Raw genomic sequence first — 112,291 nt, 5'->3', positions numbered from 1 at the left:
CGAAGGTCGGGCTCGACGGCTACGGCGACCATTATCCGGACGAGCTGTCGGGCGGAATGCGCCAGCGCGTCGGGCTGGCGCGCGCGCTGGCGGCCGACACCGACGTGCTGCTGATGGACGAGGCGTTTTCCGCGCTCGATCCGCTGATCCGCACCGAGATGCAGGATCAGTTGCTCGAACTGCAGGCGACGCTCGCGAAGACCATCGTGTTCATCACGCACGATCTCGACGAGGCGTTGCGCATCGGCGACCGGATCGCGATCCTGCGCGACGGCACGCTCGTGCAGGTCGGGACGCCGGACGACATCCTGTCGCGGCCGGCGGACGACTATGTGAGACGGTTCGTGGAGAAGCGCACGAGCGTGGCTTGAGCGGCCGGATGGCTGCGTGAATGAAATACGGCGCATCGCGACGAGCGGTGCGCCGTTTTTTACAGGGTTCCGCCGACGGGATCCGTGCGACGAGCGGGCGTTTCCGGTCAGTTGCCGATGCAGTGGACTCGTCGGCAGTTGTCTTCATGCCACGCCCGCCTATTTGGTGCCGAGTACACAGGCAAGCGGATGCGACGCCGTGCCGTTGCGCTGCACGGCGACCGACACGAAGCCCGCGTCGCTCATCAGCCGCGCGAGCTTGTCGGGCCGATGGGCATCGTAGGGTGCGCGGTCGATGTCGCGGACGGTGATCGCGACGATTCCGCCGCGCCGGACGACGCGCCGCAATTCGCGCAGGCCGTGTGCGGGCGCGGGCCAGAAGTAGATGCAGTTGATCGAGAACGCCTTGTCGAACGCGTCGTCCGGGAATGGCAGCGCGTCGACGGAGCCGAGCGCGAGGTTCACGCGCCCTTGTTCGATGGGTACGCGGTTCAAGCGTTTCGCGGCGGCCAGCATGGTCAGTGAGTGATCGACGCCGGCAACGTGGCAGGACGGCGCCGCTTCGGTCGCGAGCCGGATCGCGTCGCCGGGGCCGAACCCGACTTCGAGTACCCGGTCGCTGTCGCCGATTGCCAGCAACGACAGGGTCCACACGTTGTCCAGCCGGTTGTGCCGGCGCATGATGCGGCCGGCGATGCGCCCGGCGAGGCCGCGCGGCCGTCCGGGTTGCCCGAGATGAGTCGCCATGATGTGCTCTCCTTTCCGGCCCGGGCGAGCAAGCGGCGTGCCGCCGGCAGGGCCGCCGCGGCGGCCGGGGAGAGCAGGGGACCGCGCGGGCCCCGTTCGCGGGATCAGGGCGCGACGGTTTCCCGTTCGCCTTCGCGCGCGCCGGCCGTCTCGCCGCGCCGCGCGTCGGCCAGAATCAGGTCGGCCCCTTTCTCCGCGACCATCATCGTCGGCGCGTTGATGTTGCCCGACGTGATGTTCGGAAACACCGACGCATCGACGATCCGCAGCGCCTGCAGCCCGTGCACGCGCAGCGACGCATCGACGACGGATGTCGCCGCATCGGGACCCATCGCGCACGAGCCGCACAGGTGGTAGATCGAACCCGACTGCTCGCGGAAGTATTGCAGCATCGCTTCATCGGAATCGACTTGCGGGCCCGGCGAGATTTCCTCGACGGTCATCGATTTCAACGCCGGCGCGCGCATCAGCGCACGGATCAGCTTGCTGCCCTGCACGGCTTCGTCGAGATCCTTCTGCGTGGTCAGCGCGTTGATGTGGATCCTCGCGGCATCCTCCGCGCGGTTCGACGCGATCTCGATCGTGCCGCGGCTCGTCGGCCGGCACGGGTTGAACGCGATCAGGAAGCCCGAATACGGCTCGGGCTTGATGCTCGCGCGCTCGCTCTTCGGGATCCGGTACGACAGCGGGTTGAAGTAGAGCTGCAGGTTCGGTTCGTGCGCGTCGCCCGACCCGCGGAAGAAGCCGCCGGCCTGGTTCACGCTCATCGCGAGCGGGCCGCGCTTCGTCAGCAGGTAGCGCAGCCCGATCCTCATCTTGCCGAGCAGCGTGCCCATCTCGTCGTTCAGCGTCGGCCGGTTCGCCTTGAAGTAGAAGCTCACGCACAGGTGGTCCTGCAGGTTGCGGCCGACGGCCGGCAGCGCATGCACGAGCGGCACGCGCCGGCGCGCGAGCAGCGCCGGATCGCCGACCCCCGACAGTTGCAGCAGCTTCGGCGTATCGACCGCGCCGGCGGCGAGAATCACCTCGCGCGCGGCGACGAGCGTTTCGTCGCCGTGCTCGCCGGCGACGACCACGCCGGTTGCACGCGTGCCGTCGAACGTCACGCGCCGCACGAGCACGCCGGCACGCAGCGTGAGGTTCGCACGACCCAGCGCGGGCCGCAGGTACGCGAAGCTGCTCGAACAGCGTTCGCCGTGCTTCGTGTTCAGGTCGTAGATGCCCGCGCCTTCGAACTGCGCGCCGTTGAAATCGTCGGTGCGCGGCAGGTTCAGCTGCCCGCAGCCTTTCAGGAACTCGTGGACGATCGGATGCACGTCGGCCTTCATCGACGTGATGTGGATCGGCCCCGTCGCGCCGTGATGCTGCGGATCGGTCGCGCCGGCCGCGTGGGTTTCGAGCTTGCGGAAGTACGGCAGCACGTCGTCGTACGCCCAGCCCGGATTGCCGGCCCTGGCCCAGTCGTCGTAGTCGCTGCGCTGGCCGCGCACGTAGACCATCGCGTTGATCGAGCCCGATCCGCCGACCACCTTGCCGCGCGGGCAGTACAGCTTGCGGTCGGCGAGCTGCGCTTCGGGCTCGCTGTAGTACATCCAGTTGTAGCGGCGGTTGTAGTAGGTCTTCGTGAAGCCGACCGGTACCTTGAACCAGAACGATGCGTCACGCTCGCCCGCTTCGAGCAGCAGCACCGAGTGCCGGCCCGATTCGCTCAGGCGATTCGCGAGGATGCAGCCGGCCGAGCCCGCGCCGACGATGATGTAGTCGTAGGTCATGTCGCTTCCTCTGCGCTCAGCCCTTCGCCGGGGCGAGGTCCTTCACGTCGACGGGCTTCTCCCCCATCTGCAGATGCAGTCGCTCGCCCGTGTACGGCATGTGGCGCTTCACGACGTCCATGTTCAGTTCGATGCCGAGGCCCGGCTCGTTCGACGGAACGATGTAGCCGTCTTCCCAGCGGATCGGCGTCTTCACGACTTCCGAATGGAAACCGCCCCACGTCATGATGCTTTCCTGGATCAGGAAGTTCGGCGTGCAGGTCGCGAGCTGGATGCTTGCGGCCGCCCCCACCGGCCCGTTGTACAGGTGCGGCGCGATCTGCGCGTAGTGCACTTCCGCGAGCGTCGCGATCTTCTTCGCTTCGAGGAGGCCGCCCACGCGCGCGACGTTCAGTTGCAGGATCGATGCGCCGCCCGCCTGCAGCAGCTTGTGGAATTCGTACTTGGTCGTCAGGCGCTCGCCGGTCGCGATCGGAATCGACGTGTGCTTCGCGACTTCGGCGATCGCTTCTTCCTGCCCGGGCGGCACGGGCTCCTCGAACCACAACGGGTCGTACTTTTCGAGCCGCTTCGCGAGCCGGATCGCCGACGACGGCACCATCTGCCCGTGCGTGCCGAACAGCAGGTCGGCCTTGCTGCCGACGGCTTCGCGTACGCGCCGGCAGAACAGTTCGCAGCGGTCGAGGACTTCGAGCGACAACTGGTGGCCGGAATAGGCGGTGTACGGGCCGGCCGGATCGAACTTGACGGCCGTGAAGCCGAGCTTCACGTTCTCGGCGGCGCATTCGGCGGCAAGGTCGGGATCGTCGTAGTCGTATTCGCCGCGCGCGTTCTTCGGATACAGATACGTGTACGAGCGCAGCCGTTCGTGGATCCTGCCGCCGAGCAGTTCGTACACGGGCTTGCCGGCTGCCTTGCCGACGATGTCCCAGCACGCCATTTCGAGGCCGCTGACCACGCCCATCATCGTCAGGTCCGGCCGCTGCGTGAAGCCGCTCGAATACGCCTGGCGGAACAGCCGCTCGACGTGGTGCGGGTCGTGGTTCAGCAGGTAGCGGTCGAACACGTCGTCGATGATCGGGCCCATCGCCTTCGGGTGGAACGTCGCCGAATAGATCTCGCCGACGCCTTCGATGCCGTCGTCGGTCTTCAGTTTCACGAAGATCCAGTACATGCCGCCGATGTGCGGCGGCGGCACGGCGACGATATGGGTTTCGAGCGAAACGATCTTCATGCGGACTCCTGAATGCGGTTGAGGCGGATTTTGAGGAACGCGGCGGCGCCGGCTCCGCAGAGCGCCACGGCCGCGATATAGCCGAAATAGAGCTGGTAGCCGTGCGCGCCCGGCCAGGTCTGCGTCACGTAGCCGTTGATCAGCGGCACGAACACGTCGGGCGAATAGCCGAGTACCGAGATCAGGCCGATCGCGAGGCCCGCGCAGTGCGTCGGCACCTTGCAGTCGTCGAGCAGCGACCAGTACAGGCCTCGGATCGCGTAAGTGAGGATGCCGATGAACAGCACGAGCACGACGAGCATCGCCTGCGGGCTGTGCGCGGGCGCCGCGATCAGCCCGACCAGCGACAGCGCGGCGAGCACGAGCGCCCAGAACAGCACGGACACTTTCGACACGCGGTCGCCGAGGAAGCCGCCGCCGATGCCGCCGACGGGGCGCATCCACAGCTTGAGCGTCGTGATGAAGCCGGCCGCCGTCGCGCTGAGCCCGAAATTGCCTTCGTGCAGGTACGCCGAGAAGCTGTAGGTCGCCCAGAACACCTGGTAGCCGCAGAACACGATCGCGGCGACGAGCCACAGCTCGGGGATCGCCGCGAGCGTTTTCAGGTCGCTCAGGACGTTGCCCCTGGCGCGCTTGATGGCGGCCGCACGGTCGTCGGTGCGCGCCGGATCCTTCACCAGCGCGAGCACCACGCCGAGCCCGATGCAGCAGAACGCGTACAGGTGCACCACGAGCTTGAAGCCGGCCGCATCGGTGCCGCCGTGCGTGTGCGTCACGTAGGCGAACAGCGTGATCGCGATCGTCGCGAGCAGCGCCTCGACGAGCCCGCGGCCGCCGTCGAGCAACCCGAAGAAGCGGCCCTGTTCGTCGCGGCCCGCGATCATGTTCACGCGCTTGATCACGGCCGCCCAGAACGTGAGGCCGGTCGTCAGCCCCCAGCCGGCGAAGATCGCCACGAGCGTGTCAAACGACGGCCCGGTCGCGTAGATCAGCCCGAGCGCGCCCGTCGCGAGCAGCGAGAAGCAGATCAGCCAGCGCGGCGACAGCCGGTCAGCGAGCCAGCCGCTCGGCAGGTAGCTGACGAGAAAGATCGTGCCGAGCGACGAGTACAGGTAGCCGAGCTGCACGTCGTCGATCCGGAAGAACTGCAGCATCGTCGGCTGATACACCTGCCGCAGATACAGCATTGGATAGATCGCGCCCGCGGCAATCACGAGCAGCAGCAGTTGCAGGTAGCGTTGCGAGCGCGAATGTTGTGACGCGTGGGCGTCGTCGTGCAACGCGAGCGACGCGGCAGGCGTCGACGGTTGGGTCGGCATGATGTCTTCCTCCATCAGACTTCCGCGGTTCGGAGGTCTGCAGATTTGTTTTGTGTCGGATCGGATCAGGGGCGGTGCGCGCGCCGGCGACGGTGCGCCGGCGCGGCGGCGTCAATACTTCATGACGACGAGGCGCGTCTGCGTGAATTCGAGCATGCCGTGCTTGCCGTCGTCGCCGCCGAGGCCCGAGCGCTTCCAGCCGGCATGGAAGCCCTGATATGGATCGGCCGGCGTGCGGTTCACGTACAGCTCGCCCGCTTCGATCGCGTTCGCGACGGTCATCGCGGTGCGATAGCGCTCGGTGTAGAGCACCGACGACAGGCCGAACTGGTGATCGTTCGCGAAGCCGATGGCCTCGTCGAGCGTCGTGTAGCGCAGCACCGGCATGACCGGGCCGAAGGTTTCCTCCTGCACGATCTCCATGTCCTGCCGGCAGTTCGTCAGCAGCGTGGCCGGGTAGAAGAAACCGGGCCCGTCGGGGATCGTGCCGCCGGTTTCGAGCGTCGCACCTGCCGCGACCGCGCGTTCGACCATCCCGTGGATGTGCGCGCGCGCGGCCGCACTGACGAGCGGGCCCATCCGCGTGGCGTCTTGCGCGCGGTCGCCGCTGCGCACGGCGGCCATCTTGTCCTTCAGCAACGCGACGAAGCGGTCGTGCACGCTGTCGTGCACGTACACGCGTTCGATCGCCGTGCACAGCTGGCCGCAATGCGTCGTCTTCGATGCGACGAGCGCGGCGGCCGCGCGTTCGAGATCGGCGTCGGGCTCGATGATCGCGGGCGTCTTGCCGCCGAGCTCGAGCGACGGCTTCGCGATGTTCGCCTTGCAGTAGTCGAGCACCTTGCGGCCCGCGTTCACGCTGCCGGTCAGCGTGATCATCCCGACCGCCGGATGCGTGCACAGCGCTTCGGCCGTCGCATGGTCCATCGTCAGGATGTTGACGACGCCCGGCGGGAAGCCGGCCTCGTCGACGGCCTTCGCGATTTCGAACGCCGACACCGGCGTGTGATTGCTCGGCCGCACGACCACGGTGTTGCCGGCGATCAGCGCGGGCGCGACCTTGCGCAGCAGCGTATACACGGGATAGTTGAACGGAATCAGGCACGCGACGACGCCGATCGGCTCGCGCTGCAGGAACAGGTTCTCGTCGGGCGTATCGCTCGGAATGATCTCGCCCTCGATCCGGCGTGCCCACTCGGCGTGGTAACGCGTGATCTGCCCGGCGTAGACGGCTTCGTTCGATGCGTCCTCGACGCTCTTGCCGGATTCCTGTGCGAGCGCCGCGCCGATCTCGGGCGCGCGCGCGGTCAGCGCGTCGGCGAAGCGGTGCAGGTATGCGGCGCGCTCGGCGCTCGGCAGCGTGCGCCACGCCCTTTGCGCGGCGGCCGCGGCGTCGACGGCGGCGAGCGCGTCGGCCGGCGTCGCGGCCGGCACGCGCGCGAACGGCGCTTCGGTGGCGGGATTGTGGACGACGATGAACGTGTCGCTTTCCGGGGCGACGAAACGGCCGTTCACGTAGTTGCGTTCGGTGCGCATGAAGTGACTCCTCCGATGGATGCCCGGCGGATCGCTTCGGGTGGCGACACGCGTGGCACGGGACGGAGTCATTCTGTTCATGCGTTTAGCGCACGACAAACGACTTATTTTTGCGTCGACCATGAGAAAAACGCACGTTACTCGACGAATCGGCCGGAATCGCCCGTCGGGCAAGGCGATGACGGCTGGCGCGATGCGTGGCGCGGGCGTGGGCCTTCGGGTATTTTCCGACTGGTCCGAATGCGGACGGGCTCGGGAGCGGGTAAGGTATCGCCGCCCGGAGGCGGAGGGTGAAGGGCGAAGGGCGGAGGGCGAAGGGCGGACCGCGGACGGCGGCTCGGGCCGATCTCAGGCCAGCGGCACTTGCGGCAGCGGCGACGACGGTTCGAGGTGGCGTTTCGCGAGCCATACTTCCTGCTGCAGCCAGTCGCGGAACTGCACGATGTGCGGCAGATTCGTCTGCTCGGGTCGCGTGACGAACCAGTACGACTGGTGGCCGTCGACGTGCACGTTGAGCACCTGCATCAACTGCCCGGCCGCGAGTTCGCGCGCGACCATGTGACGGTCGGCGATGGTGATCCCGAGGCCGTCGATCGCCGCGCGGATCGCATGGTCGAGCAGGTCGAATTCGTAGCCGCCGCGCGTGTCGACGTCGGCGATGCCGGCGGCCTTCAGCCAGTGCTGCCAGGTCAGGTAGCGCTGGTCGTCGGTCGCGAGCACGTGCAGCAGCGTGAAGCGATTCAGGTCGATCGGCGCGCCTTCCTGCCGCAGCCGCGCATACAGCGCGGGCGCACAGACGGCGATATGCTGCTCCTGCATCAGCAGCGCGTTGTCGAAGCCGTCCCATTCGCCGTCGCCGAACCGGATCGCGCAGTCGAGCACGCGGGATTCGCCGAGGCTGTCGTAGATGCGCGTCGTGAGGCTCAGCTCGAACTCGGGATGCGCATCGCGCAGCCGGCCGAGGCGCGGCATCAGCCAGCGCGCGGCGAAGGTGGGCGGCACGTTCGCGCGCAGGCGGTTCAGGTGGGTTTTTTCCTGCAGGCTGCGCACCGTCAACTCGATCTTGTCGAACGATTGCTGCAGCGCGCGCAGCAGCACGCGGCCGGCCGCCGTCAGTTCGAGCTGGTGATGGCGGCGCTCGAGCAGGGTTTCGCCGAGCTGGCCTTCGAGCTGGCGGACCTGCCGGCTCACCGCGCTCTGCGTCACGTTGAGCAGTTCGGCCGCGCGCGTGAAGCTGCCGGTGCGGCCGGCCATCTCGAAGGCTTTCAGCGCATTCAGCGCCGGCATCTTGCGTCTCACGGGGCAATGTCGTGTTCGGTGCGGGATGCTTATTGTAGGCGGGAGCCCGGCACGGCGGGGCGATGAATGACGGGGTGAAAGGCGCCGGGCCTCGGGGTTTTCACGGCATGACGGCCGGCGCGCTTTTCTGCGATAAAGCTGCCCGCGGAATGGCCGGCGGCGCCGGCCGGCAACCATACGAACGATACGAACGAAGGGGACACACATCATGCGACGCCTGCCATCGTTGATCGCGCTGCGATTTTTCGAGGAGACCGCGCGTCACCTGAGCTTCAATCGCGCGGCGGTGTCGCTGTGCGTGACGCAAGGCGCGGTGAGCCGGCAGATCCGGCTGCTCGAGGAAGCGCTCGGCGCACGCCTGTTCGAGCGCGATCACAAGGGCGTGCGCCTGACCGACGCCGGCCAGCGGTTGCTGCCGTTCATCGGGCAGGCGTTCGACACGATCGAGCGCGGCGTCGGCGAAATCGCCGCGACGCGGCCGGGCGCGAAGCGGCGCCTGACGATATCGCTGCCGCCGACGTTCGCCACGCAGTGGTTCTCGCCGCGGCTCGGCACGCTCGCGGAGGCGCTGCCCGACGTCGAGCTGTCGATTCGCACCGAGCCGGCCGACGATTGCGATTGTCATGTCCGCTTCGGGCGTGCGGCGCGGCCGGGCATGCATTCGGAGCTGCTGATGATGGAGCGGCACGCGCTGGTCGGCGCGCCGCGCTACCGGGGCGACACGCTCGATGCGCTGCTCGGCCGGCTGCCGTCGCTGCACGTGCTGCACGAGGGCCGGCGCCTGACGCTGTGGGCCGACTGGTGCGAGCAGGCCGGCATCGCGCCCGAACGAATCGGCGACGGCATCGAGTTCTCGACGCTCGAACAGGCGATCCGGGCGGCGCGCAAGGGCGCTGGGCTTGCCGTGGTCGACCTCATGATGATCGAGGAGGAGATCGCCGAAGGCAGCCTCGTGCGGCTGTCGCCTGTGCAGCCGATCGGGCCGTTCGGCTATTGGCTCGATATCGCGCCGGAGAGCGTCGCGGTCGAGCCGGTGATCGCGTTTGCCGCGTGGCTGCGGGAGCAGGCGGCGAGGAAGGGGGAGGGGACGACGTCGCCGTTGAGACGCAGCTGACGGGCGGGTACGAAAGGTTGACGACGGATATCCGGTTTTCGGATCGAATCAACCTCGGATGAGTGACGGCGAAGGTCAGCCTGCCCGAACTATCGAGATAAGCCTGAACATCCGAATCGGCCGGTGCGCCACAGCCCACGGCGTGCGGCATCGCGGATACGGCAATTTTCAGATCTTCTATCGGGTCAAAGGCGATCCCTCCGTGCAGATCGACGTGCTTCACGTACTGCACGGCGCGCGGGACTGCACGAGCATTCTGTTCTGAGCCGAGCGGCGGTTTCCGGCTTTTTCGTCAGTGGCAAAGTACGCGTTACAAACGAAGGAATCCGGCCATGGCCGGGTTCCTTCGTTGCGTATCGCGATGCCGCGCCTCCTGCCGTGGGCGCGTCGCTCGCCTCAATGCCCCGCCGCCTCCTCCAGCGTCAGGTGCTTGGTCTCTGGCGCCCACGCGATCGACACGATCATCCCGACCAGCAGCACACCGGCCAGCGCGAACATCGTCGCGTGAAAGCCGAGCGTCGCGATGCCGACCGGCAGCAGGAACGTGCCAATCGCCGAACCGAGCCGGCTGCACGCGATCGCGAGGCCCACGCCGCTCGCACGCACCTCGGTCGGGAAGCACTCGGGCGGGAACACGCCGACGAGATTGCTGAACGCCGACATCGTCAGCGTGAAGATCGCGAACGCGACGATCATCGCGACGGCCGCCGACGACGGCAGCACCGCCAGCGCGACGAGCGACGCGCACGTCACCGCGAACGAACCGATCAGGAAGCCGCGGCGCGACAACCGGATCGTCAGCCAGATCCCGATCAGCGCGCCGAGCACGAGGAAGCCGTTCAGCAGCAGGTCGGCGCCGAAACCTTCGGCGAGACCGATCGTCTTCAGGATCGTCGGCAGGAACGTGTAGATCGCGAAGTACGGAATCACGAGACACACGAAGAACGCGCAGTTGAAGACCGTCCGGCGGATCAGGTCGCGCCGGAACAAGCGCGCAAAGCCCGTATTCGCATGCGGTTCGGCCGAGCCGTCGAGCACCACGTGCGGCCCGAAATGCTTCGCGACGATCGCGCGCGCCTCGCGCTCGCGGCCCTTGCCGAGCAGCCAGCGCGGCGATTCGGGCGTGCCGATGCGCAACACCAGCACGACCAGCGCAGGCAGCGCGGCCGACGCGAGCAGCCAGCGCCATGCATCGGGCGCGGCATCGCTGTACGCGAGGCCGAGCACGTTCGCGGCGACATAGCCGATCGTCCAGATCACGCTGAACGAACCGAGCAACGCGCCGCGATGCTTGCGCGGCGAAAATTCGGCGAGAATCGCGTGGCCGACCGTGAAGTCGCCGCCCATCCCGAAGCCGATCAGCATGCGCAGCACGCACAGTTCGAGCGGCGAGCTCACGAAGAACTGCGCAAACGCAGCCGCGGTGATGATCACGAAGCTCGTCAGGAAGATCTTCTGCCGGCCCATCCGGTCGGACAGCCAGCCGAACACGAGGCTGCCGAAGAAGATGCCGATCAGTGCGGAGCTGCCGATCATCCCCATCCAGAACGCGTCGATCGGCATCTGCTTGCCGAGCGCGGCGAGCGCATAGCCGATCGTGCCGAGCGTGTAGCCTTCGGTGAAATGCGCGCCGAACGTCAGGCCGGCGATCTTCACGTGGAAGCGGTTGAGCGGCACGTCGTCGAGCGCGATGGGGCGGTGCGGCATATCGGCGCCGCGCGACAGCGGCAGCGCGCGTGCGGTGCCGGATTGAACGTTGGCTTGATTCAAGCAGCCTCCTGGATTGTTATGTGTGTCGTCGCAAGCGGTGCGCGACGAACCGACGTCGTCGCGCGACCGTGCGGCGCGAGCCGTCCGCCGGGCGGCGGCCGGGCAGCGCTCAGCGGCCGAGGCCGGCCATCAGCGTGTACTTGAGCTCCACGTATTCGTCGAGGCCGTACTTCGAGCCTTCGCGACCGAGCCCCGATTGCTTGACGCCGCCGAACGGCGCGACTTCGGTCGAGATGATCCCGTCGTTGACGCCGACCATCCCGCTTTCCAGCGCGCCCGCCACACGCCATGCACGGCCGAGGTCGCGCGTGTAGAAATACGCGGACAGCCCGAACGGCGTGTCGTTGGCCGCGGCGACGGCTTCATCCTCGGTCGTGAAGCGGAAGCAGCCGGCGACGGGGCCGAAGGTTTCCTCTTCGGCGATCAGCATGTCGGGCGTCATGCCGGTCAGCACGGTGGGCTCGTAGAAAGTGCCGCCGAGCGCGTGGCGCTTGCCGCCGGTGAGCACGTTCGCGCCTTTCGCGGTGGCGTCGGCGACGTGCCGCTCGACCTTGCCGAGCGCCGCTTCGTTGATCAGCGGGCCCTGGTCGACTTCGCCCGCGAGCGCGTTGCCGACCCGCAGCTTGCGCACGGCGTCCGCGAGCTTGCGCGTGAACGCGTCGTACACGCCGTCCTGCACGAGGAAGCGGTTCACGCACACGCAGGTCTGGCCGGTGTTGCGGAACTTCGACGCGATCGCGCCGTCGACCGCCGCATCGAGATCGGCGTCGTCGAACACGATGAACGGCGCGTTGCCGCCGAGTTCGAGCGACAGCTTCTTTAGCGTGTCGGCCGACTGCTTCGCGAGCAGCTTGCCGACCCGCGTCGAGCCCGTGAACGACAGCTTGCGTACGACGGGTGAGCTCGTCAGCGTCTCGCCGATCGCGACCGCGTCGCCCGACACCACGTTGAACACGCCGGCCGGCACGCCCGCCCGCTCGGCGAGCACCGCGAGCGCGAACGCCGACAGCGGCGTTTCCTCGGACGGCTTGAGCACCATCGTGCAGCCGGCCGCGAGCGCCGGGCCGGCCTTGCGCGTGATCATCGCGAGCGGGAAATTCCACGGCGTGATCGCCGCGACGACGCCGACCGGCTCGCGCGTGACGACGATCTGCGCATTCGGCTTCGGGCTCGGGATCACGTCGCCGTACATGCGCTTCGCTTCTTCCGCGAACCATTCGAGAAAGCTGGCCGCGTAGGCCACTTCGCCGCGCGCTTCCGCGAGCGGCTTGCCCTGTTCGCGCGTCAGCAGCTCGGCGAGCGCATCGCGGTGTTCGAGCATCAGCTCGCCCCAGCGCTTCACGCGTGCGCCGCGCTCCTTCGCGGTCAGTGCGCGCCATGCGGGAAACGCGCGGGCGGCCGCGTCGATCGCACGTTGCGTGTCGTCGGCGCCGCCTTTCGCGACCTTCGCGATCGTCTCGCCGGTCGCCGGGTTCAGCACCGGATAGGTCGCATCGCTCGCGCCATGCGATTCGTGCCATTCGCCGCCGATGTAATGGCCGGTCCTCAGAAATTCGTTCATCGTATGTCGTTCCTTCAGTGCTTCAGTCTGCCGCGAAACTGCCCTGCGCCGGGCGCGGCTCGCGCGCGATGCGCTTGCCGGCCGTGTAGTCGTTGATCAGGTCGCACGGCGTGTAGTTGCGCTCCAGCTCGTGCAGTTCCTCTTCGGTGAGCCGTGTTTCGAGCGCGCCGAGCGCGCTGTCGAACTGCGCGACGGAATCCGCGCCGACCAGCATGCTCGCGACGCCGGGACGGCTCAGTACCCAGGCCTGCGCGATCTGCGCGGGCGGCACGCCGCGCCGCTTCGCGACTTTCGCGACCGACGCGGCGATCGCGAGCGACGACGCGTCGCCGTACATCTGCGCGGTGAAGAAGTCGGTCTGGTTGCGCGTCGATTGCGGCTCGCAGGTCAGCAGGCCGCGCGCAAGCGGGCTGAACACCGAGACGCCGACACCCTGGTCGATGCAGTACGGCACCATCTCGCGCTCTTCCTCGCGATACGCGAGATTGAGCTGCAGCTGCATGTTGATCGGCTTGTCCCAGCCGTTTCGTTCGCAGGCCTGCATGATCTTCGCGAACTGCCACGTGTACATCGTCGACACGCCGATGTAGCGTGCCTTGCCCGCGCGCACGATGTCGTGCAGCGTGCTCATCGTTTCCTCGACGGGCGTGTTCACGTCGAAGAAATGCAGCATGAAGATGTCGACGTAATCCATCCCGAGACGCTTGAGCGACCCGTCGATGCCGTCGAGCACATGCTTGCGCGAATGGCCGCCGGCATTCGGGTCGCTGCCCATGTCGTAGCCGACCTTGGTCGTCACGACGAGTTCCTCGCGGCGCGCGTTGCGCTTCAGGATGCGGCCCACCACTTCCTCGCCGACGCCCGTCGAATAGAAATCCGCGAGATCGATGAAGTTGACGCCGGCATCGAGCGCGCGGCGCACGATCGGCTCGCTCTGCGCTTCGTCGAAGATCCATGGCTTCCACTCGGGCGTGCCCATGTTCATCGTGCCCAGACACAGGCGGGACACCTTCAGGCCGGACTGGCCGAGGCGGACGTATTCCATGCTTCCTCCTGATGCGGCCTGGCCGGCCGCGCGTTGTCGTTGTCGGTTCCGTCAGTTCTTTTTCGGCGTGTAGAACGGGTTCGACACGTCGCGTGCGGCGGCGAACACCGCGTCGCGATGCGGCAGTCCTTCCATCGCCGCGACGATCGCGTTGCGGCATGCGCGGTAGTTGTTCTCGAACACGGCATCGAGATCGTCGGTCTGCGGGTTCACCCAGTTCGCCGACACGACGACCCAGTCGTTCTCCGCTTCGGGCGGCAGCGTGCCGTTCTCGAGCGCTTCGGCCACGGCCTTCGCGATGCCGGCCTGCGACGCGCCCCACGTCGCATTGCCGTGGAAGTCGCCGGCGATCTGCGCCTTGTTCACGTACAGCGTGAGCGGCTTGGTCGGTACGCCCGGCTGCGCGATCACGACGAACGGCGCATGGCCGGCCGACGGCGTCGCGAGCGCGGTCGCGAACGCCTGGCCCGCCGGGCCGTTGCGCGGGCCGACCAGCACGTTGATGTGCGCGAGGTTGACGCCGGGGCCTTCGAAGCCTTCGCCGATGTAAAGCTGCCTGGATTGGGATGCGGTCATTGCAATGTCTCGTCCATGAGGTTGGGTGTGAGGCGATTGTGGTGGGCCGCGATGCGGCCGGTGAATCGATGTTTCCTGATCGAGGTATGAGTTTTCGTCGTCTCCGGGAAAGCCCCGAGCCCGGCACGCGGCCGCCCGCCGGGCGGCCCGCGGCGGCCGTCGCGACGAGCGGCGGCGCACCGGCGGCGAACGGGCGCCCGCGTACCGGCTCCGGGTTTGTCATACCCGGGCAGGGGTTGGAGGGCCGCGTGCATCCGGACAACAATCGGCGTACTCCGAGCCCTATCTTTCGTGTTCCCTTCCATTTTCGAAAGCGAGTAATTCCGATGGCTGCCATTGAGAAATCTGGCGCGCTGCGCCAGCCCCCCCGGGTGGAGCCCGCACTCCTGGGCGCCTCGTCCGGAGTGGAGAGCCCGGGGCGGCCCGGCGTTTTCTCGAAGCCCGACTGGTCGAAACTGACGTCGCTCGACCCGGAGCTGATCCGCGCGTTCGTCGCGGTCGTCGAAAGCGGCGGCTTCACCGCGGCGGCCCGGCAACTGCATCGCACGCAGTCGACGATCAGCCTGCGCATCCGCACGCTGGAGGAGCGGCTCGACACGCACCTGTTCATGCGCAACAGCCGGCGGCTCGAACTGTCGCGCGACGGCGAGAATTTCCTGATCCACGCGCGGCGGATCATCCAGGTGCAGAACGACGCGATCCGTGCGCTGAAGCAGGCGAGCAGCGATCGCGGCATCGTGCGCTTCGGGCTGCCGGAGGACTACGCGGAGCTGTGGCTGCCCGACCTGCTGAAGTCGTTCTATGCGCTGCGGCCGGGCGCACGCCTGCACGTGCATTGCCGCACGTCGCTCGAACTGATCGAGCGGCTGCAGGCCGGCGAGCTCGACGTCGCGCTCGTCGTGCGGCACGGACCGAACGCCGGTGGGCGGCTGCTCGGCCGTCACGACGTCGTGTGGGCCGCGCATCGCGATTTCGCGCTCGAGCCGGATGCGTCAGTGCCGCTCGCGCTGTTTCCCGAGACGTGCTGCTACCGGCAACGCGGGCTGCAGGCGCTCGCGACGGCCGAGCGGCCGTATCACGTCGTCTATACGAGCCAGAGCCCGACCGGCATCAAGATCGCGGTGAACCACGGCGCGGCCGTGACGATGATCGATCGCTGCACGCTGCCCGAGAACTGGCGCGTGCTCGACGAGGCGGACGGGCTGCCGCCGCTGCCGGCGGCCGATCTCGAACTGCATCGCTCGCCCGGCATCTGCGATCCGCTGACCGACGATCTCGTCTCGCTGATCGAATCGATGGTCGACGAGCGGCGGCGCGCGTCGCTCGCGGCGTTCGCGTAACGCGGCGCCCGCGACGCGGGCGATGCCGCCGGCATGGCGCGCGGGGCGCCATCCCGGCGCGCATGCCGTTTTTTGCACGGCTACCCCGTTTTTTTGCACGGCGTTGATACGGTCTTTTCTAAGCTGGGGACGTGTCGAACAGCGGGGACGGCTTCCGTCGGTGCCGATGACCTCGTTTATCCCTTTCCCCGCCCGATGTCGCCGATGGCCGTTCGCGCGCCGGTTGCGGGTCGCGGCTCGCGCTCGTCGAGCCGGGAACGGCGATTGCTCGGTTAATCCGCCGCCGATTTGCCGGCCGCCGTGCTGTCCGCCGGCCGGCGACGGTGGCCGTTTGTGCGCTGCGTCGAACGCGGCGCTACCCCGAACAGGGAGGGCCCATGTACCTTACGGAAGAAGTGCGTATTGCGCGCCCGGCTGCCCGTCGCGCGCATGCCGCGGCGTTGCCGTCGGGCAGGCAGCTTGCCCGGCAGTTGATGGTGACGGTTCGCGCGGCGGACGTGCTGCTGCGCCAGGCGATTCGCATGCCCGATCGCCATCAATGGTCGGTCGACGCCGAGCGCGTCGATGCGGCCGGCGGCCCGCTCGCCGCGTGGGATTCCCACGTGACGTTCCGCATCGTCAAAGTATTCGCGCCGGCGCTCGATGCGCACGCGTGCGCGGCCGACCCCGATCAAGTGGCGGTCGAAATCCGATTGTTTCTTCCCGAACAGGCTTACGTCGCCGAGCGGCGCATCGGCATCTTCGGCCGGCGGCACGGCCAACGCTTCAGCGCGACGCTGTCGGTCACGGCCGGTTCGCAGTGGGGCGGCCGGCGCAGCGAGCGCGTTCCGCCGGCAGGGCGGCACGTGCACGGCGACACGCTGGAAGCGCTCGTCGATACGGTGGCCGGCATCGTCAATGCGGCGCTGGGCGTGGCCGCGCATGGCGCGAGCGGCCATGGGTGACGCCGCGGCGAGCGGGCGCCGCCGGGCTCAGGCGTCGCCGGCCTGTCCGGTCTGCCGTTGCAGGTCTTCCATCAATTGTTCCGCGAGGAAGTCGCACGGCGGCCGTTTCGACTTGGTGCTGCGCGCGAGGATCAGCTCGAGCGGCGGCAGGTCGGGCAACCCGTGCGAGCGGCCGAGCATCGACAGTTGCGCGGGAATCGCGCAGCGCGCGAGCGGCGCGACCGCGAGGCCGGCTTCGACCATGCTGAGCAGCCCGAGCAGGCTCGGGCTTTCATACGACGTGCGGTACGGCACTTTCGCGCGTTCGAGGCTGCGGATCGCGTTCTCGCGCGCGACGCTGCCCGGCATGAACACCGCGATCGGCAACGGCCGTTCCTCCCAGACGCGCGGCCCGTTCGTCATCGCCGCCCATGCCATCGGCTCGTGGCGGATGAAGTCGCCGGTGAGCCCCTTGATGCGCGTCCCGCATACGAGATCGACGGTGCCCTCCTTGATCAGCGGCGCAAGCGCGCTGCTCGGCAGCCCCATCACCTGGATCTCGACCTTCGGATAGGTCGCGGAGAATTTCTTCAGCACCGACGGCAGCAGCGACGAGGCATAGTCGTCCGGCACGCCGATCACGACCTTGCCGGTCACCTCCGGCCGCACCACGGCCGCCCATGCCTCGTCGCGCAGCGCCAGCATTCGTCTGGCGAATCCCAGCAGCACCTCGCCCTCGCGCGTCAGCACGATGCTGCGCGGCTTGCGCACGAACAGCGGCCGGCCGATTGCATCTTCCAGGCTCTTGATCTGCATGCTCACCGCCGACTGCGAGCGGTTCACGGCCTCGGCCGCGCGGGTCATGTTGCCGGTTTCCGCGACGGCGACGACGGTGGCCAGTACGTCGTGATCGAGCATCTTCATGGGTATCAGGAAAACTGAACGTAACGATCAGCATTATGCGTTTTTATTGTTGCTGCGTGTCTGCCATAGTGCCATCACGTTTGCGCATCGCCCGAGCATGGCGCGGCGCTCGGGCCGGACGATCCGGCGTGCGGGACTGAACAGGAAAGCGTGGTGAATCGATGATGGACCATCCGTTGCGCGCCGCACTGGCCGCGGAATTGCATGCCCGGCCGTTCCTGCGGCTCGCCGAAGCGGTGTCGCTCACGCATTACGCGATCTATGCTGACGGCCAGCCCGACATCCACGAAACGCTGCTGCACGCGCTGTGCCGCGACACGGGCATCGACGCGCCGCATGAAGGCGCGACGCACTACGCGGTGCGCTCGCCGTGCGGCTGGCACCTGAAGTGGGAGCGCCATACCGAATTCTCGACCTTCACGTTCGTCGCGCCGCGTCGCGACACCGGCTATTTCGACGATGTCGCGATCGCCGGCATCCCGGCCGCGTGGTTCGCGCGGCTGGCCGGCATCCGCTTCGTCGCGGTGCGGATGGAGCTGCTGTCGGGCGACGCCGCGCGGCTCGCGTGCGGCGATCTGCGGCGCTGGATCGACGGGCCTGTGCTCGTCGGCAGCCGCGTGCTCGGCGGCGGCAAGGTGTTCTGCGACTGGCACGTGCGCGACGACGGCTTCATGCGCTTTCTCGTCGTCGACGAGGATTTCCGCGAGGAGCAGGGCGGCCGGCTGTTGCAGCGTCTGTACGAAATCGAGACGTACCGGATGATGGCGCTGCTTGCGCTGCCGGTCGCGCGCCGGATGAGCCGCGAGCTCGACGAGATTCACGCGGCGCTGCATGCGTTGATGCAGCGGATGGACGCGAGCGGCGCCGACGGCGACGACGCGGCGCTGCTGGTCAAGCTCACGCATCTCGCGGTGCGGGTCGAATCGTTGTCGGGATCGGGGGCGCGCTTCAGCGCGTCGCGCGCATACGAAAAGCTCGTGCTGGCGCGCATCCAGGAGTTACGCGAGGAGCGCATCGAAGGGATGCCGACGATCGCCGAATTCATGGAACGGCGCTTCGCGCCGGCAATGGAAACGTGCCGCAGCGTATGGGCGCGCCACGAACAGATCGCCGCGCGGATCGCGCGTGCGGTCGACCTGCTGCGCACTCGCGTGAATCTCGCGCAGGAAAAGGACGTCACGCGGCTGCTGGCCGGCATGGAGCGCACCGCGCGCAATCAGCTTCATTTGCAGCACGCGGTCGAAGGGCTGTCGGTGGCCGCCATTTCGTACTACGTGCTGTCGCTCGCGACGGCGGCGTTCAAGGCACTGCACGTGATGAACCTGCCGGTCGATCCGGAGCTGGCGGAAGGGCTGCTGATCGCGCCGGTCGTGTTCGCGGTGATCCACATCACGCGGCGCACGCGTGCGCAGCTTGCGCGGTCCGAGGCGGCGCATGGCGGGGAGCCCGTGCATGCGGTCGCGTTGAAGCGGGCCGGCTAGAACAGACGACATATCAAAGCAAAGGAGTGGAGATGACTTTCGTGCAAACGCAACACGCATGCTTCAGCGGTATCGATGCCTTCGACGAACCGGCCCAGGATGAAACCGGCGCACCGGAAGACGTGCGCGTGAGCTCGTATCAGGCCGTGCTGCAGGAGCCGACGACGTCGCTCGTCGGCGGGACGATCGATCGGCCGGAGGTCGCGGCGGTGGCGATCCTCGGGTACAACTGACGCGCGTTTCCTGCGCGTCGTATCGACGTAGCGCGGGCGTTGCGTTCGAGTGAAACGGTGTGGTCGTCCCGGCCTGACGACGGCGCTGGCGATGGCGTTCGCGGTGGCGTGAGCGCATGACGTCGCGCTATAGTCGTGCGATGCCCGCCGCGGGTGCCGCACGCCCGGCGATCCATTCACTCACGCGTTCGCCCGATGACACCCCATCCCGACGTCACCCTGCAATTGACCGATACCGGTCAACCGGCTGCCCGAGACTTCATCAGCCGCAAGCTCGGCGAATTCAACCATGCGATGACGGGGCGCGCCGATGCATCCGCACTCGACATCTACGTGACCGACTCCGCGACCGGCGAGGTATTGGGCGGCCTCACCGGCCGGACGTCGCTTGGCCTGTTCTTCATCGACCTGTTCTATCTGCCCGACTCGCTGCGCGGCGGCGGCTTCGGCAGCCGGCTGCTGCGCGAGGCGGAAGCGGAAGCGAAGCGGCGCGGTTGCGCGCGTGCGGTGCTGTACACGATCTCGTTCCAGGCGCCGGATTTCTACCGGAAGCACGGTTACGAGACGTTCGGCGAAGTGCCGTGCGAGCCGGAAGGCGCGGCGCGCGTGTTCATGGTCAAGGTGCTTTGAGCGGCAGCGGGCAGCCCGCCCGATCGCTATGCGACCCGGTACGCGCGCCGGCGACGGGGAGTACGGCGGTAGCCGAGCCCCACGCGGCGAGTTCGCGCTTCGTGCGCACGCCGAGCTTTGCGAATGCGCGCTTCACGTACGACTCGGCCGACGCGACGCGCACGCCGAGAATCCCGGCGGTTTCCGGCACGGTCTTGCCGGAGAGCAGGTGCTTGCAGGTTTCGTATTCGCGTTTCGACAGCTTCACGCCGTCGGCCGCGAGCCGCGCATCGAATTGCGCGAGCGGATGGACGTCGGGCGTCGCGTGCGCGATGCGCCGCGCGGCGGTGGTCGACGCATGCAGTTCGAGCAGCGGAAACAGCATGTCGCTGATGCTGCGGAAGCGGTTCATCTCGGCGAGCGTGAACGGCGGCCGATCGCGGCCGCGCTCCAGTGCGATCGAATGCTGCGAATAGCGCGTGCCGCGCGCGAGCACGCATTCATGCCCGATATGCACGTCGTCGAACAGCCGCTGGCGGAATTCGCCGGGCGGAATCGCCGCGATGTCGCGCACGACGAGCATCGTGCCCGTCTTGCCGCGCAGCCCCGCGAACAGCGGGTCGCTGTCGAGAAAGCGCTCGTAGTAGAGCGTCATCACGTCGGAGATGTCGGCGGACGCGGCGCCGATGCCGCTGCTGCCGATCCATTCGCAACGGTAGCCGGTGGGCATCGTGCCGTCGACGCGCGACCGTTCGACGTGCGCGACGTCGAGCGGCACGATGTCGTTCAGCAGTTGCGTGAGGCGCGGCACGAAATGCGGCGTGCCGACCGTCTCGATCAGCTCGCCCAATGTCTTGAACGATACGTTGAAGCGATCGTCGTCGCGGTGGGAGGCGTTCACGTTGAGCAGCATGCGGTTACCGAGGGCCTGTTCCGCCCATGATGCACGTTCCGCCGATACGAAAAAAGCCTGTGTGGGGCCGGGCATCGGAACGGCCGCCCGCAAGCCCGTCGTTGGCGGAAGCAGGCCTTGAAGCGGCTGGATTCTAGCGCTTGCCGCGACGGACGTCATCAGGGGGAAATACCGGCAGGCGTCTGCCGATCCGCTCGCCCCGTAAAACGTCGCGGGTCATTCCGAAGCGGGCATGCGGGAGCAGTGTAAGCGAGGAACCGTGCCCCTGCCGTTTTCAATCGAGCGACATACGGTTCCGACGACTTCCCCGAGCACGGACGACCTGCCGCCGCGCGCATGCATGGGCCAAGTCAAGACGCGCGACTTCGGAGGAGCGCAAACGGCCGGCGGGCAACGTGAGGATCGTCGGAATCGATACCGATACATGCGCGTCGCCGACTGTGCAGTCGGCTATCCTCACGACCATCGCACGCGATGGGTTTCGGCGGTTGCAGCGCCGCACGGAAGCAGCGATCGAGCAGGGCGGCGCAAATGCGCCGCCCTTGTGCGTTCATGCGTCGATGCGCTCCACCTTGCCGACGAGCAGCCCGTACGACAGGCTGCCCGCGAGCGCCATCGCGGCGATGTAGGTGATCGCGCGCGAGAAGTCAGCGCCGTCGACCAGCAGCCCGATCACGATCGGCGTCGCGATCGCGGACAGGTTGCCGATCAGGTTGAATACGCCGCCCGTGAGGCCGAGCAGCCGCGCGGGCGCGAGCCCCGACACGAGCGACCACGTGATCGACGCGAAGCCGTTGCCGAAAAAGGCGATCGTCATGAACGCGATCACCCAGCCGGTGGAGCTCACGTAGTTCGCGCCGATGATGCAGGTCGAGATCAGCAGCCCCGAGATGATCGGCAGCTTGCGCGCGAAGCCTTGCGAGGCGCCGCGCCGCATCAGCCAGTCCGACAGCACGCCCGAGCAGAGCACGCCGACGAACGCGGCGAGGAACGGCAGCGACGCGAGGAAGCCCGACTTGATGAAGTCCATCCCGCGATACTTGACGAGATAGGTCGGAAACCACGTGAGGAAGAACCACAGCGTCGAATTCAGCGCGAACTGGCCGACGTAGATGCCCCACAGCTTGCGCCGGCCGAGCACGACGCCGAGGTCGCGCCACGTCGACGGCGTGCGTTCGCTGCGCGCCGCGACGCGGTCCTCGAGATCGACGAGCCCGCCGCCGTCGCGGATCAGCGCGATTTCGGCCGCATTGACGCCGCGAAACGCGCGCGGCTCGCGATACACCGCGTACCAGATCGCGGCCCACGCAATGCCGGCGAGGCCGGTCGCGACGAACACCATGTGCCAGCCGAGACGCGCTTGCAGCCACGCGAGCACCGGTGTGAGGAACGCGAGGCCGACGAATTGCCCCGACGTGTAGCCGCCGATCGCGCTTGCGCGCTCGCGGGTCGGGAACCACGTCGTCACCACGCGGTTGTTGATCGGGTAGGCCGGCGCTTCCAGCGCGCCGACCGCAAGACGCAGTACGATCAGCCCGACGAACGAACCGGCGAAACCGAGCAGCAGCGTCGCGGCGGACCACAGCGCGAGCGCACCCGCATACAGTACGCGCGGCGACACCTTGTCGACGAGCCAGCCGCCCGGAATCTGCATCAGCGCATAGGTCCAGCCGAACGCGGAGAACACGAGGCCCGCGCGGACCGGATCGATGTTCAGCGCCTTGAACAGCTCGGGCGCCGCGATCGACAGGTTGCTGCGGTCGAGATAGTTGATCACGACGGTGACGAACAGCAGCGCGAGGATCAGCAGCCGCTTGCGGCTCGGCGGCGTGGTGGGAGCCGCGCCCACGGTTGCGCGGGCGGCGGATTCGGATGAGGCGCCGGTGTGCGCGGACGGCCGCGCGTTCGGGGTGGCATGGGTGCGTGACGCGGATTGGGCCACGGTCGTCTCCTGTGTTCTATGCGCCGCCCGGCGCTCGCGAACGAGGCGGCCGAATCGAATGGCGTTGGGCCGAACGTTAGAACCGTGGTGCGGCGTGCGTCAACATTTGGGCAGGCATCCCTATTAATGGGACGTTTGACGCTCAATATGTGGGAACGGGCGCCGACAGGCGTGTGTCGGCGTCGTCACGAACGAGAGCGGCCAGGCGACCGTTCAGCCGCGCGTGCCGTCGTCGCGATAGCCGTTCTTGCCGACGAAGATTTCCTTCAACGCGGCGCGCAGCGTAACCGGATCGTATTGGCCTGGCGCGAGATGAATCACGTAACGCGTGTGGCCGTCGAGACGTGCGGCGATGCCCGGCTCGATCTCGACGTCGATCGTATCGTCCGTCAGCCGGACCGACAGATCCTTGACGCGCAGGTTCAACTGGTCGCGCACCATCACTTCGATCAGCGTGTCGTCCGGAAAGCGCGACAGCGCGAAGCAATAGTCCTGCTCCGCATCGTGACAGTAGATGTTGGCGAAGCTTTCGTCGTCGTCGAGGTCGGACGTGGCCGCGCCGACGGTAGCGTGAAGTTCCATGAACGAAGTTCCTGCCGAAGGGTTAGGTATGAGTGCGAGCGTGCGTCGTCGTGTCGACCGCAGCCGCGCCGCCGGGCATCGCATCGGCGTGCGCGTCGCGCGCCTTCAGCCACAGCCCGAATTCGCGCATGACGTCGACCACCGGCCGCAGACGGTCGCCGTCCGCGGTGAGATCGTACTCGACGCGCACCGGCACTTCCGGATAGACGGTCCGCCGCACGAGCCCCGCGTCTTCCAGCGCGCGCAGGTCGAGCGTCAGCATGCGCTGCGAGATGCCCGGCATGTCGCGCCGCAGGTCGCTGAAGCGGCGCGGCCCGTCGAGCAGATACGACACCAGCAGCAGCCGCCAGCGGCCGCCGAGCAGGCGCATCGCTTCTTCAACGGAACATCCTGTCGCACTCGTTTTCATCGTGCCGAATCCTGGTCGGTAAATTTTTTGTGACTACGGCACAAACGACTGCCGTCTTCCCGGCGCTGCGCCGATGCGAGATATTAGCGCCCGCGTCGCGGCGAATCGATACATGGACCACTCACCAAGGAACCGCATGAAGCTCTATCACGCTCCCGGCAGCTGTTCGCAGGCGATCTGCATCGTGCTGCGCGAAGGCGGATTCGACGCCGAGATCGTCAAGGTCGACGCGCGCAAGCATGTCGTCGAAGACGGCCGCAACTACTACGACGTGACCGAACTCGGCTACGTGCCGCTGCTCGAACTCGACGACGGCACGATGCTGCGCGAAGGGCCAGTGATCGCCCAGTATCTCGCCGACCAGCGCCCGGAAGCCGCGCTTGCGCCCGCTTACGGCACGCTCGCGCGCTACCGGCTGATGGAATGGCTCAACTTTCTCGCCACCGAGATCCACAAGGGCTTCATCCCGCTGCTGTATGCGGTGCAGGCGGGGAAGTACGTGGAGCCCGTGCGGCAGAAGCTCGACGGCCGCTTCGCATGGATCGACCGCCAGCTCGACGGCAGGACGTTCGTTACCGGCGACACGTTCACGGTCGCCGATGCGTACCTGTTCGCGCTGACCGGTTGGGGCAAGGCCGACTGGATGCGCTCGGTGTACCACGCGGATATCGACCTGAGCCGGCATGCGCATCTGCGCGCATGGTACGAGCGGGTGCGCGAGCGGCCGGCCGTGCAGCAGGCGTTGCAGGCCGATGCACGGCCGAACGCGGCCTGACGCGTTCAGCGCGCCAGCGTCAACGCCAGATACCCGGCATAACCCGCGCCGTTCGCGAGCAACGCCCAGGTTGCAAGCCCGCGCGTGTGCGCGTTGACGCGCAGCCAGGCCGCGGCCGCGAGCGTGATGATCACGCCGGTCAGCACTTCGGGGCGCGGCTCCCACGGCGTCAGCATGATGCCGATCGCCGGCAGCAGCGTGCCCTGGAACACCATCGCGCCGGTGATGTTGCCGAACGCGAGCGTGTCCTTCCCACGGCGGATCCACAGCACGCTATTGACCTTCTCGGGCAGTTCCGTCGCGATCGGCACGATGATCAGCGACAGCAGCAGCGCCGACACGCCGAGCACGTGCGATACGCCTTCCACGCCGTGAATGAAGCCCTTCGCCCCGCCGACCAGCAGCGCGACGCCGATCAGCAGTTGCAGCACGATCGTCGCCAGGTTGGTCGGCAGGCCGACGCGCGACAGGAACATCGCGTGCGGCGCCTCGGTGCCGTGCCCGGCATCGACGAGCCCGGTCGACGCGCGGAACGTCATCGCGACGTACATCGCGTAGAGGCCGACCAGCATCGCGGCGAGCAGCGCGCGCACGGCCCAGTTGTGATGCGGAACGAACATCGCGACGGTTGCCAGCGAGAACGCGGCGAGGAAGGTGTTCATGTCGCGCACGAAGCCCGTGCGTTCGGGTGCGATCGTGCCGCGCAGCCCGCGCGAGCGGATCACGGCGAGCGTCATCAGGAACGTGGTGAGCGTCACCAGCATCAGCGGCGCGCCGAGAATCGCGCCGACGCCGATCTCCTCGTTCACGGCCTGGTTCGACGTGCCGCCGGCCAGCGCGAGCAGCGGCACCATCGTTTCAGGCAGCGCGGTGCCGACGGCCGCGAACAGCGAGCCGGTCACGCCTTCGGAAATCTTCAGGCGTTCGCCGAGATGTTCGAGCGCATTGGTGAAGACCTCGGCCGCGACGAGGATGACGACCAGCATAAACGCCAGTTCGACAAACATGAAGGTCATGCGGCACCTCCGCAGGCAGCGGTGGCGTGAGGGAAGCGAACGGGGAGGAACATGGGGACTCCGTGGTCGGACGCTGACGAACCATGGCACATCCGCCGCCGTCCGACCAGGAACGACGCGATGTGCCGATGGTCTCGCCAAGCCGATCGGCCGAACGCGCCACGGCCGCAGGCCGAGTGTGTTGACGCGTTCGCTTTCCGGGGGACGGAAAGCAGGCTACTCCCCAAAGACGGAAAGCAGTCTAGCCGAGCGGTTTTCTTTCGACAAGCCTTCGTCTCGAAAAAGATACCCCTCCATATTATAGGGGCTGCCTTTAGGAGATATACTCCCCTACCCTATACAGGAGCCATCGATGAGTCATACCGTTCGCGAAAAACAGAAGCTGCTGAACCGCGTGCGCCGTATCAAGGGACAGGTCGAAGCGATCGAGCGGGCGCTGGAAGACGAGCGCGGCTGCAACGACGTGCTGCAACTAATCACGAGCTGCCGCGGCGCGATGAACGGCCTGCTGGCCGTCGTGCTGGAAGACCACATCCGGTCGCATCTCGTCGATGCGGACACGCCCGACGCACACGAAGGCAGCGCGACCGAGCAGCTCATCGATGTCGTCCACAGCTATTTCAAGTAAGCGGATCGGAACATGAACGAATTCAAGAGCCCGGCGACCGGCGGCGTGCACAGTCACGCGTTTCTGGGCACCGCCCATGCGCAGAACGAGCGGAAGACGTGGATGGTCATCGGCCTGTGCTCGGCGATGATGATCGCCGAGATCGTCGGCGGCACGCTGTTCGGTTCGCTCGCGCTGGTCGCCGACGGGCTGCACATGTCGACGCACGCGGGCGCGATGCTGATCGCGGCGCTGGCCTATACCTATGCGCGCCGGTACGCCGACGATCCGCGCTTCGTGTTCGGCACCGGCAAGCTCGGCGACCTGGCCGGTTTCACGAGCGCGATCGTGCTGGCGATGATTGCGTTGCTGATCGGCTATGAGGCGATCGCGCGGCTGCTGGCGCCGGTGCCGATTCGCTTCGACGAAGCGATTCCGATCGCCGTGCTGGGGCTCGCCGTGAACCTCGCCAGCGTGTGGCTGCTGAGCGGCGATCACCATCACGGGCATCGTCATGGTCACGATCATCCGCACGACCACGACCACGACCATGACGACGCGCACCACGCGCATCATGGTCACGCTTCGCACCCGGCTGCGCATCGCGACCACAACATCCGGTCGGCCTACGTTCACGTGATCGCCGACGCGGCCGTGTCGGTGCTGGCGATCGTCGGCCTGCTGCTTGCGCGCGCGTTCGGATGGGTCTGGATGGACCCGCTTGCAGGCATCGTCGGCGCGCTGGTGATCGCCAACTGGGCGTACGGGCTGATACGCGATACGGGTGGTGTCCTGCTCGACGTCAACGTCGATCGCAAGCTGACGGACAACGTCCGCCGCGCGATCGAGGCGCTTGGCGACAAGGTCAACGATCTCCACGTGTGGCGCGTCGGCCCCGGGCACATGAGCGCGATCGTGTCGGTCGAATCGGGCGACGCCGCACGCGATGCACGTTTCTACCATGCGTTGGTCGCGCGCTTCGACGGCGTGTCGCACGTGACCGTCGAAGTGACGACGCCTGCGAAGGCGGCCTGATCGTGGCCGTGAAATCGCCGTGTATCGACCTGTGCGCATTCGACGGCCGCACGGGTTTTTGTGTCGGCTGCCTGCGCACGCGCGACGAGGCGCGCGACTGGAAGAAGCTGACCGACCATCGCCGCCACCAGATACTCCACGACCGTACGCGCCGGCAGGCGAAACTCCGGCGCGACGACGCGCAATAGCAAGGGCGCACGCGCTGCCGAAGCCGGCGATCGGCGTCGCCGGCCTGCGGTAGTATCGCTGGCATCCAGTATCGGGATTCCTGAACCGGGAGCGACCCATGCAGACCGACTCGTCGACCGGCATTCTTCGCCAGATTCCGCGCAGCGTGTGGGTGCTCGGCTGTGTCAGCCTGCTGATGGACGTGTCGTCCGAAATCATCCACAGCCTGTTGCCGATGTTCCTGATGACGGGGCTTGGCGCGAGCGCGACGGCGATCGGCCTGATCGAGGGGATCGCCGAGGCGACGTCGCCGGTCGTCAAGGTGTTCTCCGGCACGCTGAGCGACTACCTGCGCAATCGCAAATGGCTCGCGGTAACCGGCTACGCGCTCGGCGCGCTCAGCAAGCCGCTGTTCGCGATCGCGCCGACGATCGGCGTCGTCGTGACCGCGCGGATCGTCGACCGCGTCGGCAAGGGGATTCGCGGCGCGCCGCGCGATGCGCTCGTCGCCGACGTCACGCCCGTTCACCTGCGCGGCGCCGCGTACGGGTTGCGCCAGTCGCTCGACACGGTGGGGGCGTTCCTCGGGCCGCTGCTGGCCGTCGTCATCATGCTGGCGTGGCGCGACGATTTCCGCCTCGCATTCTGGCTGGCCGTGATTCCCGGCGTGCTGGCCGTGGCGCTGCTCGCGTTCGGCATCGACGAGCCGGCGCATGCGCCGGGCGAGCGGCGCGTGAACCCGATCCGCCGCGAGGTCGTCGCTCGACTCGGCGCCCGCTACTGGTGGGTGGCGGCCGTCGGCGGCGTGTTCGCGCTGGCGCGTTTCAGCGAGGCGTTTCTGGTGCTGCGCGCGATGAGCAGCGGCGTGCCCGTCGCACTCGTGCCGCTCGTGATGGTCGCGATGAACGTCGTATACGCGTTGTCCGCTTACCCGTTCGGCAAGCTCGCCGATACGACGAGCCACACGAAACTGATGGTGGTCGGGCTCGTCCTGCTGATCGCCGCCGATATCGTGTTGGCACACGGCGCGTACTGGCCGACCGTGCTCGTCGGCGTCGCGCTATGGGGCCTCCACATGGGGATGACGCAAGGGCTGCTCGCGACGATGGTCGCGCATGCCGCGCCGGCCGAATTGAGAGGGACGGCGTTCGGCGTATTCAACCTGATCAGCGGCATCGTGACGCTCGTATCGAGCGTCGTCGCGGGTGTCCTGTGGGACCGGGTCGGCGCCGCTGCCACGTTCTACGCGGGCGCCGCGTTCAGCGCGGCGACCATCGTGCTGCTCGTGCGTGTTCGCACGTCGTTCGGCGCGGTGCAGGATCGTTAGCGCCGAACGCGGAGAGGCGCGGGCTAACCGTCCGTGCCGCGCGGAAAGTAGAGCGCGAACGTCGTGTGACCGTCACGGCTCGCGACCTCCACCTTGCCGCGATGCAGTTCCATGATCGATTTCACGATCGCGAGCCCGAGCCCCGCGTTGCGCGCCGCGCCGTGCCGCGACGAATCGATCCGGTAGAAGCGCTCGAAGATCCGCTCGACCTGTTCGGGCGGAATCGCGGCGCCGCGATTCGTGACTTCGACGACCGCGTAACCGCCTTGTACGGACACGGCCAGCTCGATCGTCGACGCAGCTTCCGCGTGTTCGAGCGCATTCGACGCGAGGTTGCTCACCGCGCGCCGGAACAGCGTGGCGTCCGCGACGACCGGCGCTTCGCCATGCACGTCGATGCGCACGCCGGCCTCGTCGGCCAACGCCTGGAAGTACGACGCGAGCCGGCGCAGTTCGCCGCCCGCGTCGAGTTCGGCGGTCTTCAGGTGCTGCCGCGCATTGTCGGTACGGGCGAGAAACAGCATGTTCTCGATCATCCGCTGCAGCCGTTCGCATTCCTCGATGTTCGATTCGATCAGCGCTTCGTATTCGTCGGCGGTGCGGGCGCGCGATAGCGTGATCTGCGACGAGCTGATCACGTTCGCGAGCGGCGTGCGCATGTCGTGCGCGAGATCGGACGAGAATTGCGACAGTCGCACGAACGCGCGTTCGAGGCGGTCGAGCATCCGGTTCACCGACGTGGCGAGCTCGCGCAGTTCGACCGGGCCGCCGCGCGCGTCGAGGCGTGCGTTCAGGTTGTGCGCCTCGATGCGCGACGTCTGCCGGCCGAGGCTTTCGACCGGGCGCAGGCCGCGCGACGCGACCGCGTAGCCGAGCGCGCCGACCAGCAGCGCGCCGACGGCCGCCGCGAGCCAGATGTCGACGCGATAGCTTTCGAGTAGCGACCGGCGATCGGTTGCGGTGCGCGCGAGCGCGACCTGGATCGCTTCGCCGGACGGCAGCGTTTCGCGTGCATGCACGCAGCGCGACGTGCCGATGCCGGGCGGCGCGCACGTGAACGGGCTGCCGGCGCTGCCAGCCGGATGCGGCGTAGCGATCACCGACGCGAGCGTATTGCCGGCTTCGTCGGAATGCTCGACGAGCGGATGACGTTGCGCGTCGTAGATGCCGAGATAGACGCCCGGATGCGACAGCAGCACGTCATGGAACACGGCGGGATCGGCACGCAGCGCGGCCGTCGAGCCGCTGGCGCGTGCGAGTTGCAGGAACTGGTTGAGCTTGGCGGCGATCTCGATGTCGTCGCGCCGCGTCAGTTCGGCGGACAGCGAACGATAGAGATACGCGCCGGTCAGCGCGAACACGAGCGCCGCGACGGCGGCGAACGCGAGCGTCAGGCGCCGCAGCAGCGAATACGGCGCGGGGCGCGCGGTCACGAACGATCCTCGAGCACGTAGCCCATGCCGCGAATCGTGTGGATCAGTTTCTTCTCGTACGCGTTGTCGACCTTCGCGCGCAGGCGCTTGATTGCCGCATCGACGACGTTCGTGTCGCTGTCGAAATTCATGTCCCAGATCTGCGACGTGATGAAGGTGCGCGTCAGCACCTCGCCTTCGCGTTCCGCGAGCAGTTGCAGTAGCGCGAATTCCTGCGCGGTCAGGTCGATGCGGGTGTCGGCGCGCCGCACGCGGCGCTTGAGCAGGTCGATCTCGAGATCGGCGACGTGCAGGACGTCGCGCACGTTGCGCGGCGCGCGCCGCAGCAGCGAGCGGATGCGCGCCAGGAATTCGGCATACGCGAACGGCTTGAGCAGGTAATCGTCGGCGCCGAGTTCGAGCCCGGCGACCTTGTCCTCGATCGCCTCGCGGGCCGTGAGCAGCAGCACGGGGGTCTGCTTCTGCGCGCGCAGCCGCCTGAGGACCTCGAAGCCGTCCAGCTCCGGCAGCATCACGTCGAGCACGACGAGGTCGAAATCCTCGTGCAAGGCGAGAAACAACCCGTCCTTGCCGTTTTCCGCGACGTCGACCGTGTAGCTCGCCTCCGTCAACCCCTTCCGGAGGTATGACGCCATCTTGGGTTCGTCTTCGACTATCAGTATCCGCATGGTCGGGCAGGCTGTCCGTGATTCCAGCCGGTCAGTGTAACGCCGGAGCGTACGGCATCGCGCGTGCGCGAAGGATGACCGGCGGATGACGGAATTGTCATGAAAAGCCGGTCATGTTTCGGCCATGCCGTCGTCACCGTGGCGGCGATAAGCTGCGGTCGTCTTGTCCCCGGCGCGCGCCGTCACGGCGCCGCGACGGCCCGAACGATCGCTGTCTGCCCGATTTCGCCTCCATGTCGTACTGGCGCACCTTCCTCGTCGTCGTATTGCTCGCGCTGAGCCTGCCGATCCAGTCGTTCGCGGCTGTTTCGATGCCGTGCTCGGGCGCCGCTGCGCGGCATGGGGACAACGCGTCGCACGCGATGCCGGCCGCGCAGGACGGTCATCGCGATCGCGACGAGCACGCGCGGCACGCGCCGTCGTGTGCCGCGTGCGTGTCCTGCTGCTTCGGCACGGGCATGTCGGGGGCGCTCGCGGTGCCCGCCCCGGCGAGCGTCGGCGTCACGATCGTCGCGCCGCCGCCTTCGGCCGGGGGCGTGTCGTTCCTGACCGGCGGCATCGACCGGCCGCCGCGCCGGATGCCCGCCTAGTCCCTGCCCGCGGCCGACGCGCCGCGATCCGCCATTTGCACCGGGCGCCGTATCGGGCGCGCCGGACGACTTACGACGAGACATGTTCATGCGATTGATCATTGCGGCGCTATTGGGCGCGGCGGCCCTCGTGCCGACGCTCGCGCCCGCGCAAACCCCGTTGCCCGATCCGGCGGACGCCGCCGCGTCGGTGCCGGACGTCACCGTGACGTCCGCGTTCGACGGCTACCGGCCGTATCGGGACGACGCAGGCCCGGGCTGGCAGCAACTGAACCGGGACGTGACGGAGCGGCCCGCGAAAGCACGCACGACCGGCGGCGCGGCCGGCCACGGCGCCGCCCATTCGACGCACGGAGGGGCCGCGCGATGACGACGTTCGCGATATCGCCGAGGATCGGTGTGGCCGCAGTCGCGCTGGCGTTCCTCGCGGGCTGCACGACGTTTTCGAAGGACGGCGGGTTCGACGCCGTGTCGTCCGCCGCATCGGAACGCATCGGCAAGGACGCGGTGGTGGTCAGGACCGACGCCGACCGCGAAGCCGTCGACCGGCGGACGAAGGAACTGCTCGGCAAGCCGCTGTCGATCGACGACGCGGTGCAGGTCGCGCTGCTGAACAACCGAGGCTTGCAGGCGTCGTACGCGGAGCTTGGGCTGTCGGAGGCCGATCTCGTCCAGGCGGGCCGGCTGCCGAACCCGCGCTTCGCATTCAGCCGCACGCGTGCCGGCGACGGCGAGCTCACGCTCGGCCGCACGTTCTCGGCGAACGTGTTCGCGCTGCTGACGATGCCGCTTGCAACGAAGATCGAGCGCCGCCGTTTCGAGCAGACCAAGCTGGAAACGGCCGATGCGATGCTGAAGGTCGCGGCCGAGGCGCGCCGCGCGTATGTCGAGGCCGTCGCCGCCGAGCAGGCCGCGAACTATGCGCAGCAGGTGCGCGACGCCGCGAGCGCGGCCGCCGAACTGGCGTTGCGCATGCGGCAGGCCGGCAACTTCAGCCGGCTCGACTACGCCCGCGAACAGGCGTTTCATGCCGATGCGGTCGCGCAGCACGCGAAGGCGCGCCAGCGGGCCTTCGCCGCACGCGAGAAGCTCACGCGTGCGATGGGGCTGTGGGGCGAGCGCACGCGGTACGCGCTGCCCGAGCGCTTGCCGGATGTGCCGAAGGCGCGCCCGGACCTGCACGATCTCGAACGTTTCGCGATGAGCAACCGCCTCGACATCCAGGCGGCGAAGCTGCAGACGCAGGGCGTCGCGTCGTCGCTCGGCTTGAGCAAGGCCACGCGCTTCGTCAATGCGGTCGAGCTCGGCTACGTGAACGACTACGAAACCGGCAAGGGCCACGAGCACGGCTACGAGATCGGCGTCGAGATTCCGCTGTTCGACTGGGGCGGCGCCAAGGTCGCGCGCGCCGAGGCCATCTACATGCAGTCGGCGAACCGGCTCGCGAAAACGGCCATCGATGCGCGCTCCGAAGTACGCGAATCGTACGCGGCGTACGTGACGAGTTACGACGTCGCGACGCACTATCGCGACGAAGTCGTGCCGCTGCGCAAGACGATCTCCGACGAACTGCTGCTGCGCTACAACGGGATGCTCGCGAGCGTATTCGAGCTGCTGGCCGATGCGCGCGAACAGGTCGGCGCGGTCAACGGCTACATCGACGCGCTGAAGGACTACTGGTTCGCCGAAACCGATCTGCAGATGGCCGTCGGCGGCCGGTTGCCGTCGCCGGGCGCGACGCATTCCGCCCATTCGGCATCTGAATCCACCCCAGCCGCCGACGCTGCGCCGCAGCCGGCATCCACGCCCGCGGCGCCGTCGGCGCCCGCGACGCAACCGCATCCGGAAGGTCATTGACATGGTGTCCCGTCGACAATTTCTCAGCGGCTCGGGCGCCGCGCTGCTCGGTGCGGCGATGGTCGGCAAGGCCGGCGCCGCATCCCTGCCCGAAGCGCCGACGATGGCGAAGACCGGCACGCAGCCGCCGCTCGTGCCGCCCAACGGCCGCCCGTATACGCCCGTCGCGACGCTGAACGGCTGGTCGCTGCCGTGGCGGATGAAGAACGGCTGGAAGGAATTCCACCTGACGGCCGAGCCCGTCGTGCGCGAGATGGCGCCCGGCATGAACGCGAACCTGTGGGGCTACAACGGTCAGTCGCCGGGCCCGACGATCGAGGCCGTCGAAGGCGACAAGGTCCGCATCTTCGTGACCAACCGGCTGCCCGAGCACACGACGATCCACTGGCACGGGCTGCGGCTGCCGAACGGGATGGACGGCGTGGGCGGCCTGACGCAGCCGCATATCCCGCCCGGCAAGACCTTCGTCTACGAATTCCAGCTCGAAGCGCACGGCACGTTCATGTATCACCCGCACGCCGACGAGATGGTGCAGATGGCAATGGGGATGATGGGCATGTTCATCGTGCATCCGAAGGACCGCGGCACGATGCCGGTCGATCGCGATTTCGTGTTCCTGCTCGCCGCGTACGACATCGATCCGGGCAGCTACACGCCACGCGTGAACGAGATGACCGACTTCAACATGTGGACCTTCAACTCGCGCGTGTTCCCGGGCATCGATCCGCTGCCGGTGCGCGCCGGCGACCGCGTGCGGATTCGTTTCGGCAACCTGACGATGACGAATCATCCGATCCACCTGCACGGCTACAGCTTCGAGGTCGCGGGCACCGACGGCGGCTGGATTCCGCCGGCCGCGCGCTGGCCGGAAGTGACGGCCGATGTCGCGGTGGGCCAGATGCGCGCGATCGAGTTCACCGCCGATCGCCCGGGCGACTGGGCGTTCCATTGCCACAAGTCGCACCACACGATGAATGCGATGGGCCACCAGGTGCCGAACCTGATCGGCGTACCGCAGAAGGGCCTCGCGAAGCGGATCGGCAAGCTCGTGCCCGACTACATGGCGATGGGCAGCACGGGCGGCGCGATGGGCGGCATGGAGATGCCGCTGCCCGACAACACGCTGCCGATGATGACCGGCACGGGCCCGTTCGGGCCGCTGGAAATGGGCGGCATGTTCACGGTGCTCAAGGTGCGGCACGGGCTCGGCCGCAACGACTATCGCGATCCGGGCTGGTTCCGGCATCCGAAGGGCACCGTCGCATACGAATACACCGGCGAAATGCCGGACGGTTGAAGCAGCACGCGGCGGCCGCGCCGGTGCGGCCGCCGGTTTCCATTCACTCACACGGGAGTCGACACGATGAAGAAGGGACTGGTTTTGATGGCGACGGGTTGCGCGCTGGCGTTCTCCGCTGCGTCGTACGCCGCCGGCGACATGGCCGGCATGGACATGAGCGACGGCGCGAAGCAGGGCGTTGCGGCGGCGTCGCGCATGTCGCACGGCGAGATCCGCAAGGTCGACACGGCGGCCGGCAAGCTGACGATCAAGCACGGCCCGCTGGAGAACCTCGGGATGGACGCGATGACGATGGTATTCAAGGTGAAGGACCCGGCGATGCTGTCGCAAGTGAAGGCGGGCGATACGGTCGACTTCGTCGCCGAGGACGTGGACGGCGCGCTGACCGTCGTCGAACTGAAGAAGCCGTGACGCGGAGCGCGAACATGACGATCTCGACATGCAAGCGGCTGGCCGGTTTCATCGCGGCTGCCGCCATCCTTGCGGTCGCACCGGTCGCGGCGTCGGCGCACGGCAAGCTGGAAAGCGCCGCACCGGCGGCCGGCAGCACGGTCGACGCGGCGCCCGATACGGTGCGGCTCACGTTCAACGAAGACCTCGAACCGGCGTTCAGCTCGGTGAAGGTGTCGGATGCGAGCGGCAACGCCGTCACGCAGGACAAGGCGAAGGTCGATGCATCGAACCCGCGCGTGATGACCGTCGCGATGCCGAAGCTGGCAGCAGGCATGTACACCGTGCAGTGGGCGGCGATGACGGCCGATGCGCATCGCACGAAGGGCACCTATACGTTCCGGGTGAAGGAATGAACGACGGCATCGTCGGCCTGTTGCGGCTCGTGGCGGTGGCGATCCAGAACGCCGGGTTCGCGGTGGCCGTCGGTGCGGTGCTCGGTCGCCGCTGGCTCGCGCGCGGCGCGTCCGCATGGCAGCACGACGTCGGCCGGCGGCTCGTCGCGACGCTGCGCATCGCATCCGTCGTATCGCTGCTCGCGAGCGTCACCGCGTTCTGGGCGCACTGCGCGCTGATGAGCGAAGTGCCGCTGCTCGACGCGGGGCCGGCGGTGTGTTCGATGCTTGCGCGCACCGGGTTCGGTCATGCGTGGCTGGCCGGCACGGTGTTCATGCTCGTCGTCGTGCTGCTGTCGTTCGTCGGGCGCGCGAACGACACGCGGTTTCCGTTCGCGATGGTGGCCGCGCTTGCCGCTGTCGCGCTGGCGCGCAGCAACGGCGGCCATCCGGTGGACGCCGGGCTGTTCAGCGTGCCGGTGTGGGTCGACTGGCTGCATCTGCTGGCGATCAGCGCGTGGGTCGGGCTCGTGCTCGTGACGGCGTTCGGCCTGATGCCGCGGCTCGCCCGCATGCCGGCGAGCGAGCGCATGACGGGCGCGGCGTTCGTGCAGTCGCTGTCCGATGCGTCGACCCGCGCGTTGATCGTGCTGTTCGCGACCGGCGCATACAACGGCTGGCGCGGCGTCGCCACGCCCGCCAACCTGCTCGCATCGACGTACGGGCAGATCCTGCTGCTGAAGCTCGCGCTCGTGCTGGTTGCCGCGATGCTCGGCGGGCACAACCGCTTCTTCGGGATGCCGAAGCTGCTGGACGCGTTGAAGGACCCGGCCGCCGCGATGCCGGCACGCGCGTCGAAGCAGTTCGGCGCGGTGCTGCGGATCGAGGCGGTCGTGCTCGGCGGCGTGCTGATGGCGGCGGCCGTGCTCGTGTCGAGCGCGCTGCCGGGGACGGTCTAGCGCGGCGGGTTTTCGTCGGAAGATCGGCTGCATTGTCGAGACATGACCGGACGACGCAGGGCGAAAGCGGCGTGATGACGGCGATTACATCGGCCTGTCTTCCGATTACCGGAAACTGTCATTGAGCGCCGCTAAGCTTTCGTCACCCTCACAACCGGGATTCCCGCCATGCGCTCGACAATCCGCCTGTTTGCCCCGCTATTGCTGCTCCCGACGCTCGCCGCGCCGGTATTCGCCGCGACCGCCGCGCCCGTCAGCCCGAACTGCGGCGGCAGCACGACGCCGATTGCCGAGATCCAGGGGCTGGGCGCACCGTCGCCGCTCGCCGGTCAGAACGCGTCGATCGAAGCCGTCGTCACCGCCGATTTCGGCGGCACGGACGGCTTCGGCGGCTTCTTCGTCCAGCAGGCCGATGCGCAGCGCCGCAACCAGCCGGGTGTGTCCGAAGGCCTGTTCGTCTATGCGCCGAAAGCGCGCGCGAAGGCCGGCGATCTCGTGCACGTGACGGGCAAGATCGAGGAGAAGTACGGGCAGACGCAGCTCACGCTGTCGGGCCCGATCGCGGTGTGCGCGAACGGCCAGACGGTCACGCCCGCGACGCTCACGCTGCCGGTCGACAGCCCGAACGCGTTCGCCGCGTACGAAGGAATGCTCGTGCGCCTGCCGCAGACGCTGAGCGTCACCGACAACTACGAACTCGGCCGTTACGGCAGCGTGATGCTCAGCAACGGCCGCCTGCGCACGCCGACGAGCGTCGTGCCGCCCGCGCAGGCGCAGACGCAGATCGACGCGAATGCGCGCAACCGCCTGATCCTCGACGACGGCTCGAACAAGCAGAATCCCGCGACCGTGCCGTACCCGGCGCCGGGCCTGTCGGCCGCGAACACGCTGCGCGCGGGCTACACCGTGCGCGACGTCGAAGGCGTGCTCGAGGTGCGTTACGGCGCATGGCGCGTGCAGCCGCTGCCCGGCGCGGCCGTGCCGGCGTTCGACGCACGTGCGAACCCGCGCACGAACGCACCGGCGCGCGATCCGAAATCGAACCTGCGCGTCGCGTCGTTCAACGTGCTGAACTACTTCAACGGCAACGGTCTCGGCGGCGGCTTCGACGATCCGAACAATCGCGGCGCGAAGACCTTCCAGGAGTTCCAGCGCCAGGAAGCGAAGATCGTCAGCGCGCTGAAGGCGATCGACGCCGACGTGATCGGCCTGATGGAAATCCAGAACAACGGTTACGGCGAACTGAGCGCGGTGCGCCAGCTCGCGGCGAAGCTCGGCAACCACTGGCGCGTGGTCGATCCGGGCACGTCGCGGCTCGGCGGCGACGCGATCGCGGTCGCGATGATCTACGACAGCCGCAAGGTCGAACCGGTCGGCCGCGCGGCGACGCTCGCGATCGACGACAAGAACCGTCAGCCGCTCGCGCAGTCGTTCCGGCTGATCGGCGGCAACAAGCAGGCGCTGACGGTGGCCGTGAACCACCTGAAGTCGAAGAACTGCCCGGACGCCGCGAACGACGATCTCGACCAGGGCGATGGCCAGGGCTGCTGGAACCCGACGCGCACGCGCGCGGCGGCGAAAGTCGCCGACTGGCTGGCCGGCAACCCGACGGGCGTCCAGAGCCAGGGCGTGCTGCTGATCGGCGACTTCAACAGCTATACGTACGAAGATCCGATCCGCACGCTCGAATCGCGCGGTTACCGAAACCTCGTCGCGCGCTGGATCGGCGCGAACGCGTACAGCTACGTGTACAACGGCGAAGCCGGCTATCTCGACCACGCGCTCGCGACGCTGCCGCTCGCGTCGCACGTGAAGGCCGTGCACGAATGGCACATCAACGCGGACGAGCCGGTCGCGCTGCAGTACACGCTCGCGTACAAGTCGGCCGAGCAGCAGAAGACGTTCTACGCGCCGGATGCATATCGCTCGTCGGATCACGATCCGGTGCTGATCGATATCGCGTTGCCGGGCGGCGGGAAGTAATGGTGGTTTGAGTTCCTGCGACAGGCGCGACGCGCGGCAATGCCGTGCGCCGCGCCTGTCCGGGAAAGCCGTTCGAATACCGGGTAAATAATGCCGCGAAAAATCAATCGAACCGGTATTTTATGGATGACGCAGTGCACATCGTTTCTGCAATTGAAGCGCGATTGAAGCGAATCGAATTATCGAATGACGTGCGCATGTCGCTGCACCGTCCCGATCGATCCGGTGATAATAAAAATGAAAGAATGGTCCTGTCGATCCGAAGGCTTTGAATGCGCTGCGCCAATACGGGAAAGGCTTCTACGTTGTGCGGGAAAAGTAAAATATTCGGCGCGGCATTGCCGATGAAGCGCACCTTGCATGAATAATCCCGTTTTCTTTCAAATTCCAGACACTGTCCGCCCTTCGCATCATTGCGGGATTTTTAATATCCGAATGATCTTTGACAACGCGGCGCAGCACCGCCTATTTTTGTCATGTCGTAAATTTCAGTAATACAAAAGTGGTCCAAACTGCAGGGGGCGCGTCCTGGCATCATTCTCGCCGGCAGTTTGCTGTGTCTGTATCAAGTTCAGTCTCTTAGAAGTCCCATCCAACCGCCGATTGCCGACCGTGCAACGCGAGTGGCGGGCAAGCCTGCGCGTTTCGCGGGCGTCGGCGGCCTTTGTGACGCGGTATCCGAAATCAAAGGGCAGAGATGAAACCAGACAGGAGCAGTACCGGCAGCCGCCGCGTTCGTCGCGGCCGGCTGGGCGGGCTAGGCGCATTGACCGCCATGACACTGGCGCTCGCGGCATGCGGCGGCGACGATTCGTCGTCCGTCGGCGCGTCGAGCCTCGCACAGGCCACCGCGAGCCAGCAGGCCAGCGCGCAGGCGGCCGGCACCCAGGCGCCGGCGGCCAACCAGCCGTACGTCGACCCGGTCGCGTATTCGATGAACGCGACCGACGGCCTCGCGCCGTCGCAGGTGGCCGAGAAAGCGGCCGTCATGCATTACCAGTGGAAGGGCGGCGGCAAGACGATCGACTACACGACGACCACCGGCCACCTGACCGCGCAGGACGCGAACGGCAACGCGGAAGCGTCGATGTCGTATGTCGCGTACACGGCGCCCAGCACGAACGGCAAGCCGCGCCCGGTCACGTTCGTCTATAACGGCGGGCCCGGCTCGTCGTCGATCTGGCTGCGGCTCGGCTCGTTCGCGCCGACCCGCGTGGCCACGCCCGATCCGCTGTTCGGCAACAACTGGCCGAACTATCCGCTCGTCGACAATGCGGAAAGCCTGATCGACACCACCGACCTCGTGTTCATCGACCCGCCCGGCACCGGGCTGTCGGAAGCCGTGTTGCCGAACACCAACCAGAAGTACTGGGGTTCCGACGCGGACGTGAACATCATGCGCGACTTCATCCAGCGCTACCTGAACGTCAACGGCCGCGGCACGTCGCCGATCTACCTGTACGGCGAATCGTACGGCACGCCGCGCACCGACATGCTCGCGCTCGCGCTCGAATCGGCCGGCGTGCACCTGACGGGCATCGTGCTGCAGTCGTCGATCCTGAACTACTTCGCGGATGCGGTGGAAGCGGTGGCGATCACACAGTCGACCGAAGGGCTGCTGCTCGACACCGACACGGTGGCCGGCTATCTGCCGGGCTACGCGGCGGTCGCGGCGTACTTCAACCAGGTCTCTCTGGCGCCGGTGAACCAGGATCTGTACGCATTGCAGACGGAACTGTTCACGACGCTGATCTACAGCCAGCTGCAGAAGTACTCGCAGTCGTGGGTGTTGAGCCAGCTCGGCATTCCGGATGCGCTCGGCACGCCGGTGTTCCCGAGCGATGCGACGCTCAGGCTGTGGTCGATCCCGTCGAGCCTCACGCAGCAGGCGCTGCGCGGCTACTTCAACGCGAATCCGTTCGGCACGAGCCTGTTGCCCGGCACGACGATCGGCCGGTATGACGGGCGCGTGTCGTTGCCGAATTCCGACCCGCGGCTGCAGACCGACGGCGATCCGTCCGACATCCTGATCTCGCAGCCGTTTACGAACGCGCTCGCGACGCAGATGCCGGACTATCTCGGCTACACGGCCCCGAACGCGACGTACCTGCCGCTGAACGACAACATCATCGGCGTCTGGGACTTCTCGCACGACGGCCAGCCGATGCCCGACACGATCCCCGATCTGCTCGGTGCGCTGCAGCTCAACCCGAAGCTTCGCGTGCTTGCGGAGAACGGCTACCACGATCTCGCGACGCCGTTCTTCAACACGGAGAAGCAGCTCGCACGGCTGCAGACGGTCAAGGGCCTGAATCCGAAGTTGCAGGTGAACTTCTTCCAGGGCGGCCACATGACTTACCTGGACGACGTCGCCCGTCCGCTGATGAAGCGGGATCTGCAGACGTTCTACAAGGGCGCGCGAATTCCGACGGCGCTGACGCTGCGCATGCTGCCGCCGCCGTGGCCGGACGAGAACCCGCCCAGCGTGCCGACCGGCAGCGTGCCGGGCGCGACGGCCGCGACGACGCTGGCGGCCGCCCCCTGAGCGACGCACGCCTTGTCGGCGGAACCCTCTATTCATCCATTGAATGCGAGCGATCATGTCCCTAATCCAATTGATGCGGCGTATGTCCCCGTTGATCGTGCTCGGTGCCGTGATGAGCAGTGCCTACGCGTTGCCGCCGCAGGCGGTGGCGCCGGTGAAGCTGCCGCACGGCGGGCGCGGTGTCGACGGTCCGTTCTTTCCTGCCACGCGGGCGGCGCCGGTGTTGCCGTCGACCGGCGCGGCCTTGCAGCAGCAGGCGCAGCAGCGCGTCGACGCGAGGCTCGGCGGCAATACCGTGCTGAGCAACGGCGCAGCCGTGACGAAGGCGCAGGCGCAGAGCAGCGGGCTCGGCTTCGTGTCGAAGCACTTCGACGAGATCGATGCGAAGCACACCGGCCGCGTGACGATGAGCGACGTACGGCAGTTCATCCGGCAGCGGCAGGTGCAGGCGCAGCAGGAACAGCAGGACGAGTGACGTAGCAGGCAGGGGCGGCGGCCGTGCGGCTTGTCGGGCGCACCGGCCGCCGAATCGTCGGCGGGCGTGGCTAAGGCGCGATCACCGTCATCCTGAACGGTCCACCGTGCTCCGCCGCATGCGCGACCGCGTCGTTCGCGTCGTCGAGCGCGAAGGCCGTCACGTCGAACTGTCCGAGGTCGAGCAGCCCGCCGCGAACGAGCCCGGTCATCAGCGTCACGGCTTGCGTCGGGTACATCCATTTACCGCGCAGCGTGATGTCGTTGCGCATGATCCACGGATACGGCAGCTCGAGCCCGGCCCCGCCGAGCATGCCGACGCCGCCCATCAGCACCACGCGCCCGTACGGGCGAACCGCCATCACGGCCGCCCGCACCGTCGTCGCCGGCACCGACGGCGGCATCAGGTCGATCACGCAGTCGATCGGCCCCGGCGCAGCCTGCTGCATGCGGATGCGGTCTCCGGTTTCGTCGCCGGTCAGCTCGACCGTGCGCACGCGGTCGCCGAAGCGGCGTTCGAGATCCGCGAGCACGCGCACGTTGCGGCCGGGCGCGACCACGCAGCGCGCGCCCATCGCCAGCGCCACCGCGACGCAGGCGCTGCCGAAATGGCCGGTTGCGCCGCTGACGAGCACGATTTCGCCGGCGCGCAGGTCGGATGCCAGCAGCCCGCCGTAAGGCACGAGCAGGGTATTGAGCGCGCACCAGCGTGCGGCGTCGGCCGACGCGATCGCGCCGATGCGCACCGCGTTCTCGGTCGGCACGCGTAGCCGTTCGGCGAACGGACCGTCGTGAAAGTAGCGCTGCAACTGCTTGCCGCCTTCGCCGCGCGTGCTCCAGCCCTGCAGCACGATGTCGGGCATTCGCGCGTCGTCGCGCGAGCGGACGGTCGGGTCGCAGAATACCCAGTCGCCCGGCTGCAATTGCGTCGCGTCGGGGCCGGTTTGCCGGACTCGGCCGATCGCGCCGCAGCCGGGCACGATCGGCAGCTCGAGCGGATAGCGGCGCTCGCCGCTGAACACTTCCCGCGCATAGGGCAGAACCGGCGTCGCGACGACGTCCACGACGACTTCGCCGGTGCCGAGCACGGGGTCCGGCATCGTTTCGATCGCGAGCGGCCTGCCGAACGACTTCAGAATCGCAGCTTTCATGACGCTTCCTGACGGTGGGGATGCGTCGATTCTGGCAGGCTTAGAATCTGCAACAAGGCCCGGCGCGAGCCCAGGATGGGCCGATACCACCCTGCCCGGAGCGAACCCGATGACCGTCACCACGCGAACCCCGTTCGGCGATTTCCTGCGCTCGCGGCGCAAGAAGCTGCGACCGGAGGCCGTCGGCCTGCACGGCGGCCCGCGCCGGCGCACGCCCGGCCTGCGGCGCGAGGAAGTCGCGGAACTGGCCGGCATCGGCGTCGACTGGTACGTACGGCTCGAGCAGGGGCGCGACGTCAACCCGTCGGAGGCGACGCTCGACGCGCTCGCGCGCGCGTTGCGGCTCGACAAGGCCGAGGCCCTCCATCTGCGCACGCTCGCACGGCGCGACGGCCCTCGTGCGTTCGTGCCGGAACGCGTGCCGCCGACCCTCGCGCGGCTCGTCGCGCACCTTCAGCAGCCTGCCTACGTGACCGGCCGGCGCTGGGACATCCTCGCGTGGAATGCCGCCGCGGCCGAGGTGCTCGGCTTCGACCGGCTGGCGCAAGCCGATCGCAACATCCTCGTCTACATGTTCGAGACGCCGCACGCGCGTGCGCTGTTCGCCGCGAGCTGGGCCGACGAGGCGCGGCGGATGATCGCGCTGTTTCGCACGAGCCACGATCTCTACGCGAGCGATCCGGCGTTCGTCGCACTGGTCGTGCGATTGCGCGCCGGCAGCAGCGAATTCGCGCAATGGTGGGATGCGCATGACGTGCGCAGCGGCGTGTCGGGCGAGAAGGTGCTCGTGCATGCGCAACGCGGCACGCAGCGCTACGAGTACGCGACGTTCCAGGCGAACGACGATCCCGCGCTGAAGCTGGCGATCTATACGCCGGTGAACGGCGATGAACGGACCTGATGCGGTCGTGACCGGCACCGCCAGGCGGCCACGCAGCGAAGCATCGGCTTCATGCGCGACCGCAGGCGGTCAGGCGTAAGGGTGGGGGTGGCTCACGCCGCCCGTCGAGCGGACAGCCGATTCCACAGCATGCCGGAGCGGCTGCCGCTGCGGCAATACGCGAGCACCGGCTTCGGCAGCGTGTCGACCAGTGCGCCGAACGCGTCGACTTCCGCGTCGCCGATGCGGTCGCGCTCGACCGGCAGGTAGCGCGCGTCCATTCCCAGTTCGCGCGCGGCCGCGGCGATCTCCTCGAACGACGGCTGATCCGCGCCTTCGCCATCCGGCCGGTTGCAGATCACCGCACGAAAGCCCGCATTGCGAATCGCCTTCAGGTCGGCCGGCGTGATCTGCCGCGACGCGGTGAAGCCGGTCGCCGCGGCCGCCCGGCATTGCTCGATCGCCCGCGCGAAACAGCCGATCGCGAAGTCGACGTCCTGCTCCGTCGTGAAGCGCCCGAAACTGATGCGCACGGTACGCCCGGCCGTTTCCGCATCGAGGCCGATCGCGGTCAGCACGTGGGACGGTGCGCCGCTGGTCGAATTGCATGCGGAGGTGGACGACACGGCGAGCGCTTCGCCGAGCATGAACGGGAAGAAGCCCGGCGCATCGACCGTCAGGCTCAGCGTGTGCGGGATGCGGCGGGCGGCCGCCGCGTTCTGCGTGACGTCGCCGAGCGCAAACAGCGCGTCGGTGAGCCGCGCGCCGAGCGCAGCGATCCGCGCGGTTTCGCCGTCAAGTTTTTCGGCGGCGAGTTCGCATGCGACGCCCATGCCGACGATCTGATGCGTCGCGAGTGTGCCCGAACGCAGCCCGCGCTCGTGGCCGCCGCCGTGAATCTGCGGCGCGATCCGGCTCGCGATCTCGCGGCGGACGAACAGCGCGCCGATCCCCTTGGGGCCGTACACCTTGTGGGCGGACATCGACATCATGTCGATGCCGAGCGCGCGCACGTCGATCGGTGTCTTGCCGAGCGCCTGCGCGGCGTCGACGTGGAGCAGCGCGCCGGCGGCGTGCACGATGCGGGCGATCGCACCGATGTCGGTCAGCGTGCCGATCTCGTTGTTCACGAGCATCAGCGACACGAGGCCGGTGTCGGGGCCGAGCGCGGCCGCCACCGCGTCGGCGGTGATTTCGCCGTGGGCGTCGGGCGTCAGGAAAGTGACCTGCATGCCGCGCTTCGACAGGTTCGCCATCGTGTCGAGCACGGCCTTGTGCTCGAGGCGGCTCGTGATCAGGTGGCGCTTGCCGGTCGCGTTTTCCGCATAACCCTTCAGCGCGAGGTTGTTCGATTCGGTGGCGCCCGACGTCCAGACGATCTCGTCGGCGTCCGCGCCGATCAGCGCGGCGACCTGCGCACGGGCGTGCTCGACCTTGTCCTTCGCCTGCCGGCCGGCGGCGTGCGAGCTGGAGGCGGGATTGCCGAAGATGCCGTCGAAGCCGAGGCAGGCCGTCATCGCCTCGATCACGGCAGGGTCGGCGGGGGTCGTGGCTGCGTAGTCGAGGTAGTGCAGCGGGGTGGGTTCGCTCATGTCCGTCTCTTGCTCATTGCGTAGTGACGGAAATGATACGGGGGACAGAAGGGAAAAAGGATCCAAAGTTGGCTGAGGATTCCGCTCGATGTGGAATAACGTTTTCGCCATATGTGGAATGGGGGAATTTGTTTCTTTTTGGGCCAGCCGAGTGCGGTGGCGCCGGCATGCCGGCTCGCGCGTATCGAGCCTCTCGCCTTGCGTCGATATTTCCCACCATCCGAATTCTTCGCAAGCTCCGCACGAGACGATTTTTTCGGTAAGTGAGCGGTAAGTCGACTGGTCCTACAGTAGCCCCCGTTTCGACTGCCGACTCCAGGAAAACGATTGTGAAAATTGCCGCCCGCCGCGCACGTCCGTTATGGCTGATTGCCGCTTCATTCGCACTGTCATCCGCTTCCGCGTGGGCGGACGACGCCATGAGCCCGCCCGATCCCGATCATTCGGGGCTGACCATCCTCGACCACGCGACGAACGTCACGCATTGGGGATTGGGCGCCGGCATCGGCGTCGAACCGTCGGTCTACAGCGGCGACGGCACCCGCGTATTGCCTTTTCCGCTGGTCTACTTCGACAACAAATGGGTGCAGGCCATCGGCACCACGGTCGATCTGAAAATCGGCAGCTGGAGCGGCGTCCATCTCGCGCTGCGTGGCCAGTTCTCGCTGTTCGACGGATACAAGGGCTCGGACGCACCGATCCTGAACGGCATGGACAATCGCAAGGGCGCGTTGTGGTACGGCCCTGCACTGTCATGGAACACGCGCTTCGGCACGTTGTCGGGCAGTTTCCTGCTCGGCGGAAACAAGGGCGAGCGCGCGAAGATCGGCTTCGAGAAGGCGTTCGCGCTCGGCGCGTTTTCGATCGCGCCACATGTCGGCGCGGAATGGTTGAGCAACAAATACGTCGACTACTATTACGGCGTGCGACCATCCGAGGCACGTGCGTGGCGCGCCGCATACAGCGCGGGTTCGGCCGTGAACGTGTCGGCCGGCACCCGTATCGACTACCGGCTGACGAAGCAGCAGACGGTTTTCGTGGACGTGGGTGTGTCCCGACTCGGCGACGGCATCACCGACAGTCCGCTCGTCGGAAGACGGTTCGTTCCCGAGGCCAGAATCGGCTACATGTATCGGTTCAAGTGAGTGCGAGTATGCCAAGGGTGGCGATTGTCGAGGATCACGAGCGCCTGGCCGGGCTGCTGGCTCAGGCGCTGGCGGCGGCGGGGATCGAATCCGACCGGTTCGGCAATGCTCGCGAAGCCGCTTACGGTATCGACCGGGCCGATTACGCGCTGCTGATCGTCGATCGAGGATTGCCCGACGGGGACGGCCTGGCGTTCTTGCGGACGCTGCGCGCGGCGGGGCGCATGATGCCTTGCCTGATGCTGACGGCGCGCGACGCGTTGCATGACCGCATCGACGGGCTCGAAAGCGGGGCCGACGACTATGTGACCAAGCCGTTCGAAATGAGCGAGCTCGTCGCCCGCGTCCGCACGCTGATGCGGCGCCCGGCGCTGCTCACGGCCCTCGTCGCGTCGTTCGCGGACGTGACCGTGGACCCGCCCCAGCGCGCGATGCGCTGTGGCGATCGGACGGTACTGCTGGCGCCGGCCGAACTGCAGATCATGCTCTGCCTGATCGAAGCCGCGGGCCGGACCGTCCGGCATTCGAACCTCGAGCATGCCGCATGGGGGTTCGCGGAGGCGGTCACGCCGAACGCGCTCGAGGTGACCGTGCACCGCTTGCGCAAGAAACTGACGGCGATCGGCGCAACGACGCGGCTCACCAATATCCGCGGCGCCGGCTTCGCGCTGCGCGACGCGTGACGATGCTTCGCCGCGTGTCCCAGATTGCCGCCCCCCGCAGGAAAACCGCGATGTTCCGTCATTGGATCTTGCGCCTGTCGACGCGTCTATGGGTGACCAACGTCGTCGCGTTCGCCGTCAGCCTGGCGCTGCTGTCCGCGCTTTCCATGTATTTTCTCGCTCGATATCCGGAATTTCTCGGGCGGCGCCAGCAGATGGAGAGCATCCGCCATATCGAGGCCGGAATGCGCTTCGACGCGGCCGGGCGGCCGGTATCGGTGCGATTGGGCGAGCATCCGGCGGCGATGTTCCGGCTCTTGCCAACCGACGCGATGTACCGCGTGCTCGATGCGACGGGGAAGGTGTTGCTGGCGTCGACGCCGTCGAACGGCGATCGGCCGTGGCTGACGGAGGATCTCGCGACGGCGGCCGGCAAGGTATTGCCCGTCACGATCGACGGCAAGGCGTACGCGGTCGCGACGCAGCGCGCATCGAACGGTAGCGTCGTCCATTACGTGCAGATGGCGCAAAGCAGGCAACTCGTCGATGCGCTCGTCATGACGAGGATCGATCCGATACCGAAGACCGTCGCGTATGTGCTCGCCATCGCGACCGTCATTTTCGGACTGACGCTGCCGTTGACGATCAGTCACGTGCTGAAGCCGTTGCGGGAAGTATCGCGTGCCGCGCGGGAAATCGAGCCGCGCAATCTGAAAACACGGCTGTCTTCGGCCGGTATTCCCAGCGAGATCAAGCCGCTGATCGATGCGTTCAACGACGCGCTGAGCCGGCTCGAGAATGGCTTCGCCGTTCAGCAGCAGTTTCTGGCCGACGCCGCGCACGAGTTGCAGACGCCGCTCACGCTGGTCAGAGGGCAGATCGAGCTGCAGCCCGACATCAGCCAGAAAGCGCTGCTGCTTCGCGAGATCGACTTGATGGCCCGGCAGGTCAAGCAACTGCTGCATCTGGCCGAAGTCAGCGAAGCGCAGAACTTCAGCTTCGACGACGTGAACGGCGACGAGGTCGCGCGCGACGTCGTGAGCTTGCTGGCCGGCAAGGCCGATGCGAAGCAGGTGAAGCTCCATATCGAAGCGCGCGATTCCGCGTCACGCATACGGGCGGACGGCGGAGCGCTTTTCATCCTGCTCAAGAACCTTGTCGAGAATGCGATCAATGCGTCGCCGTTGGATGGCGTCGTCGTGCTGACCGTTCTCGAGACGGCGATTCATGTCGACGATGAAGGGCCGGGCATTCGGCGGGAGCATCTTCCGCTGCTTTTCGACCGATACTGGCGGGCGCCGGATTCGCGGTATGACGGCGCTGGGCTCGGGCTGGCGATCTGCAAGGAGATCGCCGAGGCCCATCGATGGAAGTTGACGGTCGATGTACTCGCAACGGGGACGCGGTTCAGTGTCTGGTTTTAGTTGGCATGAAGGGATTTCGACCCCTCATGCAAGCCGCGCGGGTCCGTGGGTTACCTTGGTGACGGGTGCGGAGGAGTGCGCCTGTCATGCTGACGTGTTGCTTATCACCGCCCCCTTGTCCGACGTCGATTTTTCGATATAATGAACCCACGTTCGGAATGACGAACGTGAGAATTCAAGCATCCAGAGTCGGGTTATCCGACGCCAACCTGCCCTCCCGGGCAAGGTGGACGCCCTCGAGGCGATGCGGCCGATTGACGGCAACGAAGCGGGAGCAGCATGGCTGGCACCGGTTCGATCACCATTCATCCGGAGCAACCATGAGCCAAGTTTCCTCCGCTTCCCGCCCGACCGTCTGTGAAGACTGGTCGCACTTCCTTCCCGGTTTCACGTTGACGCATACGGTTCATCTCGTGTCGAGACGGATTCCGGGCATCGTTTCGACCGCGGAGGCCGTACTTGAAGGCGAAACCGCTACGGTCGATCGGTGGGCCATCACCCGCTGTGGCGATGTGCTCGAACAAAAGATCGTGCTCGGCGAAATGACGGAAGGGCAAGCGGTGCGGCTGCGTGAGCGGCTTGCCGCGCTGGAGGGGGTGCTTCGGGCCAAGGTGGAACATCATTTCGTTCGGGCGGGGTCGGCTCGTTAGAGATGTGTGCGCGGCATCGCTGTATTGGCTGACAAGGGGGAAACGCCCCCTTACTCCACCGTCACCGACTTCGCCAGATTCCTCGGCTTATCGATATCCGTCCCCCGCGCCAGCGCCGCGTGATACGCGAGCAGTTGCATCGGCACCGTATGCAAGATCGGCGACAACGGCCCGTAATACTCGTTGAGCCGAATCACCTCGATCCCTTCGCTCGGCACGATCCCGCAGTCCACATCCGCGAACACGAACAGCCGCCCATTCCGCGCACTGACCTCATGCATGTTCGACCTGAGCTTCTCGAGCAGCATGTCGTTCGGCGCAACCGCGATCACCGGCATTTCATTGCTGACGAGCGCCAGCGGCCCATGCTTCAGCTCCCCCGCCGGATAAGCCTCCGCATGAATATACGAAATCTCCTTCATCTTCAGCGCCCCTTCGAGCGCGATCGGATAATGCATCCCGCGCCCGAGAAACAGCATGTTGTCGCGTCGCGCGAGCAACTCCGACCACGCCATGATCTGCGGTTCCAGCGCGAGCACCTTCGACATCGCATCGGGCAGATGCCGCAGCGCGCGCAGATGCTCCTTTTCTTCATCGTCGCTCAATCGCCCGCGCACCTGCGCCAGTGACAACGTCAGCAGGAACAGCGCAACGAGCTGAGTCGTAAACGCCTTCGTCGAAGCCACGCCGATCTCGATCCCCGCACGCGTCACGAATTGCAGCGCGCATTCGCGCATCAGCGCGCTCGTCGCGACGTTGCAGATCGCGAGCGTGTGCGTCATCCCGCTGCGTTTCGCGACATGCACCGCGCCGAGCACGTCAGCGGTTTCACCGCTCTGCGACACCGCAACCACCAACGTGCGCGGATTCGGCACACCGTCGCGATAACGAAACTCGCTTGCGATTTCCACACTCGCCGGCAGCTTCGCGATGCTCTCGATCCAGTACTTCGCCGTCAGCGCCGCGTGATAGCTGCCGCCGCACGCGAGCAGCAGCACCGAATCGACGTCGTTGAACACGCGCCACGCGCCGTCGCCGAACAGCTCCGGCATGATCGACGAAACGTCGAGCAGCGTATCGGCCACGGCCTGCGGCTGCTCGAAGATCTCCTTCTGCATGTAGTAGCGATACGATCCGAGATCGGCCGCGCCGCTATGCGCGGCGACGCGTTGCACCGTGCGCTCGACGCGCTGGCCGGCCGCGTCGACGATCCAGTAGCGATGCAGTTGAATATCGGCGACGTCGCCGTTTTCCAGGTACGCAATGCGATCGGTGATGCCGGACAGCGCAATCGCATCGGACGCCAGAAAATTCTCGCCTTCGCCGACCCCGACCACGAGCGGCATCCCGTCGCGCGCGCCGACGATCCGGTGCGGCTCGTCGCGGCACATCACCGCGATCGCATAGCTGCCGCGCAGTCGCGCGACCGCACGCCGGACCGCCTCGAACAGGTCGCCGTCGTACAGGTGATCGATCAGGTGCGCGATCGCCTCGCTGTCGGTCTGGCTCGCGAACACATAGCCGTGCGCCTGCAGTTCCGCACGCAACTGGTCGCAGTTTTCGATGATCCCGTTGTGCGACAGCGCGATGCGCGCGTTGGCGTCGCTCGGCGAGAAGTGCGGATGCGCATTGAGCGTGACGGGCGCGCCATGCGTGGCCCAGCGCGTATGCGCGATGCCCGTGTAACCGGACAACCCCTGCGTGGCGATCTCGCGCTGCAGGTTCGCGACACGATCGACGCTGCGGGCGCGCGCCAGCGCGCGGTCGCGGTAGACCACGACGCCGCACGAATCGTAGCCGCGGTATTCGAGCCGCTTCAAGCCGTCGACCAGGTTCGGCAGGATGTCCCGCTGGGCAACCGCCCCGACAATTCCACACATATCGCGCTCCGTAAATGTCCCGTCTGGATCAGTGAGAGCGATGGTAGAACCAGTAAAATGGAATTTAATTTCAAAAAACGGCAACAAGTGAAATGAATGGAGGATCGGCTATCATGCTGAAATTAAATTTCGCTCATTGACCGGAAGGAGTGGCCGATGGCCGGCATCACGCTCGACGACCTCGACCTGCGCATCCTCGCGATCCTGCAGGACGACGCGTCGGTCTCGAACCTTCAACTCGCCGAGCGCGCGCTGTCGTCGCCGCCCACCTGCATGCGTCGCGTGCGCCGGCTGACGGAGGCCGGCGTGATCCGTCGGCAGGTCGCGGTGCTCGACCCGGTCGCGATCGGCACGGCCGTCACCGCGCTGATCGAGATCAGCCTCGACCGGCAGACGGCCGAGGACTACGACGCGTTCGAAGCGTACGTGTGCGCGGAGCCGGCCGTCACGCAGTGCTATCGGGTGTCTCCGGGGCCCGATTTCGTCGTGATCGCCGATCTGGGCGATGTCGCCGAATACGACGAATTCGCGCGGCGGCTGTTCACCGGCGCGTCGAATGTACGCAACGTGCGGACGTTTTTCTCGACGCATCGCGCGAAATTCGAAGCGAACGCGCGGGTCGCGCATGCGATGCGCAAGCGCGGCGGCTAGAGGGTAGCGGGGGACGGGCCGGCATTGTGACGGAAAGTGTCGCAAATCGACATCGAGCCGAACGTAGATCGCCTGTCTGCAGAACCTCCACGGTCGGCGCACTCGATGTCGATCATGATCATGTAACGTTTTTTCACGTTTCTCGTTCTGGATACATTGACGGACTTTACGCATTCAACTCTCACGATTTCGGACCCGTGATGGAGTCGTGCGTTGAGTTTTTATCGGAATCATGGTCGCTCCTTTGATTGATGTCCGCATCAACGGCCATTGCTCGACGCACGCTGAACCAAAAATCGCAAATCAACGTTACTCAAATACTGAAAATTGTTAATTGTCTTGTCTTTAAAATAGGGTGCTCTATTTTGAGACACACTGCGCGAAGTCGACGATCTATTTGATTATTCCTGACACTGTGGTTTGTCGGGTTCCTGCTACCTTCCGAATGGGCAAGGAATACGGTTTAATGCAGATGGATCATTCTCTGGGTTGTTGGACCCGAGGAAATAAGGTGGGCAAGATGACAGCATTTAGTATTGATTTCGTTAATGACATGGAACACGAACACCTTATGGCCGAAGTCAGCTTCGAAGGGCAGAGGTTGTGCGTCATCGATAAAGAAGCTGGGAACGATAAAATGAAGATCGAATTCTTGGTTGATCTATACATGCTGCCGGACAGCGTAAAAATGAAATTCAATCTCGATGAATTTCTCAAAATATTGGCGACGGCAAAGACTGAGTTGGCGCAGTGTGCATAGGCCATTTTCTGGTTTTGCACGGAGTCGTCAATGAAGCTTTCGATCTATAATCGCGTTCGTTACATTGGTCCGGTGAATATCGAGGAATCGATCATCCCGGGGCTACATCATTGAAGATTATGGCAACGGTAATTGCGAAGTCGAATTTTCAAGGCCGGATGGAACCACTAAAGCGTTAACAGTCATCACTGCGGACAGGTTGGCGTCGGGTGAAGAATGATTGTTCTGAGGCGCTTGCATGTGCAAGCGCCTCAGTATCATTCGACCAGGCAGAAGCGACGCAACTATTTGCATCGAACGCGCCCGGATCAATTAAAATTGGCAATGCGACGTTCGTGTGTCCGTAGGATTGGAGGGTTGACTGATGCAAGCAATAGTGAAAGACATTTCGAATGGCTTCTTCGATTTGAAAACGTTTGTGCCGGATGATCCGCATTGTTTTGATTTGCTTGTTCGCATTTGCATCGGTCGAACTGATACGGTAGGGGCAGATGATTTTTATCTCAACATCTGCACTCCCGAATGGCTTGCCAAAAACATCTGGCAACCAACATGGGGTCGACATATGCTTATCGTTCGAGAATACAACTTATCGGTGATTGAGAAATTCATCGGCGATTACGTTGCCACCTGTCAAGGCGATAAATGGAACGCTATTGGCGAAAGGCTCGGGCGAATGTTTGCGTGGGAGTTCGAAGACTACAAGCGATGACGAATGAAGACCCGGCTCAAGACTGTGTTTTGTACTTTCATGTTAGGCAAATCGATTGCTTAACGCATCCCGCCGCTCGCGATGATCGTTTCGCCCGTCACCCAACGTGCGTCATCGGACGCGAGGAACGTCACCATGTCCGCAATGTCGTCCGGCTGACCGATGCGACCGAGCGGCGTTTGCGCGACCATCGCGCCTGCGAAATCGCTGCCGATGACGCCGCGCGCTCGCGAGCCTTCCGTGATCGGATTCACGCGGATTTTGCGCGGGCCAAGTTCTTTGGCGAGCGACGCGTCAAGTTAAAAATTGTCAGGCGAAGCCGACTGTCGCATACGTCGCAATTGAATTGAGTAAGAGAGTGGATGATGCGTTGATATTTAGTCGCCTGGCCGATATGCTGCGCCCTACATTCCGCGCCCGTACGTGCGACCGTCTCGCCTGCAAAAACAATGAAGCTCAAACCAAAAATTGTCGCGTTGGCGGTCGTGGTTCCACTCGCTGCGCAAGCGCAACAAAATCCCGCTGAACAGGCAGCGCGCGCAGCCGCGCAGCAGGAACGACATTTTCAACGTCGGCGTGAGTCAAGACCTCGAACTCGGGGACAAGCGTCTCGGTTCGCATGGCTGGAACGGTTTCTATTCAATCCCATGGGGCTATTGGACGGCGACGCTTTCCGCGTACACGAACACCTACTACCAGCAGATCGCAGGCGTTAATCAAACCTTCGTCGCGAGCGGTAATTCGAAGACAGTCGATTTCAAACTCGCCCGTGTGCTCGCGCGCAGCCAGAACGACGTGTTCGGCGGCTATGTGCGCCTGTCGCGCCGCTTCGGCCAGAGCTTCATCGAAGATACGGAAATTCCGCAACAACGCCGCAACAACACGTTCATCGAACTCGGTCTGACCGATCGACACTATTTCGGCGGTGCTCAATTCGACGGCACGCTCGCGTACCGTCAAGGCGTCGGCGGGCTCGGCGCGCAGGACGATATCCCCGAGCTGAATGGAGACCAGACCTATCGCCTCAAAATGGCAGTGCTCGACGCGAACCTGTCGGTGCCGTTCGCGATCGCGCAGCAGCCGTTCCGCTACGTCACGACGCTCCATGGCCAGTACACGGGCAACACGCTCTACTACATCGATGATCTGACGATCGGCAGCCGCTATACGGTGCGAGGCTTCGACGGCGAAACAATGCTGGCCGCAGCGCGCGGCCTTTACTGGCGCAATGAACTACAAATGCCGATCGGGCAGACAGGCCAAGCCGTTTACGCCGGGCTGGATTACGGCCGCGTATGGGGCCCGCAGCCGGTCGCGCTCGTCGGCACGCAACTCGCCGGTGCGGTGATCGGCGTCAAGGGCAGCGTAGCAACCCGCTACGGCGCTTACGGATACGACCTGTTCGCGGGTACACCCGTCTACAAGCCGTCCGGATTTCCGACCGCGCGTGTGACCGTGGGTTTCCAGCTCACCGCGCAATTCTGAAATCGCCGGCGCCTCAGAACGCCAACGCCTGCTGCGCTGGATGCCGCGCCCCGCGCCGAAACCCCGCGCCTTCGAGCGACAGTAGCGCACGCTTGCGGTCGATGCCGCCCGCATAACCGGTCAGGCTGCCCGATGCGCCGACCACGCGATGGCACGGCACGATGATCGACACCGGATTGCGGCCGACCGCGCCGCCCACGGCGCGCGCGCCGCTCATCGGCAGCCCGATGCGCTCGGTGATGTCGCCGTACGACACGAGTTCGCCGAACGGGATCGCCAGCAGTTCCTGCCATACCCGTCGCTGAAACGCAGTGCCGCGCAGGTGGATCGGCACCGAGAACGTATCGCGTGCGCCGGTGAAGTACTCGGCGATTTCTTCCGCGACCCGGCGTGCGACCGGCGACGTGGAGAGTGCGTCCGCTTCGCGCACGATCGCCAGCGACGGGAAGTATTTCTGACCGACGAAGTACAGGCCGGTCAGCACGTCGTCCTCGATGCGCACGGCGATGTCGCCCAGCGGGCTCGGAATCAGGTGAGCGGGAGTCATCGCGACATCTCTCCATGAAGGCGCCATGCATGCAATGCGGCATACGCGCGCCACGGCGCCCAGCGCGCCGCCGCGTGCGGCGCGGAGGACGGCCCGCGCGCGGGTTCGGTGCGGGCGGGCAGCCATGCGTCGTCGGCGGGGAATGCGTTCGGCCATGCCATCGCGCGCATCGCGACGTACTGCACCGCGCGTTCGTCGAAGCCGGGCAGCGCGCGCAGCGCGGCGAGCGTCGCATCGAGCGGCGCCATCGGTTCGAGCGCGAGCGTGCCGTCGTCGACGGCGCGGGCGAGCGACACGATCGCGCGTGCGGTGTCGCGCTCGATGCCGATCGTCTCGAGGGCCGAAGGCGGCAGCATGGCCAGCGTCGCGGCGCAGGGCAGTGCATGCGTGAGGCCCTGCGGTGCGCCGTCGACCGGGTGACCGAAGCGTGCCGCGATCCGTGCGAGCGACGGCGTATCCGCTTGCGCGGCCGCAAGCTGTTCGCCCGCGAGGGCGCGAATCGCAATCTCGAGGCCGTCGAACGCGCCGGGCGCGCGCAGACCCGGCGCCCCGCTCGCGAGATCGCCGAGATGCGCATCGATCACGTCGGGGCGGCTGTCGAGATCGAACAGCCGGCGCACGCGTGCGAGCACGGCCGGCACGACCGGCGTGAGCGCGGGCGACACGGTGACGGCCAGCGCGAAGCGCTGCGGCACGTGCGCGACGGACAGCCAGCCGGCCACGCGGCGGCCGCCGTTCCGGGCCGGCAGGTCGACGACGCGGGCATAACGCTGCGCGTCGATCCGTTCGACGCCATCGATCTGCCGCTGCGCGAGAAAACGCATCAGGTCGGCCCATGCGAACGGCGGCCGGTACGGCAGCGGGAAGGTCATGTCGCCGTCGGCCGATGCACCGGCCCCTTTACGCAGTCGCAGCGGATTGAGGCCGTAGCGCTGGCGGAACAGGTCGTTGAAGCGCCGCACGCTGCCGAACCCGGCCGTCGACGCGACGACGGCCACCGGCAGCGCGGTATCGGTCAGCAGCCGCTTGGCCATCAGCAGCCGCTGCGTCTGCGCGAACTCGACCGGCGACACGCCGAACTGCACACCGAAGATGCGACGCAGATGGCGTTCGGTCACGCCGACGCGCCGTGCGAGCGCATCGACGGAATGCGCGTTCAGGAAACCGTCGTGGATCAGCGTCGCGGCCGCGTCGGCGAGATTGCCGGACAGGTCGAGCAGCCCGTGGCCGGGCGCGAGCTCGGGGCGGCAGCGCATGCAGGGCCGGAAGCCGGCTTTCTCGGCGGCCGCGGCGCTCGGGTAGTAGCTGCAGTTCCGCGCCTTCGGCGGCTTCACCGGGCAGACGGGGCGGCAGTACACACCGGTCGTCGCCACGCCGACGAAGAACCAGCCGTCGAAGCGGCGGTTGCGCGAAAGCAGGGCGTCGTAGCAGGTGTCGGGATCGAGGCGCATGGGACGACTGTAAACCATCCCCGCCGCCGATTCTGGCTGGAATCGGACATGTGTCTCAGCCGCCGCGCGCCCGCTGCGCCCCAGCGGGAAAATCAGGGGAAAAACGGTTAATGCCAATCTGCGGAACAGTCGTCTCTTTTGCCGCGGCCAATTTGAGACGACTCATCGAAATCCCCGACTGACACGGCCCCGGCACACACTTATTCTTTGAAAAACGTTTTCCAGACGGATTGGCGAAACGTGCCGTGCGCAGCCGCGCGCCGCCGTTCGCCCCGGCGCCGGTCGCCGGTCAACGAACTTCGTGCGGCGCGACGGGCGCGACCGCGCATCGAAGACATTCATGCCCACTGCCGTCGTCGGCGCCGTGCGCGCGGCCGCCAGCCGCTACCGCTGGACCGTCTGTGCACTGCTGTTTTTCGCGACCGTCATCAACTACATGGATCGGCAGATCCTCGGCCTGCTCGCGCCGATGCTCCAGCACGACATCGGCTGGAGCCAGGTGCAGTACGGCCGCATCGTGATGGCGTTTTCGGCGTTCTATGCGCTGGGCCTGCTCGGTTTCGGGCGCATCGTCGACTGGCTCGGCACGCGCGTGTCGTACGCGATGGCGATGCTGGTGTGGAGCATCGCCGCGATGCTGCACGCGGCGGTCGGCTCGGTGACGGGGTTCGCGTTCGTGCGCGCGCTGCTCGGCATCGGCGAGGGCGGCAACTTCCCGGCCGCGATCAAGACGACGGCCGAATGGTTCCCGCGCCGCGAACGCGCGCTCGCCACCGGTATCTTCAACTCGGGCGCGAACATCGGCGCGGTGTTCGCGCCGGCGATCATTCCGGCGATCGCCGTGGCCTATGGCTGGCGCGCGGCATTCGTGATCATCGGCGCGATCGGCATCGTGTGGCTCGCGGTGTGGCTGGTGATGTATCGCACGGCCGACACGCGCGCACTCGCGGCGGAGTACGACGAGCCGCGCGACGAAGCCGAAGCGCTCGACGCGGCGAATGCGAACGCCGGCGCGCCGCGCTGGGGCGAACTCATCCGCAAGCGCGAGACGTGGGCATTCCTGGTCGGCAAGTTCCTGACCGACCCGGTGTGGTGGTTCTACCTGTTCTGGCTGCCGAAGTGGCTCAACGAGTCGCGCGGGATGGACATGCAGCACATCGGTTTGCCGCTCGTCTGCATCTATGCGCTGACGACGGTCGGCAGCATCGGCGGCGGCTGGCTGTCGTCGATGCTGCTGCGCGCGGGCTGGAGCGTGAACCGTGCGCGCAAGACGGCGATGCTGATCTGCGCCTGCTGCGTGCTGCCGATCGCGTTCGTGTCGCAGGTGCAGAGCCTGTGGATCGCAGTACTGATCGTCGGCCTCGCCGCCGCCGCGCACCAGGGCTGGTCGGCGAACCTGTTCACGACCGCGTCCGACCTGTTTCCGCGCCGCGCGGTCGCGTCGGTGGTCGGCATCGGCGGGATGGCCGGCTCGATCGGCGGCGTGCTGTTCTCGGAAGTGATCGGCCAGGTGCTGCAGCGCACCGGCCACTATTGGGTGCTGTTCGCGATCGGCGCGTCGGCCTACCTGATCGCGCTGGCCGTGATGCACGTGCTCGTGCCGAAGATGAAGCCCGCGAAACTCGACGCATGAATCGCGTCGTTGCAAACGAACGCGCCGCCTCGGACGGCGCGTTTTTTGCGTTCGGGGCGGTGACGGGGCGCGACCGCGTCAGCCGGCCGCGGCCGTCGACGCGCGCATGATCAGCCGCGGCTCGAACGTCGAATAGCTCGCGTCGGTGCGCCCGGCGAGCGCGTCGATCAGCTTCTGCATCGCGAGCTCGCCCATGTTCTCGCTCTGGATGTCGACGGTCGTCAGCGCGGGCGCCGCGTATTCGCCGTACGGCACGTTGTCGATGCCGGCGACGGACACGTCCTGCGGCAGCCGGAAGCCGAGCGACGCGGCCTCCTTCATGAAGCCGAGCGCGATCAGGTCGTTGTAGCAGATCACGGCCTGCGGGCGCTGCGGCCCGAGCATCACACGCGAGCATGCGCGCTCGCCGGCCTCGGCGGTCGGCGCGTGCGCGTCGTGCACGTCGAGCGTGAGCCCCGCTTCGGCGAGGCAGTCGCGCGCGCCCTGGATCCGTTCGTCGTTCACGCGCGCGGTGCCGAAGCCGAGATACGCGATGCGCGTATGGCCGAGGTTGAGCAGGTGGCGCGCGAGCATGTAGGTCGACAGCCGGTTGTCGATGCCGACGCTCGGAATCGGCAGGCCGGGGCTGCGACGCAGCAGCACGAGCGGCTTGTTGAGGTCGAGCATCCAGCCGGCTTCCTCGTCGGGCATCCGCGTGCTGACGATCAGCCCGTCGACGCGCTGGGCGAGCGCCTCGATCAGCGAACGTTCGCGCGCCTGGCTCTCCTCGGTATCGACGAGCAGCAGCGTGTAGTCGTGCTGCAGCGCGACGCGGTTCGCGCCTTTCACCACGTTCGTGAAATGCGGGTTGCTGATGTCGAGGATCACGAGGCCGATGGTGCGCGTGCGGCCGGTGATCATCGAGCGCGCGAGCGGGTTCGAACGGTAGCCGAGCCGCTCGATGGCCTCCTTCAGCCGTGCCTCGACGGTCGGCGAGAAGCGCTGCGTGCCGTTCACGTACTTCGATACCGTCGCGACCGACACGCCGGCTTCCGCGGCCACGTCGCGGATCGTCGGGGAAACTTTTTTCATCCGCAGGGTAACGTTTTCGTTCGATAACGCCGGATTGTGGCAGAAAAATCCGGCGCACGGCCAGCGGTCGATATCGGGAAAGTGCGGATGGCTGCGAGCGGTTCGGCCATTGACGTTCGGCGCCTCGGCCGCGTATAGTTGGAAAACGTTTTCCGATTGAGATCGATTCAAGGAGATTCGATGAACGCCTCATCCACCGCCGCGCGCAAACCGTTCGGCCGCCTGCTGCTGACGGGCGCGGCCGGCAACCTCGGCCGCCAGTTGCGCGGCGCGCTCGCCGACTGGGCCGACGTCGTGCGTGTCAGCGATATCGCGGCGCTGGGCGACGCGGCCGCGCATGAAGAAATCCGCGTGGTCGACCTGGCCGACCGGCCGGCCGTGATGCAACTCGTCGACGGCGTGGACGCGATCGTTCACCTCGGCGGCATTTCGGTCGATGCGCCGTTCGACGATCTGGTCGGCGCGAACATCACCGGCACGTACAACCTGTACGAAGCCGCGCGCAAGCACGGCGTGAAGCGCGTCGTGTTCGCGAGCTCGAATCATGCGATCGGTTTTCATCCGGTCACCGAAGTGCTCGATGCCGATTCGCCGCTGCGCCCCGACAGCCTGTACGGGGTGACGAAGTGCTTCGGCGAATCGCTGTCGCGCTACTACTTCGATCGCTTCGGGATCGAAACCGTCTGCCTGCGGATCGGCTCGTCGTTCGAGGTGCCGAAGAACCCGCGCATGCTCGTCACGTTCCTCAGCTATCGCGATTTCATCGAGCTCGTGCGCTGCTCGCTGCTGACGAATCGCGTCGGGCACGCGATCGTGTACGGCGCGTCGGACAACCCGGTGAAGTGGTGGGACAACACGAAGGCCGGCTTCCTCGGCTTCCGCCCGCGCGACAGCTCCGAGCAGTTCGCCGGGCTGTTTCCGGTGACGGCGCCGACCGCCGAGTACGACGATCCCGCGCAGCGGTTCCAGGGCGGCGGCTTCGTCGTGGGCGAGCCGATGGAGCGGAAGGCGTCGTAAGCGTCGCCTGCGTCAGGCATCAACGCAGAATGTCGGTCGCCTTGTGCCGCTCGTCGACGCCGTCGATCAGGATCAGCGGGCCGCTCGCGTGCCGTGCGCGTAGCGGCTGGATCTGCCGGTACGCCTCCGATTCGTACCATTCGCGCGCCGTGTCGAGGTCGGGAAACGCGATCGCGATCAGATCGCCGCGCCATACACCTTCGCGTACTTCGGGCCGTGCGCCGTGAATCACGAAATGGCCGTCGTATGGCGCAAGCGTGCCGTCGATGCGTTCGAGGTATTCGACGATGTCGTCGCACATGTCGACGTCGTGCAGGTGGGCGATGGCGTAGGCGGTCATGGCAGGCTCCTTGGCGGGATGCGGTTCGAGAGTCGTTGGAGCCATGATCGTGGCGCGGGCGGCGCGCGTCGATTACCTGCGACGTAAGCAAAGCGCGGCAACCGCGCCACATCGTGTTTCAGGCCGCGGCGCGCATCGATCGATGGATGAAGCAGCGTAATCCCACGGCACAATCCATCACGCCCGCTTGCGCGCCGGCCGCGCCACGGGCGCCGGCTCCAGCGGCTCGCTGGCCTGCTCGCACAGCCGGTCGAGCATCCGTTGCGCGGCGCCCGCGCAATCCTCGCCCGCCGGCTTGTTCTCGATCGCGTCGATCAGCGTTTCCAGATGCTGCCGGTTCTGCGCGAGCCGCCGTTCGAGCAGCGCGATTTCGCCGACCTTGTGCCGCAGCGCGACCAGCAGTTCGTCGCGCGGCCATGCGCCGAGATCGGGCGGCAGCACCGCGCGGATCTCGTCGAGCGCGAAGCCCGCGCGTTGCGCGCGGTCGATGATCGCGAGCCGCGTCAACGCTTCCGGCCCGTATTCCCGATAGCCGTTCGCCTGCCGGCGGGCCGGTTCGAGCAGGCCGCTCGCTTCGTAGAAGCGGATGCGCGACGCCGCGAGGCCGCTCGCCTTCGCCAGTTCGCCGATTTTCATGGGGGCTCCAAAAAGGCTTGACCTTAAAGTTGACTTTAAAGTTATCGTGGGCCATCGTCAATCGAGGATCTGCCACCATGAATCTGTTTGCGCCCCTCACACTGCCCAATGGGGCGGTGATTCCGAACCGTCTGGCCAAGGCCGCGATGGAAGAAAACATGGCCGATGCGGACCACGCGCCGTCCGATGCGTTGCTGCGCCTGTACCAGGCGTGGGCCGACGGTCAGGCCGGCCTGATCCTGACCGGCAACGTGATGGTGGACGGCCGCGCGATGACGGGGCCGAACGGCGTCGTGCTCGAAAGCGACGCGCATCTCGATCGTTTCCGCCGCTGGGCGCGGATCGCCCGCTCGGGCGGCGGGCACGTGTGGATGCAGATCAATCACCCCGGGCGCCAGATGCAGGCGGCGCTCGGCCAGACGACGCTCGCGCCGTCGGCCGTGCCGCTCGCGCTCGGCGCGTTGTCGAAGCAGTTTCCGGTGCCGAAGGAAATGACGGCGGCCGATATCGCCGACGTGCAGCAGCGCTTCGTGCGTGCCGCGCAGCTCGCGGAGCAAAGCGGTTTCACCGGCGTGCAGGTGCATGCGGCGCACGGCTATCTGCTGAGCCAGTTCCTGTCGCCGCTGACGAACCGCCGGCAGGATCGATGGGGCGGCAGCATCGAGAATCGCGCACGCCTGCTGCTCGATATCGTGAAGGCGGTGCGCGCGACGGTATCGCCGGCCTTCGCCGTCGCGGTGAAGCTGAATTCGGCCGATTTCCAGCGCGGCGGTTTCAGCGCGGACGACGCGAAGCGCGTGGTCGAATTGCTGAATCCGCTCGGCGTCGATCTCGTCGAACTGTCGGGCGGCAGCTATGAAGTGCCGGCGATGCAGGGCGAGGCGCGCGACGGGCGCACGCTCGCGCGCGAAGCGTATTTCCTCGAATTCGCGCGCGACATCACGGCCGTCGCGCGCATGCCGCTGATGGTTACGGGCGGGATCCGGCGCCGTGCGGTGGCCGAGCAGGTCGTGAACAGCGGCGTGGCGATGGTCGGCATCGCGACCGCGCTGTCGATCGACCCGAACCTGCCGCGCGACTGGCGCGCCGGCAAGGACAGCGCGCCGGTGCTGGCGCCGATCCGGTGGAAGAACAAGGCGCTGGGCGCGCTGGCGAACATGGCCGTCGTCAAGTTCCAGCTCACGCGGCTCAGCGAAGGGCGTCGCACGCACCCGCAGGTGTCGCCGCTGCGCGCGCTAGTGAAGCAGCAACTGGCCGCGCAGTGCCAGACGCGACGCTACCGGAAGTGGATGGCGGGGCCGCGTACTTGATCGATGCGTCCAGGTTGGCCGCGGCGATACCGGAGGCTGACCGACCCGCCGCCGCGCACGCGCCGGCGCGCCGCATCAGAACCGGTAGTTCGCGAGCACCTCGAACCGCCGGTCGTTGCCGAGCAGATACTGCGCCTCGTTGTAGTACGCGGACTGCACGTAGCGACGGTTGAACACGTTGTACGCGCGGGCGGTGATCGTCGTGTCCTTGCGCGGCTTCCACGCGAGGCCGAGGTCGACGGTCGTGTACGACGGCATCGCGAGCCGGTTCGCGGTATCGGCGAACCGTTTGCCCACGTACTTGACGCCCGCGATGCCCGTCCAGTCCGGCGCGAAGCGCCAGCTCACCCACAGGTTTGCCAGACGCTGCGGCACCGACACCGGCACGTTGCCCGCGCGCGATACGGTCGCGCCGCCGGCCGACTGCTGGAAATCGTCGTATTTCGCGCGCAGGATCGACACGTTCGCATCGACGCGCCAGTCCTTCGCGATCTCCGCACCGACCGTCGCCTCCAGCCCGCGCGACGACTGCCGGCCGACCTGGATCGACTGGTTCGGGTTCGCCGGGTCGGCCGTCAGGAGATTGCTCTTCACGATCCGGTACGCGGCCAGCGTCCATTCCGCGTTGCCGTCGAGGAACGACTGCTTCACGCCGATCTCGATCTGCCGGCCGGTCGCGAGCGTGAAGTTCGCCTTCGACGCATTCAGCGACAGCAGCGAGCTGACCGGATCGGCCGCGACCGAATACTGGCCGTACACGGCGAGGCCGGGCCGCACGTCGTATACGGTGCCGACGCGCCAGCCCGTGTTCGCGAACACCTTCGTGAATGCGCCGCCGTTCACGAGATCGTCGCGGTTCACGCTCGCATGGTCGTAGCGCAGCCCGCCGATCACCGACCAGCGCGGCGTGATCGCGAGCCGGTTCTCCGCGAACAGCGCGTACTGGTTCGACTGGCTGCGGTACTTCGGAAACGTACCGGCCGTATTGATGAAACCGCCCGGATCGAAGTCGAACGGATCGACCGTCGACGTGCCCGAATACGGCGAGTTGTTGTCGTGCTGGAACGTCGTGTGGTTGAACTCGAAGCCCGCCGAAAACGTGTTGCGCATCTCGAACGGCGCGCTGCCGACGGTGGCCGTCGTCACGTTGCCGTACTGTTCCTGATCGTGAAAGATCTCGGTGTAGCTGCTACGCCGCACCTGCGCGCTCGACGGCACGTACGTGTAGTACTCCGCATCCTTCCAGTGACGATTGCTCTTCATCCGGTACAGCGTGCTCGTCACGTTCAGGCCGTCGCTCGGCTGCCAGTTCGCCGATACGGTGGCCCAGCTGTCGCGGAACGCGATGTCGGCGTCGCCGACGTTGTAGTTCTTCTCGTCGAGTGCGCGATCGCGCGCGCCGCCGACGAGCGGCGTGCCGAAATACCGCATCGGATGCTGGAAGCCCTGCGCGTACGACGCCGTCACGTACAGGTCGGGCGTCACGTCGTAGCGCAGCGCGCCCGACACCGACAGGTTGCGCGAGTCGCCGCGATCGACCCAGTTCGACGAGCGGTTGCCGCTGATGTCGAAGCGGTACGACAGCTTCTCGCCAATCGCGCCGCCGCTGCCGAACGCGGCGCGCGCCGTGCCTTCGGTGCCGCCGCCGACTTGCAACTCGTTGCGGATCGGCGTGCGCGTCGGCTTCTTCGGCACGATGTTGACCACGCCGCCGATCGCGCCTTCGCCGTAGATCACCGAAGCGGGGCCGCGCAGCACGTCGATATGGTCGATCGACCACGTGTCGAACGGGAACGTGACGCCGATCGCGCCGTACGGGCGCACGCCGTCGTAGAGCTGCGTGACCGACGACGCGCCGACGAAGCCGCGCGCGGCGAGCTCCGAATCGCCGTTGCCGGGATGCGGCGACGCGCTGATGCCGGCGGCGCGGCTTACCGCGTCGACGATCGAACTGTCGCCGCGCGTGTCGAGGGTCGCGCGGCCGATCTGCTCGACGCTCGCGGGCGTTTCGAGCGGCGACAGCCCGAGATGGCTGCCGGTGTCGAGCGGTTGCGTCAGTGCGGGCGCCTTCTGCGCGTCGACGCGAATCGGTGCGAGCGTGGCGCCGGTGCCGTCGCCGCCGCTTTCCTGTGCTTGTGCGTGCCCGGCCGGCGAGAGCGCCGCGAGAACGGCAGCGGGCAGCATCGATCTGAACTTCATCGTTTCGGTTTCCTTCGAATGGGGGAGGCGCTTGCGTCGATCACGCTGCGGCCGGGGTCGCGCGGCCGAACAGCAGCCGGTCGAGCAACCAGACCGCGACGAGCGTCAGCCCCATCAACGGGAAAACGATGCCGAGCAGCACGAGCCCGGCGACCCAGCCGCGCATCGGCGGCGTGCCGCGTTCGCGCGACGGTGCGCCCAGCTTCCCGGCCGGGCGGCGTTTCCACCACATCACGGTGCCCGTGACGGCCATCACGGCCAGCCCGAGCGACAACACCGCGCAAAGGATCTGGTTCGCGAGCCCGAAATAACGGCCCATGTGCAGCGACGTGCCGTACGACACGGCTTTCGATACCGCGCCGTAGTCGTCGTAGCGGATGTCCTTCAGGACGGCGCCGCTGTACTGGTCGACATAGATCGTGCGTTCGGCCTTCGGGTCGGCGGGAAAGTACGACGCGGTGAACACGCCATCCGCGCCGGCCGGCAACGCGAGCGTGTAGCCGCTCGTCACGCCGAGCCCGGCGACGATCGCGATCGCGCGGGCCAGCGGCAGCGGCGCAGGGGCCGACGCCGACGGCGAATGCGGCACGGGCACGTTGCCGACCGCCCACGGCGTTTGCGGCAACGGCAGGTCGTCCATCACCATTCCCGGCATCGATTCGCCGGAATCGTGGTGATGGCCGGACGGCATGGCCGCTTGCGCAGGCGCCTGCCCGGCCGTCACGGCGGCACCCGGGCGCGTCGAGCGGATCGACCCGCCGCCCCACGCGCCTTCCGGTGCGCCGAGGTTCACGGTCGCGGCGAGCGCCTTGAAATTCTTGCCCCACGAGCCCGACCACGGCAGCCCCGTCAGGATGAACGCGACCGTGCCGGCCGCGAGCCAGATGCCGGCCGACGCGTGAATGCTCTTCCACAGCGGCCGGCCGCGCAGCGACAGGTCGGGCCGCAGCGCGCGCCCGACGCGGGCCGTACCGCGCGGCCACCACAGCGCGACGCCGGTGCCGATCATCACGAAGGTCCAGCAGGCGGCGAGCTCCATCAGCAACTCGCCGGTCTTGCCGAGCAGCAGCTTGCGATGCAGCATTCGGTCGACCTGCATGAAGCGGTTCTCGACGCTCAGCGTGCCGAGCACGCTGCCGTCGTACGGGTTCACGTACACGCTCTCGCGGCTGCCGTCGCGCAGCCGGAATACGTACTCGGCGCTGCGGTCCGGCGCGGTGGCGACCTGCACGGACACCGGCGTGGCGCCGGCCGGCATCGCGGTGCGTGCGCGGGCGAGCAGCGTGTCGGCATCGAGCCGCGGCGTCGCGCGCGGTTCGACGACCAGCCGGTGCGGATACAGCAGCGGTTCGATCTGCGGCTGGAAGCAGTAGAGCGTGCCCGTGATCGCGAGGATCACGAGGAACGGCATCACGAACAGGCCGGCGTAGAAATGCCAGCGCCAGAGCGTCCGATAACCGGCGCTGGCGGAACGGGCGGGCGAGATGGCCCGATCGACGGTGGTCGACATGGTGTGAACTCCTCGGGTGCGTCGAGCGGCGCGACCGGCGCGGGCCGGCTGCGGTCGACGTGCGTCGCACCCGCATGCGTGCATCGCCGCGGCGGGCGGCGCGGCAGCTGCGCAAACGGTGCGCAGGGCGGCGTCGCCCGCGCGATGCGGGCATTCGGGTGAACGCGTGAATCAGGTCAGGGCGAAACGAACGGCGTGAACGCGCATGCACGTCGACGTGCGCGCGTCACGGGGCAAAACGTTCAGCAGAACAGAGGAGGGGCGCGGGAGGGCGGGCGATCGTCGAATATCGATCGCACGAATGGAAGACCGTCGAAGCGAATGAAGAAGCGCCGCGGCGGCGCTGCGGGAAACAGCAGCACCAGCAGCACGAACGACGCGAGCGCGGTGAACAGTGCGGCGCCGAATGCGCACAGGCTGTCGCCGTTGTCGGAGGACGCCGCCTGGTCGGCGTGCGCGTCATGCTTCAGTGCATCGGCGAGCGCGCGCGCATCGTTGGCCGGCGTGATCGGCGCGCCCGCATCGAAGCGGGTGGCCAGCGCGGCGCCGGTGACGATCAGCGGGCCGCGGCCCGAACACAGCACCACCGAGCCCGCATCCGGACCGTCCGGATCGAGCATCACGGCGCCCGACATCAGCGCGCGGGACAGCAGCGTCACGAGGAGGAACCCCCACAGCCACCGTCGCGCGACGCCTGGCCGGAGCAGGAAGCGGCGAAGTGCGTTCATGGCGCGCGATTGTACCTCCGTTTACGTGGAGGGACAGTCGGGGCGCGCGTGTGCGGGATGGGTTGGGTTGCCGCGACGGCCGTGCGCGACGCGCGATCCGTTGCGCCGGCTCACACCGGATAGGCGTCGTCGACCTTCAGGTTCGCGAGCCGGAACAGCGTGCGCAGCGTTTGCGGATGAATGTCGCGGTGCGCGGCGAGCGACGTCAGCATGAAGTCGAGCACCTTCGCGTAGCGGAGCAGCACGAGGCAGCGCGCGAGATCGGGCGCGCGGCCGCGCATGTCTTCGGCGAGCGTGACCATTTGCGTCGACAGCGTGCGTGCCATCTCGAGTTCCATCTGCTGTTTTTCGGTCCAGTCGGGCAGCGGCTGTTCGAGCACCTTCGCGAGGAAGAGCTGGAACGACGAATCGGACGAGTTGGGCTGCGCATCCATGAAGAGCCTCGTTGCGTGTGCATACGTACGGGCGTATCCGCGGACGCGCCCGAGGGTGAATCATGTCCGCGCAGTCCCGCGCGCGGCTTCTGCCCGAACGGAATGCAGATTCCGTACCAGCGCCGCCAGACGATTGTTGAGCAATGTTGAGCCGCGATCCGCCGTCGGTCGGCGAGTCCCGTCGGGACTGGATTGCGCAGGCGATCGAGGAGGATATCTACGGGCGCGAGATGGACGGCGTCGGGCGCCCGAAACGGCGCGACGACGCGAAATGCTTCACGGATGTAACGTAACGCGGGCCTCGGGCGCGTCGCGCGTTTCCCCTGCGAACGGCCGGAACGACGCGTGCCGTGCGGTTCCGCCGCGCCCGCCGTGCGTCCGCCGACGGTAAACCGCTGCGCGGAACATGCGCTGTCGCATCGCGCGAACGGCGGCGAGCACGCCGGTTGTTTCAAAACAGAGACGGTCCGGCGGCGGGCGATCGGTTGCGTGGCCATCCAACTGGCCCACCGATCGGACGCACAATTGTCCATGGGCAGACGGCGCAGGTTTGCCAACAATCTCCGGATCGTCCCCGCGAGATTCGACATGAGCGCCCATACCTTCTTCTCGGCCAACCTGCTGCTTGCCTACACGGCCTATTTCATCGGCACGGCCAGCCCCGGGCCGAGCAATCTCGCGATCATGTCGGTCGCCGCGAACCAGGGCCGCAAGGCGGCGCTCGCGTTCGCGCTCGGCGTGATTTCAGGGTCGATGTTCTGGGCGACGGTCGCGGCGCTCGGCATATCGGCCGCGCTGCTCGCGTGGTCGAAGCTGCTGGTCGCGATCAAGGTCTTCGGCGGGCTGTACCTGCTGTGGCTCGCGTTCAAGTCGGCGCGCACGGCGCTGTCGGGCCCGCCGGCGGCATCGGCGAATGCGGCGCGCGAGCAGCGGCTGTCGCGCTTCTACGTGCGCGGCGCGATGCTGCATCTGACCAATCCGAAGGCGATTCTCGTGTGGGTGTCGATCGTCGCGCTGTCGTCGAACGGCGCGGGCGGGGCGCACGGCGCCGTCGTCCCGGGCTGCCTCGCGATCGGCTGCATGGTGTTCGGCGGCTATGCGCTGGTGTTCTCGATGGACGGTGCGCGGCGGCTTTACGTGCGCGGCCGTCGCGCGATGGAAGCATGCCTGGCCGTCGTGTTCGGCGTGGCGGGCGTTCGGCTGCTGGTGACGAACGTCTAGCAGGGCGACGCATGCCGGAAGCGCCCCGCCGCACCGGCGTGCGACGGGGGCCCGGCATCGATCAGGGCGGCTTCAGAAAATGAAGCCCGTATTGATGAACTTCGAGTGGTGATCCGACACGATCGAGTCGAGCAGCTGCTTGCTGGCGTCGGTCTGCTTCGCCGCGACCATCGAGCGGATCGAGAACGCGCGCAGCGCATCGCTCACCGACAGCGTGCCCTCGGCCGAATCCTTGCGCCCCGCGAACGGGAACACGTCGGGCCCGCGCTGGCACTGGCAGTTGATGTTCACGCGGCACACCTGGTTCACGAGCGGATCGACGAGCGCGCCGATCTGCGCCGGATCGGAACCGAAGATGCTGACCTGCTGGCCGTGATCCGACGTCGTCACGTAGTCGAGCGCGGTTTCCACGTCGTCGAACGGTGCGACCGGAATGATCGGCCCGAACTGCTCCTCGCGGTACAGCTTCATCCCTTCGGACACCGGATACACGACGGCCGGGTAGAACAGCGTCTTGCTGAATTCGCCGCCCGAACGATTGACGACCTGCGCGCCCTTCGCCTTCGCGTCGTCGATCGCGTCGGTCATGTACGCGGTGCGATGCATGCCGGGCAGCGGCGTGATGCTGACGCCTTTTTCCCACGGCATGCCGATTTTCAGCTGTTCGAGTGCGGCGGTGAAGCGCTTCAGGAATTCGTCGACGATCGAGCGATGCACGAGCAGCATCTTCAGCGCGGTGCAGCGCTGGCCGTTGAACGACAGCGCGCCGAGCAGGCACTCCTTCACGGTGAGGTCGAGATCGGCGTCGGGCAGCACGATCGCCGCGTTCTTCGCGTCGAGGCCGAGGATCGCGCGCAGCCGGTGCGACTTCGGGTGCTGCTTCTTCAGGTGATCGGCCACCTTGCTCGACCCGATCAGCGCGAGCACGTTGATCTTGCCCGACGCGAGCATGTGCGGCACGACCACCGCGCCCGGCGCGTAGATCGTGTTGATCACGCCCTTCGGGAATGCGTCGCGGAACGCCTCGAGCAGCGGCTCGAACAGCAGCGTGCCGTACTGCGGTGGCTTGAACACCACGGTGTTGCCCATCAGCAGCGCCGGGATCAGCGTCGCGAACGTCTCGTTCAACGGATAGTTGTACGGGCCCATGCAGAGCACGACGCCCAGCGGCGTGCGGCGGATCTGGCCGATCGTGCCTTCCGCGATCACGAAGCGCGAGTTCGTGTTGTCGAGTTCCTTCAGCGCGTCGATCGTCTGCGTCATGTAGGTGACGGTGCGGTCGAATTCCTTCTGCGAATCGGCGAGGCTCTTGCCGATCTCCCACATGATCAGGTTCACGACGAGTTCGCGCTGCGCGACCATCCGCTTGATGAAGTCCTGCATGCACGCGATGCGTTGCTCGACCTTCATCGTCGGCCATTCGCCGCGGCCGGCGTCGTACGCGCGCACCGCGGCGTCGAGCGCCGCGTCGCTTTCCGTTTCGCCCATCACCGGGTAGCTGCCGATCTCGACCTGCTCGACGCTGCCGTCCGCCTGTCGCACGCACACGGGCGACAGCACGGTCTTGGTTGCGCCGTCCCACGGCCGCAATTCGCCGTCGACGAGCGACACGCGCTGGTGAATCGGCGAAGCCAGCCGGAATTCGGCGGGGATGTCCTGTAAGGCGGGAAACAGGTGCTGCAGGGAGGCGGAATCGGGCATGACGGTCTCGTTTGACGGGGTGTCCGGGAAGGGACGGGCGAAGCGAATCCTGAGCTGAACGGTCCTCGATCCTGAATCCGCATCATGACGCGCACGCGACGGCGCGTCACGCGCAAATAGCGTCGATTCAGCGAATGGAACCAGTTCCATTTAAAAGGAACGCCGCAACGAATGCAACATGGGTCGAAACGTGCCGCAATGACCGAAAGTATTCCGAAAGAATGTGTCCGAATCCCGGAGATAACGGCCGCGGTGCAGACGCAAACGTTTTACTTCTGCCGAATTGCGTGGATAATGGCGCAGCGCGGCGAGGAAAAAAATGCAGCGAGCCTGAGAGCAGACGTAGTGAAGAACAGAAGAAGATCCGCCGCGTTGCCGATACGAGGTCGGCTGCCCGGAGCGCCGGGTCGGGGTTGCCCGGTCCGGCGCACACCGGACCGTTGAGTCCGTTCCGTCTGCTCGATCCGGTCCTTCGCGATCCTCTCCAGTTTCCCCGTCGTCGTATCCCGATTCCCGCGCGTTACCGATCGTTGCCGCATGAGACGGCCGATTCGAATCTTTCGTTTCTATTACGAAACAAGCCGCTCAAGGGCCCGAAACGGAAAGGCATTCGTCAGGAATGCAGAGCGCGATGCGCGCTCACGTTGCGGCCAGGCGACACGTTGAAAATTAACTAAAAACACGAATCATTCTCGTTTATTATTTCGCCGCATTACGAGCCGTGACGGGGCGTCACGGCTTTTTTCGTGCCGGCTGAGCCGGCCGGCAGCGATTCGTACCGGCCGCGCGCCGCACGGACTGCGCGACGGGGCAATCCTCCACGCGCATCGTCGTTTTCGCGAAAAGGGCGTCGCCGGCCGATTCGACGCGCGACGTGCGCGCGGGCCGGCGCGTTCTCGTTCGCCGTTTTCTTCACCACCTTCTACGTTCACGATGAAACTCAACACGAGCGCGTGCCATGCGCTTCTGATTGCCACGTCGCTGGCCGGCGCCCGCACTTCGTTTGCGCAGGCGGCCGACGCCGCGGCGACCCTGCCCGCGATTTCCGTCAACGCGGCCGCCGAGCATGCGTCGTACGACGGCGGCCATTCGCGCGCGGCGACCAAGACCGACATGTCGCTGATGGACGTGCCGCAGACCGTGAACGTCGTGCCGCACGCGGTGATCGAGGATCAGAACGCGACGTCGCTGCAGGACGCATTGCGCAACGTGCCGGGCGTCGGCTTCTCGGTCGGCGACGGCCAGCGCGACCAGATCACGATCCGCGGCTTCAACAGCATCACGGACCAGTACGTCGACGGCATTCGCGACGATGCGCTGTACTACCGCGACCTGTCGAACGTCGAGCGTGTCGAGGTGCTGAAGGGGCCGGCGGCGGTGCTGTACGGGCGCGGCTCGGCGGGCGGCATCGTGAATCGCGTGCTGAAGCGGCCGCAGGCGACCCCGGTGAACGACGTGGGCGTGACGCTCGGCACGCGAGGCGAGCGGCGCGGCGAATTCGACCTCGGCTGGAACCCGAACGACGCCGCGCGCTTTCGGATGACCGGCGCGGCCGAGAATTCGAACAGCTTCCGCGACCGGTTCCAGCTCAACCGGCAGGCGATCGCGCCGTCCGCGCAGTTCAAGCTCGACCGCGACACGGTGCTGAACGTCGAGTTCGACTACCTGCACGATCGCCGCACGTCCGATCAGGGCCTGCCCGCGTATCGCGGCCGGCCGGTCGACGTGCCGATCAATACGTACTACGGGTCGGCCGACGGGGGGAACAGTTCTTACAACGACGTCTCCGCGAAGAGCGCGACGGTGTCGCTCGATCACCGCTTCGACGATTCGCTGTCGTTCCACGGCGCGATCCGCGCGTACGACTTCTCGCTCGAGCGGAAAAACTACGTGACGTACGAGCCGATCAAGACGGCCGCGCACCCGGTCGTCACGCTCGACCAGTCGACGCGCCAGCGCACCGATCACGGCATCGACGGGCTGTTCGAGCTCACGCAGAAGACGTCGCTGTTCGGCATGCGTCACGAGCTGCTGTACGGGCTCGAGCTGTCGCAACAGCAGAAGTTCGATACGATCTACAGCGTGACGAAGGCCGCGACCTACGATCTCTTCAATCCGCAGCCGGTCGTGCTGCCCGGCGTGCCGACCGGCGCGCGCGCGAAGACGAACGCGTCGACCGTCGTCGGGCTCGCGGGCGTCTACGCGCAGGATCTGATCTCGCTGACCGAACACTGGAAGGTGCTCGCGGGCCTGCGCTTCGACTACCTGAACCAGACCCGCCACGACTACACGTCGTCGAACGTCAATCTCGAGCGCACCGATCATGCGTGGAGCCCGCGCGTCGGCCTGATCTACGAACCGCTCGACTGGCTCACGCTGTACGGGTCGTTCAGCCAGTCGTTCTCGCCGCTGGCCGACACGCTGATCAGCTCCGGCGCGTTCTCGAACGGCGCCGCGCTCGCGCCGCAGAAGACCACCGCGTATGAGGTTGGCTCGCGCTTCGACCTCGGCGGCAAGGCGACGGCCAGCGTCGCGCTGTTCGACATGCGCCAGACCAACCAGCAGATCGGCGACCCGGCGAATCCCGGCTATGCGCTGCCGATCGGCACGCAGCACGTGCGCGGGATGGAGCTCGGCTTCACCGGCGAGATCGCACCGAAGTGGTCGGTGTATGCGGGTTACGCGTACCTGAACGGCACGGTGGACGGATCCGCGCAATCGACGGCGGCCGGCCTCGCGGTGTCGAGCAACACGCCGGGGCTGATGCCGCGCCACAGCGCGAACCTGTGGCTCAAGCGCGAGCTGCCGTACGGCTTCTATGCGGCGGCCGGCATGCAGTTCCAGTCGGCGCGCTACACGTCGGCGAGCGATCTCGTCACGCTGCCGTCGTTCACGGTGTTCAACCTGGGCGCCGGCTATCGCAGCAAGAAGGTCGACGTGACGCTCACGCTCGACAACCTGTTCAATCGCCGCTACTTCATCGCCGCGCACGGCAACGCGGACCTGTACAACATGCCCGGCGATCCGCGCACGTTGACCGCCACGGTGAAGTGGCACATGTAACGCACGCGGGGCGCGACAATGCGGCTGCCCGCCGCGCAGCCGCGCAGCCGCGTAATGAAGCCGGCGCGACGGCGCCGTTACTCGACGTCCTCGTCGTCTTCCTCAGCGGCGTCGTGCGTGTCGCGCTCCGGCGCCGCATACGCGCTCGCCTGTTCGAGCAGCCAACTGCGGAACGATTCCAGCGGCTTGCTGTGGCTGAGCTCGGTCGGATACACGAGGTAGTACGCCGAATCGCCGACGGTTGCCGCATCGCACGGCACGACGAGGCCGAGCTGCTGCAACTGTTCCTCGACGAAGAACTTCGGCACGAGCGCGACGCCGAGCCCGGCCGCGGCCGCGCTGATCAGCATCGTATGCAGTTCGTAGCGCACGCCCTGCATCGTGCGGATGTCCTCGACGCCGTGCGTCTCGAACCACTGCGCCCACGCGCCGGGACGTGTCGTCGAGTGCAGCAGCGGATACGCGAGCAGATCCTCGACGCGCTCGACCGGCCCGTCCAGCAGCGCCGGCGAGCAGATCGGCACGACTTCCTCGCCGAACAGGTAATCGGACGACGTGCCGGGCCAGGTCGGCTTGCCGTAGTGGATCGCGGCTTCGAAGTGCGTGTCCTCGAACGAGAACAGGTCGGTGCGGCTGCCCATGTTCACCCGTACGTCGGGCGTGCGGTCGTAGAAGCTCTTGATGCGCGGGATCAGCCAGTGCGACGCGAAGGTCGGCAGCACCGCGAGCTCGAGGTAACCGCCGCCGCTGCCGTGCGCGATGATCGACAGCGTGTCGCGGTCGAGGGTTTCCAGCGCGCGCCGCACTTGCGTGCCGTACAGCTTGCCGGCCCGCGTCAGCACGACGCGCTGCTTCACGCGCGCGAACAGCCGCACGCCGAGGCTCGCCTCCAGCGTCGCGATTTGCCGCGACACCGCGCTTTCGGTCAGGAACAGTTCCTTGGCCGCGTGCGTGAAGCTCTCGTGGCGGGCGGCGGCCTCGAAAGCCACGAGCGCGCCCATGTTGGGGATCTTGAATTTGCGCATGATGTCGGGGTCCGTTTAGAGATGGAACGTCATGGGAACGGGGTATTCCATCTCTAAACGGGCCCTTGATTTGTCTGACGAAGAGATCCTCGCGGCGTCGGGGTGAAACGCCTGCGCAGAACCGGCTGATAATTCCAAAAACTCATCACGTATCAATTTAATCTCGCTTTACGCCCCGCTGCAACCCTTTGAATAATGCTTCCCGTGCAAGGTCAGGCGCCCGCCGGGCGGCCGGCCGACGAATGGCCGGCACGTTTGCCGGCGGGTCCCCCGAGACGAGAATCCTGATGCGCAATCCGAATATCGACAGCTTGCTGACGAAGCTGCTGGGACAGGCGAAGACCGACGCCCTGTTCTCGACCCTGAACATGCCGGCCGTCCTCGAAGAATGGGAAGACGGCGTCGTGACGCGTGCGGAAATCGCGCAGGCGATGAACATGGCGCTGTTCGAAGGGCTGCTCGAGCGTTCGGCGAACGGCCGCGCGTACACGGCCGACGCGATCGAAAGCGGCGGTTCGGTCTATTTCGACCACGGCGCGCTGCGCACGGTGCGCTGGCCGCACACGGGCGCGCTGCCGCCGGGCGAGGCCGCGTTCACGCGCATCCTGCGTCCGCTCGGCTTCCGCCTGAACGGCCGTTACCCGCTCGACAAGCTCGGCATGACCGGCCGGGCGTACGCGCATGAAGACGCGCCGGACGAAATCGCGCAGTTCTTCGTCAGCGAACTGCATCCGGAGCGCTTCTCGAAGGAATTCCAGCAGGCGGTGACGAATGTCGTCAGCTCGTCGCGCGACCCGTTGTCGCCGGCGGCCGTCGCGCTGCTGTGGGAAGTCGAGCGCGAAGGCTGGCTGTCGCTGGAAGCCGCGCACGCTCTGCTGCCGGAAATCGTCGGCGCGTTCGCGCGCCAGCACGACCTGCCGAACGAGCTCGACTATGAAACGCTGCTGATGGAATCGGCGGAAATGGCGTGGATCGCGACCGAAGGCAATGCGTTCAACCACGCGACCGACCGCGTCGCCGACGTGTTCAAGCTGGCCGACGCCGAGAAGGCGAAGGGTCGGCCGATGAAGCCGGAAGTCGAACGCTCGCGCTCGGGCCGCGTGTTCCAGACCGCCTATCGCGCGGATACCGTCGAGCGCGAGTTCCGCACCCGCGACGGCGGCACGGTGAAACGCAACGTGCCGGGTTCGTTCTACGAGTTCATCACGCGCAAGCGCACGTTCGACCAGACGGCGCGCCGCTGGGTGACCGACCTGCGCTTCGACGCGGGCAACGCACAGGGCATCTTCAAGATGACGGCGAACGCGGCGAAGTAAGCGCCGCGTCGCGCGCCGCATGCAAAAGCAGACGGGCCGGCGGCTGGGTTTCAGCCGCCGGCCCGTTTTCGTTCGTCGACGGGGCGTCGCGTGCGTCAGAAGAGGTGCGTGACCAGATAAAACAGCACCAGCAGCCCGATCGGTACACCGAGCAGCCATGCGATCAGATACTTGCCCATGTCGTTGTCCTCCTCGTGGCCGCGACGCGGCGCGCGTCGCGGCGGGGTGAGACGACTGGCGCGTTACAGCTCGCGGTCGAATTCCTTCAACTGCTTCTCGGCTTCGTCGCGGGCAATGCCGTAACGCTCCTGGATCTTGCCGGCCAGATAATCGCGATTGCCTTCCGCGACCGCGAGATCGTCGTCGGTCAATTTGCCCCACTTGGCCTTCAGCTTGCCGGTGAGCTGCTTCCACTGGCCCTTGATCTTGTCTTCGTTCATGGTGTGCTCCTTTCGTAAGGGGAGAAAAGTGCGGCACGCGGCCGCGTGATGGTTCAGGCTTTCGCCTTCAGGCCGGACGCGTCGACGTGCTTCACGCCCTTGATGGCGCGCGTCACGGCGACGGCCTTCTTCACGGCGGTCTTCGTCGGCAGCACGCCCGTGAGCGTGACGACGCCGTCCACCGTCTTCACGCTGATGTCGGTGCTCTTCACGCCGTCGGTGGTCGCGAGCTCACTCTTCACCTTGGTCGTGATCCATGTGTCTGTCACCGGCTGGCTCGATTCGGTCGCCATGCCGCTGTCGGTCGACGAGGCCTGGGCGTGCGCGTTCGTGAGCGGGGCAGCGGAAAGCAGGAAGGCCGCGCTGACGGCGAGCAGTGTCGAAAGGTGCGAGGTCTTGTTCATTGATGTTCTCCTTCGATTGGCGGGTGAATCAATGGGCGAGCACGGATCGTTCCCGTGCGTTCCCGTGCCTTAGCGGGCGATCGGCGTGTCGTAGCCGGGCTCGCGCGGCGGCATGTCCGGCCGCGGCACGTCGGGCGGCAGCGGCACCGGCGGGTCGGTGCCCGGCGCCGGTTCGGGCGGATTGTCCGGGGGCGGTTCGGGCCGCGTCGGATCGGGTGTCTGATGCTGTTTCATCCGGGTGTCCTCCTCTGCGGTATGAAAGGGCAGCGCATGAGCGCCGATGCAGTACCAGCGTACCGACGCGAACGCGAGCGGACATCGCGCAAATTCACCTGATCGGCTAGTGCGTTTGCACCGGGGACGGAATGAACGGGCGGGCTCGCGACGTGCACCATGATCCGGGCAACGCCGCACGACGGGCGCGCGGGCCGCATTGTGCCGTTCGGCGGGGCACCGCACGATCGCGAGCGGCGTGCGAATGTACTATTCGAGATAGTGCATCCGCGCCTGTCGGGCCGTTGCGCGGCACGCGATCATCGCCGCACGCGCCGGCCGGGGCGTGCCACTGCAACGGGCGCTCGGCCGGCGCTCATGTCGACGACAGGGACAACGATTCGATGAACGAACAAGTAGACGAACAGGCGCTCAAGTCGCATACCGACCGGCGTCAACTGCACCAGATCATCGCCGGGCTCACCGAGGGCGTGATCCTGATCGAGCCCGACCAGCGGATCGTCTGGGCGAACGAGGCCGCGCTCGCGATGCACGGCGTGACCGAGCTGAAGGCGCTCGGCGCGGACGTCACCGAATACCGCGAGCGATTCCGGCTGCGCTACCGGAACAACCATCCGGTGCGCGACGGCCACTATCCGATGGATCGCGTGATCGCCGGCGAAGAGTTCAGCGACGTGACGGTCGAGGTCGAATCGGCGGCCGACGAGTCGGTGAGCTGGGTTCACCGCATCCGCAGCCTGGTGCTGACGAACGCGGCCGGCGCACCCGATTGCCTCGCGCTCGTGCTGCACGACGCGACCGAATGGGCGAGCGCCGAGGAGCGCTTCGAGCGCACCTTCAACGCGAATCCGGCGCCGGCCGTGATCTGCCGGCTCGACGACTTGCGCTACGTGAAGGTCAACCAGGGCTTTCTCGACATGACGGGGTACGTGCGCGACGACGTGCTCGGCCGTTCGGTGTACGAGATCGATGTGCTCGAACAGGCCGAGCGGCGCGAGCTTGCGATCGAGCGGCTCGGCGAAGGCGCGACGATCCCGCAGATGGAAGCCGTGCTGAAGCTTGCCGACGGCAACACCAAGGCGGTGGTCGTCGCCGGGCAGCCGATCGACATGAACGGCGAGGCGTGCATGCTGTTCACGTTCATGGATCTCGAGCCGCGCAAGCAGGCCGAGCGCGCGCTGATGCAAAGCGAGGAGCGCTTCGCGACGGCATTCCGGATGGCGCCGGTCGCAACCGCGATCGTCACGGCCGACCGTTTCGAGCTGCTCGACGTGAACGACGCGTTTGCCGCGCTGACGGGCCACGCGCAAGGCGACCTGCTCGGCAAGTCCGCCGACGAGATCGGGCTGTGGGCCGAGCGCGGCGTGTGGTCGCGCGTCGAAGGCCGGCTCGCGCGCGACGGCAACGTGCGCAACGCCGACGTGCAGATCCGCACGCGCGACGGCGACGTGCGCGATTGCGTCGTGTCGGCCGACCCCGTCGCGATCCACGGGCGCGACTGCCTGCTCGTCGCGCTGCTCGACATCAGCGACCGCAAGCGTACCGAGATGGAGCTCGTCTATGCGATCGAGACCGCGATGCAGGATGCGTCGTGGTTCAGCCGCACGCTGATCGAGAAGCTCGCGAACGTGCGGCGCGCGAATGCGCCGGATGCGGGTGCGCAGCTGTCCGACCTGACCGCGCGCGAGCGCGACGTATTCGACCTGCTGTGCCACGGCCTGGCCGACAAGGAGATCGCCGGCCGCCTCGGGCTGGCGCCGAACACCGTGCGCAACCACGTCGCGACGATCTACGCGAAGCTCGACGTGCACAGCCGCGGCGAGGCGATCGTCTGGGCGCGCGAGCGCGGGATCGTCGGCGCGGCCGAGGCGAACGGCGCGCGCGGCGACAAGGGCGGTGCGAAGGGCAAGGACTGACCGCGGCGGTACGAATGCACCACGCGCACTGGTGCATCCGCATCTGCCGCCCGCGGCGCGTGCTTGCGATCCTGTCCACTCGGCGGCGCCGCGCAGGGGCGCGGCATCGCCGGCTTTCCTCAACCATTGCAGGAGACGACCATGGACAGGAATCGCATCGAGGGCAAGCTCAAGCAGGTCAAGGGTTCGGTCAAGGAAGCACTCGGCAAGGTGACGGGCGACCGCGAGACCGAAGCGGAAGGCGTGGCTGAACAGCAGGCCGGCAAGCTTCAGGAGAAGGCCGGCGAGGCCGCCGACGCGGTGCGCAACCACAAGGGCACCGATCGGCACTAATCGATGACGCGGCGCCTTGCCGGCGTCGCGAAGGCCGGCCGGGCCGGTGTCGCAACGATGATGCGTTGCCGGCATGACCATGGCCGGCCTTGATCCAGCGGCGTGGCCGCCCTTCGCCATGGACGGCTTCCCTGCACGGTCCACCGCCGGGCGGGCCGCGGATCGGCCACGACTACGGAACTTGATGACAAATCCTCACAACGTAGTTCCGATATTTCGTTTGCTGCACGGGTATTGGCTACCCACAATCCATTCACCTCTTACGCGATGAAAGGCTCTTCGGAGACGGAGCCACGGTAATCGTCCGCCCGGATCGGCGCATTGCACCCGCCCCCGGCACGGAAAGGCATCACCGGCGCGCAGGAGGTTGCCGGCGCGCGACCCTCGCGCGTTGCATCCCGACCCCCAGAAGAAGGACTGCCATGACGTTCCGCATTCGTTCGCTTTCCGGCGTTGCACTGACCGCCGCGCTTCTCGTGTTCCAGACGGGCGCGGCCCGGGCGCAGGAGACGATCGTCAAGGTCGGCGTGGCCGGCCCGCTGACGGGCGGCGGCGCCGCATACGGCAAGGACATCGAGAACGGCGTGCGCATGGCGGTCGACGAAGCGAATGCCGCGCGCACGACCGTCGGCGGCAAGCCGGTGAAATTCGTCATCGCGTCGCAGGACGACCAGAGCGATCCGCGCACCGGCGTGCAGGCCGCGCAGCAGCTTGCCGACGCGCAGGTCGCCGTCGTGATCGGCCACTTCAATTCGGGCACGACGCTGCCCGCGTCGAAGATCTACGCGAAGGCCGGCATTCCGATGATCACGCCGTCGGCGACCAATCCCGACATCACGCGCGCCGGGCTCGATACCGTGTACCGCGTGATCGCGACCGACACGCAGAACGCCGGCAATGCCGGTGCGTATGCGGCGAGCGTGACGAAGGCGAAGCGCATCGCGATCATCGACGATCGCACCGCGTTCGGCCAGGGCGAGGCCGACGAGTTCGAGAAGGCCGTGAAGGCGAACGGCGGCACGATCGTCGCGCGGGAATTCACGAACGACAAGGCCGTCGACTTCAGCGCGCAGCTCACGAAGATCAAGAGCACGAATGCCGACCTCGTGTTCTTCGGCGGCCTCGACGCACAGGCCGCGATGCTCGTGAAGCGCATGCGCCAGCTCGGCATCCGCGCGCAGTTCCTCGCGGGCGGCGGCGTGATGAACGCGAACTTCATCAGGCTGGCCGGCAACGCGGCCGAAGGCGCGTCGGTGTGGGAGTACGGGCAGCCGCTGTCGCGGCTCGCGAAGGGCAAGCTGTTCGAAACGAAATTCAAGCAGAAGTACGGCGTCGACATGCTCGCGTATGCGCCGTTCGCATACGACGCGACGTGGATCGCGATCAATGCGATGCAGAAGGCGAACTCGACGAAGCCGGCCGATTTCAACGGCGCGCTGAAGGGCACGCGCTACGACGGCATCACGGGCACGATCGCATTCACGAACACGGGCGACCTGAAGAACCCGAGCTCGACGCTGTATGAAGTGAAGAACGCCGCGTGGCAGCCCGTCACGACGAAATCGGCGGACTGAACGCAACACGGGCGAGCGGGCTTTCGCGGCGATGCCGGACGTGCTGAAATAGCCGAAGCGATCGTCGGGGAAGCCTGCCCGCGCGACGCCGCGCGAGTCGCGGCACGAACCACCCACGGGCGCGGCCGGCTGGCGAGGGGCGGCGCAAGCCCGTCGTCAGCGTGAACGGCCCCAAGCCTTTTACGTGCAACCGGAGTCAGTCGTGAGTTCTCAAGTCGTCATCGTCGGCGGTGGTGTGATCGGCAGCTCGATCGCGTATTTCCTGCGCGCCACCGATCCCACGGTCGCCGTGACCGTCATCGAACGCGATCCCACCTATGCGAGATCGTCGTCGGCGCTGTCGGCCGCGTCGATTCGCCAGCAGTTCTCCACGCCGCTGTCGATCGAGATGTCGCTGTTCGGCATCGACTTCCTGCGCACGATCGGCGAACGGCTCGAAGTGGACGGCAACCGGCCGTCGATCGATCTGCACGAAGGCGGTTACCTGTTCCTCGCGACGCCGGCCGGCGACGCGACGCTGCGCGAGAACCATGCGCTGCAGACGCGCCTCGGCGCCGATATCCGGCTGATGGACGGCGCCGCGCTGCGCGCGAAGTTTCCGTGGCTCAACGTCGACGATCTCGTGTCGGGCGCGTACGGCGTGAGCGGCGAAGGCTGGTTCGACGGCTACGGGCTCGTGCAGGCGCTGCGCAAGAAGGCGCAGGCGCTCGGCGCGCGTTACGTGCCGGCCGACGTGAAGGACGTCGTGCGCGACGGCCGCAGGATCACGCACGTCGTGACGGGCGACGGCGAGCGCTACGCATGCGACACGCTGGTCAACGCGGCCGGCGCGTGGACGCGCACGCTGTCGTCGATGATGGGCATCGACATTCCCGTGTATGCGCGGCGGCGCAGCATCTTCAACGTATCGTCGCCGGCGAAGCTCGCCGATTGCCCGCTGCTGATCGACCCGACCGGCGTGTATTTCCGGCCGGAAGGGCGGACGTATATCTGCGGCACGTCGCCGAGCCCGGATCGCGACCCGGACGACCTGCCGCTCGACGAAGTCGATCACGCGCTGTTCGACGACGTGATCTGGCCGACGCTCGCGCACCGCGTGCCGGAATTCGAGGCGCTGCGCGTCGAGAATTGCTGGTCCGGTTACTACGAGTACAACGTGTTCGATCACAACGCGATCATCGGCTACCACCCCGAACTCGACAACGTCGTGTTCGCGAACGGCTACAGCGGCCACGGGCTGCAGCAAGGGCCGGCGACGGGGCGTGGCGTCAGTGAACTCATTCTGGGCGGGCGTTACGACACGCTCGACCTGTCGTCGCTCGGCTGGGCGCGCGTGCTCGAAAACCGGCCGATCGTCGAGAAGAACGTCGTGTAGCGCGGCGTGACCGCCCGGTATGGGGTGGGCGGGATTCTCCTTGTGTCTCAAACCCGTTGGCCCGACTCCGTCGGGCTTTTTTTGCCGCGCGGCCGTTACCCCGCGCCGTAGACGGCGTCCCGCAGATCGAGCGTGTACTGCCCGTTCATGCCTTCGTAGAGCGTGTTCGACAGCGACACGACGGTGAGCCCGCGTGCGCGGTCGACGAACCACGAATGACCGTAGACGCCGCCCCAGCGCCACGTGCCGACGGATTCCGGCGACGCGGCCGCCTGCGGATCGTGCAGCACCGAGAAGCCGATGCCGAAGCCCGCGCCCGGCAGGTCCGGCAATTCGAAATCGCCGGTCTGCACGCGGCCCATCTCGTCGACCAGCTCGGCGGGCAGGATCGCGCCGCCGCCCGCGCGCAGCGTGTCCAGCACCGTCAGCACGTCGCCGGCGGTGCCGACCATCCCGGCGCCGCCCGACGGGAACGCTTGTGCATTCAGCGCGCGCGACGGCGAGTACGTGACGCCGACGAACCCTTCGACGATGGGCACCGTCTCGTTCTCGGCGAGCCGGTGCGGTTGCGGCGTGTCGTTGACGTACGGCGTGGCGAGCCGCGCGGGATCGCGAGCGACGAAGGCCGTGTCGCGTGCGCCGAGCGGGTGCAGCACGAGCGCATCGACCGCGTCGGCGAGCGGCACGCCGCAGACGGCCTCGATCAGCGCACCGACGACGTCGATCGACAGCGAATAGTTCCAGTTGGTGCCGGGTGCGAACAGCAGCGGCACGCTGGCGATCCGGCGCAGGTTTTCGGCGAGCGTGATCGATGCGCCGTCGAGCCCGTCGGAGACACCGGCGCGCGCATAGGGGCCGTTTGCGTCGGTTTCGTTGAAGCGATAGTCGAGACCGGCGGTATGCACGAGCAACTGGCGCACCGTGATCGTCGGCACGCGGCCGTCGGGCAGTGCCGGACGGAACGCGGGCAGCCAGCGCGTGACGTCTTCGTCGAGCGACAGCTTGCGTTGTGCGACGAGCGCCATCGCGGCCGCCGAGACGATCGGCTTCGTCACCGACGCGAGCCGGAACAGCGTGTCCTCGCGCATCGGCGTACGCGATTCGCGGTCCGCGAATCCGGCCGCGCGGCGATAGACGAGTTCGCCGTCGCGGGCGACGAGGACGACCGCGCCGACGAGGCGCTGCGTGTCGAGCTGGCGGGACAGGACCGCGTCGATGCGCTCGGCGAGCGCGGGATCGGTTGACGACTGCAGTGACGATGCGGGAGAGGAGGTCATCGAAATTTCCGTCGTGAAGGGGCCGTTCGACATGTTATGGGTTGCCTGGCGCACGCGTCGTTAACTCGTACGCGGAGCGGGGCGATGTGTGCGGCGCAGGCCGGCGGCGACGAACACCGGGCCCCGCAGCAGACAAAATATGCGCCAATCGGCCGGCGGCGTTCGTTAGAATCTGCTTTCGTCGAGGAAATGACGCATTTGCATTGGTGCAGAGCAGTATCGAATCGAAGACGCTGCTTGTCCCGATTCCATCGTTCATCTTTCACCGGAGGCGAGCATGCCAGGTTTACTTCCCGATGTTGACCGCGAGGGGCTCCTCGAATACTCGGTGGTGTACACCGATCGCTCGGTCAACCATATGTCGCAGCGCTTCCAGCACGTCATGCGCGACATCTCCGCCACGCTGAAAAAAGTCTACAACGCGCAGTCGGTCGCGATCGTGCCGGGCAGCGGGACGTTCGGCATGGAAGCCGTGGCGCGACAGTTCGCGACGAACAAGAGGTGCCTCGTCATCCGCAACGGCTGGTTCAGCTTCCGCTGGTCGCAGATTTTCGACATGGGCAGCATTCCGTCCGAAACGACGGTGCTGAAGGCGCGCCCGGTCGAAGCCGGCAGGCAGGCCGCCTATGCGCCGGCCCCGATCGACGAAGTGGTCGCCGCGATCAGGGAAAACAAACCCGATCTCGTGTTCGCGCCGCACGTCGAAACCGCGTCCGGCATGATGCTGCCCGATGCGTACCTGCGCGCGGTGGCCGATGCCGTGCATGCGGTCGGCGGCATGTTCGTGCTGGATTGCATCGCGTCGGGCACCGTGTGGGTCGACATGCAGGCGAGCGGCGTCGATATCCTGATCAGCGCGCCGCAAAAGGGCTGGAGCGCATCGCCGTGTTGCGCGATGGTCATGTTGAGCCCGCTCGCGCGCGAGCGCATCGATGCGACGACCAGCACCAGCTTCGCGTGCGATCTGCGCAAGTGGCTGCAGATCATGGAAGCGTACGAGGCCGGCGGGTTCGCGTATCACGCGACGATGCCCACGGACAGCCTCGCGACGCTGCGCGACGTGATGAAGGAAACCGACGCGTACGGTTTCGACAAGGTGAAGGCGGAACAGCTCGAGCTCGGCGAGCGCATTCGTGCGCTGCTGACGGAGAAGGGGTTCAGAAGCGTGGCCGCGGCAGGATTCGAGGCGCCGGGCGTCGTGGTGAGCTACACGGACGATGACGGTATTCGCACCGGGAAGAAATTCGCCGATGTCGGTTTGCAGATCGCGGCGGGCGTGCCGTTGCAATGCGACGAGCCGGAGGATTTCAAGACTTTCCGGCTCGGGTTGTTCGGTCTCGACAAGCTGCATGATGTCGATGGCGCGGTGAAGCGGTTTGCCGATGCGTTGAACCGGATTCTTTGAGGCGGTCGTGCGCAACGGGTTGCGCCGGTGGCCGCCGCGCGTTCGTCGAGCGGCGGCTTCCGAGTCGTTGAATACTCAACCATTCAGAGGCGTGACATGACCGAAGGCCCTCTGACATTTGCCAGTCAAGCCGAATGGGAAAGCTGGTTGGGGAAAAACGGTGGCACGTCGGCCGAAGCATGGCTGCGGCTCGCGAAAAAAGGTGCGGGGCAGCGAACCGTCACCTATGAAGAGGCGGTGGAAAGCGCCCTCTGCCACGGCTGGATCGATGGCCAGAAGAAGGCCGAGAGCGAGCAATACTGGTTGCAGCGCTTCACCCCGCGCTCGGCAAAAAGCATCTGGTCCAAACTCAACAAGGACAAGGCCGAAGCGTTGATCGCCGCAGGCAGAATGCACGCGGCCGGCATGAGCGAAATCGAGAAGGCGAGGAAGGACGGCCGCTGGGAGGCTGCTTATACGTCGGCCAGCAACTCGATCGTGCCGGACGATCTGCTGGCGGCTTTGGACGCCAATCCGAAAGCCGGGAAGTTTTTTGCGACGCTGAACAGCCGTAATCGCTATGCGATCCTGTTTCGGATACAGAACGCGAAAAAGCCGGAAACACGGGCGCGCAAAATCGCGGAATTCATCGACATGCTCGAGCGGGGCGAGACTTTGCATCCGTAGGGCTGTGGCGCCCGCGGCATACCAGATGAAGCGTGACGGGCCGAGAACTGTCGGAGGCGGACAGCTACCGCCACTTGACGGCGGTAGCGTTCAATTATTCGGCATGCCGAGGTCGGTTGCGTCGCGTACGGATTCGACTATGCGACATGGGCTTCGCGGACGGGATCGATTTAGTCGGCGTGACATGAAAAATTCGTTTTTTTTTGATTTTATGGGTAATTATATTTATAAAAGTAAAACAATGAATATCTAGTCGCGTCGATAATTTACACCCTCCTGACGAAATTGACAGTTGCATTTCGTTTAAATGTTAATTTAAATTGACTTGCAGTGAAATCGGTCATTTCGATTAATGAAATAATCAGGAGGGGATGTGATTCATCGAATGCTTTTTGCCGGTGCGATTGTGCTTGCGACGGCGATGCCGGCTCATGCGGAAAGTGCGACGGATGTTTCTCCCATTTGCACGACAGTCCGGACCGAACCGACCAGGGACTCGCTATTGAGTCGAAGCAGTTATTGCCAGAAAACGGTCCCGCTCGAATATGTCGCGAAGGACAATCAAAACAATGAAATCGGGCGAGTGGCTATCGAGGCCTACGCGTATTCCGACAATCCGTCGAATCAGCTTGCGTGGCCATTGAAGTTCCGATTTCGCACCCGCGTCATTTCCGGCAATCCGGGCGGTCTGATGATCAAGCCCGTCGTCGAATGCGGATCGGATTGCACGGTTGCGCCCAATGCCGGCGTGCCGCTTGCCCTCGGCGGATTGTCCAACGAGATATCGGTGATGGTTACGCCGAACATGGGAGCTAATAACCCGCTCAGGTTCAGTCCGACCCTCGAGTATCGGGTCGCGAAGTCGGGGGACTCGTTCGAGAACGGAGCAAGCGTGAGTCCGTACGCGGGTGTGGGTTATATTCCCGACATTCGATGCGACGTCGCGCTCGTCAAGAGCAACTCGCAAGGATGTGTCTACGCGGACGCACCGGCGGTTCTCCGTACCATCGTCGCCACGAATCCCGACGTCGATGAATCGGCGATCCATATTCGCGAAGCGCAAGCGGCCGGGCGGCCCGGCAAGTTCGTGCCGAAGGGAGACGGCACGATTTTTCCCGATACTTGGGAGTCCCGGCCGCTGACACGCACGCGCGACGCAACGCTTCGGCGCGATAATCGGGATGCATCCAAGAAGCAATGCGTTGCGAAATACGGCTCGGTTAACGGTCAGTGCACGTTCACCGGCGATCCGGACGAAACGCCGACCGATTGCGATTGCGACGAGTATCCGTTTGCGTCGACCGAGCAGGGTGCATCGAGTGACCCGGAAGTATCGGTCAAGCGTATCGATGCCAGCGATAATCGGCGCGCGGGCGCTTTTCTCGGCAATTTCTATTTGAACCAGCGCGTGCTCGACCAAGAGAATTTCTACGTCGACGTCGGATCTCAGCAGCCTGCCGCAAAACGTTGAGCCGCTGGGGAAAAGGAAAACCATACCGTTGCCGCGGTTCGCGGGTGACCCCAAACCGCGGCATGAAAACATTCACCACATGAGCGATCACGAGAATTTCCCTTTCTGGCTCAACCAGCCCTATGAACGCTGTCGACGCGTCGTGCCGGGCGCGATGCAATCCGAGACGGTGGCGGTGGAGGATGCGCTGACGCGCGTGACGGCGGCCGATGTTTTCGCACGGGAGAATGTCCCGCCCGTTCCGCTCGCTGCGATCGAAGGCTATGCAGTGCGCGCATCCGATACCGTACACGCGACGCATAGTGCGCCCGCCGAACTCGATTTCGAGTTCAGCCGACGCGCACTGGCTTCGCCAGCGGGCAGTCCGGCGGCTCGCGCAATCGGCGCGCGGTGTGCGGTCGATGTTCCTCCGTATTTCGCACTGCCGGAAAACGCCGACACCGTCGTCCCGAAAGGCGACCTTGAAATTACGTATCGCGGCGCCCGGTCTTTCCTGCTGCTGCACGCGCCGCTATCGGCTGGACAACACGTCATCGCTCCCGGCAGCGAATATCGACAAGGCAGCCTGCTCCTGCCCAAGGGCAGCCGGATAACGGCCGAACGGCAGATCGCGCTGATAGCGGCAGGTGTTCGCGATATCGAGGTCACCAAACGGCCGCGCATCGGCGTGGTGATCGTCGGATATGAACAGCGCGCGCCCGGCATCGCTCGCGAACGCTGGCAGCGGCCCGACACGAGCGGACCGTATATCCGTGCGGTACTGCAGCGCTGGGGATACGAAGTCCACTCGGTCGAATACATCGAGCCTCCGGACATGGCGCTGTCGCCGCTCGAGGTGCAACAGAACGAGTACGCATTCAGGAAGAAGCTCGCCGAGCTCGCGCAACGTTATGACCTGATCGTCGGAGCCGGATTGCCTGCCAAGCCGCCCTTCCGGGATGTCGGACTGAATGCGCAACCGGTGTATTCGCGCGACGACGCGACCGTCGAGATCCAGCAAACACCGGCGGATCGTTTCAACTTCGGACGCAGCGACGATCGCTCGCCGCCGAAGAAAACCACGCTCACGTTCACGCGGCCGGACGGTACGCAGAGCGGGATGACGGTCATGACCAGCTACGATCAGGCCACGCTGATCAACCTGCCGGGCCACACTAATGCGGTCGCTATGCTGATGCACGCGATCATGCCGCGCGTGCTCGATTTGCTCGAGCACGCCGCAACACCGGGGCCCCATTGGGAAGCCGGCATCATTGACCACAGCGTCGAGCGCGATGCTCGACTGAACGCGATGCGATGGGGCAATCTGCACCGCGACGTCGATGGTAATCCGGTCGTTCGCCTGCTGCCGTCCGAAGATGATGGATTGATCGGTGGTGTCGTCCGTGCCGATGTGCTCGTCGCGATCCCGGCGGCGGACTATCCGATGGCGACAGGTTCGTCCGTGCTGTTCCTGCGTCTCGATCGCGATCTTTCCAGCGAGCCGCCGCGCCACGTCACGGCGACATCCGCCGAGCGAGCCGTACAAGCGTTGCCGACGGCCGACACCCGCATGGCGGCCCGCGCTACCGACGGCGCACGCACCGTCGACCTTCGCGAAACATGGCAGCGGATCGACGCAGCATTCGCCGCCGATGCGTCACGCTTGCCGGGCGGACTCAACGGACCGGCGTCCGAGGATGATATCGATGCCTTGCAGGTCGCGCTGGGTACGAAGCTGCCCGGCGTTCTCATCGACAGTCTTCGCATTCACAATGGCCAAGCAGCGTTGGGCGATGCGTTTTCCGGAAGCGATGCGCTGCTGAGCGTGCACGAGATCCTCGCGCAATGGCGCGTCTGGAAAGGTCTCGTGGACGGCGGCGATTTTGACGGCATGACATCGGAGCCGGATCCCGGCATCGCCGGCGACTGGTACAACCTGAAGTGGATTCCGTTCACCCATGACGGCAGCGGCAATCATTTGTGTGTCGACCTCGATCCCGCTGAAGGCGGCGTCGCTGGTCAAGTGATTCGGGTCTGGCATGATGATGCGCGGCGCGAGCGTATCGCGGGGAGTTTTCCCGAGTGGCTTGCCGGCATCGCGTCGGCGCGACAATCAAGCTGAGTACTCATGGAGCGTGCAGTCGTGCCGCCTCGTCGATAACCGACGCGTGGCGCGATGTGGCGGGATGGCGGCCCAGACCCGACGGAGAAACGAACGATGGTGTCGAAAAGCGTCCGCAAGGCGACGGTCGACGATGTTCCGGTGCTGACACGGATCCGGAACGATGCACATGCCAAGAAGGTCGCGCACCGCGACTACGTATGGGGCAAGGAGGGCGACGGATTCTCCGAAGGGTGGGTACGAAACCACGTCGCCGAGAAAGCCGTATACGTCGTCGAACAGGATGGCGCGCTGGTCGGAACGTTCTCGCTCGACTTCGACGATGACAGACACTGGGGGCCCCAAGCGCCGATTGCAGGCTACGTGCACGGCCTCTGTGTGCGGCAGGGTTTCAACGGCCTCGGGCTCGGCAGCTTCATGCTCGACTGGTGCGCTCATGAGGTGAGCCGCTTGAACCGGCGTTTGCTTCGACTCGACTGCGGCGCTGAAAACATCACGCTCTGCGCTTACTACGAGTCGCTGGGCTTTGTCCGCGTCGGATTGAAAGCGGACGGTATTGTCTGGTCTCTTTACGAAAAACCTGTCAATTCGGGCCGCCGGTGATCGCGGCGGTCCTGCAGCAAACATCGGCGGCGGAATCCACGTCAGTCGGGGCGCACGATCGAACACCACGCGTTCATCTGAAGCCGCGCCCCCGTTACCCTGCTACGCCGGCAAAAGGCCCGCTTTACGATAACTGTCAATCAGCGCGTCATAGAGCGAGAGATCGGCGCGGCTCCGCGCGATGAGCTGGGCGCCGGCGATGGCGGCGAAGATCGCCCGTGCCCGCTGTTTGCGCTCCCGGGCACCGACCACTGCCGCCGCGGACAGAACCTTGCCGCGCTACCGCGTCACGACGCAAGATCAGGGGCATGTATCGGTCACTCCGAATTCGTCACGGAATGCTCGACTTGCAATTGTGGAATAGTGTTTGATGTCCAAGGCGATCGGATGCGAATGGATTGCATGATCGCGACGGCGGATTGGCCCCGGCACGAAAGCCCGACCTATACAGGAAGCGACAGTATGAAAATGGATGCGTTTGCCTTTGGCACGACCAACTGGGCCGAAATCGAGCGAACGGAACATCGAGGAGAAACCGGCGTCGCTTATTGGCGCACGCGGTTCTTTGGTGAAGAGCCGAATCGGATCCGTGTGCGGATGGTGGAATACACGCCCGGCTACCTCGCCGATCACTGGTGCCAGAAAGGGCATGTTCTTTTCTGTATGGAAGGCGAACTGGAAACGACGCTCAAGGACGGGCGGAAGTTCGTTTTGACGGCGGGCATGAGCTACCAGGTTGGCGACAACGCGGAACCACATCAGTCCTACACCCGGACGGGGGCGAAACTTTTCATTGTCGACTGATCCGGGTGTCGGAGTAATTTTGTCAGTCCGCTTTCAGATGCTCAGAACGTCTCATACGGGTCGATTGAGCGGGTAACGGACCACCACCGCATGTGACACCGTTGCGGTCATCGCGACATCGCATCAACATGCCGACTGATCCATCCATCGGGGAGAACTCATGTTTGACCACGTCAAATTCGGCGTCAGCGACTACGCCGCCAGCAAGGCGTTTTTTCTCAAGGCGCTCGAACCGCTGGGTGCCGAAATCGTCGGGGAACGCGAGCCGTCGTACGGGATCGAGATCGGACTGCCCAGCAAGTCTTCGCTGTGTTTGTTCCCGACCGACGAGAAACCGGCGCATCTCCACATCGCGTTCGTGGTCGACACGCGGCAGCAAGTCGATGCGTTTCATCGCGCGGCGCTGGAGGCCGGCGGGAAGGACAATGGCGCGCCCGGGCTGCGGCCGCATTATCACGCGAACTATTACGCGGCGTTCGTCATCGGTCCGGATGGACACAATATCGAGGCGGTGTGCCATCGGGCGGAGGGGTGATGCGCGGGATCGGTAAAACGCTCGCGGCGATCGCAAGCCTTGCGCTCGTCGGCATTGCCTGCGTTCAAGCCGCGCCCCGCGAAACTGCATTCCCGCGCTTCACTCAGACGGAAGGCAAGCTCAACGGCGACGGGCTTCCGCTCTCGGGCGTGAAGCTCTGCGTGCTGCCCGACCGTGCGCCGTGCTTCGAGATGCCGCCGGCGCCGCTTCCCCATTCCTCGAAGGAGCTGTACCAGTTCGGCCTGAATCCACGGTCCGAGCGGTTGCCGATCGCGTCCGGCGGCTCGTGGGTGTTCTTCTCGGGGATGTTCTCGGGCGGCGGCAGCGGGATGCTGGAGCGCGTCGCCGTGCTGCGTGTCGGCGCGGACGGCAAGATCGAGAACCTGATGCCGAAGGTCACGCAGACGGAAATGGCCGATCGCGCGATGTGGAACTTGCCGGAGGTGTCGCCGTATCCGCTGTTTGTCCGCGCGGACGCCGAGTGGCAAGAGGGCGAAGTGCATTTCGACAAGCACTTCTTCGAAGTCGACGCATGGGTGTTCGACCCTGCCGCCAATCAATACGCGAAGCGCTTTTCTTACCGCACGAGCAAGCGCTACGACAGAGGCGAGGGTTCGGACCACGTGCTGGCCGCCGAGCGCGCGGAAATCCTGCGTCGCCTTTCAGCGGGCAAGTAACGCGGCTATCGCTGCGCGTCTCCGTACGTCTCCTTGCACACCCCGCGCAGCGCGTCGACGAGCAGATCGCGCGCAGGCGACTGCGAATCGGCGGCGCGCGTGAACAGCGCGATGGGCGGCAGCGTCCATACCAGCGAATAAGGCACGATCGCCACGCCGGCGATTCGCACGAGTTCTTCCGCGATGTCGGCCGGCACGATCGACACGGCCTCGTCGCTCGACGCGATCATTTCGCCGATCAGCTTCGACGAGTAGCTTTCGACGATCGGCACGGGCGGCGCGATGCCGGCCGACAGGAACAGGTCGGTCACCTGTTCGCGCATCGGCGTATGCGGCGCGCCGAGAATCCAGTCGAGCGCATGCAGCTTGTGCCAGTCCAGCGGCGTGCGGGCGAGCTTCGCCGCCAGCCGCCGGCTCGCGATCATGCGCGGCTGCTGCTGATACAGCACTTCGAACGAAACCTGCCCGAGATCGATCGCCGACGACGCGCGCCCGATCACGATGTCGACGCTGTGATCCCGGAGTTGCAGCAGCAACTGATCGCTGGTGCCTTCGTGAATCGTGACGGTCAGGCGCCGCTCCATGCGCGCCTGCAGCCGCTTCAGCGCGGCCGACAGCATCTGGCCGGAGATGAACGGAATCACACCGATGTGCAGATGGGCCGCATGCCCGGCGGCGACGGCCTCCATCTCGCGGGCGAGGTGGTCGAGATCCTTGATCATCGCCTTCGCCCGTTCGAGCACGACCGCGCCGAGCGCGGTGGGCCGCATGCCGCGCGACGAGCGCTCGAACAGCGACGTGCCGAACATGCTCTCCAGTTCGGACAGCGCGTTCGTCACGGCCGGCTGGCTGCTCGCCATGTGCTCGGCGACGCGCGTCAGCGATCCGTGCTGCTGGATCTGCAACAACAGCACCAGATGCCGAATCTTCAGACGAGCGCCGAGCCGCCTGACCACGTCGTTTGCATCAAAATTCATTGACTGGTCATGCATTCATCAGGAAAAAGTGATGGACCGATATTAAAACAGAATCATCACGTTATGGCGGATCCCTAGAATCACCTTCATGGATCGCGCCGGGACTGGCCTGGCGCCCACGCCGGGACCCAAACATGAAACAGACAGAGACACAGCAGCAGGCCGCGTTCGACTATCACGAGTTTCCGACCCCCGGGAAAATCTCGGTCGTGGCGAGCAAGCCGCTGGTGACCCAGCGCGATCTGGCGCTGGCCTATACGCCCGGCGTGGCGAGCGTGTGCGAGTCGATCGCCGCCGATCCGCTGCAGGCGCACCGCTTCACGAGCCGCGGCAACCTCGTCGGCGTGATCACGAACGGCACCGCCGTGCTTGGTCTCGGCAACATCGGCCCGCTCGCGTCGAAGCCGGTGATGGAGGGCAAGGCCGTCCTGTTCAAGAAGTTCGCCGGGATCGACGTGTTCGACATCGAGATCAACGAGACCGATCCGGACAAGCTGGTCGACATCATTGCCGGCCTCGAGCCCACGTTCGGCGGCATCAACCTCGAGGACATCAAGGCGCCGGAATGCTTCACCGTCGAGCAGAAGCTGCGCGAACGCATGAAGATTCCGGTCTTCCATGACGATCAGCACGGCACGGCCATTACCGTTTCCGCCGCGTTCATCAACGGGCTGAAGGTCGTCGGGAAGTCGATCAAGGAAGTGAAGGTCGTGACGTCGGGCGCCGGCGCGGCCGCGCTGGCGTGCCTGGATCTGCTGGTCGACCTCGGGCTGCCGGTGGAAAACGTCTGGGTGACCGACATCGAAGGCGTCGTCTATCGCGGCCGTACCACGCTGATGGACCCGGCCAAGTCGCGCTTCGCGCAGGAAACCGATGCGCGCAAGCTCGCCGACGTGATCGGCGGCGCGGATGTGTTCCTGGGGCTGTCGGTGGGCGGCATTCTCACGGCGGAGATGCTGAAGGAAATGGCGGCGCGCCCGCTGATTCTCGCACTGGCCAACCCGACACCGGAAATTTTCCCGGAACTGGCACATGAGACGCGCGACGACGTCGTCATCGCGACGGGCCGCTCGGACTACCCGAACCAGGTCAACAACGTCCTGTGTTTCCCGTACATTTTCCGCGGCGCGCTGGACGTGGGTGCGACGACGATCACGCGCGAGATGGAGATCGCCGCGGTGCACGCGATCGCGGGGCTGGCCGAGGAAGAGCAGAACGAAGTCGTCGCGGCGGCCTACGGTGCATACGACGTATCGTTCGGCGCGCAATACCTGATTCCGAAGCCGTTCGACCCGCGCCTGATCGTGCGGATCGCACCGGCCGTGGCGAAGGCGGCGATGGAAGGCGGCGTGGCGACGCGTCCGCTCGCGAATCTCGATGCGTATGTCGAGCAGTTGCAGCAATTCGTCTATCACTCGGGCGCGTTCATGAAGCCGCTGTTCGCGACCGCGCGTCAGCTCGTGCGCGACGGCGGCAAGGCGCGGATCGTGTTCACCGAAGGCGAAGACGAGCGTGTGCTGCGTGCGGTGCAGGTCATCGTCGACGAGAAGCTTGCGCGGCCGATTCTGGTCGGGCGTCCGGAGGTGCTGCTCGCGCGCATCGAGCGGTTCGGCCTGCGCTTGCGGCTTGGTCAGGACGTCGAAGTGACCAATCCGGAATACGACGAGCGCTTCCCGCAGTACTGGACGAAGTATTGGGAACTGCGGTGCCGCGACGGTATTTCGAAGGAAATGGCGCGCGTGGAAATGCGCCGCCGCCTGACGCTGATCGGCGCGATGATGGTGCAGCTCGGCGACGCGGACGGGATGATCTGCGGGACGGTGGGCGAGTATCACAATCACCTGCGGTTCGTGGACGAAGTGATCGGCAAGAAGCCGGGGGCGTCGACGTACGCGGCGATGAACATCCTGTTGCTCGATCAGCGGACGGTCGCGCTGGTGGATACGCACGTGAACGACAACCCCGATGCGGAGCAGATCGCGGAATTCACGATTGCGGCGGCGCGGCAGATGGAATGGCTGAATCTGACGCCGAAGGTGGCGCTGCTGTCGCGGTCGAATTTCGGGTCGGGGAGTGCGGCTTCGGGCGTGAAGATGCGCCGGGCGCTGGAGATCGTGCGGGAACAGGCGCCGGATATCGAGGCGGATGGCGAGATGCATGGCGACTGTGCGCTCGACGAAGGGCTGCGGGCGAAGCTGCTGCCGATGTCGCCGTTGAAGGGGGCGGCGAATTTGCTGGTTTGTCCGAATGTGGATGCCGGCAACATCGCGTACAACCTGCTCAAGACCGAGGCGGGGAGCAATGTGGCGGTGGGGCCGTTCTTGCTCGGCGTCAATGCGCCGGTGAACATTCTTACTTCCAGTGCGACCGTGCGGCGGATCGTGAATATGGCTGCTTTGACGGTGATCGAGGCTAATCGGGGTGTGGCGGGCTGAGTGATCGGCGCTTGCGGGGCGGCCGCGGCCGCCCCTCGGTTTGTCGGCATTTGGCCATGAAATGCCGTTGAAAAATAAAATCCGGGCGGCTGCTAGAGGCTGTAACAGGTCATGGACACCTGATCGGCTTTCGCGGGATCATGATTCCGATTTGGCTTCGCTGAGCACATTCCCATTGCCGGGCCAGTCATCGCGTTGATGCGGGGCTGCCCCCATCCTGGATTCGCGCGCGGCCACTGCCCGCGTGCCGCAACTCATGCCCATAGGCCTCTTCAACCACTGTCACGGCCGCAAGAACCGTGAGGCCGCGCCACATCCGGCAAAACGGCGTGCATGGAAACGCGAGAGAACATCGCCGACGCATGTTGCCAAAATAATGCACGACGTATACAGTTGCTCATAGTGCATTGAAAGTTTCCTGCATAGCCGGTCGATAGCCATGACAGGCCTACGTCACGCGGAACCTTCGACGTTCAACACCCGCCATTGGAGCGACGTTGATGCATCACACGCTATCGCCCTTGCTCAGCGCGATGTATGACTTTGGCTTCGCGTTGTTCCATTTGACCTTCTGGCGCTGGTTCGACTGGCCAAGGTCTCTCGAAAAAAGCGGGAGACTCAATCGGGGCATCACCCAGACCCTCAACGTGATGTTGAGTTACGTGTTCATTGTCTATGCGGTGTCGCTCGTCCTGGCTGAAACGCGAACCCGAGGTCCGCTTGCGCTGGCGGGAAGCGGATTCTGGTTGCTGAGGGCGATTGCGCAACCCGTGCTGTTTGCCGGAACGCGCTTGAGCTGGATTTTCGTGGCTGTGTTCGCCCTTGGCGCGGGCCTGCATGCGGTCACATACGTTGATTCCGCGAAAGTGGGCGTCGAGGCATGGTCATTCGCTAAACCGCTTTCGTGAAAGCAGCATCGGCGCACTTCCGATTGCCGGATTTTCACGGTTTTAGAGAAGTTTCCTCGAAACGAAACGCTGTCCAACATCACCATGAATGCCGACCAGCTCTTTCAACAAGCCCATGAAATCGTCAGTCATTGCGCGCTCTGTTTCGTGTCTTCGAACGACGCCTCCGGTCAGATCAACTCCAGAGTCGTCGAGATCCTGGAAATCGAAAGCGACCTCACGATTCGTTTCATGACCGATTCGAGAACGCGTAAAGCGTTGGAGATTTGCCGGGGAAGCGCGATCAGCCTGTCCTTCCTCAGCATGGCTGACCGTGGATACGTGACGCTCGGAACCGTTCCGGTGGTTTCCGCCGACACGGCGTTGAAACAACGTATCTGGAAAGAGTCGCTGTTCACGTGGTTTCCCGACGGGCCGGACGATCCTTACGTGATCGCCGTCACCTGCACGCCGGTCTGGGTCGAGATGTGGTCACGCATGCGGGGGATTGCACCCGATCCGCTGGGCCTCAATTCGGTTCGGCTGATCCAGAAGGACGGCAACTGGCACGTCAATCACACGTTTCCAGCCATGCGCGAATCGTTGCGTGAGGGATCGTATGACGGGCAATGACAAGCAGCCGGTCGTCGTCATCGGTGCAGGGCTGGCCGGCCTGGCCGCTGCGCTGATGCTGGCGCGCGGTGACAAGCCTGTCGTCATCGTGGAAGCATCGGACGAAGCAGGCGGCTGCTGTTCCACCACGACGAAGAACGGCTTCACCTTCAACAACGGCGCGATGTATGTCGCGGTGCCGTCGCTGATTCGCGCGTCTTTCCGGCGCCTCGGTCTCGACTTCGATCGCGAGGTGCCGATGGTGGCCATCGAGCGCCCGCACGTCACGCACCTGGACAATGGAACGACCATTCATCTGTCCGGTGCGGGCACGTCGTATGTGGAAGGCGATCGCGCGGATTCGAGGACACGGCAACTGCGTGACGGCCTCGGCAGGCTCCGGCAACAGTGGGGGCCCGCTTACCGCACGCTGGTCGATGAAGTGTTGCCGCACGAGCCTTCGCTACTACGGACGTTGAGCAAACTATGGCGTTACCTGCCCCGCACGAGCGGGCATGCGAGCCGTCTGATCGAAGCGCACTTTGCCGATGCAGACCTGCAGTCGGCGGTTGCCTCGACCCTGCTCTACACCGGGCAAGGCCCCGACCGCCTTCCGGCGACGCAGATCGTCGGCCTGATTGCCATGCTGGAGGAGGGATTCCATCTGCCGCGTGCAGGCATGGGCGTCATCAACTCCGCGATGACGCGCGAGTTGTCCAGGCGCTCGGTGCCGATCCGGTTCGGCGCCCCTGTACGCGAAATCGTCGTGGAGAAGGGGGCGGTCCGCGGCATCGTGCTGGCTGACGGCGAGCGCATTGCGACCGATTGCGTCGTGGCGACCTGTTCGGGTTTCGACGTGGTTCGGCACTTGTTGCCCGACGGCGCGGTGCCAAGGCGGCTCGCGCACAAGGCTCGCACGGCGCCACTGTCGCATCGGGCGATTTCGATTCAGGTCGGTTGCTCGGGCGCCATGCTGCCACGCGCGTTCATGACCAATCGTGTGCCCTCGATGCGGCAACAAGCGGCGCTGCATGTATCGACTCCGGGCGTACCGCATTGGCTCGCCTATACCTGTCCGTCGCTGGTGTTGCCGGAGCTTGCGCCAAACGGCAAGGCGGTGCTGGAACTGTATGCGCCGGCGACAGGTATCCACTCCGTATCGGAATGGACGCGCGCGATGACGCAGGCGGCGGTCGACGACTATCTCAGCGCGATACAGGCGCATCTTCCCGGCCTGTGCATCGAAAGCGTCCGCGTGGCGGATCCGCGGGATTTCGCGAGCGAACGGCATTTGTACGAAGGCGCGCTGTACGGCATGGCCCCGGGTACGGCGCCCGACAAGTTCTTTCCGCATCGGGCAGGCCTGCGTGGCCTCTATCTCGGAGGACAGACGACGTTCCCGGGGTATGGCGTACCCACGGCCATGTTTTCCGGCATCCAGGCGGCGGAAGCCGCGATGCAGGACATGCGCGGGAATGCGTGATCGGCGCGTTGCGTGACCGTCGGCAATGTCCGACCCCCGCATCGCGCTCACGCCCGTTCCCCCATTTGATGACCAAACCGCAAGACGTAGTGCATAGATATCGTTTGCCGAGCCCTTAATGACTATCGACAATCGTGGCTCGAATTCACCGCCGCGGCGCCAGAAGCGCCTTGGCGGCCGGCACGCGACGGCTATCCCGGCCGGCCGTGCCCACCCGCTCACGACGACATGTACGCGTTCACGCCCTCATTCCAAAACCCCGCCGGCTCGCCGATCCGCGAGTTGTTCAAGTACCTGTCCGAACCGGGCATGATTTCGTTCGCGGGCGGTTACCCGGCCAGCGACCTGTTCGACGTCGACGGCCTGAATGCGGCCGCCGAACGCGCATACGCGCAGCCCGTTCGCTGCCTGCAATACGGCCCGACCGACGGCCTCGCCGAACTGAAGCAGCAACTGATCGCGCTGATGGCGCGTCGCGGCGTCGGCTGCACGTCGGCCGAACTGCTCGTCACGACCGGTTCGCAGCAAGGCCTCGACCTGCTGCTGCGCGTGATGGTGTCGCCCGGCGACGTCGTGCTGACCGAACAACCGGCATACCCGGCCACGCTGCAGGCGATGCGTTTGCAACAGGCGCGCATCGTGACGATCCCCGTCGACGGCGAAGGGCTCGACGTCGATCGTCTCGGCGAACAACTCGCGTCCGGCGCGATCGCGCAGCCGAAGCTGCTCTACACGGTTCCGACCTTCGCGAATCCGACGGGTGCGACGCTCACGCGCGAACGCCGGCTGAAGCTGTTGCGCCTCGCGGTGCAATACCGCTTCCTGATCGTCGAGGACGATCCGTACGGCGACCTGCGGTTCGCCGGCGAAGCCGTGCCGTCGATGCTCGCGCTGGCCGGCGAAGTGGACGGCGCGCGCGACTGGATCGTGCATTTCGCGAGCCTGTCGAAGATCGTCGCGCCGGGGTTGCGCGTGGGCTGGACGATCGCGCCGGCCGAAATCGCGCGGCGCTGCGTGATCGCGAAGCAGACGGTCGATCTGTGCAGTACGCCGTGGACGCAGGCGAGCGCCGCCGAATACCTGGCCGACGGCGCGCTCGAACGCCATCTACCGCGCATCACGGCCGCGTACCGGCGCAAATGCGACGCGATGTGCGACGCATTGCGCGACGGTTTCGGCGATGCAATCGAATTCCATCGTCCCGAAGGCGGGATGTTCGTGTGGGCGCGGCTCGGCGCGGTGCCGTCGGACGTGCTGCTGCAGCAGGCGATCGCCAACAAGATCGTGTTCGTGCCCGGCAAGGCGTTCTTCGCGGACAACGTCGACGCAGCGTCGCTGCGCCTGTCGTTCGCCGCGCCGGACGTCGACGCGATCCGGGAAGGCGTCGCGCGCCTCGTGCGCGCGTATGGTGCGGCGCTGGCCGCGTGAGGAGACATCGACATGACGATCACCATCAACGAAACGACATCGACGGGCGCAGCATCGGGCGCCGGCGACAAGCGGCCGGCCAAGCATCGCTCGTCGCAGATCGGCGCGGGGCCGCAATATGTGGCCGACGTACTCGGCCGCTTCGGCGCGGAGCCGGCGACCGATGGCGGCGATGCGGTGCCGGTCGTGCTCGGCTACAACTGAGCGGCGCACGCGCGGCGGCGCATCGCATGCGAGGCGTCGCCGACGCAAACGGTTAAGCTTGCGCGATCGAAACACCGACGATCGCCGCCGCCTCATGTCCGACTCGACCTCCGAATCGCTCGCGCAAACCTATGACCGCCTGTGGTCCTGCCTCGAATCGGGCGTACGTGTGCAGCGCTCGCCGTTCACGATGTTGCAGGCGGCGACGCTCGGCCTCGATGGCGCACCGAAGGTCCGGACGGTCGTATTGCGTCAGGTGAATCGCACCGAGCGCGTGCTGTCGTTTCATACCGACGTGCGTTCGGCGAAGGTGGCGGAGTTGCTTCGCGATCCGCGTATCTCGATCGTCGCCGGCGATCTCGATGCCCTCGTGCAGATTCGCGCGGAAGGCGTTGCGTCGATCTGCGACGACGAAGCGCAACGGCGTGCGATCTGGCGAGCGAGCCGGCCGCATACGTTGCTGCTGTATCGCGCGCCGTTGCCGCCCGGTACGCCGGTCGCGTCGCCCGAAGCCGCGCATATCGACGCCATCGCACCCACCGGCGACGGCTACGAAAATTTCTGCCTGATCCACATGACGGTCACGCGCATCGACTGGCTCGAACTCGCGCGCACCGGCCATCGTCGGGCGGTATTCGACCTGAACGAAAGCGGCTACGACGCCCGCTGGATCGCGCCCTGACGCGAACTCCGCGCGCTCGAGCCGTTCAAGGCCGCCCGTCCGACGCGGCCCGGATCATCCACTCGCGCATCACCGCGATCGCGTCGTCGTCGCGGCGTTCGGCCGGATACACGAGATAGAACCCCATCGACAGCGGAAACGCGAAGTCGAACGGCTTGCACAGCCGTCCGGCGGCGATGTCGCGCTCGACGAGCGGCTCGGTCGCGAGCGCGATGCCCTGGCCGGCGACGGCCGCATCGATCGCGAGCGACGTCTGGTTGAAGCGCAGCCCCTTGTGCGGATCGACGTCGACCGGTTCGGGCATCGCGGCGAGGAACTCGGGCCACAGATCGTGCGCGTCGTGCAGCAGTACCTGGCCGGCGAGCGCGTGCGGCGAAGCCGGCGCGGTCAGCACCGAAGGGCTGCAGACCGCATACACGTCGAGCGGGAACAGCGCATGGGTGGCGAGATGCTTGCCGAACGGCGGCTTGCCGTAGCGGATCGCGAGATCGACGCCGTCGTGGCGAAACGTCGCGATCTGCGGGTCGGCGATCACGCGCACGTCGTAGTCGGGATGCGCGTCGGTGAACTGCGCGAGCCGCGGGATCAGCCACTTCGACGCGAACGACGGCGTCGTGCTGATCGTCAGCGCGGCGCGCCGTTTCACGAGCTTGTCGGTCGCGTCGGCGATCGCGTGCAGCGCGCGCTGCACGTCGGAGAAATACGCGGTGCCGTCGTGCGTGAGCGCGAGGCCGCGCGGCAGGCGCTCGAACAGCTTCAGGCCGAGCACGTCCTCGAGGTGGCGCACCTGCTGCGCGACGGCGCCCTGCGTGACGCCGATCTCGTCGGCGGCGGCGCGGAAATTGAGGTGCCGCGCGGACACTTCGAACGCACGAAGCGCATTCAGCGGCGGCAGGCGGGAGGAGCGTGGAGGCATCGTCAGGCTGTAGAAAAACTATCGACTGGCGGCAGAAATACTGGTTCGACAGTCGGAATCGATGCGCCTACATTACCACCATGGCGCGCCGAATGGCGGCTGCGCGGCGGCGGAGCGGAAGCAAGGAGCGGATCGTGACTGTAGAAAAAGTGGCGGTGATCACGGCGGCTGGCAAGGGCATGGGCGCGGCCATCGCGCGGGAACTGGCGGCGACGGGCTATCGCGTCGCGCTGATGTCGCCGTCGGGCAGCGCGGTGGCGCTCGGCGAGGAACTGGGCGGCTTCGGCATCGAGGGCTCGGTGACGGAAGAGGCCGATATCGATCGGCTCGTGCAGGAAACGGTCGCGCGCTACGGCCGAATCGACGCGGTCGTGAACAACACCGGCCATCCGCCGAAGGGCGAACTGCTGGCGATCACCGACGACAACTGGCACGCGGGGCTCGACCTGATCCTGCTGAACGTGGTGCGCGTGATGCGCCGCGTGACGCCGATCTTCCAGAAGCAAGGCGGCGGCGCGGTGGTCAACATCTCGAGCTTCGCGGCGGACGCGCCCGAGCAGCCGATGCCGGTGTCGTCGGCGTTGCGCGCGGCGCTGAGTGCATGGACGCGCCTGTACGCGGAGCGCTATGCGGCCGAGAACATCCGGATGAACGCGGTGCTGCCGGGCTTCATCGACAGCTGGCCGGAAACGCCGGAGATCGTCGCGCGCATTCCCGCCGGCCGCTTCGGCAAGACCGGCGAAATCGCGAAGACCGTCGCGTTCCTGCTGTCGGACGGCGCGGGCTACATCACCGGGCAGAACATTCGCGTCGACGGCGCGATCGTCAAGGCGCTCTGAGCGTCGCACGGGCGAGCGGCCGCGAAAGCGTGTCCGCTCTCCGCGCAGCAGCTACAAACGCGTACAAATCAGACAAATCCGGGATACATCGGACCTTTCAAATGGGCGACGCCGCGTGACCAGGGCGCGCCGGATTGAAAGCCAGGGCGCGATCCCGCGCGCGGCATGTTCACTTTCCACTTCACGAAAGGAGATGCCGAACGATGTCTTCCACACCGTTTTCCCCGATGCGTCGCCACCTGCTGGCCACTTCCGTGGCCGCCGGGGTCTCGGCGATGCTGCCCACCGCGCTGCATGCCGCCACCGGCGCGAGCGGCATACGCCCGTTCACCGCGCACATTCCCGACGAAGCCGTGGCCGACCTGCGCCGCCGTATCGCCGCGACGCGCTGGCCGGGCCCCGAGACCGTCGCCGACGAATCGCAGGGCGTGCGGCTCGCGCGCATGCAGGCGCTGCTGCGCTACTGGGGCACCGACTACGACTGGCGCAAGGGCGAGGCGCGCCTGAACGGATTCCCGATGTTCATCACGGAAATCGACGGGCTCGACATTCATTTCATTCACGTGCGGTCGCGGCACGAGAACGCGATGCCGATGATCATGACGCACGGCTGGCCCGGTTCGGTCTTCGAGCTGCTGAAGGCGATCGGCCCGCTGACCGACCCGACCGCGCATGGCGCGAGCGCGGACGACGCGTTCCACGTCGTCGTGCCGTCGCTGCCGGGTTTCGGCTTTTCGGGCCGGCCGACGAAGACCGGCTGGGGTTCCGACCACATCGCGCGTGCGTGGGGCGAGCTGATGGCGCGGCTTGGCTATACGCGCTTCGTGTCGCAGGGTGGCGACTGCGGCTCGGTGATCTCGCATCGAATGGCGATGCAGCGCGTGCAGGGCCTGGCCGGGATTCACGTCAACATGCCGGCGACGGTGCCGCCGGACATCGCGACGCTGCTCGCGACCGATGCGCCCGCGCCCGCTTCGCTGTCGCCGAAGGAAAAGGCCGCGTACGAGAAGCTCGCGACGTTCTATCGCGACAACTGCGGCTACTCGGCGATGATGGTCACGCGGCCGCAGACTGTCGGCTATGCGCTTGCGGATTCGCCGTCCGGGCAGGCTGCGTGGATGTACGACAAGATCTCGCAGTGGACGTACAGCGGCGGCGTGCCCGAACGGTCGATTCCGCGCGACGAGATTCTCGACGACATTTCGTTGTACTGGCTGACGAACACCGCGACGTCGGCTGCACAGATCTACTGGGAGGATCACTCGAACAACTTCAACGCGGTGGACATTTCGCTGCCGGCGGCGATCACGGTGTTTCCGGGCGAGATCTACCAGGCGCCGCGCAGTTGGGCCGAGCGCAGCTATCACAACCTGATCTATTTCAACGAAGTCGACAAGGGCGGGCACTTCGCGGCATGGGAGGAGCCGGAATTGTTCGCGCGTGAAGTGCGTGCCGGGTTCCGGCCGTTGCGGCGCGTGTAAGCGGAGGGTACACGACGAACACGGGCCGGCCTGCTGCGCGGCCCGTGTTCGTTTCTACGCAACCGCCTGCAATGCCAGCGCGTGGTTTTTTGAATCGCTGTGTGTCGGATTCGCACACGGATACGTTGGGATACAAAGCCTCCGGATGGTTCGGATATAAAACCGGTGAAGCGATTCACACGGCGGCGCGGTGCCATGCGCCGCTGCTGCGAACGGCGCCCCCGATTGCCCGCACGTGCCGCGGGCCCTTTCCTTAGCGATCGACAATGGAGAACGAGTCATGCCTGATACCGTGAACACCCGCCGCCGCCTGATCCTGGGCACGACGCTGGCGAGCCTGAGCCTGGCCGACCTCGGCTTTAGCGCGCTGGCGCAAGCGCAGTCGGCGCCCGATTCGCCCGCGGCGAAGCGCCCGCCCGGCGCCGCGTCGCTGGGCACGATCCACCAGATCGACGCGGGCGTGCTCAACGTCGGTTATGCGGATCTCGGTCCGAAGCAAGGTCCGGTCGTGTTCCTGCTGCATGGCTGGCCGTACGACATCTACAGCTACGCGGAAGTTGCGCCGCTGCTCGTCGCGGCCGGCTATCGCGTGATCGTGCCGTACCTGCGTGGCTACGGCTCGACGACGTTCCGCTCGGCCGACACGGTGCGCAACGGCCAGCAGGCCGTGACGGCCGTCGACATCGTCGCGCTGATGGATGCGCTGAAGATCGACCGCGCGGTGTTCGGCGGCTACGACTGGGGCGCGCGCACGGCCGACATCATCGCGGCGCTGTGGCCGCAGCGCGTGAAGGCGCTGGTATCGGTGAGCGGCTACCTGATCGGCAGCCAGGCGGCGAATGCCAAGCCGCTGCCGCCGCAGGCCGAATTCCAGTGGTGGTATCAGTTCTACTTCACGACCGAGCGCGGCGAACTCGGCTACGCGCAGAACCGTGATGCGTTCAACAAGCTGATCTGGCAGCTCGCGTCGCCGAAGTGGCAGTTCTCCGACGAGACTTATGCGCGCTCGGCCGCATCGTTCCGGAATCCCGATCATGTGGCCGTGGTGATCCACAACTATCGCTGGCGACTCGGGCTCGCCAAGGGCGAAGCACAATACGACGACATCGAGCGGCGTCTCGCGGCCGGCCCCGCGATCACCGTGCCGACGATCACGATGGAAGGCGATGCGAACGGCGCGCCGCATCCGGAGCCGGCCGCGTACGCGAAGAAGTTCACCGGCAAGTACCAGCACCGGACCATTACCGGCGGCATCGGCCACAACCTGCCGCAGGAAGCGCCGCAGGCGTTCGCCGATGCGATCCTGCAAGTGGAGCATCTGTGATGCGGGCCGGCATGGGGGTGTGGCGGCGCGGCGCGCGCCGTGTGCTCGTCGCGGGCGCGCTGCTGACCGGTGCGTGGTCGGCGGGCGGCCCGGCCGCGTTCGCGGAACAGCCGAAGCCGGCCGCGGCCGCGTCGCCGATCTACGGCGTGACGATTCCGCCCGGCTACCGGAAGTGGGAGATGGTCGCGCCGGCCGAAGAGGCCGCACCGCTCGACGAGCTGCGCGTGGTGCTCGGCAACCCGGTCGCGATCCGCGCGCTCGAACAGGCGACGCTGCCATTCCCGGACGGCACGATCCTCGTGAAGCTTGCGTACAAGCGCAAGCAGTCCGACGAGTTCGCGCCCGCGACGGTACCCGGCCAGGCGACGACCGTGCAGGTGATGGTGAAGGACTCGCGCCGCTACGCCGCGACGGGCGGCTGGGGGTTCGGACGCTTCATCAACGGCGTGCCGGCCGACATCGGCCAGCATCAGACGTGCTTTGCGTGCCATCAGGCGCGGGTCAAGAACCATGATTACGTGTTCACGCGGCTCGCGCCGTGACGTGACACGGCGGTATGAAGGTGACGGAAAGGCGTGCCGGCGAGGCACGCCTTTTTTCGTGGTGCGCGGGGAACGCTGGCGCGCATCGGCAAGCGGGTTTGTATCGCACTGTATCTGCAGCCGCCCCTGAAAAACTGGCATGCAGAAAGCCCCGTTTCGGAAACATGCCGGATACGTGCGCGGGTTCTACTGTCGACATGCAGCAAACGTTCGGTGCCAGACGTTCGCACCGGATGCCAGGTGATCGACAACCCCAACTTCCTTCAAGGAGAAATCTCATGAAAGCCGCTCGAATCCTCGCTGTTGCCATCCTCGCCGTCGCGCCCGCCCTGTCGTTCGCCGATACCGGCCACGGCCTCACGCGTGCCGAAGTGCGCGCGGACCTCGTCCGTCTCGAGAAGGCCGGCTACAACCCGGCCGGCAGCGAAGCGCATTACCCGGACGATATCGCCGCCGCACAGAACGCCATCGCGGCTGCCGAGCAAGTCGCGCGTTCGGACCAGAACGGCCCGTCGAAGTCGCAAGACGACAACGTGGCCGACGCGTCGACGCCGGCCGGCCATCGCGATGCCGCGCAGTCGCGTACCGCACGCAACGCGGCCGACGACCTGTACGCGCATTCGTGATTCCGCTCCGCGCCTGCCGCATGCGGGCGCGGCCGCTCAGGCAGTACTTCACTTCAACGACACGACAAGGAAAGGAGCATGACGATGGCCGGTTTGATGAAACGCGTTCTGGTATCCGCCGCGATGATCGGCGGACTGTTCGGTGCGGTCGCGGCGCAGGCCGCGCCGAAGGAAGACCTGAAGGGCACCAACGTCGTGCTCGTGCACGGCGCGTTCGCCGACGGGTCGAGCTGGAACCGCGTGATTCCGCTCCTCGAGGCGCGCGGGCTGCACGTGGTGTCGGTGCAGAATCCGCTGAGCTCGCTCGCCGACGATGCGGCCGCGGCGAAGCGCACGATCGACGAACAGAAGGGGCCGGTCGTGCTGGTCGGCCATTCGTGGGCCGGCGTCGTGATCAGCGACGCGGGCAACGACGACAAGGTGAAGTCGCTCGTGTACGTCGCCGCGTTCGCGCCCGACAACGGCCAGTCGATCGCTGACGTCACGCAAGGGCTGCCGGCACCGTCATGGGCCGGCGAACTGCGCAAGGACGCGGGCGGTTTCGCACGGCTGTCGGACAAGGCGATCGCACAGGATTTCGCGCCGGATCTGCCGCCCGCGCAGCAGCGCGTCGTTGCGGCGACCCAGGGGCCGTGGTATAGCGGGTGCATCTCGGAGAAGGTCGCGCAGGCCGCGTGGCATGCGAAGCCGTCGACGTTCGTCGTCGCGACGCAGGACCGGATGATCGACCCGACGCTGCAGGAAGCGATGGCGAAGCGGATCGGCGCGACGGTCGCGCGCGTAAACGCCAGCCACGTCGCGATGCTGAGCCAGCCGAAGGCCGTGGCCAATGCGATCATCGCCGCCGCCGAGCGCGCGAAGCAGGATACGCAGTGAGCGAATGCGGCGCCGCGCTTTCGTGAGGAGGCGCGGCGCGTGAGTGATGGCGATGTCTTTCCACCAAGGAGAAGTCATGACGCAACTCTGGCAACTGTCGGCAACCGAACTCGCGAAACGCGTGCGGCAGCGCGACGTATCCGCGCGCGAAGTGGCGGACGCCGTGCTCGACCGTCTCGATGCAGTGAATCCTGCCATCAACGCGGTGGTCGAACACCGCCCCGACGACGTGCGGCGGCAGGCAGACGAAGTCGATCGCGCAATCGCGCGCGGCGACGATCCGGGGCCGCTCGCGGGCGTACCCGTCACCGTGAAGATCAACGTCGATCAGGCCGGCTTTGCGACGACCAACGGCACGCGCCTGCAGGAAAACCTGATCGCGCCCGACGACAGCCCGGTGGTCGCCAACATTCGGAAGGCCGGCGGGGTGCTGCTCGGCCGCACCAACTCGCCGACGTTCGCATTGCGCTGGTTCACGTCGAATCTCGTGCACGGCCGCACGCGCAATCCGCGCAATCCGTCGCTGACGCCGGGCGGATCGAGCGGCGGCGCGGCGGCGGCCGTGGCCGCCGGCATCGGCCCGCTCGCGGTCGGTACCGACATCGGCGGCTCGGTGCGCTACCCGGCCTATGCGTGCGGCGTACACGGAATCCGGCCGTCGCTCGGCCGCGTGCCGGCGTTCAATGCGTCTTCGCCGGAGCGGGCGATCGGCGCGCAACTGATGTCGACGGCCGGGCCGATCGCGCGCACGATCGACGATCTCTCGCTCGCGCTGCGTGCTTTCTCCGCGCCGGACCCACGCGATCCGTGGCACGTCGCGGTGCCGTTCGACGGGCGCGAGGTGCCGAAGCGCGCGGCACTGTGCGTGCGTCCGCGCGGCCTGGACGTCGTGCCCGAAGTCGAGGCCACGTTGCGCGATGCCGCGCGCCGGCTCGTCGATGCGGGCTGGGCCGTCGACGAGATCGACGATACGCCGCCGATGCGCGAGGCTGCGCTGTTGCAGGAACAGCTGTGGCTCGGCGACGGGTTCGGCGCGCTGGCGAATGCGGTCGAGCAAGATGGCGATCCGGGCGCGGCTGCGGTGATCGCCGCCGTGCGCGGCAAGGTGCGCGATCTGCCGGCCGACGTGATCAGCCGCGCGCTGGTCCGGCGCACGACGCTGACGCGACAGTGGCGGCTGTTTCTCGACGAATATGCGGTGTTGCTGCTCCCTGTTTCGTCGGAACTGCCGTTTCCCGACGATCTCGACCGGCAAGGGCCGGACGGCTTCGACCGCGTGTGGGAAGCGCAGCTCACGTTGCGCGCGCTGCCCGCGATGGGGCTGCCGGGGCTGGCCATCACGACGTCGCTCGCGAACGGCGTGCCGGTGGGCGTGCAGGTGGTGGCCACGCATCATCGCGAGGATCTGTGTCTGCTTGCCGGGCGCGATATCGAGGCGCGTGGGGTGCCGGTTACGGTGGTCGATCCGGTGGTGTGACGTGCAGACGGCGGGTGCATTGGCGATACCGCAGGGGCATCGCCGATGCATCGTTACCTATTCAATATCGCGCGACGGCGCGCCGTCGGTCGTCAACAGCTCAGCTGAATCGTGGCAACCGTCGGGATATTGGTATTCCCGTCCGAAATACTCGGCATGACGGAAATATGGCCCGGGTGAAAGTTGGCGACGCACGAGAAGCTGACGCTCGTGTTGTTGAGAATCGTCATCGAGACATCGGTTGCTTGCCAATGGAGCGGCGTGTTCGTCCACGGTGCACCGACCGACGCCGTGCACGTCCCGTTACCGGTGGTCGACGTGCATGAAATGCTCAGGGACGTCTGCGCATGCGCTGGCGACGTGGTCAGCAGCAGGGGAATCGACAGAAGCATGGGCAAGTAAATATTTCGCGAATGTTTGGTCATCGTTTTTACGAAAATTCTTGTTTGTCCGTCAAATGGAGAGGATCGCGCAATTCGATACGGCGAAAAACGCGATGCAGACATCGTACCGAAGCCGCGCCGGAAGTGGTCACGTTACGCGTGAGTGGATGAAGACGGCTCCCATGCGGTTGAAAACCTGGCAACGGCTTTAATAAGCGCGGCGAGCCGGAGTGTGTGGCCGACGCGCTTCATCACGCTAAATCGCATTCGTGAAAGCAAGGTGACGGTCCGATTCGGTGGCGGGCACGGCGCGTGTGTGTGTCGGTGCCGGTGGTGGTTTCCTGGTCGAGCCGTTTCACGATGACCCGGTCGCGCAATGGACGTAGGTTTACGTTTTGGCTCTGTTCCATCGAGTTGGTTGGCACACCAAGTATCCCGAATATGGGTCGGTATATCGAATCCTCGTAATTCTGACAGGAAGTTTTTAGAGGTTTAGTGACCAGCAGTAAACGGATTGTTGTAACCCATACCAATCGCCTTTGCGGCTGACTGAATAGGCCGCCTGGGCTGCGGATCGGGATTGCCGGGCGGCGTACTGATCGCTGGTACGGATACGAAAGAGGTTGCTGGAAAACTAATACTGGTCATATATCGACGACGCTTAACAATTGTTGACGCTGATCGATCTGGTTTCGTGCGATGTTCGATGTCCGTGAGAGCGGATCGGGTGAATCGCGAGTAGACCAGGATCATGAATAAAAAACATTATCGGCTGGTATTCAGCCGTGTGCGCGGTATGTTGGTTGCGGTTGAAGAAACCGCCAGTGCATCAGGTAACGCAGGGCGGGGCGAAGTCGGTTTCGCCGTTCGTTCGCCGCACGCATTCGCAAGCTTCACGCTTCGTCATGTGGCACTCGCCGTACTGGTTGCGGCCGGCGTGATGCCGATATGGGCCCATGCCCAGGTTGTCGCGGGCGGCGCGCACGCCCCGTCCGTAATCCAGACTCAGAACGGACTTCAACAGGTGAACATCAACCGCCCCGGCTCGTCGGGCGTGTCGATGAACACGTACAACCAGTTCGACGTACCCAAGCCCGGGATTATTCTCAATAACTCCCCGATCAACGTCCAGACTCAACTGGGCGGCATTATCGGCGGCAACCCGAATTTCCAGGCCGGCGACGCGGCGCGTCTGATCGTCAATCAGGTCAACAGCAACAACCCGAGCTTTATTCGCGGCAAAGTCGAGATCGGAGGCGCAGCCGCGCAACTCGTGATCGCGAATCAGGCCGGCTTGGTCGTCGATGGCGGCGGCTTCATCAATACGAGCAGAGCCACGCTGACAACCGGCAATCCGAACTTCGGGCCTGACGGAGCGCTCACGGGTTTCAACGTCAACCAGGGCTTGATTTCGGTTGTCGGCGCGGGGCTCGACACGGCCAATGTCGATCAGGTGGATTTGTTGGCCCGAGCCGTACAGATCAACGCGAAGGCTTACGCGAAGACCCTGAACGTGGTGGCTGGTTCGAACCAGGTCGACTACACCACCCTGAACGCTACGCCGATTGCGGGCAACGGCCCCGCGCCCACCATCGCGATCGATGTCAGCCAGCTCGGTGGTATGTACGCGAACAGGGTGTTTCTCGTGAGTTCCGAGAATGGCGTCGGTGTTGCGAACGCGGGCGACATTGCGGCTCAAGCGGGCGACCTGACGCTGCAAGCGAACGGTCGCCTCGTGCTGTCGGGCCAGACCAATGCGGCCGGCAATATGTCTTTGTCGGCATCGGGTGGTATCCAGAACAGCGGCGTTACGTATGGCAAACAGTCGGTTACGGTCAACACCGGCGCTGCCGATCTGACCAACAGCGGCGCGTTGACCGCCCAGCAGAACCTGACCGCCAACGTCGGCAGTCTCAACTCGACGGGCACCCTTGGCGCGGGCATCAACGCCGACAGCACGGTCGGCACGAGTGGCGATCTGAGCGTTACGGGCAGCGGCCAGTTGACCGCGACGGGTACCAACAGCGCTGCCGGCAACGCGACCTTCACCGGTAGCGGCGTCGATCTGTCGAACAGCGCGACGGCCGCCAACGGCAACCTCGCGCTGACCGCGACGGGGGGCGATGTGAATCTGACTGGCTCGACCGCCAGCGCCAAGGGCGCCGTGAACGCGCAGGCGAGCGGCACGGTCATCAACGACCGGGGCAATCTGTCGAGTGGCGCGGGCATGACGCTCGGCGGCGGCAACCTGTCGAACCAGGGCGGCCGCGCCAGTTCGCAAGGCCCGCTGTCAGTGCAGATGGCCGGCACCGTGTCGAACCAGAACGGCATGCTGAACTCCCAAAGCACGGCCGAGGTTCGCGGGAGTGCGATCCAGAACAATGCAGGGCTGATTCAAAGCGCAGGCAAGCAAACGATTGCTGGCGCATCGGTCGACAATAGCGCGGGTCAGCTGATTTCCCTGAATGCTGACGGCTTGTCGGTGACCGCAACCGGTGCGATCACGAACGCTGCCGGCACGAACGTGAGCGGCGGCCTGGGCGGCGTCATCGGTGGCAAGGGCGACGTCACCGTACAGGGGAACACGGTCGCGAACAGCAGTTCGGTATCGGCCGACGCGAACCTGCACGTGATCGGCCAGAGCATCGACAACGGTAACGGTATTCTGCACGCCGGACAGACCACCACCGTCGACGCCGGCAATCATTTTGCGAATGCCGGCGGCCGGGTTGAGGGCCAAAGCGCCGTGTTGAACGGCGCGACGCTGGACAACTCCCAAGGCACGATCAATGCGGCGATGGTTTCGCTGAACGGTTCGACGCTGCTGAACCACGGCGGTACGGTCACGCAGACCGGCACCGGCCCGATGACGGTCGCGATCACCGACACGCTGGACAACTCGGACAATGGCCTGATCCAGACGCGCAGCACGGACCTGTCGCTCACGCCCGCTACCCTGATCAACGACAACGGCGGCACGATTACACATGTCGGCACGGGCACGCTGACGGTCGGCAACGGTTCGGGCACGGTCAGCAACAAAGCGGGCGCCATCGCCAGCAACGGCCGAACCGTCCTGCAAGGCACGACGATCGACAACTCGGCTGGTTCGGCGTCCGGCCAGACGGGCTTGAGCGTCAACGCGGCCGACTCGATCACGAATGCGAGCGGCAAGCTCACGTCGAACGCCAACGTGGACCTGACCGCGGGCGGTGCCGTGATTAACGACGGCGGCGAACTCGGTTCGAAAACGGCCGCGACGACGATTCATAGCGGCTCGCTGTCGAACCTCGGCGGCAAGGTCGTCTCGCCCACGCTGACGGCCACTGTCGCCGGCCTGATCGACAACAGCCAGAACGGCGACATCGAAGCCAATCGGCTTTCGTTAACTGCCGCGAATCTGAAAAACCAGGGTGGCCGCATTTCGCAATGGCAGAACGGGCCGACCACGCTCGCCATTTCCGGCACGCTCGACAATTCGAATGGCGGTGTCATCCAGACCAACAGCACTGACCTGACGCTCGCGCCGGCCGCACTAGACAACTCGAAAGGCACCATCACGCATGGTGGCACCGGCACGCTGACGCTCGCACCGGGTAATGGCGCGGGGGCCTTGCAAAATATCGGCGGCACGATCGGCACCAACGGGCAGGCCATCGTGAAGGCCGGCAGCCTGGACAATGGTAGCGGCGTCATTGCAGCGAAATTGGGTCTGTCCGCCACGACCGCTGGGGCGATGAACAACGCTCAGGGTCTGATGCGCTCGAACGCGGCGCTGTCGATCATCAGCAACGGCGCGCTGTCGAACCAGCAAGGGCACATCGAGGCGGGCACGGCCGGCGACACGAGCACGCTGTCAATTCAGGCCGCGTCGATCGACAACAC

Annotated in this window: 106 protein-coding genes, 3 pseudogenes and 2 riboswitches (2 of these 111 only partly in view); of the genes and pseudogenes, 67 read left to right on the top strand and 42 right to left on the bottom strand. The window is 66.1% G+C overall.

The genetic code is table 11. The features are described from left to right. Nucleotides 1–371, top strand: partial view of a quaternary amine ABC transporter ATP-binding protein gene (locus WS89_RS27250; protein WP_059501775.1) — the 3' portion only. The gene continues 451 nt to the left of window position 1, outside the view; the window shows 371 of its 822 coding nt (coding positions 452–822); the start codon falls outside the window, past its left edge; it ends in the stop codon at nucleotides 369–371. Between the two features lie 159 nt (nucleotides 372–530). On the opposite strand, the gene WS89_RS27245 is transcribed toward WS89_RS27250, so the two are convergent. The 6 genes from WS89_RS27245 to WS89_RS27220 all read right to left on the bottom strand — a co-directional run bounded on the left by WS89_RS27245 (nucleotide 531) and on the right by WS89_RS27220 (nucleotide 8,266). Further along, nucleotides 531–1,118, bottom strand: coding sequence for a class I SAM-dependent methyltransferase (locus WS89_RS27245; protein ID WP_082741987.1), 588 nt, complete (start codon nucleotides 1,116–1,118; stop codon nucleotides 531–533). Between the two features lie 104 nt (nucleotides 1,119–1,222). Beyond that, nucleotides 1,223–2,890: a GMC family oxidoreductase gene (locus WS89_RS27240; RefSeq protein WP_059501779.1), complete on the bottom strand. Its 1,668-nt coding sequence runs from the start codon at nucleotides 2,888–2,890 to the stop codon at nucleotides 1,223–1,225. Nucleotides 2,891–2,906: 16 nt separating this feature from the next. Further along, nucleotides 2,907–4,124 carry a mandelate racemase/muconate lactonizing enzyme family protein gene (locus tag WS89_RS27235; RefSeq protein WP_059795007.1) on the bottom strand — a complete coding sequence of 406 codons (1,218 nt, stop codon included), beginning with the start codon at nucleotides 4,122–4,124 and terminating at the stop codon, nucleotides 2,907–2,909. Beyond that, complete coding sequence (locus tag WS89_RS27230; protein WP_179949405.1) at nucleotides 4,121–5,443, bottom strand: MFS transporter; 1,323 nt, start codon at nucleotides 5,441–5,443, stop codon at nucleotides 4,121–4,123. Before WS89_RS27230 ends, WS89_RS27235 begins: the two co-directional genes overlap by 4 nt. Nucleotides 5,444–5,554: 111 nt before the next feature. Next, complete coding sequence (gene aldA, locus WS89_RS27225) at nucleotides 5,555–6,979, bottom strand: aldehyde dehydrogenase (protein WP_059795004.1); 1,425 nt, start codon at nucleotides 6,977–6,979, stop codon at nucleotides 5,555–5,557. Between the two features lie 348 nt (nucleotides 6,980–7,327). Further along, a complete protein-coding gene (locus WS89_RS27220; protein WP_059795002.1) occupies nucleotides 7,328–8,266 on the bottom strand; it encodes a LysR substrate-binding domain-containing protein in 939 nt (312 codons plus the stop codon). A 220-nt stretch (nucleotides 8,267–8,486) separates the two neighbouring features. Here WS89_RS27220 and WS89_RS27215 point away from each other — a divergent pair, with 220 nt between their 5' ends. Then, entirely contained in the window at nucleotides 8,487–9,392 is a 906-nt protein-coding gene (locus WS89_RS27215) for a LysR substrate-binding domain-containing protein (RefSeq protein WP_059794999.1), read from the top strand. Between the two features lie 58 nt (nucleotides 9,393–9,450). Next, complete coding sequence (locus tag WS89_RS34765) at nucleotides 9,451–9,657, top strand: type II toxin-antitoxin system RelE/ParE family toxin (RefSeq protein ID WP_257128250.1); 207 nt, start codon at nucleotides 9,451–9,453, stop codon at nucleotides 9,655–9,657. 131 nt (nucleotides 9,658–9,788) lie between these two features. Here WS89_RS34765 and WS89_RS27205 read toward each other — a convergent pair whose 3' ends face one another. From WS89_RS27205 to fae, 4 genes are all read right to left on the bottom strand, one after another. Beyond that, the gene (locus WS89_RS27205; RefSeq protein ID WP_059794996.1) at nucleotides 9,789–11,162 is read right to left on the bottom strand and encodes an MFS transporter; all 1,374 of its coding nucleotides are present in this window, start codon (nucleotides 11,160–11,162) and stop codon (nucleotides 9,789–9,791) included. Nucleotides 11,163–11,271: 109 nt separating this feature from the next. Further along, nucleotides 11,272–12,723 (bottom strand): NAD-dependent succinate-semialdehyde dehydrogenase, encoded by a 1,452-nt coding sequence (locus tag WS89_RS27200; RefSeq protein WP_059794995.1) that lies wholly within the window; start codon nucleotides 12,721–12,723, stop codon nucleotides 11,272–11,274. Between the two features lie 22 nt (nucleotides 12,724–12,745). Continuing rightward, nucleotides 12,746–13,768 (bottom strand): aldo/keto reductase, encoded by a 1,023-nt coding sequence (locus WS89_RS27195; RefSeq protein WP_059501793.1) that lies wholly within the window; start codon nucleotides 13,766–13,768, stop codon nucleotides 12,746–12,748. A 51-nt stretch (nucleotides 13,769–13,819) separates the two neighbouring features. Then, nucleotides 13,820–14,344 carry a formaldehyde-activating enzyme gene (gene fae / locus WS89_RS27190; protein WP_059501795.1) on the bottom strand — a complete coding sequence of 175 codons (525 nt, stop codon included), beginning with the start codon at nucleotides 14,342–14,344 and terminating at the stop codon, nucleotides 13,820–13,822. Between the two features lie 371 nt (nucleotides 14,345–14,715). Here fae and WS89_RS27185 point away from each other — a divergent pair, with 371 nt between their 5' ends. Together WS89_RS27185 and WS89_RS27180 are read left to right on the top strand one after the other, a co-directional pair. Then, nucleotides 14,716–15,684, top strand: a complete 969-nt coding sequence (locus tag WS89_RS27185; protein ID WP_257128249.1) for a LysR family transcriptional regulator — start codon at nucleotides 14,716–14,718, stop codon at nucleotides 15,682–15,684. 377 nt (nucleotides 15,685–16,061) lie between these two features. Beyond that, entirely contained in the window at nucleotides 16,062–16,628 is a 567-nt protein-coding gene (locus WS89_RS27180) for a hypothetical protein (protein ID WP_059794992.1), read from the top strand. 27 nt (nucleotides 16,629–16,655) lie between these two features. On the opposite strand, the gene WS89_RS27175 is transcribed toward WS89_RS27180, so the two are convergent. Beyond that, nucleotides 16,656–17,531, bottom strand: a complete 876-nt coding sequence (locus WS89_RS27175; protein WP_034205597.1) for a LysR family transcriptional regulator — start codon at nucleotides 17,529–17,531, stop codon at nucleotides 16,656–16,658. 161 nt (nucleotides 17,532–17,692) lie between these two features. On the opposite strand from WS89_RS27175, the gene WS89_RS27170 reads away from it, so the two are divergent. The 3 genes from WS89_RS27170 (at nucleotide 17,693) to WS89_RS27160 (ending at nucleotide 19,875) form a co-directional block, all read left to right on the top strand. Next, nucleotides 17,693–19,012 (top strand): DUF3422 family protein, encoded by a 1,320-nt coding sequence (locus WS89_RS27170; RefSeq protein ID WP_059501797.1) that lies wholly within the window; start codon nucleotides 17,693–17,695, stop codon nucleotides 19,010–19,012. 32 nt (nucleotides 19,013–19,044) lie between these two features. Continuing rightward, complete coding sequence (locus tag WS89_RS27165) at nucleotides 19,045–19,245, top strand: hypothetical protein (protein ID WP_059501798.1); 201 nt, start codon at nucleotides 19,045–19,047, stop codon at nucleotides 19,243–19,245. A 195-nt stretch (nucleotides 19,246–19,440) separates the two neighbouring features. Beyond that, nucleotides 19,441–19,875 (top strand): GNAT family N-acetyltransferase, encoded by a 435-nt coding sequence (locus WS89_RS27160; RefSeq protein WP_034205594.1) that lies wholly within the window; start codon nucleotides 19,441–19,443, stop codon nucleotides 19,873–19,875. Here the strand turns inward: WS89_RS27160 and WS89_RS27155 are convergent. From WS89_RS27155 to WS89_RS27140, 4 genes are all read right to left on the bottom strand, one after another. Beyond that, nucleotides 19,862–20,767: a helix-turn-helix transcriptional regulator gene (locus tag WS89_RS27155; RefSeq protein ID WP_059794990.1), complete on the bottom strand. Its 906-nt coding sequence runs from the start codon at nucleotides 20,765–20,767 to the stop codon at nucleotides 19,862–19,864. The two genes, WS89_RS27160 and WS89_RS27155, sit on opposite strands and share 14 nt — an antisense overlap. Before the next feature lie 550 nt (nucleotides 20,768–21,317). Continuing rightward, nucleotides 21,318–22,709, bottom strand: coding sequence for an MFS transporter (locus WS89_RS27150; RefSeq protein WP_059794988.1), 1,392 nt, complete (start codon nucleotides 22,707–22,709; stop codon nucleotides 21,318–21,320). A 213-nt stretch (nucleotides 22,710–22,922) separates the two neighbouring features. Next, on the bottom strand, nucleotides 22,923–23,291 hold the full coding sequence (locus tag WS89_RS27145) for a hypothetical protein (RefSeq protein ID WP_059505583.1): 369 nt from the start codon (nucleotides 23,289–23,291) through the stop codon (nucleotides 22,923–22,925). A gap of 22 nt (nucleotides 23,292–23,313) precedes the next feature. After that, entirely contained in the window at nucleotides 23,314–23,700 is a 387-nt protein-coding gene (locus tag WS89_RS27140) for a winged helix-turn-helix transcriptional regulator (RefSeq protein ID WP_059794987.1), read from the bottom strand. 136 nt (nucleotides 23,701–23,836) lie between these two features. Here WS89_RS27140 and gstA point away from each other — a divergent pair, with 136 nt between their 5' ends. Then, on the top strand, nucleotides 23,837–24,475 hold the full coding sequence (gene gstA / locus WS89_RS27135) for a glutathione transferase GstA (RefSeq protein WP_059794985.1): 639 nt from the start codon (nucleotides 23,837–23,839) through the stop codon (nucleotides 24,473–24,475). A gap of 5 nt (nucleotides 24,476–24,480) precedes the next feature. Here the strand turns inward: gstA and WS89_RS27130 are convergent, their stop codons facing one another. Continuing rightward, a complete protein-coding gene (locus tag WS89_RS27130) occupies nucleotides 24,481–25,491 on the bottom strand; it encodes a sodium:calcium antiporter (protein WP_059794982.1) in 1,011 nt (336 codons plus the stop codon). A gap of 59 nt (nucleotides 25,492–25,550) precedes the next feature. Continuing rightward, a riboswitch (yybP-ykoY riboswitch) is annotated at nucleotides 25,551–25,728 on the bottom strand. A 115-nt stretch (nucleotides 25,729–25,843) separates the two neighbouring features. Here WS89_RS27130 and WS89_RS27125 point away from each other — a divergent pair. The 4 genes from WS89_RS27125 to WS89_RS27110 all read left to right on the top strand — a co-directional run bounded on the left by WS89_RS27125 (nucleotide 25,844) and on the right by WS89_RS27110 (nucleotide 28,628). Further along, complete coding sequence (locus WS89_RS27125) at nucleotides 25,844–26,119, top strand: metal/formaldehyde-sensitive transcriptional repressor (protein WP_012338822.1); 276 nt, start codon at nucleotides 25,844–25,846, stop codon at nucleotides 26,117–26,119. Nucleotides 26,120–26,131: 12 nt separating this feature from the next. Next, nucleotides 26,132–27,133 (top strand): CDF family Co(II)/Ni(II) efflux transporter DmeF, encoded by a 1,002-nt coding sequence (gene dmeF, locus WS89_RS27120; RefSeq protein ID WP_059794979.1) that lies wholly within the window; start codon nucleotides 26,132–26,134, stop codon nucleotides 27,131–27,133. 2 nt (nucleotides 27,134–27,135) lie between these two features. Beyond that, nucleotides 27,136–27,321, top strand: a complete 186-nt coding sequence (locus WS89_RS27115) for a DUF1289 domain-containing protein (protein WP_059794977.1) — start codon at nucleotides 27,136–27,138, stop codon at nucleotides 27,319–27,321. Between the two features lie 98 nt (nucleotides 27,322–27,419). Then, entirely contained in the window at nucleotides 27,420–28,628 is a 1,209-nt protein-coding gene (locus tag WS89_RS27110; protein WP_059794974.1) for an MFS transporter, read from the top strand. Between the two features lie 23 nt (nucleotides 28,629–28,651). On the opposite strand, the gene WS89_RS27105 is transcribed toward WS89_RS27110, so the two are convergent. Then, entirely contained in the window at nucleotides 28,652–30,061 is a 1,410-nt protein-coding gene (locus tag WS89_RS27105) for a heavy metal sensor histidine kinase (protein ID WP_059794972.1), read from the bottom strand. Continuing rightward, nucleotides 30,058–30,729 (bottom strand): heavy metal response regulator transcription factor, encoded by a 672-nt coding sequence (locus WS89_RS27100; RefSeq protein ID WP_059505561.1) that lies wholly within the window; start codon nucleotides 30,727–30,729, stop codon nucleotides 30,058–30,060. The genes WS89_RS27105 and WS89_RS27100 overlap by 4 nt, the downstream gene beginning before the upstream one ends. Nucleotides 30,730–30,962: 233 nt before the next feature. Here WS89_RS27100 and WS89_RS27095 point away from each other — a divergent pair, with 233 nt between their 5' ends. The 10 genes from WS89_RS27095 (at nucleotide 30,963) to WS89_RS27050 (ending at nucleotide 41,223) form a co-directional block, all read left to right on the top strand. Next, nucleotides 30,963–31,319 carry a hypothetical protein gene (locus WS89_RS27095; protein WP_059794968.1) on the top strand — a complete coding sequence of 119 codons (357 nt, stop codon included), beginning with the start codon at nucleotides 30,963–30,965 and terminating at the stop codon, nucleotides 31,317–31,319. A gap of 88 nt (nucleotides 31,320–31,407) precedes the next feature. Further along, complete coding sequence (locus WS89_RS27090; RefSeq protein WP_059505586.1) at nucleotides 31,408–31,689, top strand: hypothetical protein; 282 nt, start codon at nucleotides 31,408–31,410, stop codon at nucleotides 31,687–31,689. Continuing rightward, entirely contained in the window at nucleotides 31,686–33,176 is a 1,491-nt protein-coding gene (locus tag WS89_RS27085; protein WP_059794965.1) for a TolC family protein, read from the top strand. The genes WS89_RS27090 and WS89_RS27085 overlap by 4 nt, the downstream gene beginning before the upstream one ends. A 1-nt stretch (nucleotide 33,177) precedes the next feature. Beyond that, complete coding sequence (locus WS89_RS27080; protein ID WP_059794960.1) at nucleotides 33,178–34,473, top strand: copper oxidase; 1,296 nt, start codon at nucleotides 33,178–33,180, stop codon at nucleotides 34,471–34,473. Between the two features lie 66 nt (nucleotides 34,474–34,539). Further along, entirely contained in the window at nucleotides 34,540–34,887 is a 348-nt protein-coding gene (locus tag WS89_RS27075; RefSeq protein WP_059794957.1) for a copper-binding protein, read from the top strand. 14 nt (nucleotides 34,888–34,901) lie between these two features. After that, the gene (gene copC, locus WS89_RS27070; RefSeq protein WP_059505584.1) at nucleotides 34,902–35,282 is read left to right on the top strand and encodes a copper homeostasis periplasmic binding protein CopC; all 381 of its coding nucleotides are present in this window, start codon (nucleotides 34,902–34,904) and stop codon (nucleotides 35,280–35,282) included. Beyond that, the gene (locus WS89_RS27065; protein WP_059794953.1) at nucleotides 35,279–36,220 is read left to right on the top strand and encodes a CopD family protein; all 942 of its coding nucleotides are present in this window, start codon (nucleotides 35,279–35,281) and stop codon (nucleotides 36,218–36,220) included. Before copC ends, WS89_RS27065 begins: the two co-directional genes overlap by 4 nt. Before the next feature lie 168 nt (nucleotides 36,221–36,388). Then, nucleotides 36,389–38,203: an ExeM/NucH family extracellular endonuclease gene (locus WS89_RS27060; RefSeq protein ID WP_059505549.1), complete on the top strand. Its 1,815-nt coding sequence runs from the start codon at nucleotides 36,389–36,391 to the stop codon at nucleotides 38,201–38,203. A 697-nt stretch (nucleotides 38,204–38,900) separates the two neighbouring features. Further along, nucleotides 38,901–40,748, top strand: coding sequence for a S10 family serine carboxypeptidase-like protein (locus WS89_RS27055; protein WP_059794952.1), 1,848 nt, complete (start codon nucleotides 38,901–38,903; stop codon nucleotides 40,746–40,748). An 82-nt stretch (nucleotides 40,749–40,830) separates the two neighbouring features. Next, nucleotides 40,831–41,223, top strand: a complete 393-nt coding sequence (locus WS89_RS27050; protein ID WP_227789689.1) for a 2-oxoglutarate dehydrogenase — start codon at nucleotides 40,831–40,833, stop codon at nucleotides 41,221–41,223. A 70-nt stretch (nucleotides 41,224–41,293) separates the two neighbouring features. Here WS89_RS27050 and WS89_RS27045 read toward each other — a convergent pair whose 3' ends face one another. Further along, entirely contained in the window at nucleotides 41,294–42,373 is a 1,080-nt protein-coding gene (locus WS89_RS27045) for an alcohol dehydrogenase catalytic domain-containing protein (RefSeq protein WP_059794950.1), read from the bottom strand. 109 nt (nucleotides 42,374–42,482) lie between these two features. Between WS89_RS27045 and WS89_RS27040 the strand changes: the two genes are divergently transcribed. Continuing rightward, on the top strand, nucleotides 42,483–43,274 hold the full coding sequence (locus WS89_RS27040; protein ID WP_059794947.1) for a helix-turn-helix transcriptional regulator: 792 nt from the start codon (nucleotides 42,483–42,485) through the stop codon (nucleotides 43,272–43,274). A gap of 92 nt (nucleotides 43,275–43,366) precedes the next feature. Here WS89_RS27040 and WS89_RS27035 read toward each other — a convergent pair whose 3' ends face one another. Beyond that, complete coding sequence (locus WS89_RS27035; protein ID WP_059794944.1) at nucleotides 43,367–44,845, bottom strand: aminotransferase class V-fold PLP-dependent enzyme; 1,479 nt, start codon at nucleotides 44,843–44,845, stop codon at nucleotides 43,367–43,369. A 329-nt stretch (nucleotides 44,846–45,174) separates the two neighbouring features. Between WS89_RS27035 and WS89_RS27030 the strand changes: the two genes are divergently transcribed. Both WS89_RS27030 and WS89_RS27025 read left to right on the top strand, forming a co-directional pair. Beyond that, nucleotides 45,175–45,990, top strand: coding sequence for a MipA/OmpV family protein (locus tag WS89_RS27030; protein WP_059794942.1), 816 nt, complete (start codon nucleotides 45,175–45,177; stop codon nucleotides 45,988–45,990). Nucleotides 45,991–45,998: 8 nt separating this feature from the next. After that, a complete protein-coding gene (locus WS89_RS27025) occupies nucleotides 45,999–46,673 on the top strand; it encodes a response regulator transcription factor (protein ID WP_059505539.1) in 675 nt (224 codons plus the stop codon). Nucleotides 46,674–46,731: 58 nt separating this feature from the next. Here the strand turns inward: WS89_RS27025 and WS89_RS34960 are convergent, their stop codons facing one another. Next, nucleotides 46,732–47,115 carry a hypothetical protein gene (locus WS89_RS34960; RefSeq protein ID WP_373558399.1) on the bottom strand — a complete coding sequence of 128 codons (384 nt, stop codon included), beginning with the start codon at nucleotides 47,113–47,115 and terminating at the stop codon, nucleotides 46,732–46,734. Here WS89_RS34960 and WS89_RS27020 point away from each other — a divergent pair. Beyond that, nucleotides 47,093–48,076, top strand: coding sequence for a sensor histidine kinase (locus tag WS89_RS27020; RefSeq protein WP_373558398.1), 984 nt, complete (start codon nucleotides 47,093–47,095; stop codon nucleotides 48,074–48,076). The two genes, WS89_RS34960 and WS89_RS27020, sit on opposite strands and share 23 nt — an antisense overlap. 174 nt (nucleotides 48,077–48,250) lie before the next feature. Beyond that, nucleotides 48,251–48,354: riboswitch (SAM-I-IV-variant riboswitch) on the top strand. Between the two features lie 42 nt (nucleotides 48,355–48,396). After that, complete coding sequence (locus WS89_RS34010; RefSeq protein WP_156440614.1) at nucleotides 48,397–48,726, top strand: hypothetical protein; 330 nt, start codon at nucleotides 48,397–48,399, stop codon at nucleotides 48,724–48,726. 50 nt (nucleotides 48,727–48,776) lie between these two features. Here WS89_RS34010 and glmS read toward each other — a convergent pair whose 3' ends face one another. After that, a complete protein-coding gene (gene glmS / locus WS89_RS27010; RefSeq protein WP_059794935.1) occupies nucleotides 48,777–50,606 on the bottom strand; it encodes a glutamine--fructose-6-phosphate transaminase (isomerizing) in 1,830 nt (609 codons plus the stop codon). A 156-nt stretch (nucleotides 50,607–50,762) separates the two neighbouring features. On the opposite strand from glmS, the gene WS89_RS27005 reads away from it, so the two are divergent. The 4 genes from WS89_RS27005 (at nucleotide 50,763) to WS89_RS33250 (ending at nucleotide 52,729) form a co-directional block, all read left to right on the top strand. Continuing rightward, nucleotides 50,763–51,257: an Lrp/AsnC family transcriptional regulator gene (locus WS89_RS27005; protein WP_059794932.1), complete on the top strand. Its 495-nt coding sequence runs from the start codon at nucleotides 50,763–50,765 to the stop codon at nucleotides 51,255–51,257. A gap of 472 nt (nucleotides 51,258–51,729) precedes the next feature. Beyond that, nucleotides 51,730–52,017 (top strand): hypothetical protein, encoded by a 288-nt coding sequence (locus WS89_RS27000; protein WP_257128247.1) that lies wholly within the window; start codon nucleotides 51,730–51,732, stop codon nucleotides 52,015–52,017. Between the two features lie 76 nt (nucleotides 52,018–52,093). Next, nucleotides 52,094–52,237 carry a DUF4926 domain-containing protein gene (locus tag WS89_RS34955; protein ID WP_373558400.1) on the top strand — a complete coding sequence of 48 codons (144 nt, stop codon included), beginning with the start codon at nucleotides 52,094–52,096 and terminating at the stop codon, nucleotides 52,235–52,237. Nucleotides 52,238–52,381: 144 nt separating this feature from the next. Further along, nucleotides 52,382–52,729 carry an immunity 8 family protein gene (locus WS89_RS33250; protein ID WP_082741985.1) on the top strand — a complete coding sequence of 116 codons (348 nt, stop codon included), beginning with the start codon at nucleotides 52,382–52,384 and terminating at the stop codon, nucleotides 52,727–52,729. A 59-nt stretch (nucleotides 52,730–52,788) separates the two neighbouring features. On the opposite strand, the pseudogene WS89_RS26995 reads toward WS89_RS33250, so the two are convergent. Next, nucleotides 52,789–53,016, bottom strand: a pseudogene (locus tag WS89_RS26995) (SDR family oxidoreductase); the annotation flags it as partial. Nucleotides 53,017–53,272: 256 nt separating this feature from the next. On the opposite strand from WS89_RS26995, the pseudogene WS89_RS26990 reads away from it, so the two are divergent. Continuing rightward, nucleotides 53,273–54,214, top strand: a pseudogene (locus tag WS89_RS26990) (ShlB/FhaC/HecB family hemolysin secretion/activation protein); the annotation flags it as partial. Nucleotides 54,215–54,227: 13 nt separating this feature from the next. Here the strand turns inward: WS89_RS26990 and WS89_RS26985 are convergent. Next, nucleotides 54,228–54,761, bottom strand: a complete 534-nt coding sequence (locus WS89_RS26985) for a methylated-DNA--[protein]-cysteine S-methyltransferase (protein ID WP_059794923.1) — start codon at nucleotides 54,759–54,761, stop codon at nucleotides 54,228–54,230. Beyond that, complete coding sequence (locus tag WS89_RS26980; RefSeq protein ID WP_059794920.1) at nucleotides 54,758–56,230, bottom strand: DNA-3-methyladenine glycosylase 2 family protein; 1,473 nt, start codon at nucleotides 56,228–56,230, stop codon at nucleotides 54,758–54,760. Before WS89_RS26980 ends, WS89_RS26985 begins: the two co-directional genes overlap by 4 nt. Before the next feature lie 322 nt (nucleotides 56,231–56,552). On the opposite strand from WS89_RS26980, the gene WS89_RS26975 reads away from it, so the two are divergent. Next, on the top strand, nucleotides 56,553–57,845 hold the full coding sequence (locus WS89_RS26975) for an MFS transporter (RefSeq protein WP_059795106.1): 1,293 nt from the start codon (nucleotides 56,553–56,555) through the stop codon (nucleotides 57,843–57,845). A gap of 78 nt (nucleotides 57,846–57,923) precedes the next feature. Here the strand turns inward: WS89_RS26975 and WS89_RS26970 are convergent, their stop codons facing one another. Next, a complete protein-coding gene (locus WS89_RS26970; protein WP_082741991.1) occupies nucleotides 57,924–58,988 on the bottom strand; it encodes a LacI family DNA-binding transcriptional regulator in 1,065 nt (354 codons plus the stop codon). A gap of 108 nt (nucleotides 58,989–59,096) precedes the next feature. Here WS89_RS26970 and WS89_RS26965 point away from each other — a divergent pair, with 108 nt between their 5' ends. Continuing rightward, complete coding sequence (locus WS89_RS26965) at nucleotides 59,097–59,933, top strand: NAD-dependent epimerase/dehydratase family protein (protein WP_059503938.1); 837 nt, start codon at nucleotides 59,097–59,099, stop codon at nucleotides 59,931–59,933. 19 nt (nucleotides 59,934–59,952) lie between these two features. On the opposite strand, the gene WS89_RS26960 is transcribed toward WS89_RS26965, so the two are convergent. Beyond that, nucleotides 59,953–60,273, bottom strand: a complete 321-nt coding sequence (locus WS89_RS26960) for a DUF1330 domain-containing protein (RefSeq protein WP_059503937.1) — start codon at nucleotides 60,271–60,273, stop codon at nucleotides 59,953–59,955. Nucleotides 60,274–60,450: 177 nt separating this feature from the next. Then, nucleotides 60,451–60,909, bottom strand: coding sequence for a MerR family transcriptional regulator (locus WS89_RS26955; protein ID WP_059794914.1), 459 nt, complete (start codon nucleotides 60,907–60,909; stop codon nucleotides 60,451–60,453). Between the two features lie 77 nt (nucleotides 60,910–60,986). On the opposite strand from WS89_RS26955, the gene WS89_RS26950 reads away from it, so the two are divergent. Further along, nucleotides 60,987–62,219: an NADH:flavin oxidoreductase/NADH oxidase family protein gene (locus WS89_RS26950; RefSeq protein ID WP_059794910.1), complete on the top strand. Its 1,233-nt coding sequence runs from the start codon at nucleotides 60,987–60,989 to the stop codon at nucleotides 62,217–62,219. 75 nt (nucleotides 62,220–62,294) lie between these two features. Here the strand turns inward: WS89_RS26950 and WS89_RS26945 are convergent, their stop codons facing one another. From WS89_RS26945 to WS89_RS26930, 4 genes are all read right to left on the bottom strand, one after another. Then, complete coding sequence (locus tag WS89_RS26945) at nucleotides 62,295–64,418, bottom strand: TonB-dependent receptor (RefSeq protein ID WP_059794907.1); 2,124 nt, start codon at nucleotides 64,416–64,418, stop codon at nucleotides 62,295–62,297. Nucleotides 64,419–64,458: 40 nt separating this feature from the next. Beyond that, nucleotides 64,459–65,928, bottom strand: a complete 1,470-nt coding sequence (locus WS89_RS26940) for a PepSY-associated TM helix domain-containing protein (RefSeq protein ID WP_059794904.1) — start codon at nucleotides 65,926–65,928, stop codon at nucleotides 64,459–64,461. A 242-nt stretch (nucleotides 65,929–66,170) separates the two neighbouring features. Continuing rightward, the gene (locus WS89_RS26935; protein ID WP_059794901.1) at nucleotides 66,171–66,656 is read right to left on the bottom strand and encodes a DUF2946 family protein; all 486 of its coding nucleotides are present in this window, start codon (nucleotides 66,654–66,656) and stop codon (nucleotides 66,171–66,173) included. A gap of 110 nt (nucleotides 66,657–66,766) precedes the next feature. After that, nucleotides 66,767–67,090 (bottom strand): hypothetical protein, encoded by a 324-nt coding sequence (locus tag WS89_RS26930; protein WP_034205546.1) that lies wholly within the window; start codon nucleotides 67,088–67,090, stop codon nucleotides 66,767–66,769. 143 nt (nucleotides 67,091–67,233) lie between these two features. Between WS89_RS26930 and WS89_RS34345 the strand changes: the two genes are divergently transcribed. After that, nucleotides 67,234–67,383 carry a hypothetical protein gene (locus WS89_RS34345; RefSeq protein ID WP_179949891.1) on the top strand — a complete coding sequence of 50 codons (150 nt, stop codon included), beginning with the start codon at nucleotides 67,234–67,236 and terminating at the stop codon, nucleotides 67,381–67,383. A 295-nt stretch (nucleotides 67,384–67,678) separates the two neighbouring features. Then, nucleotides 67,679–68,311 (top strand): LysE family translocator, encoded by a 633-nt coding sequence (locus WS89_RS26925; protein ID WP_059794898.1) that lies wholly within the window; start codon nucleotides 67,679–67,681, stop codon nucleotides 68,309–68,311. Between the two features lie 72 nt (nucleotides 68,312–68,383). Here WS89_RS26925 and WS89_RS26920 read toward each other — a convergent pair whose 3' ends face one another. Next, nucleotides 68,384–70,012 (bottom strand): NADP-dependent glyceraldehyde-3-phosphate dehydrogenase, encoded by a 1,629-nt coding sequence (locus WS89_RS26920; RefSeq protein WP_059794895.1) that lies wholly within the window; start codon nucleotides 70,010–70,012, stop codon nucleotides 68,384–68,386. A 933-nt stretch (nucleotides 70,013–70,945) separates the two neighbouring features. Between WS89_RS26920 and WS89_RS26915 the strand changes: the two genes are divergently transcribed. Next, nucleotides 70,946–73,075: a TonB-dependent receptor gene (locus WS89_RS26915; protein ID WP_059794893.1), complete on the top strand. Its 2,130-nt coding sequence runs from the start codon at nucleotides 70,946–70,948 to the stop codon at nucleotides 73,073–73,075. A gap of 77 nt (nucleotides 73,076–73,152) precedes the next feature. Here WS89_RS26915 and WS89_RS26910 read toward each other — a convergent pair whose 3' ends face one another. Beyond that, the gene (locus WS89_RS26910) at nucleotides 73,153–74,100 is read right to left on the bottom strand and encodes a LysR family transcriptional regulator (protein WP_059794890.1); all 948 of its coding nucleotides are present in this window, start codon (nucleotides 74,098–74,100) and stop codon (nucleotides 73,153–73,155) included. A 287-nt stretch (nucleotides 74,101–74,387) separates the two neighbouring features. On the opposite strand from WS89_RS26910, the gene WS89_RS26905 reads away from it, so the two are divergent. Further along, the gene (locus WS89_RS26905; protein ID WP_059794887.1) at nucleotides 74,388–75,416 is read left to right on the top strand and encodes a DUF1338 domain-containing protein; all 1,029 of its coding nucleotides are present in this window, start codon (nucleotides 74,388–74,390) and stop codon (nucleotides 75,414–75,416) included. 242 nt (nucleotides 75,417–75,658) lie between these two features. On the opposite strand, the gene WS89_RS26900 is transcribed toward WS89_RS26905, so the two are convergent. From WS89_RS26900 to WS89_RS34340, 3 genes are all read right to left on the bottom strand, one after another. Beyond that, nucleotides 75,659–75,856 carry a CsbD family protein gene (locus WS89_RS26900; protein WP_034205539.1) on the bottom strand — a complete coding sequence of 66 codons (198 nt, stop codon included), beginning with the start codon at nucleotides 75,854–75,856 and terminating at the stop codon, nucleotides 75,659–75,661. A gap of 53 nt (nucleotides 75,857–75,909) precedes the next feature. After that, nucleotides 75,910–76,260, bottom strand: a complete 351-nt coding sequence (locus WS89_RS26895; protein WP_059794883.1) for a BON domain-containing protein — start codon at nucleotides 76,258–76,260, stop codon at nucleotides 75,910–75,912. A 69-nt stretch (nucleotides 76,261–76,329) separates the two neighbouring features. Further along, entirely contained in the window at nucleotides 76,330–76,494 is a 165-nt protein-coding gene (locus tag WS89_RS34340; protein ID WP_179949403.1) for a hypothetical protein, read from the bottom strand. A gap of 383 nt (nucleotides 76,495–76,877) precedes the next feature. Between WS89_RS34340 and WS89_RS26890 the strand changes: the two genes are divergently transcribed. From WS89_RS26890 to WS89_RS26875, 4 genes are all read left to right on the top strand, one after another. Continuing rightward, nucleotides 76,878–78,410, top strand: a complete 1,533-nt coding sequence (locus tag WS89_RS26890; protein ID WP_059794880.1) for a helix-turn-helix transcriptional regulator — start codon at nucleotides 76,878–76,880, stop codon at nucleotides 78,408–78,410. A gap of 141 nt (nucleotides 78,411–78,551) precedes the next feature. Further along, nucleotides 78,552–78,743 (top strand): CsbD family protein, encoded by a 192-nt coding sequence (locus WS89_RS26885; protein ID WP_027782241.1) that lies wholly within the window; start codon nucleotides 78,552–78,554, stop codon nucleotides 78,741–78,743. A gap of 422 nt (nucleotides 78,744–79,165) precedes the next feature. Further along, nucleotides 79,166–80,317 carry a branched-chain amino acid ABC transporter substrate-binding protein gene (locus tag WS89_RS26880; RefSeq protein ID WP_059794877.1) on the top strand — a complete coding sequence of 384 codons (1,152 nt, stop codon included), beginning with the start codon at nucleotides 79,166–79,168 and terminating at the stop codon, nucleotides 80,315–80,317. Between the two features lie 202 nt (nucleotides 80,318–80,519). Then, nucleotides 80,520–81,692, top strand: coding sequence for an NAD(P)/FAD-dependent oxidoreductase (locus tag WS89_RS26875; RefSeq protein ID WP_059794875.1), 1,173 nt, complete (start codon nucleotides 80,520–80,522; stop codon nucleotides 81,690–81,692). Between the two features lie 95 nt (nucleotides 81,693–81,787). Here the strand turns inward: WS89_RS26875 and WS89_RS26870 are convergent, their stop codons facing one another. After that, a complete protein-coding gene (locus WS89_RS26870) occupies nucleotides 81,788–82,969 on the bottom strand; it encodes a serine hydrolase domain-containing protein (RefSeq protein ID WP_059795103.1) in 1,182 nt (393 codons plus the stop codon). A gap of 277 nt (nucleotides 82,970–83,246) precedes the next feature. Here WS89_RS26870 and WS89_RS26865 point away from each other — a divergent pair, with 277 nt between their 5' ends. From WS89_RS26865 to WS89_RS26845, 5 genes are all read left to right on the top strand, one after another. Next, nucleotides 83,247–84,374, top strand: a complete 1,128-nt coding sequence (locus tag WS89_RS26865; protein WP_059794873.1) for an aminotransferase class V-fold PLP-dependent enzyme — start codon at nucleotides 83,247–83,249, stop codon at nucleotides 84,372–84,374. Between the two features lie 96 nt (nucleotides 84,375–84,470). Further along, nucleotides 84,471–85,040 carry a YdeI/OmpD-associated family protein gene (locus WS89_RS26860; RefSeq protein WP_059794871.1) on the top strand — a complete coding sequence of 190 codons (570 nt, stop codon included), beginning with the start codon at nucleotides 84,471–84,473 and terminating at the stop codon, nucleotides 85,038–85,040. A gap of 373 nt (nucleotides 85,041–85,413) precedes the next feature. Next, the gene (locus WS89_RS26855) at nucleotides 85,414–86,511 is read left to right on the top strand and encodes a NucA/NucB deoxyribonuclease domain-containing protein (RefSeq protein WP_236872745.1); all 1,098 of its coding nucleotides are present in this window, start codon (nucleotides 85,414–85,416) and stop codon (nucleotides 86,509–86,511) included. A 79-nt stretch (nucleotides 86,512–86,590) separates the two neighbouring features. Further along, complete coding sequence (locus WS89_RS26850; RefSeq protein ID WP_059794868.1) at nucleotides 86,591–88,615, top strand: SMI1/KNR4 family protein; 2,025 nt, start codon at nucleotides 86,591–86,593, stop codon at nucleotides 88,613–88,615. Between the two features lie 96 nt (nucleotides 88,616–88,711). Further along, nucleotides 88,712–89,218, top strand: a complete 507-nt coding sequence (locus tag WS89_RS26845; RefSeq protein WP_059794866.1) for a GNAT family N-acetyltransferase — start codon at nucleotides 88,712–88,714, stop codon at nucleotides 89,216–89,218. A gap of 102 nt (nucleotides 89,219–89,320) precedes the next feature. Here the strand turns inward: WS89_RS26845 and WS89_RS34760 are convergent. Next, a pseudogene (locus tag WS89_RS34760) lies at nucleotides 89,321–89,491 on the bottom strand (TetR/AcrR family transcriptional regulator); the annotation flags it as partial. A 189-nt stretch (nucleotides 89,492–89,680) separates the two neighbouring features. Between WS89_RS34760 and WS89_RS26840 the strand changes: the two are divergent. The 3 genes from WS89_RS26840 to WS89_RS26830 all read left to right on the top strand — a co-directional run bounded on the left by WS89_RS26840 (nucleotide 89,681) and on the right by WS89_RS26830 (nucleotide 91,234). Beyond that, nucleotides 89,681–90,022: a DHCW motif cupin fold protein gene (locus tag WS89_RS26840; RefSeq protein WP_059795100.1), complete on the top strand. Its 342-nt coding sequence runs from the start codon at nucleotides 89,681–89,683 to the stop codon at nucleotides 90,020–90,022. A gap of 160 nt (nucleotides 90,023–90,182) precedes the next feature. Next, nucleotides 90,183–90,557: a VOC family protein gene (locus WS89_RS26835; RefSeq protein ID WP_059794863.1), complete on the top strand. Its 375-nt coding sequence runs from the start codon at nucleotides 90,183–90,185 to the stop codon at nucleotides 90,555–90,557. After that, nucleotides 90,557–91,234, top strand: coding sequence for a hypothetical protein (locus tag WS89_RS26830; protein ID WP_059794860.1), 678 nt, complete (start codon nucleotides 90,557–90,559; stop codon nucleotides 91,232–91,234). Before WS89_RS26835 ends, WS89_RS26830 begins: the two co-directional genes overlap by 1 nt. Before the next feature lie 5 nt (nucleotides 91,235–91,239). Here the strand turns inward: WS89_RS26830 and WS89_RS26825 are convergent, their stop codons facing one another. Next, nucleotides 91,240–92,211, bottom strand: a complete 972-nt coding sequence (locus WS89_RS26825; protein WP_059794858.1) for a LysR substrate-binding domain-containing protein — start codon at nucleotides 92,209–92,211, stop codon at nucleotides 91,240–91,242. Nucleotides 92,212–92,345: 134 nt separating this feature from the next. Here WS89_RS26825 and WS89_RS26820 point away from each other — a divergent pair, with 134 nt between their 5' ends. From WS89_RS26820 to WS89_RS26790, 7 genes are all read left to right on the top strand, one after another. Then, a complete protein-coding gene (locus tag WS89_RS26820; RefSeq protein ID WP_059794855.1) occupies nucleotides 92,346–94,646 on the top strand; it encodes an NADP-dependent malic enzyme in 2,301 nt (766 codons plus the stop codon). Between the two features lie 500 nt (nucleotides 94,647–95,146). Beyond that, nucleotides 95,147–95,554 carry a hypothetical protein gene (locus WS89_RS26815; protein ID WP_059794851.1) on the top strand — a complete coding sequence of 136 codons (408 nt, stop codon included), beginning with the start codon at nucleotides 95,147–95,149 and terminating at the stop codon, nucleotides 95,552–95,554. Nucleotides 95,555–95,638: 84 nt separating this feature from the next. Continuing rightward, complete coding sequence (locus tag WS89_RS26810) at nucleotides 95,639–96,166, top strand: pyridoxamine 5'-phosphate oxidase family protein (protein WP_059794849.1); 528 nt, start codon at nucleotides 95,639–95,641, stop codon at nucleotides 96,164–96,166. Then, a complete protein-coding gene (locus WS89_RS26805) occupies nucleotides 96,153–97,628 on the top strand; it encodes a phytoene desaturase family protein (RefSeq protein ID WP_059794846.1) in 1,476 nt (491 codons plus the stop codon). The genes WS89_RS26810 and WS89_RS26805 overlap by 14 nt, the downstream gene beginning before the upstream one ends. 228 nt (nucleotides 97,629–97,856) lie before the next feature. After that, on the top strand, nucleotides 97,857–99,056 hold the full coding sequence (locus WS89_RS26800) for an aminotransferase-like domain-containing protein (RefSeq protein WP_059794843.1): 1,200 nt from the start codon (nucleotides 97,857–97,859) through the stop codon (nucleotides 99,054–99,056). Nucleotides 99,057–99,068: 12 nt separating this feature from the next. Continuing rightward, nucleotides 99,069–99,260: a hypothetical protein gene (locus tag WS89_RS26795; protein WP_059794840.1), complete on the top strand. Its 192-nt coding sequence runs from the start codon at nucleotides 99,069–99,071 to the stop codon at nucleotides 99,258–99,260. A 94-nt stretch (nucleotides 99,261–99,354) separates the two neighbouring features. Continuing rightward, nucleotides 99,355–99,942: a pyridoxamine 5'-phosphate oxidase family protein gene (locus WS89_RS26790; protein WP_059795097.1), complete on the top strand. Its 588-nt coding sequence runs from the start codon at nucleotides 99,355–99,357 to the stop codon at nucleotides 99,940–99,942. A 25-nt stretch (nucleotides 99,943–99,967) separates the two neighbouring features. Here the strand turns inward: WS89_RS26790 and gcvA are convergent, their stop codons facing one another. Then, on the bottom strand, nucleotides 99,968–100,858 hold the full coding sequence (gcvA, locus tag WS89_RS26785; protein WP_059794838.1) for a transcriptional regulator GcvA: 891 nt from the start codon (nucleotides 100,856–100,858) through the stop codon (nucleotides 99,968–99,970). Between the two features lie 134 nt (nucleotides 100,859–100,992). Between gcvA and WS89_RS26780 the strand changes: the two genes are divergently transcribed. The 7 genes from WS89_RS26780 to WS89_RS26750 all read left to right on the top strand — a co-directional run bounded on the left by WS89_RS26780 (nucleotide 100,993) and on the right by WS89_RS26750 (nucleotide 108,023). Next, nucleotides 100,993–101,697 (top strand): SDR family oxidoreductase, encoded by a 705-nt coding sequence (locus tag WS89_RS26780; RefSeq protein WP_059795095.1) that lies wholly within the window; start codon nucleotides 100,993–100,995, stop codon nucleotides 101,695–101,697. 203 nt (nucleotides 101,698–101,900) lie between these two features. Continuing rightward, on the top strand, nucleotides 101,901–103,178 hold the full coding sequence (locus tag WS89_RS26775) for an epoxide hydrolase family protein (RefSeq protein ID WP_059794835.1): 1,278 nt from the start codon (nucleotides 101,901–101,903) through the stop codon (nucleotides 103,176–103,178). A 280-nt stretch (nucleotides 103,179–103,458) separates the two neighbouring features. Beyond that, nucleotides 103,459–104,502: an alpha/beta fold hydrolase gene (locus WS89_RS26770; RefSeq protein ID WP_059794832.1), complete on the top strand. Its 1,044-nt coding sequence runs from the start codon at nucleotides 103,459–103,461 to the stop codon at nucleotides 104,500–104,502. Beyond that, nucleotides 104,502–105,044, top strand: a complete 543-nt coding sequence (locus tag WS89_RS26765; RefSeq protein ID WP_059794829.1) for a cytochrome P460 family protein — start codon at nucleotides 104,502–104,504, stop codon at nucleotides 105,042–105,044. Before WS89_RS26770 ends, WS89_RS26765 begins: the two co-directional genes overlap by 1 nt. Nucleotides 105,045–105,322: 278 nt before the next feature. Then, complete coding sequence (locus WS89_RS26760; RefSeq protein ID WP_059794828.1) at nucleotides 105,323–105,670, top strand: DUF4148 domain-containing protein; 348 nt, start codon at nucleotides 105,323–105,325, stop codon at nucleotides 105,668–105,670. A gap of 84 nt (nucleotides 105,671–105,754) precedes the next feature. Further along, a complete protein-coding gene (locus WS89_RS26755; RefSeq protein ID WP_059795091.1) occupies nucleotides 105,755–106,546 on the top strand; it encodes an alpha/beta fold hydrolase in 792 nt (263 codons plus the stop codon). A gap of 76 nt (nucleotides 106,547–106,622) precedes the next feature. Continuing rightward, a complete protein-coding gene (locus WS89_RS26750) occupies nucleotides 106,623–108,023 on the top strand; it encodes an amidase family protein (RefSeq protein WP_059794825.1) in 1,401 nt (466 codons plus the stop codon). A 92-nt stretch (nucleotides 108,024–108,115) separates the two neighbouring features. Here the strand turns inward: WS89_RS26750 and WS89_RS26745 are convergent, their stop codons facing one another. Then, nucleotides 108,116–108,448, bottom strand: coding sequence for a hypothetical protein (locus tag WS89_RS26745; RefSeq protein ID WP_156440293.1), 333 nt, complete (start codon nucleotides 108,446–108,448; stop codon nucleotides 108,116–108,118). 709 nt (nucleotides 108,449–109,157) lie between these two features. Here WS89_RS26745 and WS89_RS26740 point away from each other — a divergent pair. Further along, nucleotides 109,158–112,291, top strand: partial view of a hemagglutinin repeat-containing protein gene (locus tag WS89_RS26740; protein WP_059794823.1) — the 5' end (the start) only. The gene runs 6,295 nt beyond the window's last position; the window shows 3,134 of its 9,429 coding nt (coding positions 1–3,134); its start codon is at nucleotides 109,158–109,160; its stop codon lies off the right edge, out of view.

The organism is Burkholderia sp. MSMB1072 (assembly GCF_001524725.1).
Lineage (GTDB): Bacteria > Pseudomonadota > Gammaproteobacteria > Burkholderiales > Burkholderiaceae > Burkholderia.
This window is presented reverse-complemented; position numbering and strand designations above follow the sequence as displayed.

What these genes read in the sequence shown, in the direction of transcription:
- WS89_RS27245 (WP_082741987.1), bottom strand. Translation starts at nt 1,118, where the DNA reads ATGGCGACTCATCTCGGGCAACCCGGACGGCCGCGCGGCCTCGCCGGG.
- WS89_RS27240 (WP_059501779.1), bottom strand. Translation starts at nt 2,890, where the DNA reads ATGACCTACGACTACATCATCGTCGGCGCGGGCTCGGCCGGCTGCATC.
- WS89_RS27235 (WP_059795007.1), bottom strand. Translation starts at nt 4,124, where the DNA reads ATGAAGATCGTTTCGCTCGAAACCCATATCGTCGCCGTGCCGCCGCCG.
- WS89_RS27230 (WP_179949405.1), bottom strand. Translation starts at nt 5,443, where the DNA reads ATGCCGACCCAACCGTCGACGCCTGCCGCGTCGCTCGCGTTGCACGAC.
- aldA (WP_059795004.1), bottom strand. Translation starts at nt 6,979, where the DNA reads ATGCGCACCGAACGCAACTACGTGAACGGCCGTTTCGTCGCCCCGGAA.
- WS89_RS27220 (WP_059795002.1), bottom strand. Translation starts at nt 8,266, where the DNA reads ATGCCGGCGCTGAATGCGCTGAAAGCCTTCGAGATGGCCGGCCGCACC.
- WS89_RS27215 (WP_059794999.1), top strand. Translation starts at nt 8,487, where the DNA reads ATGCGACGCCTGCCATCGTTGATCGCGCTGCGATTTTTCGAGGAGACC.
- WS89_RS34765 (WP_257128250.1), top strand. Translation starts at nt 9,451, where the DNA reads ATGAGTGACGGCGAAGGTCAGCCTGCCCGAACTATCGAGATAAGCCTG.
- WS89_RS27200 (WP_059794995.1), bottom strand. Translation starts at nt 12,723, where the DNA reads ATGAACGAATTTCTGAGGACCGGCCATTACATCGGCGGCGAATGGCAC.
- WS89_RS27195 (WP_059501793.1), bottom strand. Translation starts at nt 13,768, where the DNA reads ATGGAATACGTCCGCCTCGGCCAGTCCGGCCTGAAGGTGTCCCGCCTG.
- fae (WP_059501795.1), bottom strand. Translation starts at nt 14,344, where the DNA reads ATGACCGCATCCCAATCCAGGCAGCTTTACATCGGCGAAGGCTTCGAA.
- WS89_RS27180 (WP_059794992.1), top strand. Translation starts at nt 16,062, where the DNA reads ATGTACCTTACGGAAGAAGTGCGTATTGCGCGCCCGGCTGCCCGTCGC.
- WS89_RS27175 (WP_034205597.1), bottom strand. Translation starts at nt 17,531, where the DNA reads ATGAAGATGCTCGATCACGACGTACTGGCCACCGTCGTCGCCGTCGCG.
- WS89_RS27170 (WP_059501797.1), top strand. Translation starts at nt 17,693, where the DNA reads ATGATGGACCATCCGTTGCGCGCCGCACTGGCCGCGGAATTGCATGCC.
- WS89_RS27165 (WP_059501798.1), top strand. Translation starts at nt 19,045, where the DNA reads ATGACTTTCGTGCAAACGCAACACGCATGCTTCAGCGGTATCGATGCC.
- WS89_RS27160 (WP_034205594.1), top strand. Translation starts at nt 19,441, where the DNA reads ATGACACCCCATCCCGACGTCACCCTGCAATTGACCGATACCGGTCAA.
- WS89_RS27155 (WP_059794990.1), bottom strand. Translation starts at nt 20,767, where the DNA reads ATGCTGCTCAACGTGAACGCCTCCCACCGCGACGACGATCGCTTCAAC.
- WS89_RS27145 (WP_059505583.1), bottom strand. Translation starts at nt 23,291, where the DNA reads ATGGAACTTCACGCTACCGTCGGCGCGGCCACGTCCGACCTCGACGAC.
- WS89_RS27140 (WP_059794987.1), bottom strand. Translation starts at nt 23,700, where the DNA reads ATGAAAACGAGTGCGACAGGATGTTCCGTTGAAGAAGCGATGCGCCTG.
- gstA (WP_059794985.1), top strand. Translation starts at nt 23,837, where the DNA reads ATGAAGCTCTATCACGCTCCCGGCAGCTGTTCGCAGGCGATCTGCATC.
- WS89_RS27130 (WP_059794982.1), bottom strand. Translation starts at nt 25,491, where the DNA reads ATGACCTTCATGTTTGTCGAACTGGCGTTTATGCTGGTCGTCATCCTC.
- WS89_RS27125 (WP_012338822.1), top strand. Translation starts at nt 25,844, where the DNA reads ATGAGTCATACCGTTCGCGAAAAACAGAAGCTGCTGAACCGCGTGCGC.
- dmeF (WP_059794979.1), top strand. Translation starts at nt 26,132, where the DNA reads ATGAACGAATTCAAGAGCCCGGCGACCGGCGGCGTGCACAGTCACGCG.
- WS89_RS27110 (WP_059794974.1), top strand. Translation starts at nt 27,420, where the DNA reads ATGCAGACCGACTCGTCGACCGGCATTCTTCGCCAGATTCCGCGCAGC.
- WS89_RS27100 (WP_059505561.1), bottom strand. Translation starts at nt 30,729, where the DNA reads ATGCGGATACTGATAGTCGAAGACGAACCCAAGATGGCGTCATACCTC.
- WS89_RS27095 (WP_059794968.1), top strand. Translation starts at nt 30,963, where the DNA reads ATGTCGTACTGGCGCACCTTCCTCGTCGTCGTATTGCTCGCGCTGAGC.
- WS89_RS27090 (WP_059505586.1), top strand. Translation starts at nt 31,408, where the DNA reads ATGCGATTGATCATTGCGGCGCTATTGGGCGCGGCGGCCCTCGTGCCG.
- WS89_RS27085 (WP_059794965.1), top strand. Translation starts at nt 31,686, where the DNA reads ATGACGACGTTCGCGATATCGCCGAGGATCGGTGTGGCCGCAGTCGCG.
- WS89_RS27080 (WP_059794960.1), top strand. Translation starts at nt 33,178, where the DNA reads ATGGTGTCCCGTCGACAATTTCTCAGCGGCTCGGGCGCCGCGCTGCTC.
- WS89_RS27075 (WP_059794957.1), top strand. Translation starts at nt 34,540, where the DNA reads ATGAAGAAGGGACTGGTTTTGATGGCGACGGGTTGCGCGCTGGCGTTC.
- copC (WP_059505584.1), top strand. Translation starts at nt 34,902, where the DNA reads ATGACGATCTCGACATGCAAGCGGCTGGCCGGTTTCATCGCGGCTGCC.
- WS89_RS27065 (WP_059794953.1), top strand. Translation starts at nt 35,279, where the DNA reads ATGAACGACGGCATCGTCGGCCTGTTGCGGCTCGTGGCGGTGGCGATC.
- WS89_RS27060 (WP_059505549.1), top strand. Translation starts at nt 36,389, where the DNA reads ATGCGCTCGACAATCCGCCTGTTTGCCCCGCTATTGCTGCTCCCGACG.
- WS89_RS27055 (WP_059794952.1), top strand. Translation starts at nt 38,901, where the DNA reads ATGAAACCAGACAGGAGCAGTACCGGCAGCCGCCGCGTTCGTCGCGGC.
- WS89_RS27050 (WP_227789689.1), top strand. Translation starts at nt 40,831, where the DNA reads ATGTCCCCGTTGATCGTGCTCGGTGCCGTGATGAGCAGTGCCTACGCG.
- WS89_RS27045 (WP_059794950.1), bottom strand. Translation starts at nt 42,373, where the DNA reads ATGAAAGCTGCGATTCTGAAGTCGTTCGGCAGGCCGCTCGCGATCGAA.
- WS89_RS27040 (WP_059794947.1), top strand. Translation starts at nt 42,483, where the DNA reads ATGACCGTCACCACGCGAACCCCGTTCGGCGATTTCCTGCGCTCGCGG.
- WS89_RS27035 (WP_059794944.1), bottom strand. Translation starts at nt 44,845, where the DNA reads ATGAGCGAACCCACCCCGCTGCACTACCTCGACTACGCAGCCACGACC.
- WS89_RS27025 (WP_059505539.1), top strand. Translation starts at nt 45,999, where the DNA reads ATGCCAAGGGTGGCGATTGTCGAGGATCACGAGCGCCTGGCCGGGCTG.
- WS89_RS34010 (WP_156440614.1), top strand. Translation starts at nt 48,397, where the DNA reads ATGAGCCAAGTTTCCTCCGCTTCCCGCCCGACCGTCTGTGAAGACTGG.
- glmS (WP_059794935.1), bottom strand. Translation starts at nt 50,606, where the DNA reads ATGTGTGGAATTGTCGGGGCGGTTGCCCAGCGGGACATCCTGCCGAAC.
- WS89_RS27005 (WP_059794932.1), top strand. Translation starts at nt 50,763, where the DNA reads ATGGCCGGCATCACGCTCGACGACCTCGACCTGCGCATCCTCGCGATC.
- WS89_RS27000 (WP_257128247.1), top strand. Translation starts at nt 51,730, where the DNA reads ATGGATCATTCTCTGGGTTGTTGGACCCGAGGAAATAAGGTGGGCAAG.
- WS89_RS33250 (WP_082741985.1), top strand. Translation starts at nt 52,382, where the DNA reads ATGCAAGCAATAGTGAAAGACATTTCGAATGGCTTCTTCGATTTGAAA.
- WS89_RS26985 (WP_059794923.1), bottom strand. Translation starts at nt 54,761, where the DNA reads ATGACTCCCGCTCACCTGATTCCGAGCCCGCTGGGCGACATCGCCGTG.
- WS89_RS26980 (WP_059794920.1), bottom strand. Translation starts at nt 56,230, where the DNA reads ATGGTTTACAGTCGTCCCATGCGCCTCGATCCCGACACCTGCTACGAC.
- WS89_RS26975 (WP_059795106.1), top strand. Translation starts at nt 56,553, where the DNA reads ATGCCCACTGCCGTCGTCGGCGCCGTGCGCGCGGCCGCCAGCCGCTAC.
- WS89_RS26965 (WP_059503938.1), top strand. Translation starts at nt 59,097, where the DNA reads ATGAACGCCTCATCCACCGCCGCGCGCAAACCGTTCGGCCGCCTGCTG.
- WS89_RS26960 (WP_059503937.1), bottom strand. Translation starts at nt 60,273, where the DNA reads ATGACCGCCTACGCCATCGCCCACCTGCACGACGTCGACATGTGCGAC.
- WS89_RS26955 (WP_059794914.1), bottom strand. Translation starts at nt 60,909, where the DNA reads ATGAAAATCGGCGAACTGGCGAAGGCGAGCGGCCTCGCGGCGTCGCGC.
- WS89_RS26950 (WP_059794910.1), top strand. Translation starts at nt 60,987, where the DNA reads ATGAATCTGTTTGCGCCCCTCACACTGCCCAATGGGGCGGTGATTCCG.
- WS89_RS26945 (WP_059794907.1), bottom strand. Translation starts at nt 64,418, where the DNA reads ATGAAGTTCAGATCGATGCTGCCCGCTGCCGTTCTCGCGGCGCTCTCG.
- WS89_RS26940 (WP_059794904.1), bottom strand. Translation starts at nt 65,928, where the DNA reads ATGTCGACCACCGTCGATCGGGCCATCTCGCCCGCCCGTTCCGCCAGC.
- WS89_RS26935 (WP_059794901.1), bottom strand. Translation starts at nt 66,656, where the DNA reads ATGAACGCACTTCGCCGCTTCCTGCTCCGGCCAGGCGTCGCGCGACGG.
- WS89_RS26930 (WP_034205546.1), bottom strand. Translation starts at nt 67,090, where the DNA reads ATGGATGCGCAGCCCAACTCGTCCGATTCGTCGTTCCAGCTCTTCCTC.
- WS89_RS34345 (WP_179949891.1), top strand. Translation starts at nt 67,234, where the DNA reads ATGTTGAGCCGCGATCCGCCGTCGGTCGGCGAGTCCCGTCGGGACTGG.
- WS89_RS26925 (WP_059794898.1), top strand. Translation starts at nt 67,679, where the DNA reads ATGAGCGCCCATACCTTCTTCTCGGCCAACCTGCTGCTTGCCTACACG.
- WS89_RS26920 (WP_059794895.1), bottom strand. Translation starts at nt 70,012, where the DNA reads ATGCCCGATTCCGCCTCCCTGCAGCACCTGTTTCCCGCCTTACAGGAC.
- WS89_RS26915 (WP_059794893.1), top strand. Translation starts at nt 70,946, where the DNA reads ATGAAACTCAACACGAGCGCGTGCCATGCGCTTCTGATTGCCACGTCG.
- WS89_RS26910 (WP_059794890.1), bottom strand. Translation starts at nt 74,100, where the DNA reads ATGCGCAAATTCAAGATCCCCAACATGGGCGCGCTCGTGGCTTTCGAG.
- WS89_RS26905 (WP_059794887.1), top strand. Translation starts at nt 74,388, where the DNA reads ATGCGCAATCCGAATATCGACAGCTTGCTGACGAAGCTGCTGGGACAG.
- WS89_RS26900 (WP_034205539.1), bottom strand. Translation starts at nt 75,856, where the DNA reads ATGAACGAAGACAAGATCAAGGGCCAGTGGAAGCAGCTCACCGGCAAG.
- WS89_RS26895 (WP_059794883.1), bottom strand. Translation starts at nt 76,260, where the DNA reads ATGAACAAGACCTCGCACCTTTCGACACTGCTCGCCGTCAGCGCGGCC.
- WS89_RS34340 (WP_179949403.1), bottom strand. Translation starts at nt 76,494, where the DNA reads ATGAAACAGCATCAGACACCCGATCCGACGCGGCCCGAACCGCCCCCG.
- WS89_RS26890 (WP_059794880.1), top strand. Translation starts at nt 76,878, where the DNA reads ATGAACGAACAAGTAGACGAACAGGCGCTCAAGTCGCATACCGACCGG.
- WS89_RS26885 (WP_027782241.1), top strand. Translation starts at nt 78,552, where the DNA reads ATGGACAGGAATCGCATCGAGGGCAAGCTCAAGCAGGTCAAGGGTTCG.
- WS89_RS26880 (WP_059794877.1), top strand. Translation starts at nt 79,166, where the DNA reads ATGACGTTCCGCATTCGTTCGCTTTCCGGCGTTGCACTGACCGCCGCG.
- WS89_RS26870 (WP_059795103.1), bottom strand. Translation starts at nt 82,969, where the DNA reads ATGACCTCCTCTCCCGCATCGTCACTGCAGTCGTCAACCGATCCCGCG.
- WS89_RS26865 (WP_059794873.1), top strand. Translation starts at nt 83,247, where the DNA reads ATGCCAGGTTTACTTCCCGATGTTGACCGCGAGGGGCTCCTCGAATAC.
- WS89_RS26860 (WP_059794871.1), top strand. Translation starts at nt 84,471, where the DNA reads ATGACCGAAGGCCCTCTGACATTTGCCAGTCAAGCCGAATGGGAAAGC.
- WS89_RS26850 (WP_059794868.1), top strand. Translation starts at nt 86,591, where the DNA reads ATGAGCGATCACGAGAATTTCCCTTTCTGGCTCAACCAGCCCTATGAA.
- WS89_RS26845 (WP_059794866.1), top strand. Translation starts at nt 88,712, where the DNA reads ATGGTGTCGAAAAGCGTCCGCAAGGCGACGGTCGACGATGTTCCGGTG.
- WS89_RS26840 (WP_059795100.1), top strand. Translation starts at nt 89,681, where the DNA reads ATGAAAATGGATGCGTTTGCCTTTGGCACGACCAACTGGGCCGAAATC.
- WS89_RS26835 (WP_059794863.1), top strand. Translation starts at nt 90,183, where the DNA reads ATGTTTGACCACGTCAAATTCGGCGTCAGCGACTACGCCGCCAGCAAG.
- WS89_RS26830 (WP_059794860.1), top strand. Translation starts at nt 90,557, where the DNA reads ATGCGCGGGATCGGTAAAACGCTCGCGGCGATCGCAAGCCTTGCGCTC.
- WS89_RS26825 (WP_059794858.1), bottom strand. Translation starts at nt 92,211, where the DNA reads ATGAATTTTGATGCAAACGACGTGGTCAGGCGGCTCGGCGCTCGTCTG.
- WS89_RS26820 (WP_059794855.1), top strand. Translation starts at nt 92,346, where the DNA reads ATGAAACAGACAGAGACACAGCAGCAGGCCGCGTTCGACTATCACGAG.
- WS89_RS26815 (WP_059794851.1), top strand. Translation starts at nt 95,147, where the DNA reads ATGCATCACACGCTATCGCCCTTGCTCAGCGCGATGTATGACTTTGGC.
- WS89_RS26810 (WP_059794849.1), top strand. Translation starts at nt 95,639, where the DNA reads ATGAATGCCGACCAGCTCTTTCAACAAGCCCATGAAATCGTCAGTCAT.
- WS89_RS26805 (WP_059794846.1), top strand. Translation starts at nt 96,153, where the DNA reads ATGACGGGCAATGACAAGCAGCCGGTCGTCGTCATCGGTGCAGGGCTG.
- WS89_RS26800 (WP_059794843.1), top strand. Translation starts at nt 97,857, where the DNA reads ATGTACGCGTTCACGCCCTCATTCCAAAACCCCGCCGGCTCGCCGATC.
- WS89_RS26795 (WP_059794840.1), top strand. Translation starts at nt 99,069, where the DNA reads ATGACGATCACCATCAACGAAACGACATCGACGGGCGCAGCATCGGGC.
- WS89_RS26790 (WP_059795097.1), top strand. Translation starts at nt 99,355, where the DNA reads ATGTCCGACTCGACCTCCGAATCGCTCGCGCAAACCTATGACCGCCTG.
- gcvA (WP_059794838.1), bottom strand. Translation starts at nt 100,858, where the DNA reads ATGCCTCCACGCTCCTCCCGCCTGCCGCCGCTGAATGCGCTTCGTGCG.
- WS89_RS26775 (WP_059794835.1), top strand. Translation starts at nt 101,901, where the DNA reads ATGTCTTCCACACCGTTTTCCCCGATGCGTCGCCACCTGCTGGCCACT.
- WS89_RS26770 (WP_059794832.1), top strand. Translation starts at nt 103,459, where the DNA reads ATGCCTGATACCGTGAACACCCGCCGCCGCCTGATCCTGGGCACGACG.
- WS89_RS26765 (WP_059794829.1), top strand. Translation starts at nt 104,502, where the DNA reads ATGCGGGCCGGCATGGGGGTGTGGCGGCGCGGCGCGCGCCGTGTGCTC.
- WS89_RS26760 (WP_059794828.1), top strand. Translation starts at nt 105,323, where the DNA reads ATGAAAGCCGCTCGAATCCTCGCTGTTGCCATCCTCGCCGTCGCGCCC.
- WS89_RS26755 (WP_059795091.1), top strand. Translation starts at nt 105,755, where the DNA reads ATGGCCGGTTTGATGAAACGCGTTCTGGTATCCGCCGCGATGATCGGC.
- WS89_RS26750 (WP_059794825.1), top strand. Translation starts at nt 106,623, where the DNA reads ATGACGCAACTCTGGCAACTGTCGGCAACCGAACTCGCGAAACGCGTG.
- WS89_RS26745 (WP_156440293.1), bottom strand. Translation starts at nt 108,448, where the DNA reads ATGACCAAACATTCGCGAAATATTTACTTGCCCATGCTTCTGTCGATT.